This is a genomic window from Streptomyces sp. GbtcB7 (genome assembly GCF_019091445.1).
In the GTDB taxonomy this organism is placed as follows: Bacteria; Actinomycetota; Actinomycetes; order Streptomycetales; family Streptomycetaceae; genus Streptomyces; species Streptomyces mirabilis.
The window spans coordinates 1-115,343 of sequence record NZ_JAGXJM010000017.1; the positions used below are offsets into that span (position 1 = coordinate 1).

General features: G+C 70.8%; 100 protein-coding genes (1 of these 100 running past the window's edge). 43 read left to right on the forward strand and 57 right to left on the reverse strand.

All coding sequences use genetic code 11. The features are described from left to right. The first annotated feature begins 490 nt into the window (after positions 1–490). Positions 491–1,489, forward strand: coding sequence for a tryptophan--tRNA ligase (trpS, locus tag KVT44_RS26430; protein ID WP_217569149.1), 999 nt, complete (start codon positions 491–493; stop codon positions 1,487–1,489). 64 nt (positions 1,490–1,553) lie between these two features. Here the strand turns inward: trpS and proC are convergent, their stop codons facing one another. The 3 genes from proC to KVT44_RS26445 form a co-directional block, all read right to left on the reverse strand. After that, complete coding sequence (gene proC / locus KVT44_RS26435) at positions 1,554–2,363, reverse strand: pyrroline-5-carboxylate reductase (RefSeq protein WP_067373583.1); 810 nt, start codon at positions 2,361–2,363, stop codon at positions 1,554–1,556. 224 nt (positions 2,364–2,587) lie between these two features. Continuing rightward, a complete protein-coding gene (locus KVT44_RS26440) occupies positions 2,588–3,388 on the reverse strand; it encodes an ABC transporter permease (protein WP_217569150.1) in 801 nt (266 codons plus the stop codon). After that, the gene (locus tag KVT44_RS26445) at positions 3,385–4,236 is read right to left on the reverse strand and encodes an ABC transporter ATP-binding protein (protein WP_217569152.1); all 852 of its coding nucleotides are present in this window, start codon (positions 4,234–4,236) and stop codon (positions 3,385–3,387) included. Before KVT44_RS26445 ends, KVT44_RS26440 begins: the two co-directional genes overlap by 4 nt. 294 nt (positions 4,237–4,530) lie before the next feature. Here KVT44_RS26445 and KVT44_RS26450 point away from each other — a divergent pair, with 294 nt between their 5' ends. Continuing rightward, a complete protein-coding gene (locus KVT44_RS26450; protein ID WP_217569154.1) occupies positions 4,531–5,967 on the forward strand; it encodes a SulP family inorganic anion transporter in 1,437 nt (478 codons plus the stop codon). On the opposite strand, the gene KVT44_RS26455 is transcribed toward KVT44_RS26450, so the two are convergent. The 4 genes from KVT44_RS26455 to KVT44_RS26470 all read right to left on the reverse strand — a co-directional run bounded on the left by KVT44_RS26455 (position 5,931) and on the right by KVT44_RS26470 (position 8,213). After that, on the reverse strand, positions 5,931–6,785 hold the full coding sequence (locus tag KVT44_RS26455; protein WP_217569155.1) for a class I SAM-dependent methyltransferase: 855 nt from the start codon (positions 6,783–6,785) through the stop codon (positions 5,931–5,933). The two genes, KVT44_RS26450 and KVT44_RS26455, sit on opposite strands and share 37 nt — an antisense overlap. 186 nt (positions 6,786–6,971) lie before the next feature. Beyond that, entirely contained in the window at positions 6,972–7,451 is a 480-nt protein-coding gene (locus KVT44_RS26460; RefSeq protein WP_217569158.1) for an EamA/RhaT family transporter, read from the reverse strand. 65 nt (positions 7,452–7,516) lie between these two features. After that, positions 7,517–7,834 (reverse strand): hypothetical protein, encoded by a 318-nt coding sequence (locus KVT44_RS26465; protein WP_254649928.1) that lies wholly within the window; start codon positions 7,832–7,834, stop codon positions 7,517–7,519. 46 nt (positions 7,835–7,880) lie between these two features. Next, positions 7,881–8,213: an SH3 domain-containing protein gene (locus KVT44_RS26470; RefSeq protein ID WP_217569162.1), complete on the reverse strand. Its 333-nt coding sequence runs from the start codon at positions 8,211–8,213 to the stop codon at positions 7,881–7,883. A gap of 204 nt (positions 8,214–8,417) precedes the next feature. Between KVT44_RS26470 and KVT44_RS26475 the strand changes: the two genes are divergently transcribed. After that, on the forward strand, positions 8,418–10,538 hold the full coding sequence (locus KVT44_RS26475; protein WP_217569164.1) for a PQQ-binding-like beta-propeller repeat protein: 2,121 nt from the start codon (positions 8,418–8,420) through the stop codon (positions 10,536–10,538). Between the two features lie 82 nt (positions 10,539–10,620). Here the strand turns inward: KVT44_RS26475 and ilvD are convergent, their stop codons facing one another. The 4 genes from ilvD to KVT44_RS26495 all read right to left on the reverse strand — a co-directional run bounded on the left by ilvD (position 10,621) and on the right by KVT44_RS26495 (position 15,316). Then, positions 10,621–12,474 carry a dihydroxy-acid dehydratase gene (gene ilvD, locus KVT44_RS26480; RefSeq protein ID WP_099921312.1) on the reverse strand — a complete coding sequence of 618 codons (1,854 nt, stop codon included), beginning with the start codon at positions 12,472–12,474 and terminating at the stop codon, positions 10,621–10,623. Between the two features lie 241 nt (positions 12,475–12,715). Then, positions 12,716–13,333: a TetR/AcrR family transcriptional regulator gene (locus KVT44_RS26485; protein WP_099921313.1), complete on the reverse strand. Its 618-nt coding sequence runs from the start codon at positions 13,331–13,333 to the stop codon at positions 12,716–12,718. After that, positions 13,330–14,154, reverse strand: coding sequence for a sugar phosphate isomerase/epimerase (locus KVT44_RS26490; RefSeq protein ID WP_217569166.1), 825 nt, complete (start codon positions 14,152–14,154; stop codon positions 13,330–13,332). The genes KVT44_RS26485 and KVT44_RS26490 overlap by 4 nt, the downstream gene beginning before the upstream one ends. A 229-nt stretch (positions 14,155–14,383) precedes the next feature. Further along, on the reverse strand, positions 14,384–15,316 hold the full coding sequence (locus tag KVT44_RS26495) for a Ppx/GppA phosphatase family protein (RefSeq protein ID WP_099921314.1): 933 nt from the start codon (positions 15,314–15,316) through the stop codon (positions 14,384–14,386). Between the two features lie 179 nt (positions 15,317–15,495). Here KVT44_RS26495 and KVT44_RS26500 point away from each other — a divergent pair, with 179 nt between their 5' ends. Further along, on the forward strand, positions 15,496–16,248 hold the full coding sequence (locus KVT44_RS26500; RefSeq protein ID WP_060896527.1) for a hypothetical protein: 753 nt from the start codon (positions 15,496–15,498) through the stop codon (positions 16,246–16,248). Positions 16,249–16,294: 46 nt separating this feature from the next. On the opposite strand, the gene KVT44_RS26505 is transcribed toward KVT44_RS26500, so the two are convergent. After that, on the reverse strand, positions 16,295–18,085 hold the full coding sequence (locus tag KVT44_RS26505) for a hypothetical protein (RefSeq protein WP_217569168.1): 1,791 nt from the start codon (positions 18,083–18,085) through the stop codon (positions 16,295–16,297). Between the two features lie 204 nt (positions 18,086–18,289). On the opposite strand from KVT44_RS26505, the gene radA reads away from it, so the two are divergent. Further along, positions 18,290–19,699, forward strand: a complete 1,410-nt coding sequence (gene radA / locus KVT44_RS26510) for a DNA repair protein RadA (RefSeq protein ID WP_054228679.1) — start codon at positions 18,290–18,292, stop codon at positions 19,697–19,699. A gap of 79 nt (positions 19,700–19,778) precedes the next feature. Next, the gene (disA, locus tag KVT44_RS26515) at positions 19,779–20,903 is read left to right on the forward strand and encodes a DNA integrity scanning diadenylate cyclase DisA (RefSeq protein ID WP_075032414.1); all 1,125 of its coding nucleotides are present in this window, start codon (positions 19,779–19,781) and stop codon (positions 20,901–20,903) included. A gap of 181 nt (positions 20,904–21,084) precedes the next feature. On the opposite strand, the gene KVT44_RS26520 is transcribed toward disA, so the two are convergent. Further along, positions 21,085–21,903: a hypothetical protein gene (locus tag KVT44_RS26520; protein ID WP_217569170.1), complete on the reverse strand. Its 819-nt coding sequence runs from the start codon at positions 21,901–21,903 to the stop codon at positions 21,085–21,087. Positions 21,904–22,239: 336 nt separating this feature from the next. Here KVT44_RS26520 and KVT44_RS26525 point away from each other — a divergent pair, with 336 nt between their 5' ends. From KVT44_RS26525 to cseC, 5 genes are all read left to right on the forward strand, one after another. Further along, positions 22,240–23,163, forward strand: a complete 924-nt coding sequence (locus tag KVT44_RS26525) for an A/G-specific adenine glycosylase (RefSeq protein ID WP_302832105.1) — start codon at positions 22,240–22,242, stop codon at positions 23,161–23,163. 268 nt (positions 23,164–23,431) lie between these two features. Beyond that, positions 23,432–23,971, forward strand: a complete 540-nt coding sequence (locus KVT44_RS26530) for a SigE family RNA polymerase sigma factor (protein WP_060898668.1) — start codon at positions 23,432–23,434, stop codon at positions 23,969–23,971. A gap of 20 nt (positions 23,972–23,991) precedes the next feature. Continuing rightward, positions 23,992–24,609 (forward strand): hypothetical protein, encoded by a 618-nt coding sequence (locus KVT44_RS26535; protein ID WP_217569343.1) that lies wholly within the window; start codon positions 23,992–23,994, stop codon positions 24,607–24,609. Positions 24,610–24,628: 19 nt separating this feature from the next. After that, a complete protein-coding gene (gene cseB / locus KVT44_RS26540) occupies positions 24,629–25,333 on the forward strand; it encodes a two-component system response regulator CseB (RefSeq protein WP_075032417.1) in 705 nt (234 codons plus the stop codon). 335 nt (positions 25,334–25,668) lie between these two features. Continuing rightward, positions 25,669–26,994 (forward strand): two-component system sensor histidine kinase CseC, encoded by a 1,326-nt coding sequence (cseC, locus tag KVT44_RS26545; RefSeq protein WP_095853280.1) that lies wholly within the window; start codon positions 25,669–25,671, stop codon positions 26,992–26,994. Between the two features lie 802 nt (positions 26,995–27,796). Here cseC and KVT44_RS26550 read toward each other — a convergent pair. Continuing rightward, entirely contained in the window at positions 27,797–29,389 is a 1,593-nt protein-coding gene (locus KVT44_RS26550) for an MDR family MFS transporter (RefSeq protein WP_308314120.1), read from the reverse strand. A 150-nt stretch (positions 29,390–29,539) separates the two neighbouring features. Here KVT44_RS26550 and KVT44_RS26555 point away from each other — a divergent pair, with 150 nt between their 5' ends. Further along, complete coding sequence (locus KVT44_RS26555; RefSeq protein ID WP_054237513.1) at positions 29,540–30,151, forward strand: TetR/AcrR family transcriptional regulator; 612 nt, start codon at positions 29,540–29,542, stop codon at positions 30,149–30,151. Here the strand turns inward: KVT44_RS26555 and KVT44_RS26560 are convergent. Continuing rightward, the gene (locus KVT44_RS26560) at positions 30,148–30,738 is read right to left on the reverse strand and encodes a M23 family metallopeptidase (RefSeq protein ID WP_099921320.1); all 591 of its coding nucleotides are present in this window, start codon (positions 30,736–30,738) and stop codon (positions 30,148–30,150) included. The genes KVT44_RS26555 and KVT44_RS26560 overlap by 4 nt on opposite strands. Positions 30,739–31,232: 494 nt before the next feature. Between KVT44_RS26560 and KVT44_RS26565 the strand changes: the two genes are divergently transcribed. Then, positions 31,233–34,373 carry an NACHT domain-containing NTPase gene (locus KVT44_RS26565; protein ID WP_217569172.1) on the forward strand — a complete coding sequence of 1,047 codons (3,141 nt, stop codon included), beginning with the start codon at positions 31,233–31,235 and terminating at the stop codon, positions 34,371–34,373. A gap of 66 nt (positions 34,374–34,439) precedes the next feature. On the opposite strand, the gene KVT44_RS26570 is transcribed toward KVT44_RS26565, so the two are convergent. Then, a complete protein-coding gene (locus KVT44_RS26570; protein ID WP_054237510.1) occupies positions 34,440–36,965 on the reverse strand; it encodes an ATP-dependent Clp protease ATP-binding subunit in 2,526 nt (841 codons plus the stop codon). 430 nt (positions 36,966–37,395) lie between these two features. On the opposite strand from KVT44_RS26570, the gene KVT44_RS26575 reads away from it, so the two are divergent. After that, positions 37,396–38,076: an SCO3374 family protein gene (locus KVT44_RS26575; protein WP_217569174.1), complete on the forward strand. Its 681-nt coding sequence runs from the start codon at positions 37,396–37,398 to the stop codon at positions 38,074–38,076. Between the two features lie 34 nt (positions 38,077–38,110). On the opposite strand, the gene KVT44_RS26580 is transcribed toward KVT44_RS26575, so the two are convergent. From KVT44_RS26580 to KVT44_RS26625, 10 genes are all read right to left on the reverse strand, one after another. After that, entirely contained in the window at positions 38,111–38,446 is a 336-nt protein-coding gene (locus tag KVT44_RS26580; protein WP_095853285.1) for an Lsr2 family protein, read from the reverse strand. Positions 38,447–38,673: 227 nt separating this feature from the next. Next, positions 38,674–39,219 (reverse strand): amino-acid N-acetyltransferase, encoded by a 546-nt coding sequence (locus KVT44_RS26585; protein ID WP_099921324.1) that lies wholly within the window; start codon positions 39,217–39,219, stop codon positions 38,674–38,676. Positions 39,220–39,228: 9 nt separating this feature from the next. After that, entirely contained in the window at positions 39,229–39,774 is a 546-nt protein-coding gene (locus tag KVT44_RS26590; RefSeq protein ID WP_217569176.1) for a BlaI/MecI/CopY family transcriptional regulator, read from the reverse strand. A gap of 142 nt (positions 39,775–39,916) precedes the next feature. Then, positions 39,917–40,096 (reverse strand): hypothetical protein, encoded by a 180-nt coding sequence (locus tag KVT44_RS26595; protein WP_054237505.1) that lies wholly within the window; start codon positions 40,094–40,096, stop codon positions 39,917–39,919. A gap of 13 nt (positions 40,097–40,109) precedes the next feature. Further along, the gene (locus KVT44_RS26600; RefSeq protein ID WP_217569346.1) at positions 40,110–40,733 is read right to left on the reverse strand and encodes a hypothetical protein; all 624 of its coding nucleotides are present in this window, start codon (positions 40,731–40,733) and stop codon (positions 40,110–40,112) included. 1,015 nt (positions 40,734–41,748) lie between these two features. Next, entirely contained in the window at positions 41,749–42,546 is a 798-nt protein-coding gene (locus KVT44_RS26605; protein WP_099921327.1) for a type III pantothenate kinase, read from the reverse strand. A gap of 5 nt (positions 42,547–42,551) precedes the next feature. Then, on the reverse strand, positions 42,552–43,577 hold the full coding sequence (gene nadC, locus KVT44_RS26610) for a carboxylating nicotinate-nucleotide diphosphorylase (protein WP_217569178.1): 1,026 nt from the start codon (positions 43,575–43,577) through the stop codon (positions 42,552–42,554). Positions 43,578–43,582: 5 nt separating this feature from the next. Next, positions 43,583–45,367 (reverse strand): L-aspartate oxidase, encoded by a 1,785-nt coding sequence (locus KVT44_RS26615; RefSeq protein ID WP_099921329.1) that lies wholly within the window; start codon positions 45,365–45,367, stop codon positions 43,583–43,585. Further along, complete coding sequence (gene panC / locus KVT44_RS26620) at positions 45,364–46,356, reverse strand: pantoate--beta-alanine ligase (RefSeq protein WP_217569180.1); 993 nt, start codon at positions 46,354–46,356, stop codon at positions 45,364–45,366. The genes KVT44_RS26615 and panC overlap by 4 nt, the downstream gene beginning before the upstream one ends. Continuing rightward, on the reverse strand, positions 46,353–47,285 hold the full coding sequence (locus KVT44_RS26625) for a Rossmann-like and DUF2520 domain-containing protein (RefSeq protein WP_075032433.1): 933 nt from the start codon (positions 47,283–47,285) through the stop codon (positions 46,353–46,355). Before KVT44_RS26625 ends, panC begins: the two co-directional genes overlap by 4 nt. Before the next feature lie 174 nt (positions 47,286–47,459). On the opposite strand from KVT44_RS26625, the gene KVT44_RS26630 reads away from it, so the two are divergent. Further along, positions 47,460–48,698, forward strand: coding sequence for a low specificity L-threonine aldolase (locus KVT44_RS26630; RefSeq protein WP_217569182.1), 1,239 nt, complete (start codon positions 47,460–47,462; stop codon positions 48,696–48,698). A 69-nt stretch (positions 48,699–48,767) separates the two neighbouring features. On the opposite strand, the gene KVT44_RS26635 is transcribed toward KVT44_RS26630, so the two are convergent. Beyond that, positions 48,768–48,986: a hypothetical protein gene (locus KVT44_RS26635; protein WP_217569184.1), complete on the reverse strand. Its 219-nt coding sequence runs from the start codon at positions 48,984–48,986 to the stop codon at positions 48,768–48,770. Between the two features lie 168 nt (positions 48,987–49,154). Here KVT44_RS26635 and KVT44_RS26640 point away from each other — a divergent pair, with 168 nt between their 5' ends. Beyond that, positions 49,155–50,261 carry a DUF5937 family protein gene (locus KVT44_RS26640; RefSeq protein ID WP_168494251.1) on the forward strand — a complete coding sequence of 369 codons (1,107 nt, stop codon included), beginning with the start codon at positions 49,155–49,157 and terminating at the stop codon, positions 50,259–50,261. Positions 50,262–50,334: 73 nt separating this feature from the next. Here KVT44_RS26640 and KVT44_RS26645 read toward each other — a convergent pair whose 3' ends face one another. The 3 genes from KVT44_RS26645 to KVT44_RS26655 form a co-directional block, all read right to left on the reverse strand. After that, positions 50,335–50,967, reverse strand: a complete 633-nt coding sequence (locus tag KVT44_RS26645) for an AAA family ATPase (RefSeq protein WP_217569185.1) — start codon at positions 50,965–50,967, stop codon at positions 50,335–50,337. Positions 50,968–51,061: 94 nt separating this feature from the next. Beyond that, positions 51,062–51,733 (reverse strand): response regulator transcription factor, encoded by a 672-nt coding sequence (locus KVT44_RS26650; protein WP_054237494.1) that lies wholly within the window; start codon positions 51,731–51,733, stop codon positions 51,062–51,064. Between the two features lie 70 nt (positions 51,734–51,803). Further along, positions 51,804–53,009, reverse strand: a complete 1,206-nt coding sequence (locus KVT44_RS26655; RefSeq protein ID WP_075032437.1) for a sensor histidine kinase — start codon at positions 53,007–53,009, stop codon at positions 51,804–51,806. Positions 53,010–53,339: 330 nt separating this feature from the next. Between KVT44_RS26655 and KVT44_RS26660 the strand changes: the two genes are divergently transcribed. Next, positions 53,340–54,473, forward strand: coding sequence for an SAM-dependent methyltransferase (locus KVT44_RS26660; RefSeq protein ID WP_217569187.1), 1,134 nt, complete (start codon positions 53,340–53,342; stop codon positions 54,471–54,473). On the opposite strand, the gene KVT44_RS26665 is transcribed toward KVT44_RS26660, so the two are convergent. Next, positions 54,438–55,589, reverse strand: coding sequence for an NADH-quinone oxidoreductase subunit D (locus tag KVT44_RS26665; RefSeq protein WP_217569189.1), 1,152 nt, complete (start codon positions 55,587–55,589; stop codon positions 54,438–54,440). The genes KVT44_RS26660 and KVT44_RS26665 overlap by 36 nt on opposite strands. Positions 55,590–55,620: 31 nt before the next feature. Here KVT44_RS26665 and KVT44_RS26670 point away from each other — a divergent pair, with 31 nt between their 5' ends. Both KVT44_RS26670 and KVT44_RS26675 read left to right on the forward strand, forming a co-directional pair. Further along, entirely contained in the window at positions 55,621–56,136 is a 516-nt protein-coding gene (locus tag KVT44_RS26670; RefSeq protein WP_054237490.1) for a PH domain-containing protein, read from the forward strand. Then, the gene (locus KVT44_RS26675) at positions 56,133–57,467 is read left to right on the forward strand and encodes a PH domain-containing protein (protein WP_099921337.1); all 1,335 of its coding nucleotides are present in this window, start codon (positions 56,133–56,135) and stop codon (positions 57,465–57,467) included. The genes KVT44_RS26670 and KVT44_RS26675 overlap by 4 nt, the downstream gene beginning before the upstream one ends. A 71-nt stretch (positions 57,468–57,538) precedes the next feature. On the opposite strand, the gene KVT44_RS26680 is transcribed toward KVT44_RS26675, so the two are convergent. Both KVT44_RS26680 and KVT44_RS26685 read right to left on the reverse strand, forming a co-directional pair. Next, a complete protein-coding gene (locus KVT44_RS26680) occupies positions 57,539–59,017 on the reverse strand; it encodes a hypothetical protein (RefSeq protein WP_217569191.1) in 1,479 nt (492 codons plus the stop codon). A gap of 257 nt (positions 59,018–59,274) precedes the next feature. Next, a complete protein-coding gene (locus tag KVT44_RS26685; RefSeq protein ID WP_099921339.1) occupies positions 59,275–60,405 on the reverse strand; it encodes an esterase family protein in 1,131 nt (376 codons plus the stop codon). A gap of 223 nt (positions 60,406–60,628) precedes the next feature. Between KVT44_RS26685 and KVT44_RS26690 the strand changes: the two genes are divergently transcribed. From KVT44_RS26690 to KVT44_RS26715, 6 genes are all read left to right on the forward strand, one after another. Then, positions 60,629–62,434: a phosphatidylglycerol lysyltransferase domain-containing protein gene (locus tag KVT44_RS26690; RefSeq protein WP_217569193.1), complete on the forward strand. Its 1,806-nt coding sequence runs from the start codon at positions 60,629–60,631 to the stop codon at positions 62,432–62,434. 299 nt (positions 62,435–62,733) lie between these two features. Continuing rightward, complete coding sequence (gene folP, locus KVT44_RS26695; protein ID WP_099921341.1) at positions 62,734–63,594, forward strand: dihydropteroate synthase; 861 nt, start codon at positions 62,734–62,736, stop codon at positions 63,592–63,594. Then, positions 63,591–64,085 carry a nuclear transport factor 2 family protein gene (locus tag KVT44_RS26700; protein WP_099921342.1) on the forward strand — a complete coding sequence of 165 codons (495 nt, stop codon included), beginning with the start codon at positions 63,591–63,593 and terminating at the stop codon, positions 64,083–64,085. Before folP ends, KVT44_RS26700 begins: the two co-directional genes overlap by 4 nt. A 291-nt stretch (positions 64,086–64,376) precedes the next feature. After that, positions 64,377–64,736: a dihydroneopterin aldolase gene (gene folB, locus KVT44_RS26705; RefSeq protein ID WP_054237484.1), complete on the forward strand. Its 360-nt coding sequence runs from the start codon at positions 64,377–64,379 to the stop codon at positions 64,734–64,736. Then, positions 64,733–65,344 carry a 2-amino-4-hydroxy-6-hydroxymethyldihydropteridine diphosphokinase gene (folK, locus tag KVT44_RS26710; protein WP_099921343.1) on the forward strand — a complete coding sequence of 204 codons (612 nt, stop codon included), beginning with the start codon at positions 64,733–64,735 and terminating at the stop codon, positions 65,342–65,344. Before folB ends, folK begins: the two co-directional genes overlap by 4 nt. Before the next feature lie 56 nt (positions 65,345–65,400). Further along, a complete protein-coding gene (locus KVT44_RS26715; protein WP_099921344.1) occupies positions 65,401–65,889 on the forward strand; it encodes a DUF3180 domain-containing protein in 489 nt (162 codons plus the stop codon). A 37-nt stretch (positions 65,890–65,926) separates the two neighbouring features. On the opposite strand, the gene folE is transcribed toward KVT44_RS26715, so the two are convergent. The 6 genes from folE to dacB all read right to left on the reverse strand — a co-directional run bounded on the left by folE (position 65,927) and on the right by dacB (position 73,679). Further along, positions 65,927–66,532: a GTP cyclohydrolase I FolE gene (gene folE, locus KVT44_RS26720; protein WP_099925478.1), complete on the reverse strand. Its 606-nt coding sequence runs from the start codon at positions 66,530–66,532 to the stop codon at positions 65,927–65,929. Positions 66,533–66,674: 142 nt separating this feature from the next. After that, positions 66,675–68,702, reverse strand: coding sequence for an ATP-dependent zinc metalloprotease FtsH (gene ftsH, locus KVT44_RS26725; RefSeq protein ID WP_099921345.1), 2,028 nt, complete (start codon positions 68,700–68,702; stop codon positions 66,675–66,677). Positions 68,703–68,900: 198 nt separating this feature from the next. After that, entirely contained in the window at positions 68,901–69,461 is a 561-nt protein-coding gene (gene hpt / locus KVT44_RS26730; protein ID WP_054237479.1) for a hypoxanthine phosphoribosyltransferase, read from the reverse strand. A 159-nt stretch (positions 69,462–69,620) separates the two neighbouring features. Next, positions 69,621–70,628 carry a tRNA lysidine(34) synthetase TilS gene (tilS, locus tag KVT44_RS26735; RefSeq protein WP_099921346.1) on the reverse strand — a complete coding sequence of 336 codons (1,008 nt, stop codon included), beginning with the start codon at positions 70,626–70,628 and terminating at the stop codon, positions 69,621–69,623. 192 nt (positions 70,629–70,820) lie between these two features. Beyond that, a complete protein-coding gene (locus tag KVT44_RS26740) occupies positions 70,821–71,945 on the reverse strand; it encodes a zinc-dependent metalloprotease (protein WP_075032450.1) in 1,125 nt (374 codons plus the stop codon). 120 nt (positions 71,946–72,065) lie between these two features. Continuing rightward, positions 72,066–73,679: a D-alanyl-D-alanine carboxypeptidase/D-alanyl-D-alanine-endopeptidase gene (gene dacB / locus KVT44_RS26745; RefSeq protein WP_217569195.1), complete on the reverse strand. Its 1,614-nt coding sequence runs from the start codon at positions 73,677–73,679 to the stop codon at positions 72,066–72,068. A gap of 79 nt (positions 73,680–73,758) precedes the next feature. Between dacB and KVT44_RS26750 the strand changes: the two genes are divergently transcribed. Together KVT44_RS26750 and KVT44_RS26755 are read left to right on the forward strand one after the other, a co-directional pair. Further along, the gene (locus KVT44_RS26750) at positions 73,759–74,250 is read left to right on the forward strand and encodes an inorganic diphosphatase (protein WP_054237475.1); all 492 of its coding nucleotides are present in this window, start codon (positions 73,759–73,761) and stop codon (positions 74,248–74,250) included. Positions 74,251–74,368: 118 nt separating this feature from the next. Then, positions 74,369–76,009 carry a threonine/serine exporter ThrE family protein gene (locus tag KVT44_RS26755; RefSeq protein WP_217569197.1) on the forward strand — a complete coding sequence of 547 codons (1,641 nt, stop codon included), beginning with the start codon at positions 74,369–74,371 and terminating at the stop codon, positions 76,007–76,009. 120 nt (positions 76,010–76,129) lie between these two features. On the opposite strand, the gene KVT44_RS26760 is transcribed toward KVT44_RS26755, so the two are convergent. Further along, the gene (locus KVT44_RS26760) at positions 76,130–77,140 is read right to left on the reverse strand and encodes a DedA family protein (protein WP_217569199.1); all 1,011 of its coding nucleotides are present in this window, start codon (positions 77,138–77,140) and stop codon (positions 76,130–76,132) included. A gap of 166 nt (positions 77,141–77,306) precedes the next feature. Here KVT44_RS26760 and KVT44_RS26765 point away from each other — a divergent pair, with 166 nt between their 5' ends. Beyond that, entirely contained in the window at positions 77,307–77,672 is a 366-nt protein-coding gene (locus KVT44_RS26765) for a YbjQ family protein (RefSeq protein ID WP_190171369.1), read from the forward strand. A gap of 73 nt (positions 77,673–77,745) precedes the next feature. On the opposite strand, the gene KVT44_RS26770 is transcribed toward KVT44_RS26765, so the two are convergent. After that, the gene (locus KVT44_RS26770; RefSeq protein WP_217569201.1) at positions 77,746–78,513 is read right to left on the reverse strand and encodes a MerR family transcriptional regulator; all 768 of its coding nucleotides are present in this window, start codon (positions 78,511–78,513) and stop codon (positions 77,746–77,748) included. A gap of 129 nt (positions 78,514–78,642) precedes the next feature. Between KVT44_RS26770 and KVT44_RS26775 the strand changes: the two genes are divergently transcribed. Together KVT44_RS26775 and KVT44_RS26780 are read left to right on the forward strand one after the other, a co-directional pair. Continuing rightward, positions 78,643–79,908, forward strand: coding sequence for an ion channel protein (locus tag KVT44_RS26775; protein ID WP_217569203.1), 1,266 nt, complete (start codon positions 78,643–78,645; stop codon positions 79,906–79,908). Between the two features lie 137 nt (positions 79,909–80,045). After that, positions 80,046–81,452, forward strand: a complete 1,407-nt coding sequence (locus KVT44_RS26780; RefSeq protein WP_217569204.1) for a glutamate decarboxylase — start codon at positions 80,046–80,048, stop codon at positions 81,450–81,452. 23 nt (positions 81,453–81,475) lie between these two features. Here KVT44_RS26780 and KVT44_RS26785 read toward each other — a convergent pair whose 3' ends face one another. The 4 genes from KVT44_RS26785 to KVT44_RS26800 form a co-directional block, all read right to left on the reverse strand. Next, on the reverse strand, positions 81,476–82,117 hold the full coding sequence (locus tag KVT44_RS26785; protein ID WP_190171228.1) for a PadR family transcriptional regulator: 642 nt from the start codon (positions 82,115–82,117) through the stop codon (positions 81,476–81,478). Between the two features lie 37 nt (positions 82,118–82,154). Beyond that, positions 82,155–82,691, reverse strand: a complete 537-nt coding sequence (locus KVT44_RS26790) for a DinB family protein (protein WP_075032458.1) — start codon at positions 82,689–82,691, stop codon at positions 82,155–82,157. Between the two features lie 130 nt (positions 82,692–82,821). Then, the gene (locus KVT44_RS26795) at positions 82,822–84,282 is read right to left on the reverse strand and encodes an aldehyde dehydrogenase family protein (RefSeq protein WP_217569206.1); all 1,461 of its coding nucleotides are present in this window, start codon (positions 84,280–84,282) and stop codon (positions 82,822–82,824) included. Between the two features lie 188 nt (positions 84,283–84,470). After that, positions 84,471–85,295, reverse strand: a complete 825-nt coding sequence (locus KVT44_RS26800) for a helix-turn-helix transcriptional regulator (protein ID WP_054237466.1) — start codon at positions 85,293–85,295, stop codon at positions 84,471–84,473. Between the two features lie 337 nt (positions 85,296–85,632). Between KVT44_RS26800 and KVT44_RS26805 the strand changes: the two genes are divergently transcribed. After that, on the forward strand, positions 85,633–86,151 hold the full coding sequence (locus KVT44_RS26805; RefSeq protein WP_067374357.1) for an ATP-binding protein: 519 nt from the start codon (positions 85,633–85,635) through the stop codon (positions 86,149–86,151). Between the two features lie 124 nt (positions 86,152–86,275). Here KVT44_RS26805 and KVT44_RS26810 read toward each other — a convergent pair whose 3' ends face one another. From KVT44_RS26810 to rpmG, 5 genes are all read right to left on the reverse strand, one after another. Then, a complete protein-coding gene (locus tag KVT44_RS26810) occupies positions 86,276–86,545 on the reverse strand; it encodes a DUF397 domain-containing protein (RefSeq protein WP_060896084.1) in 270 nt (89 codons plus the stop codon). A gap of 718 nt (positions 86,546–87,263) precedes the next feature. Continuing rightward, positions 87,264–87,506 (reverse strand): 30S ribosomal protein S18, encoded by a 243-nt coding sequence (rpsR, locus tag KVT44_RS26815; protein ID WP_190171232.1) that lies wholly within the window; start codon positions 87,504–87,506, stop codon positions 87,264–87,266. 3 nt (positions 87,507–87,509) lie between these two features. Beyond that, the gene (locus KVT44_RS26820) at positions 87,510–88,688 is read right to left on the reverse strand and encodes a GTP-binding protein (protein ID WP_217569208.1); all 1,179 of its coding nucleotides are present in this window, start codon (positions 88,686–88,688) and stop codon (positions 87,510–87,512) included. Next, entirely contained in the window at positions 88,688–89,023 is a 336-nt protein-coding gene (locus KVT44_RS26825; RefSeq protein WP_217569210.1) for a type B 50S ribosomal protein L31, read from the reverse strand. The genes KVT44_RS26820 and KVT44_RS26825 overlap by 1 nt, the downstream gene beginning before the upstream one ends. A 5-nt stretch (positions 89,024–89,028) precedes the next feature. Continuing rightward, positions 89,029–89,193 (reverse strand): 50S ribosomal protein L33, encoded by a 165-nt coding sequence (gene rpmG, locus KVT44_RS26830; protein WP_030846000.1) that lies wholly within the window; start codon positions 89,191–89,193, stop codon positions 89,029–89,031. A gap of 63 nt (positions 89,194–89,256) precedes the next feature. On the opposite strand from rpmG, the gene rpmB reads away from it, so the two are divergent. The 4 genes from rpmB (at position 89,257) to KVT44_RS26850 (ending at position 91,352) form a co-directional block, all read left to right on the forward strand. Continuing rightward, entirely contained in the window at positions 89,257–89,493 is a 237-nt protein-coding gene (rpmB, locus tag KVT44_RS26835) for a 50S ribosomal protein L28 (protein WP_060899624.1), read from the forward strand. Next, positions 89,493–89,798: a 30S ribosomal protein S14 gene (rpsN, locus tag KVT44_RS26840; protein ID WP_217569212.1), complete on the forward strand. Its 306-nt coding sequence runs from the start codon at positions 89,493–89,495 to the stop codon at positions 89,796–89,798. Before rpmB ends, rpsN begins: the two co-directional genes overlap by 1 nt. Positions 89,799–90,070: 272 nt before the next feature. Continuing rightward, complete coding sequence (locus tag KVT44_RS26845; protein WP_099921358.1) at positions 90,071–90,541, forward strand: hypothetical protein; 471 nt, start codon at positions 90,071–90,073, stop codon at positions 90,539–90,541. A 259-nt stretch (positions 90,542–90,800) separates the two neighbouring features. Next, the gene (locus KVT44_RS26850) at positions 90,801–91,352 is read left to right on the forward strand and encodes a DUF4232 domain-containing protein (RefSeq protein ID WP_217569214.1); all 552 of its coding nucleotides are present in this window, start codon (positions 90,801–90,803) and stop codon (positions 91,350–91,352) included. A gap of 24 nt (positions 91,353–91,376) precedes the next feature. On the opposite strand, the gene KVT44_RS26855 is transcribed toward KVT44_RS26850, so the two are convergent. Then, positions 91,377–92,525: a DUF2786 domain-containing protein gene (locus tag KVT44_RS26855; RefSeq protein WP_217569216.1), complete on the reverse strand. Its 1,149-nt coding sequence runs from the start codon at positions 92,523–92,525 to the stop codon at positions 91,377–91,379. Between the two features lie 126 nt (positions 92,526–92,651). On the opposite strand from KVT44_RS26855, the gene KVT44_RS26860 reads away from it, so the two are divergent. Both KVT44_RS26860 and KVT44_RS26865 read left to right on the forward strand, forming a co-directional pair. Then, positions 92,652–93,425: a Clp protease N-terminal domain-containing protein gene (locus KVT44_RS26860; protein WP_217569218.1), complete on the forward strand. Its 774-nt coding sequence runs from the start codon at positions 92,652–92,654 to the stop codon at positions 93,423–93,425. A 47-nt stretch (positions 93,426–93,472) separates the two neighbouring features. Next, a complete protein-coding gene (locus tag KVT44_RS26865) occupies positions 93,473–95,164 on the forward strand; it encodes a bifunctional 3'-5' exonuclease/DNA polymerase (RefSeq protein WP_217569220.1) in 1,692 nt (563 codons plus the stop codon). 98 nt (positions 95,165–95,262) lie between these two features. Here the strand turns inward: KVT44_RS26865 and KVT44_RS26870 are convergent, their stop codons facing one another. The 6 genes from KVT44_RS26870 to KVT44_RS26895 all read right to left on the reverse strand — a co-directional run bounded on the left by KVT44_RS26870 (position 95,263) and on the right by KVT44_RS26895 (position 102,488). Next, complete coding sequence (locus tag KVT44_RS26870; protein WP_217569222.1) at positions 95,263–98,466, reverse strand: AfsR/SARP family transcriptional regulator; 3,204 nt, start codon at positions 98,464–98,466, stop codon at positions 95,263–95,265. Between the two features lie 337 nt (positions 98,467–98,803). Continuing rightward, complete coding sequence (locus KVT44_RS26875) at positions 98,804–99,700, reverse strand: glycosyltransferase family 2 protein (protein WP_268256035.1); 897 nt, start codon at positions 99,698–99,700, stop codon at positions 98,804–98,806. 102 nt (positions 99,701–99,802) lie between these two features. Next, positions 99,803–100,231: a DUF3052 domain-containing protein gene (locus KVT44_RS26880; RefSeq protein ID WP_217569223.1), complete on the reverse strand. Its 429-nt coding sequence runs from the start codon at positions 100,229–100,231 to the stop codon at positions 99,803–99,805. Between the two features lie 210 nt (positions 100,232–100,441). Next, positions 100,442–100,738 (reverse strand): hypothetical protein, encoded by a 297-nt coding sequence (locus KVT44_RS26885; protein ID WP_054237454.1) that lies wholly within the window; start codon positions 100,736–100,738, stop codon positions 100,442–100,444. A 126-nt stretch (positions 100,739–100,864) separates the two neighbouring features. Next, on the reverse strand, positions 100,865–101,620 hold the full coding sequence (locus KVT44_RS26890) for an NPP1 family protein (RefSeq protein ID WP_217569225.1): 756 nt from the start codon (positions 101,618–101,620) through the stop codon (positions 100,865–100,867). A gap of 409 nt (positions 101,621–102,029) precedes the next feature. Beyond that, positions 102,030–102,488, reverse strand: a complete 459-nt coding sequence (locus KVT44_RS26895) for a MarR family winged helix-turn-helix transcriptional regulator (protein WP_099921367.1) — start codon at positions 102,486–102,488, stop codon at positions 102,030–102,032. Positions 102,489–102,770: 282 nt separating this feature from the next. Between KVT44_RS26895 and KVT44_RS26900 the strand changes: the two genes are divergently transcribed. From KVT44_RS26900 to KVT44_RS26925, 6 genes are all read left to right on the forward strand, one after another. Continuing rightward, positions 102,771–104,234, forward strand: coding sequence for an MFS transporter (locus tag KVT44_RS26900; protein ID WP_099921368.1), 1,464 nt, complete (start codon positions 102,771–102,773; stop codon positions 104,232–104,234). 1,244 nt (positions 104,235–105,478) lie between these two features. Continuing rightward, on the forward strand, positions 105,479–107,185 hold the full coding sequence (locus tag KVT44_RS26905; protein ID WP_217569227.1) for an AfsR/SARP family transcriptional regulator: 1,707 nt from the start codon (positions 105,479–105,481) through the stop codon (positions 107,183–107,185). Positions 107,186–107,385: 200 nt separating this feature from the next. Then, positions 107,386–109,629: a TOMM precursor leader peptide-binding protein gene (locus tag KVT44_RS26910; protein WP_217569349.1), complete on the forward strand. Its 2,244-nt coding sequence runs from the start codon at positions 107,386–107,388 to the stop codon at positions 109,627–109,629. Between the two features lie 98 nt (positions 109,630–109,727). Continuing rightward, positions 109,728–111,578: a TOMM precursor leader peptide-binding protein gene (locus tag KVT44_RS26915; RefSeq protein ID WP_308314121.1), complete on the forward strand. Its 1,851-nt coding sequence runs from the start codon at positions 109,728–109,730 to the stop codon at positions 111,576–111,578. A 14-nt stretch (positions 111,579–111,592) separates the two neighbouring features. Next, the gene (locus tag KVT44_RS26920) at positions 111,593–113,203 is read left to right on the forward strand and encodes a SagB family peptide dehydrogenase (RefSeq protein WP_217569229.1); all 1,611 of its coding nucleotides are present in this window, start codon (positions 111,593–111,595) and stop codon (positions 113,201–113,203) included. A gap of 25 nt (positions 113,204–113,228) precedes the next feature. Further along, positions 113,229–115,343, forward strand: partial view of a lantibiotic dehydratase gene (locus tag KVT44_RS26925; RefSeq protein ID WP_254649919.1) — the 5' portion only. It continues 705 nt past the right edge of the window; only the first 2,115 of its 2,820 coding nucleotides appear in the window; the start codon lies at positions 113,229–113,231; the stop codon falls past the right edge of the window.

Consider the following 115,343-nt stretch of genomic DNA (forward strand, 5'->3'; position numbering starts at 1 on the left):
CCGACTCTATCAGATCCTTTCGGGCCTGATTCCCAGTCAGCGGGGCTTGTCTTCCCGGCCCTTGGGCCGTTCCGACGAGTGAGACTTTAGCGGATTCCTGGCTCCCGAGCTAATCGGGGTGGCGCTCTTTCGAACGCGGATTCCTCATTTCGCAAACACGCATGAAAACGAGCCGACGACGAGTCGCCGTTCGCTGAGTGCTTGTTGCGGAATGGCTGTCCGGGGACCGACCGGGGTCGGCGCTCACGTCGGACAACTCGGAGAACACTACGTACGGGGTAGGGGCGTGTCAAATCCGCCCCGGGATGCCCTCCGGAGGCGTAACCTCGGGGCCATGACTACACGTACGTGCACCCAGCAGTGGTGGGCCGCCTGACGGCGGCCGTACTCACGTATGTACTCAACGGCCGCCGCCTCGGCGGCCGTTTTTGTGTCTCCCTCCTGGGGAGCCGGCCGGCGGGTGCGGCGGCCTCGACCAGGAGGTGGAGAGATGACGCGGGTCTTCAGTGGGGTCAAGCCGACCGGGCATCTGACGCTGGGGAACTATCTCGGGGCCATGCGACGGTGGGCCCATGTCGATCAGCACCAGGCCGACGCCCTGTTCTGCGTCGTCGACCTGCACGCGCTGACCGTGGACCACGATCCGGGGCGGGTGCGCAGGCTCAGTAGGCAGGCGGCGACGTTGTTGCTGGCCTCGGGGCTCGATCCGGAGCTGTGCACCGTCTTCGTGCAGAGTCATGTGGACGAGCACGCGCGGCTGTCCTATCTGCTGGAGTGCGTCGCGACCGACGGGGAGATGCGACGGATGATCCAGTACAAGGAGAAGGCCGCGCGCGAGCGGGAGCGGGGCGGGAGTGTGCGGCTGTCCCTGCTGACGTATCCCGTGCTGATGGCGGCGGACATCCTGGCGTACGGGACCGACGAGGTGCCGGTCGGGGACGACCAGACGCAGCACGTGGAGCTGACCCGGGATCTCGCGGTGCGGTTCAACCAGCGCTACGGGCACACCTTCGTGGTGCCACGAGCCACGCGGCCGCAGGTCGCGGCGCGGGTCATGAATCTGCAGGAGCCGACGTCGAAGATGGGCAAGAGCGATGACGTGGGGCCGGGCGTCGTCTATCTGCTCGATGAGCCGGATGCCGTACGGAAGAAGATCATGCGGGCCATGACCGACAGCGGGCAGGACGTCGTGTACGACCCCGAGGCGCGGCCGGGGGTCTCGAACCTGCTGGAGATTCTGGCCGCCTGTGAGGGTGGGGATCCGGAAACCCTGGGCGGCGCCTATGAGTCGTACGGCGCATTGAAGAAGGACACCGCCGAGGCCGTGATCGAACTCCTCAGGTCCGTGCAGGAGAGGCACAAGCGGTTGTGCGCGGATCCCTCCTATGTGGAGGCGGTTTTGCGCGACGGCGCCGCAAAGGCCCGGGAGATGGCGCGTCCTCGGGTGGACGCGGCGTATCGGGCGATCGGGCTGCTGGCCGCCGGCTGAAGTCCCGGAGGGGGAGGGGTTGAGCGAGCGGCGGGCCGGGGCGGTGGCTCCGGCCCCGCTGTCTCTAGCTGTTGCCGGAGGCCAGTTCGCGGCTACGGTCGCGGGCTGCCTCCAGTGCGGCGATGAGGGCCGCGCGGACGCCGTGGTTCTCGAGTTCGCGGATCGCGTTGATCGTGGTGCCCGCGGGAGAGGTGACGGCCTCGCGGAGTTTCACGGGGTGCTCCCCGCTGTCGCGGAGCATCACGGCGGCGCCGATCGCGGACTGGACGATCAGGTCGTGGGCCTTGTCGCGGGGCAGGCCGAGCAGGATGCCCGCGTCCGTCATGGCCTCGACCAGGTAGAAGAAGTACGCCGGTCCCGAGCCGGAGAGCGCGGTGCAGGCGTCCTGCTGGGACTCGGGGACGCGGAGCGTCTTGCCGACGGCGCCGAAGATCTCCTCGGCGTGGGCGAGGTGCGCTTCGGTGGCGTGGCTGCCGGCGGAGATGACGGACATCGCCTCGTCGACGAGGGCGGGGGTGTTCGTCATGACCCGGACGACCGGGGTGCCCGCGGCCAGGCGCTCCTCGAAGAAAGAGGTGGGGATGCCGGCCGCGCCGCTGATCACCAGGCGGTCGGCGGGGACGTGCGGGGCGAGTTCGTCGAGGAGGGTGCCCATGTCCTGCGGCTTGACCGTGAGGATCAGGGTGTCGGCGTTCTTGGCGGCCTCGGCGTTGGTGACGGCGGTGACGCCGTAGCGCTCCTGGAGTTCCCTGGCGCGCTCGGGGCGGCGGGCCGTGACCAGCAGGTCGGTGGGGGCCCAGCCGGATCGGATCACTCCGCTGAGCAGGGCTTCGCCGATCTTGCCGGTGCCGAGGACTGCGACTTTCTGGGTCATGGTGCGGGTGCCCTCCGGGGGTGCGTCGTCCTGGGGTCATCCTCGCACTTGGGGGGTTGGGCGGGGTGGGGTGTCCGTTGGGCGGACGGGGGTGGGTTTGCTGCCGTGAGGGCCCGGACCTCCGGGTGGGTTCTTCGGCTGCGGGACGGTGGGGGCTTGGCGCGCAGTTCCCCGCGCCCCTGGGGCACGGGGCTGCGCCCCGGCGCCCCATCACCATCGATTCGTCATGCGGTGCGGCGCCTCAGGGTTGCTGCGCCCAGGGTCAGTACCAGGAGGGCGCAGCCCGCCACGATGAACGCGTCGCGGACGAAGTTGGTCGTCATGTCGGTGTGCTTGAGCACTTCGTTCATGCCGTCGACGGCGTAGGACATGGGGAGGACGTCGGAGAGGGCTTCGAGGACGGGGTGCATGGTGGAGCGGGCCGTGAAGAGGCCGCAGAGGAGGAGCTGGGGGAAGATCACCGCCGGCATGAACTGGACCGCCTGGAATTCCGAGGCCGCGAAGGCCGAGACGAAGAGGCCGAGCGCCGTGCCGAGCAGGGCGTCGAGGAGGGCCACGAGCAGCAGGAGCCAGGGGGAGCCCGTGACGTCGAGGCCGAGGAACCAGACCGCGAGGCCCGTGGCCAGGGCCGACTGGACGACGGCGACGGCGCCGAAGGCCAGGGCGTAGCCGGCGATCAGGTCGCCCTTGCCGAGGGGCATGGCGAGGAGGCGTTCCAGGGTGCCCGAGGTGCGTTCGCGCAGGGTGGCGATGGAGGTGACCAGGAACATCGTGATCAGCGGGAAGATCCCGAGGAGGGAGGCCCCGATGGAGTCGAAGGTACGCGCGCTGCCGTCGAAGACGTAGCGGAGCAGGACGAGCATCAGGCACGGGATGAGGATCATCAGCGCGATGGTGCGCGGGTCGTGGCGGAGCTGGCGCAGGACGCGGGTCGCGGTGGCGGTCGTACGGGAGTAGTTGATCGCGCTCGGGCGGGCGGGGGCCGTCGTGCCCGCGTGCAGGGTCGCGTTCGCGGGCGTGGTCATCGGACGGTCTCCTTGCGGGTGTCGGCGGTCGCGGTGGCCTCGTCGACCAGGTGGAGGAAGGCGGCTTCGACGGTGTCGCGGCCGGTGCGTTCGCGCAGGGCGTCGGGCGTGTCGTCGGCGAGGATCTCGCCCTCGCGCATCAGGAGCAGGCGGTGGCAGCGCTCGGCCTCGTCCATGACGTGGGAGGAGACCAGCAGCGTCGCCTTCCGTTCCGTGGCGATGGCGTGGAAGAGGTTCCACAGGTCGCGGCGCAGGACCGGGTCGAGGCCGACGGTGGGCTCGTCGAGGACCAGGAGTTCGGGGGTGCCGAGCAGCGCGACGGCGAGGGAGACGCGGTTGCGCTGGCCGCCGGAGAGGTTGCCGGCGAGGGAGTCGGCGTGGGTGGTGAGGTCGACGTCGGCGATGGCCTGGGTGACATGGGCGTCGCGGCGGTCGGCGGCGGCGCGGCCGGGGTCGAGGATCGCGGCGAAGTAGTCGAGGTTCTGGCGGATGGTCAGGTCGTCGTAGACCGAGGGGGCCTGGGTGACGTATCCGATGCGGGAGCGGAGTGCGGCGTCGCCGGCGGGGCGGCCGAGGACTTCGAGGGTGCCGGTGACTTTGGCCTGGGTGCCGACGATGGTGCGCATGAGGGTGGACTTGCCGCAGCCCGAGGGGCCGAGGAGTCCGGTGATCTGGCCGCGGGGTACGGCGAAGTCGAGGCCACGCAGGACGGTGCGGGGGCCGCGTACGACGGTAAGGCCTGCGGCGTGGATGGCGGTGGCCGGGGACTGAAGGGACTGGGGGGACTGGGGGGTGGTGGTGGTCGTGGCGGTGGCGCGGTCGGGGGGCCGAGGAGCAATATTCATCATGTGATGAATATTGCTCGGGAGTGGTGGCGGCGTCAAGCCCGGTCGCACTCGACGGCGCAGGCGCGCGGCGGCGTGATCGGAAGGGGGCGCTCCGGCGTGCGGCGGGGTGGTGCGCTTCCGTGTTCACTCAGCGGTTACGCGGAAGGGCTGCGCGATCAACTCCCGTTACCGACAATGGATTTCAGTGCGCGGTCATATGCCCACCGGCCTTGGTGCCGCGCCGTTGGATCCGCCGCGCCCTCCCCCGGCTCGGCACCCACGCATCTTCCGCTCTCAACCGGAGGTGCCGTTGCCATGCGTAAAGCCGATCTGCGTCGAGCCGATCTGTTCGCGTCTCTCGTCGTGTTTCTCGTCGCGTTGCCGTTGTGTGTAGGGGTCGCCATCGCCTCGGGCGTGCCGGCCGAGTTGGGGCTGGTGACCGGGATAGTCGGCGGGCTGGTCGCCGGGGTGCTGCCCGGGAGCAGCCTTCAGGTGAGCGGGCCCGCGGCCGGGCTGACCGTGCTGGTGTACGAGGCGGTGCAGACGTACGGGCTGCGGGCCCTGGGTGTGCTGGTGCTCGGCGCCGGGCTGGTGCAGCTCACGCTCGGGGCGCTGCGGCTCGGGCGGTGGTTCCGGGCCGTGTCCGTGGCGGTGGTGCAGGGGATGCTCGCCGGAATCGGGCTCGTGCTGATCGCGGGCCAGGTCTACGCGATGGGTGACGCGTCCGCGCCCGCGAGCGGGCTCGGGAAGATCGCCGGGCTGGTGTCGCTCCCCGGGGACACGGACCCGGTGGCCCTCGCGGTCGGGGGCGCCACCGTGGTCGTACTGCTGCTGTGGCCGCGTTGGCGGCGGGGGGCGCGGGTGGTGCCGGCGCCGTTGCTGGCGGTGGCGCTCGCGGCGGGTGTGACCGGGGTGTTCGATCTGTCCGTGCGGCGGGTCGAGGTGCGCGGGCTGCTCGATGCCGTGCAGCCGCCGTCCTTGGCGGACCTGGGACGGCTCACGGAAGTGGGCATGCTCGGGACGGTGGTCGCCTTCGCGCTGATCGCCTCCGCCGAGTCGCTGTTCAGCGCGGCGGCGGTGGACCGTCTGCACCGGGGGCCGCGGACCGACTACGACCGTGAACTCATGGCGCAGGGTGCCGGGAACGCCGTGTGCGGGGCGCTCGGGGCGCTGCCGATGACCGCGGTGATCGTGCGGAGCGCGGCGAATGTGCGGGCCGGGGCGGAGACCAAGGTCTCGCGCGTACTGCACGGGGTGTGGCTGCTGGTCTTCACGGTGGTGGTGCCCGGGGTCCTCGGGATCATTCCGGTGGCGGCGCTGGCGGGGTTGTTGGTGCACGCGGGCTGCAAGTTGGTGCCCGTGCGGGAGGTGCGGGTGTTGTGGCGCGGGCATCGCGGGGAGGTGGTCGTGCTGGGTGTGACGGCGGTGGCGATCGTGGTGGGGAATCTGTTTGAAGGGGTGCTGGTCGGGCTTGCGCTCGCCGTCGCCAAGACCGCGTGGGACATCAGCCATGTGCATGTGGAGACGGAGGACCGGGGGGCCGCGGGGATGGTCGTACGGGTGATGGGGAACGCCACGTTCCTACGGCTGCCGAAGCTGCTGGACGCCTTGGAGGCGTTGCCGCACGACCGTGACGTACGGCTGGAGTTGGGCGGGTTGCGGCATGTGGACCACGCGTGTGCGGCGGCCCTGGAGCGATGGGCCGCCGCGCGGGATCACGAGCGGGTGGCCACGATCACCAGTACGTCGTAGACCTCCTCGACCGTGCCGTCCGGGAAGGTCTCCAGGAGGCGGGTGCGCTCCTCGGCGAGGAAGGCGTCGGTGTCTTCCTTGTCGAGGATCAGGAAGGCCGAGTGGCTGCCGATGTTGGCGAGGTGGGTGTCCACGGGGACGTGGCGGCTCCAGCGGACGACGCGGTGGGTGTGGGGCGGGGGTTCGGGGGCGCCTTTGAAGGCGCGTTCGGTGAGGAAGTCTGGGGTTCGCCGGCGGGATTCGGTGTCTTTTGGGGTCTTGGTGGCGACGATTCCTTCTTCGGTTTTCGTGGCGGTGCCTTCTTCGGTGGGGTGGGCGTCCTCGAAGTACTGATCGATGCGCTGGGCCTGGGCGGCGATCCAGGGGACGTCGAGGGCGGACGTGTTCCACCAGAGCGCGAGGGCGCCGCCGGGGCGCAGGACGCGGAAGGCCTCCGGGAGGGAGTGGGCCGGGTTCGTCCAGTGCCACGACTGGGCGTAGGTGAGGAAGTCGGCGGAGGCGGTGGCGAGGGGGAGGGCGTCGCCGGTGCCCCGGACCAGGGGGATGTCGGGGTGGGCGCGGCGGAACTCGGCTGCCATGCCCTCGCCGGGTTCCACGGCGATGACGTCCGCGCCTCGGGCGTGCAGGAGGGTGGTGGAGATGCCGGTGCCCGCGCCCACGTCGATGACCTGCGCGCCCTTGAGGGGGCGGGCGGCCAGGTCTTCGAGGGTGGTGAAGAGGGCGGGTGGGTAGGAGGGGCGGTTCGCGGCGTACTGGGCTGCGGCCGTGTTGAAGGAGTGGGCTCGGGTGGTGTGGGAGAAGCGCGGGTGGGTCGTCATAAGGGAATGGTGGTGCGGGTTGGGGGTGGGGAACAGCGGTTTTCGCCCCCGCCGCCCCTACCCGACCCATCCCGAACCTGGGACTCCGCCCCCAGACCCCCGGGCGGGTTTGTCGGCTGCGGGACGGTGGGTGCTTGGCGCGCAGTTCCCCGCGCCCCTGAAAGGCACGGGGCTGCGCCCCTGCCTTCAGGGGCGGCGGCGTTTTTTGGAGGGGTTGCGGGAGCGGCGCTCGTACTGGCGGCGTGCCTCCTCGTACTCCTCGCGGGCGAGCTTCTCGCCCGGGGCCTCGGTGAGGGTGCGGAAGGCGTAGGCGAGGAGGGAGCCGATGAAGCCGATGGCCAGGAGGCCGCGGAGGGAGGCCTGGCGGTCGGGGTCGGGGCGCTTGGAGAAGGCGTCCCAGGTGTGGCGGAACGCGAGCGCGCTGCACACCGCGAACATCACCACGACCAGGAGGATCACCGGTTTGCCGACGTCCGCGATCGCCAGGCCCTGGTAGGCGAAGCGGAGCACGAAACAGGCGGCGACCGCGGCGGCGAGCGAGCCGACGGCCACGGCGATGCGGCGGGCCGTGTAGCCGCCGTCCTGGGCCACCCAGGTCGTCCCGAAGAAGCGGAGGGGGTCGGGCTGGGGTCCCGCGGGGGTACCGGACTGGTTCTCGTCACTCACTCGACGATTATCGCTCCGGCCGGCCGCGGGGCCCCAGGCCTCGTTCGGACCCAGGCCTAGTTCGGTCAGGCGCAGCGCGGTGCGACGTAGCCGTCGCTGCCCGTCTTCACGTAGACGTCGGCCACGAACTGTCCGTTGGCGATGTTGTCCCAGATGTTGGAGGTCCCGTAGGGGCCGGTGACCGTCTCTCCCGGGGCCTGGCAGTAGATGGGCACGGACGAGCCCGGCACCAGCGTCCGCACGACGCTGAAGTGAATGCCGGGGCCGGAGCGCACGTTCACCGAGTACCCAGGGGCTATGGGGTAGGTCCTGGTGGCCGCGGAAGCCTCGGAAGCGGCTCCCACCACCAGCATGACGGTGGCGGCGAGCCCTCCGGCCAGCATGCTCCGTCTGCGCAAGGGGGTCATGATGTCGTCTGTCTCCTTCTTCTCAGGAGCAGCGCGGCGCGATGTAGCCGTCGCTGCCGGTCTTCACGTAGGCGTCGGAGATGTACTCGCCGTTGGCGATGTTGTCCCAGATGCTGGTGGTGCCGTACGGGCCGCTCACGGAGTCGCCCGGGCGCTGGCAGGAGATCGACACGCGTGAGCCCTCGGGCAGGACCCGCACGATGCGGTAGCTGGTGCCGGGGCCGCTGCGGACGTTCACCGCGTAGCCGGGTGCGATGGGGTAGGTGACTTGCGCTGCGGTTGCGCTCGCGGTCGCCGTCGTCGACACCGCTTCCTCGTCACTGCTTTCCACGTTTTCAATTCGCTCAACAGCCATTGAGGCCTCCCCCGTTGAATCAGATGGAACCGATCCAGCAGATCGAGCACATCGAGCTGATGGATCGGTGGACCGATGGATTCAGGCAGTGCACATGTGTACGCCTGTCGCACGCGGAGGCTAGCAAGCCGCCTCGGTCTCGTACGAGGAATCGACTAGGCTCCGTGCGTCGCGCGTGCGGACGAACAGCACGGGGGTGGGTCCATGGCGCCACAGCGGAACTCCGGAGCGGATCCGGAAGCGGAACTTCCCGAGTACGCGGGGCAGTACCGCCTTGACGAGCGCCTCGGATCCGGTGGCATGGGCGTGGTCCATCTGGCCCGCAGCGGCTCGGGGCTGCGGCTCGCGGTGAAGGTCGTGCATGCCGCGTTTGCCATGGATCCCGAGTTCAGGGGGCGTTTCCGGCAGGAGATCGCCGCGGCGCGGCGGGTGAGCGGTGCGTTCACCGCCCCCGTGGTCGACGCCGACCCGGAGGCCGAGCGCCCCTGGATGGCCACCCTGTTCATACCGGGCCCGACCCTCGCCGAGCAGGTGAAACGGAACGGACCCATGCCCGCCTCCCAGCTGCGGCGGCTGATGGCCGGGTTGGCCGAGGCGCTGCGCGACATCCATCGGGTGGGCGTCGTACACCGGGATCTCAAGCCCAGCAACGTCCTGCTGGCCGAGGACGGCCCGAAGGTCATCGACTTCGGTATTTCACGGCCGTCGGACAGTGAACTGCGCACCGAGACGGGCAAATTGATCGGAACGCCGCCGTTCATGGCACCCGAGCAGTTCCGCCGTCCGCGGGAGGTGGGACCGGCCGCCGACATCTTCGCCCTGGGCTCGGTGATGGTGCACGCGGCGACAGGCCGTGGCCCCTTCGACTCCGACAGCCCCTACGTCGTCGCCTACCAAGTCGTCCACGACGAGCCGGACCTGACCGATGTGCCCGACAACCTCGCACCGCTCATCACCCGCTGCCTCGCCAAAGAGCCCGAGGACCGGCCGACGCCCGACGAGCTGATGCGGGAGCTGCGCTCGTTGGCGGCTTCGTACGACACGCAGGCGTTCATTCCGGCTCAGCGCACCAACCAGGCCGACGCCCCGGCCGCCCCGGCCGCTCCCGCCGACGCGCAGTCTCCGCCGCTCGCGCGAAGGTTCAAGGGCCGAGCGCTCAGGCGCGTCGCCCTTGCCGTCGGCGCTCTCGTCCTTGTCGCGGGCGGGACGTTGGCCACGACCCGGCTGCTCGGACAGGACGGCACCAGCACCGCTCCGCCGGACCATCAGCAGCGGTCCGCACCGGCCGCCTTCAGCGGGTGGAACACGAAGCCCGCGGCCCGAGCCGACGGGGCGCCCCAATGCTCGTACGGCGGCGGGAAGTTGTTCTGTGCCCAGCCGGGACTGGTCTCCGCCCTCGACCCGGTCGACGGCAAGGTGCTGTGGCGTCACGCCTCGACCGAGCGGAGCCTCCCGGGCGAGGCGCCCGCGATTTCGGGCGGCCTGGTACATGCCGTGACTCACGCCGGTCGCCTCCTGGAGGCACTCGATCCCGCCTCGGGCAAGGTGCGCTGGAAGATGGACCTTGCGGCGTACGGCCGATGGCAGCATGTGGGGGGCTTGGTGCTCCTCACCCGTGCCGACGGGACGGTCAGCGGGGTGGACGGCGCCACGGGTGAGGGCCGTTGGAGCCGCCGGTTGCCGGAACAGACCGCGCCGAACGTCGCCGCGTTTGCCGGGGACGAACTCGCCTACGCCACGAGCACGACGGGCGACGGAACGCGTACGCAGGTGACCGCGGTGGACCCGGAGACCGGCGACGTGCGGTGGAACACCGGTCTGAAGGGGACGCTGTATCCGGTCGGCGCATGGCGGGGCACCGTGTTCTTCACGTCGGTCGACAAGAGCACCCAGACCGTCGCCCTGGTCCAGTACGACCCGAAGAGCAGGGCGTCGCACCGGGTGGGGCTCGATGTGGCGCTGCCGCAGGCTCAGACCACCGTCCGCGGGAGCACCGTCTACATGATGAGCACCCTCGGCGCGCTGGTGGCCGTCGATATGGACGCCCGGGAGCAGCTCTGGCGCCTGGAGACCTCCGTGAGCCGGGGCTCGGCACCGGCCGCCGACGCCAAGCACGTGTACTTCACCGCGTCCGACGGGCGGCTGCTCGCCGTGGACACCGTCCGGGGCAAGCTCGTGGGCCAGACCCGGACAAGACTCGGAACGGAGTCGGACCGGATCGCGGCGGGACTGCAGAAGCCGATGATCGCCGATGGCCACGTCTACACGAGCGCGCCCGACGGGACCGTGTTCGGCGTGGCGGGGGACGATCCGGCGGCCTGGTGAGCCAAAGGGGCAGAACAACAAGGGGGCAGAACAAAGGAGCCGCTTCGAAGAAGCGGCCCCTTCATGAGCTTCTGGGGTCTGGTCAGCCCAGCTTGGAGACGTCTCGTACCGCGCCCTTGTCGGCGCTCGTTGCCATCGCGGCGTAGGCGCGGAGGGCGGCGGAGACCTTGCGGTCGCGGTTCGCGGGGGCGTAGACGCCGTTCAGGGCGTCGCGGCGGGTGGCGAGTTCCTCGTCGGAGACCAGGAGTTCGACCGAGCGGTTCGGGATGTCGATGCGGATGCGGTCGCCGTCCTGGACCAGGGCGATGGTGCCGCCGGAGGCCGCCTCGGGGGACGCGTGGCCGATGGACAGGCCCGAGGTGCCGCCGGAGAAGCGGCCGTCGGTGATCAGGGCGCAGGTCTTGCCGAGGCCGCGGCCCTTGAGGAAGGACGTCGGGTAGAGCATCTCCTGCATGCCGGGGCCGCCCTTGGGGCCCTCGTAGCGGATGACGACGACGTCGCCGTGCGTGATCTCCTTGCGGAGGATCTTGTCGACGGCCTCTTCCTGCGACTCGCAGACGACCGCGGGGCCCTCGAAGGTCCAGATGGACTCGTCGACGCCCGCCGTCTTCACGACGCAGCCGTCGACCGCCAGGTTGCCCTTGAGGACCGCCAGGCCGCCGTCCTTGGAGTAGGCGTGCTCGGCGGAGCGGATGCAGCCGCCCTCGGCGTCCTCGTCCAGGGCCTCCCAGCGCTCGGACTGGGAGAAGGCCTCGGAGGAGCGGACGCAGCCGGGGGCCGCGTGCCACAGTTCGATCGCCTCGGGGGACGGGGATCCGGCGCGCACGTCCCAGGTCTTCAGCCAGTCGGAGAGGGACGGGCTGTGGACCGAGTGGACGTCCTCGTTCAGGAGGCCCGCGCGGTGCAGTTCGCCCAGCAGGGCGGGGATGCCACCGGCGCGGTGCACGTCCTCCATGTAGTACGTGCGGTCCTTGGCGACGTTCGGGGCGACCTTGGCGAGGCACGGCACGCGGCGCGAGACCTCGTTGATCTCGTCCAGGCCGAAGGGGACGCCCGCCTCCTGGGCGGCGGCCAGCAGGTGCAGGATCGTGTTGGTGGAGCCGCCCATGGCGATGTCGAGGGCCATGGCGTTCTCGAACGCGGCGTGCGTGGCGATGTTGCGGGGCAGGACCGACTCGTCGTCCTGGTCGTAGTAGCGGCGCGTGATGTCGACCACCGTGCGGGCCGCGTCCTCGTACAGGCCCTTGCGGGCCGTGTGGGTGGCGAGCACCGAGCCGTTGCCGGGGAGGGACAGACCGATGGCCTCGGTCAGGCAGTTCATCGAGTTGGCCGTGAACATGCCGGAGCAGGAGCCGCAGGTCGGACAGGCGTTCTCCTCGATACGGAGGATGTCCTCGTCCGAGATCTTGTCGTTCACGGCGTCGGAGATCGCGTCGACCAGGTCGAGCGTACGGACCGTGCCGTCGACCAGGGTGGCGCGGCCGGACTCCATGGGGCCGCCGGAGACGAAGACCGTCGGGATGTTCAGGCGCAGGGCCGCCATGAGCATGCCGGGGGTGATCTTGTCGCAGTTCGAGATGCAGATCAGGGCGTCGGCGCAGTGCGCCTCGACCATGTACTCGACCGAGTCCGCGATCAGGTCGCGGGAGGGCAGCGAGTACAGCATGCCGCCGTGGCCCATCGCGATGCCGTCGTCGACCGCGATGGTGTTGAACTCGCGCGCGATGCCCCCGGCCGCGGTGATCGCCTCGCTGACGATGCGGCCGACGGGCTGGAGGTGGGTGTGGCCCGGCACGAACTCCGTGAAGGAGTTGGCGACCGCGATGATCGGCTTCCGTCCGATGTCCGCGCCCGGTACACCGGAGGCACGCATAAGGGCGCGTGCGCCCGCCATATTGCGGCCGTGGGTGACTGTGCGGGACCTCAGCTCGGGCATCGTCGCTCGCTCCTTCGGAGAGTAATGACTGAGGTCGAGCCTACGCCGGTGCGCCAGGATTCGGACGGGGCGTCCGGAATGCGGGATGCGCGTCTCGGTGGGCGAGTGCCAGGGGGCGAGTGCCGGGGGTTGTTCTCAGTGGGTGGGTGGGTGGGTGGGTGCGGGTCCGATGTGGCTGAGCGCGCCCACGCGGCGGAGCCGCACAATGTCACAGCCCCGCGTCCCTTCGGGGGCGCTCAGCTCACGGGGCTGTCAAGTGGCCCTGTACCACCGGCGCCACTCGCTCGACGATGCGCTCCACGTCCGCCGATGCCAGCGGCTCGACCTTGATGACGTAGCGGAGCATCGCCACCCCCACCAGCTGGGCCGCCGCCAGTTCGGCGCGCAGTTCCGCGTCGGGCAGGTCGAGGCGGCCCGCGATGCGGCGCAGCAGCTGGGCGGCGACGAGGCGGCGGAAGACGGCGGCCGCGCTCTCGTTGTTCACGGCGGAACGGACGATGGCAAGCAGCGGGGTCCGGGTGGTCGGGTTCTCCCAGATACCGAGGAGGAAGCGGGTCAGGCGCTCACCGACCGTGTCGAGCGGGCCGTCCTCGACCGCGGTCGGCGCGGCCAGGGCGGGCGCGAACGCGACCTCGATGGCCGCCTCGAAGACCTGCTCCTTGGTGCCGAAGTAGTGGTGCACGAGGGCGGAGTCCACCCCAGCGGCCTTGGCGATGCCGCGCACCGACGTCTTCTCGTAGCCGCGCTCGGAGAACTCCTCGCGGGCCGCGTCCAGGATGCGGTCGCGGGTGGCGGGGGCCGCCTCCGTCTCCGTACGGGAAGGCCGTCCCCTACGACGGGGGGTGGCGGCGTCCGTCACCGGCGGGGCACCTTCACCGCGGAGGCCAGGTGCAGACGGGTGAAGGCCAGCGCCTCCGCCAGGTCCGCCTCGCGTTCGGCGCTGGACATGGCACGGCGGGTGTTGACCTCGATGACGACGTGGCCGTCGAAGCCGGAGAGGGCGAGGCGCTCCAGCAGTTCGGCGCAGGGCTGGGTGCCGCGGCCCGGAACGAGGTGCTCGTCCTTGTTGGAGCCGTTGCCGTCGGCGAGGTGGACGTGGCCGAGGCGGTCGCCCATGCGGTCGATCATCTGCAGGGCGTCGCTGCGGGCCGTCGAGGTGTGGCTGAGGTCGATCGTGAAGTGGCGGTAGTCGTCCTTCGTCACGTCCCAGGCGGGGGCGTACGCGAGCATCTCGCGGTCGCGGTAGCGCCAGGGGTACATGTTTTCGACGGCGAACCGTACGTCCGTCTCGTTCGCCATGCGCCACATCCCCGTGACGAAGTCGCGCGCGTACTGGCGCTGCCAGCGGAAGGGGGGGTGTACGACGACCGTCGACGCGCCCAGCTTCTCCGCCGCCGCCTGGGCCCGCTGGAGCTTGACCCAGGGGTCGGTGGACCAGACGCGCTGGGTGATCAGCAAGCAGGGGGCGTGCACGGCGAGGATCGGGATCTGGTGGTAGTCGCTGAGGCGGCGGAGGGCTTCGATGTCCTGGCTGACCGGGTCGGTCCAGACCATCACCTCTACACCGTCGTAACCGAGGCGCGCGGCGATCTCGAAGGCCGTCGCCGTCGACTCCGGATACACGGACGCCGTGGACAGCGCGACCTTCGCATCCGGGATGCGCACGACTGGTTCTGCCACGAGGGACAGCGTAAGCCTCCGGCGGTTGGGCGGGGGGTGGTGGGGGTTGGGTGGGGGGGCGGCGTTGGATGGGGGTCAGGTGGGCATTGGGTGACCGTTGGGTGGGGTGCCCTGTCGCCGTTGTGGGGTTCACCGTGGGCGGGTGCGGGTGGTTTGTGGCTGGGCGCGCCGTTCCCCGCGCCCCTGGTGGGGCGCGCCATGGCGCAGCCCCGCCGCGTCGGCTACTCGGTCACTCTGATGCCATCTGGTCCAGGCGGCGGAGGATGACGCCCTCTCGTAGGGCCCAGGGGCAGATTTCCAGGGTTTCCACGGCGAAGAGGTCCATGGCGCCCTCGGCGACGAGAGCGCCGGCGAGGAGTTGGCCGGAGCGGCCGGGGGAGACGCCGGGGAGTTCGGCGCGTTCGTCGGCGGTCATGGAGGCCAGGCGGGGGACCCAGTCCTCCAGGGAGCGGCGCTTGAGTTCGCGCTGGACGTAGAGGCCGTCCGTGGAGCGGGCGGCACCGGCCAGGCGGGCGAGCTGCTTGAAGGTCTTGGAGGTGGCGACCACGTGGTCGGGGGCGCCGAGGCGGCTGAATTCACCGACGGTACGGGCGATCTCGGTCCGGACGTGGCGGCGCAGGGCCTTGATGTCCGCCGGGTCGGCGGGGTCGGTGGGCAGCCAGCCCGCGGTCAGCCGTCCGGCTCCGAGTGGCAGCGACGCCGCCGCGTCCGGCTCCTCGTCCATGCCGTACGCGATCTCCAGCGAGCCGCCGCCGATGTCGAGGACCAGCAGCTTCCCCGACGACCAGCCGAACCAGCGGCGGGCGGCCAGGAAGGTCAGCCGGGCCTCTTCCGCCCCGGTCAGGACCTGGAGCTCGACACCGGTCTCGGCCTGCACCCGGGCCAGTACGTCGTCGGCGTTGCTGGCCTCGCGCACGGCGGAGGTCGCGAACGGCAGCAGGGCCTCGACGCCCTTGTCCTCGGCGGCCTCCAGCGCGTCGCGGACCGTCGCGATCAGTTTTTCGACGCCGTCGAGGCCGATCGCCCCGCTCTCGTCATGCAGTTGAGCGAGCCGCAATTCGGCCTTGTGCGAGTGCGCGGGCAGCGGGCGCGCGCCGGGGTGTGCATCCACCACCAGCAGGTGCACCGTGTTCGAACCCACGTCGAGGACACCGAGTCTCATGTACGGAACGCTACTGCGAGTACGGCGGTCGACCGTCCCCGGAGCGGGCTGAAGCGACTTACCCTGGACGGGTGCCAAAGACGAAAAAGGCGAAGCCCGACAAATCGACCAAGGGTTCTTCGCAGGCGAAGGCCTCCGCGTCCAAGAAGTCCCCGACGAAGTCCCCGAAGAAGGCCACCGTGTCCGACGAGAAGGGGCTCGACTTCGCTCGGGCATGGGTGGAGTTTCCGGATCCCGCCGACGACGAGCAGGTCTTCCGGTGCGATCTGACATGGCTGACCTCTCGCTGGAACTGCATCTTCGGAAGCGGCTGTCAGGGCATCCAGGCCGGTCGCGCCGACGACGGCTGCTGCACCCTCGGGGCCCACTTCTCCGACGAGGACGACGAGAAGCGGGTGGCCGGGCACGTGGCACGGCTCACACCGGACATCTGGCAGCACCATGACGTGGGGCTGAAGACCGGCTGGGTCTCCGAGGACGAGGACGGCGACCGCCAGACCCGCCCCTACCAGGGCTCGTGCATCTTCCAGAACCGGCCCGGCTTCGCCGGCGGCGCGGGCTGCTCGTTGCACATCCTGGCGATCAAGGAGGGGCGCGAGCCCCTGGAGACCAAGCCGGACGTCTGCTGGCAGCTGCCCGTGCGCCGGACGTACGAGTGGATCGACCGGCCCGACGACACGCGCGTGCTCCAGGTCTCCATCGGCGAGTACGACCGCCGGGGCTGGGGTCCGGGCGGCCACGACCTGCACTGGTGGTGCACGTCGGCGACCTCGGCACACGGCGCGGGCGACCCGGTGTACGTCTCGTACCGCCCGGAACTGATCGAGCTGATGGGCAAGGCGGGGTACGACCGGCTGGTCGAGCTCTGCGAGGAGCGGCTGGCCTCGCAGCTGCCGTTGCTGGCGCCACATCCCGCGGATCCGGTCGCCTGAGACCCCCCGGTCCATCGCCTTCCCGCCCCTTCCCGCCCCGCGGGCGTTACGAGGACGGGGTCGGGGCGGAGCTGTCGCCGGGCGGCGGCGTCGAACCGCCCGGGTCCGACGGGTCGGACGGGCCCGACGGGTCCGACGAAGGGGGCGGGGACGACGTGTCCGTGGGCGTCGGCCGGGGGTCGCTGGGCGTCGGTGGCGGGTCCGAGGCGGGCGGGGTCGGGCCGGGGGCGGACGGGGTGGGACGGCCGGGCGTCGGGCCGGAGCCGGCCGGGGCGGACGGACCCGCTGTTCCGTACCCGCCGATCGTGACCACCGCTCCCGCCGGTGCGATCGCCACCCGCGCGCCCCAGGGGCCCACCGGCTCGCGAAGATGATCGACGTACACCTTGATCGTGAACGTTTCTCCGGGGGCCAGCGTTCCCGACGACTGGCTGAAGTAGAGCCAGGACGCTCCCGTCTCGGCGGACCAGTGGACCGGTGAGTTCCCGGAGGCGGCGAGCGTGACAAGGGTCGTGTCGCCGCTGCCCGAGGCCCGGACCGAGAGGTGTCCGGCGCCGCTGCCCGCGCTGGGGGCGCTGATGACCTCCACGGAGACGTCGGGCGAGCGGTTCCCCTTGGCGAAACGGGCGTCGGCTCTGGCGCTGGCGTTGCCGGCGTTCTCGTAGCCGCCCGCCTCCTCGCCGGTGATGCCGTCGGGCCCGTGCGCCTCGCTCGCGGTGATCGAGCGGCCGTCGGCGCCCTCGCCGGTGGGGGGCGCGCCACGGTAGGCCGCCCAGAGGGCCAGGACTGGTGCGGCGACGACGGTGGCGACGACGGTCGTCGTGACGGCACGCGCGCGAAGACGGTCCCGGCGGGCGGCGTGGTCCTTGGGATCGACGGGGAAACCGCGCCGGTCGAAGCGTGGAGCGGCACCCCGCGCGCGCGGGACGTGTGCCATCGCGATGTGCAGGGCCGCGCGCGGGGCCTCGAGGACGGGGAGCGCGGCGGGCGTGACGGTGGTGCCGGGCCAGGCGCCGGGCGCGGCGCGCTCGGCGGTGCGGCGACAGCGCGGACAGTCGTCGACGTGCCGGACCAGTTCCCGGCGCAGGGTGGTACTCAGGACGAGCTGGTTGTCGCCGGTGAGGCGGCCGACGCTCGGACAGGTGCCGGTCTCCACGACGGCGAGGGCGGCGCGGGTGCGTTCGACCTCGCAGGCGGCGGTGGCGAGCAGTTCGCGCGCCTTGACGAGGTCCAGGCCGAGGACGGCGGCGACCTCGGCGGCGGCGAGCTGGTGGCGCACCGCGAGTTCGAGCGCCTCGCGCTGCTCGGGGGTGGTGCCGGCCGCCTCCGGCCAGGCCAGCAGGGCGAGTTCGTGCCGACGCCGGTCCTGCGCCTCCTCGGAGACCGGGGCGCTCAGCGCCTCGGCCGCATGCCGGTCGGCGGCTTCCTTGTGCCCCTTGGAGAGGGCCTTGTGCCCCTTGGCGGGCGCACGCCGACCGGAGGCGTGGGCCGCCTGACGCCTGCGCCGGGCCTCGGTCAGCTTGCGCAGACAGGACCAGCGGGCGAGGGCGTACAGCCAGGCCCTGCGGTCGTCCGCGGACACCGGGCCACGGTGGCCACGGCGCTCGGCCAGCGCGAGGGCGTCCCCGAGGGCGGCGGTGGCCTCGTCGTGGTCGCACAGCACGGACAGGCAGTAGGTGAAAAGGCCGTCCAAGTAGGGCTCGTAGCGCGCGGGAGGGCGCTGAGCCAGGGTGCGGGTGTGCGCGCCACGGGGCGCGGTCACCCGCTTGCGCGCATCTCCGTGCGCCCGGTGTGCACCGGTGGTGTGCGTGGAGGTCTCCGGACTGCTGCTCATCACCCGTGCGACCGTAGGTGCCCCGGGGTGGCCCCTTCTTCCCCCTTGAGCACATTTAATCCGTACGGGTGAAACGATCCCTCAAAAGGGGACAGGACCCTCCGATTCCGTGGCCCACACCGTCACAGGCGGCAACGGCAGGCCATGGCAGATGCCTCACCGAGCGGGCCCGCCCGTGCTGTCAGTCCTCTCGGCTACGGTTCCGTCATGGCTGCCCGTACGAAAACCGCGAAGGACCGGCCGTCCTACCGCTGCACCGAGTGCGGATGGCAGACGGCCAAATGGCTGGGCCGCTGCCCCGAGTGCCAGGCGTGGGGCACGGTCGAGGAGTACGGCGCGCCCGCGGTCCGTACGACGACACCGGGCCGCGTCACCACCTCCGCGGTGCCGATCGGGCAGGTCGACGGCCGCCAGGCCACGGCCCGCTCCACCGGCGTACCCGAGCTGGACCGCGTCCTCGGCGGCGGTCTCGTGCCCGGCGCGGTCGTCCTGATCGCGGGCGAGCCCGGTGTGGGCAAGTCCACGCTCCTCCTGGACGTGGCGGCGAAGGCGGCGAGCGACGAGCACCGCACGCTGTACGTGACGGGTGAGGAGTCGGCCAGCCAGGTCCGTCTGCGCGCCGACCGCATCAAGGCGATCGACGACCACCTGTATCTGGCGGCGGAGACCGACCTGGCCGCCGTGCTCGGCCACTTGGACGCCGTGAAGCCCTCGCTCCTCATCCTGGACTCGGTCCAGACCGTCGCCTCTCCGGAGATCGACGGGGCGCCCGGCGGCATGGCCCAGGTCCGCGAGGTCGCCGGGGCGCTCATCCGCGCCTCCAAGGAGCGCGGCATGTCCACGCTCCTTGTGGGCCATGTCACCAAGGACGGCGCGATCGCGGGCCCCCGCCTGCTCGAACACCTCGTGGACGTCGTCCTGAGCTTCGAGGGCGACCGCCACGCGCGCCTGCGTCTCGTCCGAGGGGTCAAGAACCGGTACGGGACGACGGACGAGGTCGGCTGCTTCGAGCTGCACGACGAAGGCATCACGGGCCTCGCGGACCCCTCCGGTCTCTTCCTCACCCGCCGTGCCGAGCCCGTCCCCGGCACCTGCCTGACCGTCACCCTGGAGGGCCGCCGCCCGTTGGTGGCCGAGGTGCAGGCCCTCACCGTCGACTCCCAGATCCCCTCCCCCCGTCGTACGACGTCCGGCCTGGAGACCTCCCGGGTCTCGATGATGCTGGCGGTCCTGGAGCAGCGGGGCCGGATCAGCGCCCTCGGGAAGCGGGACATCTACTCGGCGACGGTGGGCGGCGTGAAGCTCTCCGAGCCCGCCGCGGACCTCGCGATCGCCCTCGCGCTCGCGTCGGCGGCGAGTGACACCCCTCTCCCCAAGAACCTCGTGGCGATCGGGGAAGTAGGGCTCGCGGGCGAGGTCAGACGGGTCACGGGAGTGCAGCGGAGGCTCGCCGAGGCCCACCGTCTGGGCTTCACACACGCCCTCGTTCCCAGCGATCCGGGCAAGATCCCCGCCGGTATGAAGGTCCTGGAAGTCGCCGACATGGGCGAGGCGCTGCGGGTCCTTCCACGCTCCCGTCACAGAGAGGCCCCACGGGACGAGGAGCAGCGCCGGTAGACTTTGCCCTGGTCTTGCCCGTCCGTACGAACCCTGGACGAATCTTGGGCGACCGGAAACCCGCGACCGGAGGAGTGCAGTGGCAGCCAACGACCGGGCAGCAGCTCCCGGAAAGTCCGGTGGGAGCTCCGGTGCCGATGGCCTGATGCGCGCCTCATTGAGCGCCGTGGCACCTGGCACGGCCCTGCGCGACGGGCTCGAGCGGATCCTCCGCGGGAACACCGGCGGACTCATCGTGCTCGGCTGGGACAAGACCGTCGAGTCGATGTGCACGGGCGGCTTCGTCCTGGACGTCGATTTCACGGCGACCCGGTTGCGCGAGCTGTGCAAGCTCGACGGCGGCATCGTCGTCGACAAGGACATCACCAAGATCCTGCGGGCGGGCGTCCAGCTCGTGCCCGACCCGACGATCCCGACGGAGGAGACCGGCACCCGGCACCGCACGGCGGACCGGGTGAGCAAGCAGGTCGGCTTCCCCGTCGTCTCGGTCTCCCAGTCCATGCGTCTGATCGCGCTGTACGTCGACGGTCAGCGCCGCGTCCTGGAGGACTCCGCCGCGATCCTCTCCCGCGCCAACCAGGCCCTCGCGACCCTGGAGCGCTACAAGCTCCGCCTCGACGAGGTCGCGGGCACGCTCTCCGCGCTGGAGATCGAGGACCTGGTCACCGTCCGGGACGTGTCGGCGGTGGCGCAGCGCCTGGAGATGGTGCGGCGCATCGCCACGGAGATCGCCGAGTACGTGGTGGAGTTGGGCACGGACGGGCGGCTGCTCGCCCTCCAGCTGGACGAGTTGATCGCGGGCGTGGAGCCCGAGCGGGAGCTGGTGGTCCGGGACTACGTGCCGGAGCCGACCGCGAAGCGCTCCCGCACGGTCGACGAGGCCCTCTCCGACCTGAACGCCCTGCCCCACTCCGAGCTGCTCGAACTGCCCACGGTGGCGAGAGCCTTGGGCTACACCGGCTCCCCCGAGGCGCTCGACTCGGCGGTCTCTCCGCGCGGCTTCCGCCTCCTCGCCAAGGTCCCGCGTCTGCCCGGCGCGATCATCGACCGCCTCGTGGAGCACTTCGGCGGTCTGCAGAAGCTCCTCGCCGCGAGCGTCGACGACCTTCAGGCGGTCGACGGGGTGGGCGAGGCGCGGGCGCGCAGCGTCCGTGAGGGGCTGTCGCGACTGGCGGAGTCGTCGATCCTGGAGCGCTACGTCTGACGCGCTACGTCTGACGCGCTACGTCTTGCGCGCTACGTCTTGCGCGCCGCTTCTTACGGGGCCGGGCGCGTTTCAAGGGCGGTGCGGGCCGTGCGGGCGTGGCCGCCGACCTCGGCCCTCGGGGGCCCCACGCCCCTCCGCTAGGGGGCTCCTTGACCTCCGAGGGCTCTCGCCCCCGCGCTCAGTCCTGGGACAGCACGAACGACGTCGTCGCCTTCGCCAGGCCCGGTGACGTCGCCTCCACCAGATAGGTGCCCGCGGTCGCCGAACCCGCCGGAGGTGTGGCGCACTGGGCGGCGCTGGCCGTGCGGTCCCAGTCGACCGTGTAGGTCACCTGGTCGCCGGCCGGAACGCGGAAGAAGAGACTGGCCGCGTCCTTGGGGCAGTCGCTCGAGGACCAGAAGCTCTTGTCGCCGCCTGCCTGAGTGATCGTCAGGACCGCGCTCTTCGGGCCGAGATCGACCTTGCAGTCACTGGCGGAGGAGTTCTTCGCGATCAGCTCGATCGAGGGCTTGTCGCCGGGGGCGTACGTGTTGTGCACGCTGCGCAGGGTCAACTTGACGGCGCCCGCAGTGCAGTTGGGGAGGGTGGAGCCGGCCGGGACCTGATCCCCGGAGCTGGTGCCACCGCTGGAACCGCCTTCCGAGCCACCGCCGCCCGCGCTGCCGGTCCCACCGGAGCCGTCCCCACTGCCACTGCCACTACCGCTGCCACTGCCGCCGCCGCTTGCCGTGCCGGCACTCGCGCCGGGGCTGGACTCGTCGCGGCCGCCCGGGTGTTGGCTGATCGCGGGTCCGGAACCGGAGGGGCCCGGGGTGATCGTCTGCACGGGGTTCTTCCCGTTGGACCCGTCCGCGTTCTTCTTGCCGCCTCCGCCGCCGCTGCTGACCACCCAGGCGATCAGCAGCGCCAACAGCGCTACCAGGGACAGCAGAACGACCCTCCGACGCCAGTAGATGGTGGAGGGAAGTGGCCCGACCGGATTGCGCATAGATCCCACGGCGCAAACTGTACGAGAGATCCACGCCGGCGCTCGCCCCACCCGCCGCCCTGAGCGTCAACTTTTCCGGATCATCATTCCGGCACACCGGTCGAGTTGCCCCCACACCGCCCCTTCCCGTCTTCCGGGGCTGCCGGGCCCGGCCCTCCGGCCGACCGGAGCACCCCTCCAGGGGCGCGGGGCTGTGACATTGTGCGGCTCCGCCGCGTGGGCGCGACCAGCCCCCGCCGCCCCGCAGGCGAAGGAGCCCGTGTGGGGCCGGGGCGAAAAGCCACTCCTCCGCGCCTCGGAGGAAACCGCGTAGTCCCACCCCCGCATGGCAGGATCGGAACCGCCATGACTGCACCCACCATGCCCACACCCAGCCCCCAGCCCGACGCCCCCGGCAAGACCCTGCACGAACCGGTGATCACCTGGTTCGACGAGCACGCCCGCGACCTCCCCTGGCGCCGACCCGACGCCGGCCCCTGGGGCGTGATGGTCAGTGAGTTCATGTTGCAGCAGACCCCGGTGAGCCGTGTCCTGCCCGTGTACGAGCAGTGGGTCGCCCGCTGGCCCCGCCCCGCCGACCTGGCCAAGGAGGCTCCCGGCGAAGCCGTCCGCTCCTGGGGCCGGCTCGGCTACCCCCGCCGTGCGCTCCGGCTGCACGGCGCCGCGGTCGCCATAACGGAACGGCACGGCGGCGACGTACCCACGGAGCACGCCCAGCTGCTCGCGCTGCCCGGTATCGGGGAGTACACGGCCGCCGCCGTCGCCTCGTTCGCGTACGGGCAGCGGCATGCCGTGCTGGACACGAATGTCCGAAGGGTGTTCGCACGGGCCGTCAGCGGCGTGCAGTACCCGCCGAACGCCACCACCGCCGCCGAACGCAAGCTCGCCCGTGCCCTGCTGCCCGAGAACGAGGGCACCGCCTCCCACTGGGCCGCCGCCTCCATGGAGCTCGGCGCACTGATCTGCACGGCGAAGAACGAGGCCTGCCACCGCTGCCCGATCGCCGCGCAGTGCGCCTGGCGGCTGGCGGGCAAGCCGGCGCACGACGGCCCGCCGCGGCGCGGCCAGACGTACGCGGGCACGGACCGCCAGGTGCGCGGCAAACTCCTCGCCGTACTGAGGGAGGCCGTCGAGGGCCCGGTCCCGCAGTCCGTACTCGATCGCGTGTGGGACGAGCCCGTGCAGCGGGCCCGCGCCCTCGACGGACTCGTCGCCGACGGACTCGTGGAGCCGCTCCCGGGTGGTTTGTATCGGCTGCCCTTGACCTAGTCACCGCCCCCAGGACACCGGTCACACCCGCAAAACCACCCCAACCGGGACTTGTAACCACACCGCCTTACCCACCTCATACATCCGTTACACAACCGACGTACAGCCGAGCGCTCACCGAAGGCTGCCTCGGACAACCCCGTGACAACGCCTCCGTAGCTTCATTTCCGTACCGCACACAGCAGAACGACAGCGGGACACAGGAAACGGACAACCGGCAGCAGGCGCGAGCCAGGCACGTCGGAAACGGGGATGGAGGCGGTTGATCATGGCGCACGGCGAGGTGCTCGAATTCGAGGAGTACGTCCGCACTCGGCAGGACGCGCTGCTGCGCAGTGCCCGTCGCCTGGTCCCCGACCCCGTCGACGCCCAGGACCTCCTGCAGACCGCGCTCGTACGGACGTACGGCCGCTGGGACGGCATCGCGGACAAGCGGCTCGCGGACGCCTATCTGCGCCGCGTGATGATCAATACACGGACCGAGTGGTGGCGGGCGCGGAAACTCGAAGAGGTGCCCACCGAGCAGCTCCCGGACGCCTGCGTCGACGACTCGACCGAGCAGCACGCGGACCGGGCGCTCCTTATGGACATCATGAAGGTTCTCGCTCCCAAGCAACGCAGCGTCGTGGTGCTGCGACACTGGGAGCAGATGTCCACGGAGGAGACGGCCGCCGCCCTCGGCATGTCGGCCGGAACGGTCAAGAGCACGCTGCACCGGGCGCTCGCCCGGCTCCGCGAGGAGCTGGAGAGCCGCGACCTGGACGCACGCGCGCTCGAACGTGAGGAGCGGGAGCGTTGCGCGGCCTAGGAACTCGGGCCAGGCAGGTCCTGAAGGCGGGGAGCGCGGTGACGGCCGCGCTCGCCGCCCTCGGCCTTTTCCTGACCGCCTGCGCCACGGGTGGCACGGGCGCCCGCGACGAGGGCCCGGCGAGCAGTGAGGCGGTGGCGAAGGGGGCCCCGAGCCCCGCGGCCTCAGCCCCCCCGTCCAAGACACCCAAGCGCGTGGACGCGGTCAAGCTCGTCAAGGACGACCCGAAGGTCAGCGACTCGGTCAAGAACGCGCTGACGAAACCGTGCGTCGCCGACGAGTACCCGGTCGACGTGTCGTACGGGGATCTGACCGGAGGAACCACCGACGACGTCGTGGTCAACGTCATGACCTGCGGGGATGCCGTGGGTATCGGCTCGTACGTCTACCGCGAGGAAAGCGGCAGGTACGAGAATGTCTTCAAGACCGAGGAGCCGCCGGTCTACGCGGAGATCGACCGGGGCGACCTGGTGATCACCCAGCAGTTGTACAAGAAGGGCGATCCGGTGGAATACCCCTCCAGCGAAGAAGTGATCACCTACGGGTGGACCGCGACCCGCTTCACCGAGAGGTCCCGGACGCACAACGACTACAGCAACGCGGTGGGCGGCGTCGACACGCCCGCTCCCGCGAACTGAGCGCAGACGGAGCAGCCGGATGGCAGAGCAGACCCACGTCCTGTTCGTCGAGGACGACGACGTCATCCGCGAGGCCACGCAGCTCGCTCTCGAGCGCGACGGCTTCGCGGTGACGGCCATGCCCGACGGGCTGTCGGGCCTGGAGGCGTTCCGCGCCGACCGTCCCGACATCGCCCTGCTGGACGTGATGGTCCCCGGACTCGACGGTGTCTCGCTGTGCCGCCGCATCCGTGACGAGTCCACCGTCCCCGTGATCATGCTGTCCGCGCGTGCCGACTCGATCGACGTCGTGCTGGGCCTGGAGGCGGGCGCCGACGACTACGTGACCAAGCCCTTCGACGGGGCCGTGCTGGTCGCCCGGATCCGCGCCGTGCTGCGCCGTTTCGGACACGCGAGCGGTCCGAACGGAACCCCCGAAGAGGCCTCGTCCGTCGACGGCGGGGTGCTCTCCTTCGGTGACCTGGAGATCGACACCGAGGGCATGGAAGTCCACAAGGGCGGTACGCCGGTGGCTCTGACGCCCACCGAGATGCGGCTGCTGCTGGAGTTCTCCTCCGCGCCGGGTACGGTGCTGAGCCGCGACAAGCTGCTCGAACGCGTGTGGGACTACGGCTGGGGCGGGGACACCCGTGTCGTCGACGTCCACGTGCAGCGGCTGCGGACGAAGATCGGCCAGGACCGGATCGAGACGGTCCGCGGCTTCGGCTACAAGTTGAAGGCCTGAGCAGGGGTATGCGGGGGATATTTCGGCGCCGGACTCCGGCGGGCGGCGACGGCCCGACCGGCCGCAACAGACCGGCCGACGGGCACGACGGGGGCGCCGGGCGCGGGCCGGTCAACGGGTACGGGCCCGTCAACGGGTATGGCCCGGCCGACGGGTACGGCTCGGTGACGGGAAACAGTCCGATGACGGGGAACAGTCCGGTGACCGGGAGCGGTCGGACCGGCTGGAACGCACCTGCCGACGGCCGGGGCACACCCGTCGGCCGGGGCACGCCCGTTCGTCGCGGCACGCCCGTCGGCCGGGGCCCATCGGCACGCCGCGGCGCGCCTGTGGGCATGCGCATGGCGGCCGCCGCCGGGAACTCCGGCATTCGCACGGGTATCCGGTGGAAGCTCAGCGCGGCGATCGCCATGGTCGGCGCGCTGGTCGCGGTCGCCCTCAGCCTCGTCGTGCACAACGCGGCGCGCGTCTCGATGCTCGACAACTCGCGCGACCTGGCGGACGAGCGCATCACGGTCGCCGAGCGCATGTACGAGTCCGGGCGGACCCAGGCCTTCGGGGTCAAGGTCGACGACCCGGCCATCCCGAAGGACCTGCTGGCGAAGGTCATGCAGGGCCGGCGAGCCACCTTTGTGGCCGACCGTCCGAACGGGGTTCCGGACATCTGGGCGGCCGTACCCCTCAAGGACGGCCGCGTCCTCTCGCTCCACACCGGTTTCACGGACCGCAACACCGACGTCATGAAGGACCTCGACCAGGCGCTGATCATCGGCTCGATCGCGGTCGTCTTCGGCGGCAGCGCGCTCGGCGTGCTGATCGGCGGCCAGCTCTCGCGCCGGCTGCGCAAGGCCGCCGCCGCGGCAAACCAGGTCGCCAAGGGTGAGACCGACGTACGGGTACGGGAAGCGATCGGCGGGGTCGTACGGGACGAGACCGACGACCTCGCGCGCGCGGTGGACGCCATGGCGGACGCGCTCCAGCAGCGCATCGAGGCCGAGCGCCGGGTGACCGCCGACATCGCTCACGAACTGCGCACGCCGGTGACCGGCCTGCTGACGGCGGCGGAGCTCCTTCCCCCCGGCCGCCCCACGGAACTCGTCCGCGACCGGGCCCAGGCGATGCGGACCCTCGTCGAGGACGTCCTCGAGGTGGCGCGGCTGGACGGCGCCTCCGAGCGGGCCGAACTCCAGGACATCCTGCTCGGCGAGTTCGTGTCGCGGCGGGTGGCCGCCAAGGACGCGGACGTCGACGTACGCGTGATCCACGAGTCGGAGGTCACGACGGATCCGCGTCGCCTGGAGCGCGTGCTGTTCAATCTGCTGGCCAATGCGGCACGGCACGGCAAGCCGCCGATCGAGGTCTCGGTCGAGGGCCGGGTCATCCGGGTCCGCGACCACGGTCCCGGCTTCCCCGAGGAGCTTCTCGCCGAGGGCCCCAGCCGTTTCCGCACCGGCAGCAGCGACCGCTCGGGCCACGGTCACGGCCTCGGCCTCACCATCGCGGCCGGTCAGGCCCGGGTGCTCGGTGCCCGGCTGACCTTCCGCAATGTCCGGCCCGCGGGAGCCCCGGAGCACGTGCCTGCGGAGGGTGCGGTCGCGGTGCTGTGGCTGCCGGAACACGCGCCGACGAACACCGGCAGCTATCCGATGCTGCCGACCTGATGCCGGTGGGCGAGTACCGGTTGCTGTTGCCGTTGCTGTTGCCGTAGTCGTCGTGGGGGCCGTCACCGTCGGCCGGGCCCGGCTCGGCCCGTTCCCCCACCCGCCCACCCGATTCGTTCGGCTGCGGGCCGGTGGGGGCTGGGCGCGCAGTTCCCCGCGCCCCTAAAAACCTCGGCTCGCCCGGCGCTGCGAACACAAGGCCGAACACCGACCCGCATCAGAGCCCGACACCCCACCCACCGCCCACACGCTTCAACCCGTCCAGCGATCGAGGACGAGGCCGGAAGCCGACACCCCACCCACCCCGACCCACATCACTCAATCCACCCAACACTTGAGGACAAGGCCGCAGGACGGTGGCCCACCCACCCCGGCGCGCATCACTCAGCCCGTCCGGCGATTGAGGACAAGACCGGAAGGCCGACACCCCACCCACCCCGGCCCGCCTCTTTCAGCCCATCCGGCGATTGAGGACAAGGCCGAAGGCCGACACCCCACCCACCCCGACCCACACCACTCAACCCACCCGACGCCTGAGGACAAGGCCGGAAGGCGTTGTCCCACCCACCCCGGCCCGCATCTTCAGCCCGTCCGGCGATTGAGGACGAGGCCGTTCAGGCCGATGGCGGGGGTCCGGGGGCGGAGCTCCCGGGGATGGGACGGGTAGGGGCGGCGGGGGCGAGGAGGCTCGGGGGGCCAGGTGCGTACAGGAGAAGACCCCCGGGGCGGACACTCCGGGGGTCTTCGGATCAAGCGCGGTTGGATCGGGCGAGGTCGGGTCAGGTGATGCGGGTCGGGCGACTCAGACGGTCTCGACGACGGTCGGCTTCGGCGCCGAGTCGCTCACCGCATCCTCGGCCGAACCCTCCGGCGACGGCGCCCCCGCCCCCCGAAGCGGAACCTCCTTCACGAACACCGCGGCCACCAGCGCCCCCACCGACACCACCGCACCCAACAGGAACGCGGAGTGCGTTCCGGAGGACACCGCGTACTGGTACGCCTCCCGCGCCGCGGCCGGCAGCTTGGCCAGGCTCGCCGCGTCCAGCTGCGCCGACTGCTCGGTGACCTTGGACCCCAGCGCCCCGGCCCGCTCGGTCATCACGTCCTGGACCCGCTGGTTGAACAGCGCACCCATGATCGCGACGCCGAAGGACGAGCCGAGCGTACGGAAGAGGGTGGTGGACGAGGACGCGACGCCCATGTCCTTCATCTCGACGCTGTTCTGCGCGACCAGCATGGTGATCTGCATCAGGCAGCCCATGCCGAGGCCGAGTACGGCCATGTACAGCCCGGAGGTGAACCGGGTCGTACCGGTGTCCATCTGAGAAAGCAGGAACAGGCCGACCGCCATGAGAACGCCGCCGACGATCGGGAAGGCCTTGTAGCGCCCGGTGCCGGTGGTGACCCGACCGGCGACCATCGAGGTCACCAGCATCGCGCCGAGCATCGGCAGCAGGAGCAGCCCGGAGTTGGTCGCGGACGCGCCCTGCACGGACTGCTGGTACAGCGGCAGGAAGAGCGTGGCGCCGAACATCACGAAGCCGGTGATGAAGCCGATGATCGACATCAGCGTGAAGTTGCGGCTGCGGAAGATGTGCAGCGGCATGATCGGCGCGGCGGCCTTGGTCTGTACGAAGACGAAGCCGACCAGCGCGGCGACACCGATGCCGATGAGCTCCATGATCCTGGCCGAGCCCCAGGCGTACTCGCTGCCGCCCCAGGTGGTGACCAGCACGATGGACGAGATACCGAGGGCCAGCAGTCCGGCACCGAGGTAGTCGATCTTCGCCTGGACGCGCTTCTTCGGCAGGTGCAGTACGGCACTGATGGCGAGGAGCGCGACGATGCCGAGCGGCAGGTTGATGTAGAAGGACCAGCGCCAGCCCCAGTGGTCGGTGATGGTGCCACCGATGAGCGGTCCGCCGATCATCGCGAGCGCCATGATGCCGGCCATCATGCCCTGGTACTTGCCGCGCTCCCGCGGCGGAATCAGGTCACCGATGATGGCCATGACGCCGACCATCAGACCACCGGCGCCCAGGCCCTGAACGGCACGGAAGCCGATGAGCTGCCCCATGTCCTGGGCCATACCGCTGAGCGCGGAGCCGACCAGGAAGATCACGATCGAGGTCATGAAGGCGCCCTTGCGCCCGTACATGTCGCCGAGCTTGCCCCAGATGGGGGTGGAGGCGGCGGTCGCGAGGGTGTACGCGGTGACGACCCATGACAGGTGCTGGAGGCCGCCCAGCTCGCCCACGATCGTCGGCATCGCCGTGCCCACGATCATGTTGTCGAGCATGGCCAGCATCATGGTGATCATGAGCGCGAGCAGCACGACGCGTACGCTGCGCGGTTGTTTCTCGGTCTCTATGACCGCTTCCTTGTTGTCCGCCACGGTTCCACTCCCCTGGGTACTTACTTGCCGCCCGGCAAGTTGACTACACTGAGGGAAGTTAGGCCGGTAACTAGCCGGGCGTCAAGTAAGTTTTCCTGGATTTGCCAGTCGGACGACGCGTACGTTTCAAGGAGTGCGAGGAGTACAGGGATGGGCGGCGACACCATGGACGGCACCAAGCGACAGCGCCGCGGGGACACCCGCCAGCGCATCCAGGACGTCGCCCTCGAACTCTTCTCCGAGCACGGCTACGAGAAGACCTCGCTGCGCGAGATCGCCGAGCACCTCGACGTCACGAAGGCGGCGCTCTACTACCACTTCAAGACCAAGGAAGACATCCTCATCAGTCTCTTCCAGGACCTGTCCCGGCCCATGGACGAGCTGATCGAGTGGGCGCGGCAGCAGCCTCGCACGCTGGAGACGAAGCAGGAGATCCTGCGCCGTTACAGCAACGCGCTCGCCGACGCGGCCCCGCTCTTCCGCTTCATGCAGGAGAACCAGGCGGCCGTCCGCGAGCTGCGCACGGGCGAGGACTTCAAGGACCGCATGATCCGGATGGTCGGCCTGCTCAAGGAGCCGGACGCCGATCTGACGGACCAGGTGCGCTGTATCAGCGCGCTGTTCTCGATGCACGCCGGGATGTTTTTGCTCAAGGACGTCGAAGGCGACCCCGAGGAGAAGCGCAAGGCTGTCCTGGAGGTCGCGATCGACTTGGTGACGCAGGCGCACGGCGGCGCCGTCGTCACCCCTGAAGCGTCTTAGACGGTCACGCCCTGGGCGCGCAGGAAGGCGACCGGGTTGACCGCGGAGCCGTAGTTCGGGGTCGTACGGATCTCGAAGTGCAGGTGCGGGCCGGTGGAGTTGCCGGTGCTGCCGGAGAGCGCGATGTGCTGGCCGGTCGCGACGACCTGCCCGATCCGCACGTCTATCCGGGACAGGTGGGCGTACTGCGAGTAGGTCCCGTTGCCGTGCTTGATGACGATGGCGTTGCCGTACGCGGGACCGTCACCGGCGCCGTTGCCGCCGGCCTTGACGACGGTGCCGCCGTGCGCGGCGACGACCTCGGTGCCGGTGGGCACGGCGAAGTCCTGGCCGGAGTGGTTGTGCTGCCACAGGTTGCCGGCCTGGTTGAAGCCCGCGGAGAGCGTGTACTTCTTCACCGGGTCGACCCAGGAGGCGGCCGGCTTGGTGGCGACCGTCTTCACGGCGGCCTGCGGGGCCGCCTCGGTGGCGGCGGCCGCGACCCCGGCGCCCAGTACGGCCGTGGCACCCACGCCGACGGCCAGGACGGCCGCCCTGGAGCGGAGCAGGGACATACGGGAGTGGCGGGACGTGACGCGCTTCGACATTCGGAACCTCGTGGGAACGGAGACGGGGGTCAGGTCCACCCGACGGACAGGTTGTCGCCGAGTGGGCCATCCCTTGGTAACCCGAGTCCTGGCCGTCCCACAAAGTCCCCATCTACGACGCCGGGTCGTAGTTCACTCTAAAATTTCCTGCTTCTTGACAGACGTCCCACTCCGTATCGAATACGCCCGATTTTTCAGAGTAGAGACGTTTAACCCCACATACGGGCGTTGCATTTCGGCGCAATACAGCCCTCGCCGCACCGCCGACCACGGCACCGCACACCCCATGGGGGTTGTGTACCGTTGTGTCCGTTTTGCACGTTGCCGGTTGCCTACTACCCACGCTAGTAAGGGAAAAATCGCCTGTGCGTCATGTCACCGCGAGGGCGTGTCGCAAGGCTTTGCGGGACCCTCGCCCCCCGACCGCACTCCCCACCTGCGAGAGGCCCTAGTGTGATCTGCGCAGCCGTCACCGTGCCGTCCGGGGGAGCGTCATGGAACCAGCAGCCATAGGTGCCAAACTGGCCTCGAGCGTGGTCGCGCCGCTCGTCAGGAAGCTGTTCGTGGCGGACGGGCCGGGCGCCGGTCTCGTCGAGAAGCCACTGCGGATCTCCGGGTTCGTCTCCTTCAGGGGAGAGAAGCGGACCCTCGGGGAGAGAGAGCTGACCACGCTGGCCGCCGAGCTGGTCGCACGAGCCCTGCGCACCGGGGAACGCCCGCTGGCCCCCGACGAGGAGCAGGCCGTCGTCCACGCCCTCGCCGACACCCTGCACGCCCTCGGCGACCTCGCCATGACCGACGTACAGGCCGTGGAACTCGGTCACGAGGCGCTCGCCCTGCGGCTGCGCGCCGCGAGCGGCAACCCCGAGCGGGACCTCTCCTTCGACGCGACCCTGTTCTACGAGCGGATCCTGAGCGCGGCCTGCCTGCACATCCTGCACTTCTTCACCCAGCGCTCGGCCTTCGTGGCCCGCACGCTGGTGGAGCAGAGCCGCAGGCAGAGCGAGCTCATCGCCAAGATCGACGAGCTGATCGCGCGGACTCCGCCGCCCGGCGGCACGGATCCCGCCTTCGAACAGCGGTACCTCGCGTACGTCGCGACCAAGCACAGCCGGCTCACCATCTACGGCATCGACCTCGTCAACTCCCCCGAGCGCTGGCCCCTCGACGCCGCCTACCTCAGCCTGCGGGCCGTACGGGCCACCGAGGACGCGGAGGCGACCGGCCCGGGCGGGACACACATCGCGGCCGCCGGCAGCACCCTCCCCGCCGAACAGGCCCTCGCCGAACAGGACCTGGTGCTGCTGCGCGGAGTGGCCGGCTCAGGCAAGACCACCCTCGTGCAGTGGCTGGCCGTGACCGCGGCCCGGGGCGAGCGCGGCGACCGGATCCCGTTCGTCCTGCCCCTGCGCACCCTCGTACGCCGCCCCGACGGACTCCCGGCACCCGACGGTTTCCTCGCCGCCGCCCGCGTGCCCTTCCACGCCACCCAGCCGGACGGCTGGAGCGACCGCGTCCTCGGCGCCGGGCGCGGGCTGCTCCTCGTCGACGGCATCGACGAGATCCCCGAACGCGACCGCGAGCGGACCCGCCGCTGGCTGCGCGAACTGCTGGACGTCTATCCCGGCAACCAGTGGCTGGTGACCTCCCGCCCCTCGGCCGTCCGCGAGGACTGGCTCACCCCCGACGGCTTCACCGAGCTCGCCCTCACCCCCATGAGCCGCGACGACGTCACCGCCTTCATCCGCCGCTGGCACACGGCGGCCCGGCTCGACGCCCCGGACACCGACCGCCTCGACGACTACGAACACTCCCTCCTCACCGCCGTCGGCACCAAGCCCGACCTCGGCCGGCTCGCCACCAACCCGCTGATGTGCGGGCTGATCTGCGCGCTGCACCGCGACCGGCGAGGCTATCTGCCGCACGGCCGCCAGGAGCTGTACGACGCCGCCCTGTCCATGCTGCTGTCGCGCCGTGACGAGGAGCGCGACATGTTCGCGCCCGAACGCACCGGCGGCATCCACCTCACGGAACTCCCGCAGGTCCAGCTCCTCCAGCGCCTGGCCTACTGGCTCATCCGCAACAACCAGTCCGAGATGGACCGCGACCGTGCCGAACGCATCGTCGCCGACGTCCTGCCGTCCCTCCCGTCCGCCGCCGCGCAGGGCGACGCCCCGGCGATCCTGCGCCACCTTCTCGTCCGCAGCGGCCTGCTCCGCGAACCCACCCTCGGCACCGTCGAGTTCGTCCACCGCACCTTCCAGGACTACCTGGGCGCGCGGGCGGCGGTGGAGGACGGGGACTTCGGGCTGCTGGCGCGCAACGCCTTCGACTCCCAGTGGTCGGACGTCATCCGGATGGCGGTCGCCCATGCCCGCCCCCGCGAACGGGCCACCCTCCTGGCCGACTTGACCAAGTCCGCCGAGGAGACGTCCGGAGCGGCGGGTACGCGTATACGACTTCTCGCCCTGGCCGCGCTGGAACACGCCACGGAACTCGACCCTCACGTCCGCGCGGCCGTGGAGCGGAACGCCGCCTCGCTCATCCCGCCCCGTACGACCGAGGAGGCCCGCACCCTCGCCGACGCGGGCCCGCTCGTCCTGGAGCTGCTGCCCGGCCCCGAGGGGCTCACCGACGACGAGGCCAGGGCCGTGGTCATCACCGCGTCACTCATCGGCACGGACGCGGCGCTCCCGGTCCTCGCCCGCTTCCGGTCGCATCGGTCGCTGCTCGTACGGGCCCAACTCACCTGGACCGCCCACCGGTTCGACACCCGGCGCTACACGGCCGACGTCGTCGCCCATCTGCCACCGGACGACCTGTACTTCTGCGCGCACACCGCCGACCAGCTGCGCGCCCTGCGCGACCTCGGCGGCCGCCCCATGCTGCAGGTCGTCGGGGACATCGACGCGGACGACATACGCGAGGGGCTGCTGCCGGACCAGCTGTCCAAACTCGTCGTACGCGACAACCGCGTCCTGCGTGATCTGAGCTTCCTGTCGGATCAGGCACGGCTCGTACATCTGGACGTCAGCGGCGGCAGCCCGTACGTCGACGACCTCACTCCGCTCGCCGGGCTGCCCCTGAAATGGCTTTTGCTCGCCGGGTTGCCCGGACTCGAGAATCCGGAAGCGTTGGCACCGCTCTCGGCATCCCGCACTCTGCGCCTGCTCGACATCGGCATCCCGTTGCACGGGGACTCCCTCGATGAGGTACTCCCCCGGAATCTGCCACTGACGTATCTGCGGTTCACCAGGAACGCTCTGCGGTACACCGGATTGCGCGGCCTGAGTCATATGCACTCGCTGAAGCAGCTGAGTCTGGCCACACTCCCCGAAAACCTCACCCCCGAGGACTTCGAAGAGATCACCCGGCTTCCCGCTCTACAAGAACTTCGTGTGAACTGGAATGCCGTCGGGTGGAGCGCGGGTCCGGTACTGCCGAACGTGACGAGACTGCGGCTCAACAAGTTCACAGGAAACGAAGACCTCTCAAATGTCCCGGCCCTCTTTCCCGGCCTGCGCAGGGTCACGTTCCATCTCGCCCAGGACGTGACCGACGTACCGGAACATCTCCTGGCGTTCCTCCCGGACACCGTGGCCGTCACCGTCGAGAAAACGGACAGCGTGGTGTGAAAAAAAAGGGGCTGCCCCGGGACCGAGGTCCCGGGGCAGCCCCTTCGTTCAGGCGAGCGTCGAGCGCTACGCCTCCTTGCTCAGGTTGGGTCCTGCCCCACCCGCGGCCTGCTCGATCGGCGGGACGTCGGGCAGCGCCGACTTCTCCTCACCGCGGAAGGTGAAGGTCTTGGTGTCGCCCTCGCCCTCCGTGTCGACGACCACGATGTGACCGGGGCGCAGCTCGCCGAAGAGGATCTTCTCCGAGAGCGTGTCCTCGATCTCGCGCTGGATCGTGCGACGCAGCGGCCGCGCGCCCAGGACGGGGTCGTAACCCTTCTTGGACAGCAGTTCCTTGGCGGACTGGGAGAGCTCGATGCCCATGTCCCGGTCCTTGAGGCGCTCGTCCACCTTGCCGACCATCAGGTCGACGATCTTGAGGATGTCCTCCTGCGTCAGCTGCGGGAAGACGACCACGTCGTCGACGCGGTTGAGGAACTCGGGACGGAAGTGCTGCTTGAGCTCGTCCGAGACCTTGTTCTTCATGCGCTCGTAGTTCGACTTCGTGTCACCCGTGGCCGCGAAGCCCAGGTTGAAGCCCTTCGAGATGTCCCGCGTGCCGAGGTTGGTCGTCATGATGATGACCGTGTTCTTGAAGTCCACGACCCGGCCCTGGGAGTCGGTCAGGCGACCGTCCTCCAGGATCTGCAGCAGCGAGTTGAAGATGTCCGGGTGAGCCTTCTCGACCTCGTCGAAGAGGACCACCGAGAACGGCTTGCGGCGCACCTTCTCCGTCAGCTGACCGCCCTCTTCGTAGCCCACGTATCCGGGGGGCGAACCGAAGAGACGCGACACCGTGTGCTTCTCGCTGAACTCCGACATGTCGAGGGAGATCAGCGCGTCCTCGTCACCGAAGAGGAACTCGGCGAGGGCCTTGGACAGCTCGGTCTTACCGACACCGGACGGGCCCGCGAAGATGAACGAACCACCCGGACGCTTCGGGTCCTTCAGACCGGCCCGCGTACGACGGATCGCCTTCGAGAGCGCCTTGACGGCGTCCTTCTGGCCGATGACCCGCTTGTGGAGCTCGTCCTCCATGCGCAGCAGACGCGAGGACTCCTCCTCGGTCAGCTTGAAGACGGGGATGCCGGTCGCGGTCGCGAGGACCTCGGCGATCAGCTCGCCGTCGACCTCGGCGACGACGTCCATGTCGCCGGCCTTCCACTCCTTCTCGCGCTTGGCCTTCGCCGCCAGCAGCTGCTTCTCCTTGTCGCGGAGAGAGGCCGCCTTCTCGAAGTCCTGGGAGTCGATGGCCGACTCCTTGTCGCGGCGGACGCCCGCGATCTTCTCGTCGAACTCGCGGAGGTCCGGCGGCGCGGTCATCCGGCGGATGCGCATCCGGGAACCGGCCTCGTCGATGAGGTCGATCGCCTTGTCCGGCAGGAAGCGGTCCGAGATGTACCGGTCGGCCAGGGTGGCGGCCTGGACCAGCGCCTCGTCCGTGATGGAGACCCGGTGGTGCGCCTCGTAGCGGTCGCGCAGGCCCTTGAGGATCTCGATCGTGTGGGGGAGGGAAGGCTCCGCCACCTGGATCGGCTGGAAGCGGCGCTCGAGGGCCGCGTCCTTCTCGAGGTGCTTGCGGTACTCGTCCAGGGTCGTCGCACCGATGGTCTGGAGCTCACCGCGCGCCAGCATCGGCTTCAGGATCGACGCCGCGTCGATGGCGCCCTCGGCGGCACCCGCACCCACGAGCGTGTGCAGCTCGTCGATGAACAGGATGATGTCGCCGCGGGTGCGGATCTCCTTGAGGACCTTCTTCAGCCGCTCCTCGAAGTCACCGCGGTAGCGGGAACCGGCGACCAGCGCGCCCAGGTCGAGGGTGTAGAGGTGCTTGTCCTTGAGGGTCTCGGGCACCTCGCCCTTGACGATGGCCTGCGCCAGGCCCTCGACGACGGCGGTCTTGCCGACGCCGGGCTCGCCGATGAGGACCGGGTTGTTCTTGGTCCGGCGGGACAGCACCTGCATGACCCGCTCGATCTCCTTCTCGCGCCCGATGACCGGGTCGAGCTTGGACTCACGAGCGGCCTGGGTGAGGTTCCGGCCGAACTGATCGAGGACCAGGGACGTGGAGGGGGTGCCCTCGGCAGGACCGCCTGCGGTGGCGGTCTCCTTGCCCTGGTAGCCGGAGAGCAGCTGGATGACCTGCTGCCGCACCCGGTTGAGGTCTGCGCCCAGCTTGACCAGGACCTGGGCGGCGACGCCCTCGCCCTCTCGGATCAGGCCGAGCAGGATGTGCTCCGTGCCGATGTAGTTGTGGCCCAGCTGAAGGGCCTCGCGGAGCGAGAGCTCCAGGACCTTCTTGGCACGGGGGGTGAAGGGGATGTGCCCGGACGGGGCCTGCTGCCCCTGCCCGATGATCTCCTCCACCTGCTGGCGGACCGCCTCGAGCGAAATCCCGAGGCTCTCCAGGGCCTTAGCGGCGACACCCTCACCCTCGTGGATCAGGCCCAGGAGGATGTGCTCGGTGCCGATGTAGTTGTGGTTGAGCATCCGGGCTTCTTCCTGAGCCAGGACGACAACCCGCCGCGCGCGGTCGGTGAACCTCTCGAACATCGTTAATCGCTCCTCAGAGCGGTCAGGCAGTAAGGGGACGCTCCCCTCCCTGTCCTTCCGCAGCTTAGTCCCGCAAGCGGGGACCGCTCATTCCAACTGCCGACACCGTCCTTGGCCTCCTGACCCCGAACGCCGACATCCTGTCCAACCTGATGGTGCGAGACGATGTTCCCGCAGGCCAGGCAGATACCCTCACCAGCTGTACGCCGATGGCGAACGTGAGATGCCCGAGCCATGCGTGTCGCCCCTCTCACTAGGGATGTCTTACCCGTACGCACTGACACTCCATGCCCCGCGCACCGGTTCCCTCCGCTATGGGCGAACATCCTTGCGCCACCGATCGCCCCCACGCGCTCCTTCTTTCGATACTCAGCGCACATGATGAAACACCCAGCGTAACTCTGGAGCCCTTCTGCCGGTTGCTCCTGACATGCTTCCCACTGTCCCCCTCCCCCGCCGCCCGCTCCACCCGAGCGACTCGGTGCGGCAGTGGTACGAGAACGAACTCGGCTGGGCGACAGTGCCCGGTTCGCCGCTACGACTGGCCGCCGGCCTGCGCTTCGACGTCCTGGACGTCCCTGCGGAGGCGGGTGTCAGGGCCCTGCGACACCTGGGACCGGCCTCTCCGGTGGCACTGCACGCAAGCAGATCGGCACCGTGCGGGGATCCGGCGGCTCGGCATGAGAAGTGGCCGGCTCGGCACGGGAAACGGATGTGGCTGCTGGTGGCCGCGGGAAGCGCGGAGGAGCTACCGGGGCTGCTCGACTGGCTGGAGTGGGGCGCTCTGGCGCTCGATCTCACGGCGATCGGCGCGGGCGGGAGCATCGAGGCTCCGCTGCCGCCGGGGGTGCCCGAAGGGGTGCCCGAGAGGCCACTCACCACGGACGGGGCGGGGACGGACGGGCCCGGCGGGTCCGGTCCACAGGGGGCCGCCGTCTGGCTGCGGCCCCCCGAGCCGGGGTGCGAGGTGGAACCCTCGCTGCCGACCCTGTCGGCCGTGGGGGGCGGTGGGGGCGCCCCCGATCTCGTACGACTCGTGGACACGGTGGCGACACAGTGCCACCGGGTCCGGCTGCGACGCGCGTGCGCCCAGCCGCCGGCCTACTCGTAGACCTTGGCTGGGCAACTGGGCCATGGACCTCGACTCAGCCGTTGGCCTTCTCGTAGGCCTCGCGAATGGACGCCGGAACGCGGCCACGGTCGTTGACCTCGTAACCGTTCTCCTTCGCCCACGCGCGGATCTGTGCGGTGTCCTGGCTGCCACCGGAAGCGACACGCGCCTTTCCACGCCCCCCCGCAGCGCGGCCTCCGGTACGACGACCACCCTTCACGTAGGCCTCGAGAAGGCCACGGAGCTTGTCCGCATTGGCGGTCGTGAGATCGATTTCGTACGTCTTGCCGTCCAGCGCGAACGTCACGGTCTCGTCCGCCTCGCCACCGTCGAGGTCGTCGACAAGAAGGACCTGAACCTTCTGTGCCACCGGATTTCCTTTCATCGATAACTTGAGGGTCGAGGGCCTGCGGCGTGTGCCGCTGTTTCACGTCCCCTGTTATATGCAGTACTGCAGTACGTCGGAAAGCAAACCGCTTTTGCTGGAAAAACACAAACCCCTGGGTGAGACTCGGGGGCCGCTGGAAGACCGGAAACGTGCGCGTTTCGGACATAGGGAACGCGGGCAAGGCGGTCGGACGGAATAGTCGCCGGCGATCACAGATGCAGAAGCATCCGGCTGTTGCCCAAGGTGTTCGGTTTCACTCGTTCGAGACCGAGGAACTCCGCGACGCCCTCGTCATAGGAACGCAGCAGCTCGGCGTAGACATCCCTGTCGACGGGCGTCTCGCCGATCTCCACGAAGCCGTGCTTCGCGAAGAAGTCGACTTCGAAGGTCAGACAGAAAACCCGGCGAACGCCGAGCCAGCGGGCGGTCTGCAGCAACTTCTCCAGCAACTGATGACCGACGCCGACGCCCTTGACCGCGGGGTTCACCGCGAGAGTGCGGACTTCCGCGAGGTCTTCCCACATGACGTGCAGCGCACCACAGCCGACCACCTCGGCGTTGTCGTCGCGTTCCGCGACCCAGAACTCCTGGATGTCCTCGTAAAGCGTCACCGTCGCTTTGTCGAGCAGGATGCCACGGCGGACGTTCGCGTCGAGGAGGCGGCGCACGGCCGGGACATCACTGGTCCTGGCCCGCCGGACGGTGACGGCTTTTGCGGTGTCTTCGGGACGCGGTGCTGGATGCTCTGCTGGCATGGGCGGACGCTATCGCCCGGTGCCGCCCGGGCCGGAGTCGGGGTTCTCGCCCGGCTTCTCACCCTGCTTCTCACCGGACGCCTCGACGGGCTTCTCGTCGGGCTTCTCGTCGGGCTTCTCGACCCGCTTCTCGTCGGCGGCGTCAGGGGTTACACGTGTTTCGCCACCGTCCGCGCCTTGTTCGGGGTCTTCTTCAGGCCCTTGCACGATGTGTACGGCATCCCGCAGCGCGCGCCGCTGTTCCTCGCTCATCATGCCGAAGAAGGCGACGAGAGCGGCGGCGGGGTTGTCGCTCTGGGACCACGCGTCGTTCATCAGTGCGGCCGAGTAGGCGGCACGCGTGGAGACCGCCTCATATCGATAGGCCCGGCCTTCCGCCTCCCTGCGCACCCAGCCCTTCTGATGGAGATTGTCCAAAACGGTCATCACCGTGGTGTACGCGATGGACCGTTCCTGCTGAAGGTCTTCCAGGACTTCTCGAACGGTCACCGGGCGGTTCCACTTCCACACCCGCGTCATGACCGCGTCTTCGAGTTCTCCCAATGGGCGAGGCACAGCTCAGAACAATAGTGGGAGATCACCAACAAAAAGGGCGTACGACTCGAAAAACGTATGAGAACGTATGAGTCGTACGCCGATGAGTGCCCCGGCGGGGACGCGGACCGCGTCGGCCGGGGCATGTGACCTTGGTGTCGCCTCAGGCCTTGGCGTCGGGAGAGGCCTGGCGGGCGCTCTCCGCGCGCGCGAGGGCGGCGTCGACGACCGCGTCCTCCTTGGACTTGTTGGCCCCGCCCTGGGTCTTCACGATCGTCACGATCAACCCGATGAAGAACACGGCCATCACTACGGGGGGCACCAGCGCGGAGACATAGTCCATGCCCCCAGAGTAGCTAGCCCGCGGCGAGCTGCTGCGGCGGGTTCGCCGGTGGCGGCGTGGGTTTGCGCTTCGGCGGGAAGACCTCGCCCGGGGTCGGGATCGGACGGTCCGGGCGCGGGCCCTTGGCCGGGGACTGCGGCCGCGGCTCGGCGGCGGGGCTGCCCGCGGGCTTCTTCACGGGTTCCTCCGCGGCCGAGAGCGCGGCCAGGCCGCCGGGCAGGGCCGTCAGGCGGGTACGGGAGGCGGGGACCGTGGGTGTGGTGCCGCAGCCCGCGAGGCGGGTGCGGACGTGCTGCTCGGCGAGGGTCGCGCAGCGGTCCAGGAGGGCGGCGGCGGTGGGATTGCCGCGCAGCGCCCGGAGCGCGGCGAGGTCGTCCGCGTCGGGACGGTAGCCCGAGCCGAGCGCCTCCTCCAGGAGGACGAGATAGCCCGCGGCGGTGCCGGGCAGGGCGGCCCGGTAGCGGGCGAGGTCGGCCAGCAGGAAGGCCCTGAGCCTGGCTCCCTCGCGGGCCGCCTCGTCGACGGACTCGGCGAGACGGAGGCAGTCCTGGACGTCTTCGGCCGAGGCGGGGGTGGGGTGGAGGGCGAGGGCGAGAGCGCGACGGAGCACACGCAGCTCCTGTGCTCCGAACGCCATGCCGCCGCGGGATCCGTAGGGCGTGGGCATGCGGCGACGATACGCGCTAATCAGACAAAATCCGCATAGCGTCTGCGCGTGTCCCTCCGGGGGGTCGGCGGGGGGTTCGATCCGGGGTCGGGGAGAGGTTCGACCGCGGGTGAGTGTCCCCGACGGCGCGCCCTGCCGGGGCTCCGCCCCGAACCCCGTCCGCCCGACCCCTTCGCCTGCGGGACGGCGGGGGTTGCCCGCGCGGTTCCCCCGCCCCCCAGGGCGGGGGCTTCGCCCCGCATTCCCCGCCCGCGCGAGTTCGTTCGGCTGACGGCCGGTGGGGGCTTGGCGCGCAGTTCCCCGCGCCCCTGACGGGGCGCTGCCCACGCGGCTTTTGCGGCTGCGGGACGGTGGGGGCTGGGCGCGCAGTTCCCCGCGCCCCTAAGAACCTCGGCTCGACCGGTGTTTGAAGGCGAGGCCGAAGGTCGCATCGCGCCCCCAGCCCACATCCATCCAGCCCGTCCGACGTTCGAGTACGAGAACTCGCAGACCGATCCCCGGCCCGCGCCCCTCAGCCCGTCCAGCGCCTGAGGACAAGGCCGAGGGCCGAAGGCCGAACCCCACCCACCCCGGCAATCCACCCGCCCCGGCCCGTGTCTTGGGCCCGTCCGGCGGTTGAGGACGAGGTCGGAGACCGATGCCCCACCCACCCCCGTCAACCCACCCAACCCGGCCCGCATCACTCAGCCCGTCCGGCGTTTGAGGACGAGGCCGGAGACCGATGCCCCACCCACCCCCGTCAACCCACCCAACCCGGCCCGCATCACTCAGCCCGTCCAGCGACTGAGGACAAGGCCGCAGGCCGACGCCCCACCTACCCCCAGGTCCACCCACCCACCCCGGCCCGCATCACTCAGCCCGTCCGGCGTTTGAGGACGAGGCCGTTCAGGCCGATGCGGGGGTCCAGGGGGCGCAGCGCCCCTGGCGGGGCGAAGGGGCGGAGCCCCTGGGACGGGACGGGTAGGGGCGGCGGGGGCGAAGGAAGTCAGGTGCGGGACACGTTGCGTTCGTAGACCAGGCGCAGGCCGATCAGCGTGAGCCACGGCTCGTGCTCGTCGATGACGGAGGACTCGCCGAGAACCATCGGCGCCAGCCCACCCGTAGCGATGACGGTGACGTCGTCGGGATCCTCCGCCAGCTCGCGCACCATCCGGTTGACGACCCCGTCGACCTGCCCCGCGAACCCGTAGATGATCCCGGACTGCATCGCCTCGACGGTGTTCTTGCCGATGACCGCCCGCGGCCGAACCACCTCGATCTTGCGCAGCTGAGCCCCCTTGACCCCGAGCGCGTCCACGGAGATCTCGATACCGGGCGCGATGACACCGCCGACGTACTCACCCCGCGCACTCACCGCGTCGAAAGTGGTCGCCGTACCGAAGTCGACGACGATCGCCGGCCCCCCGTAGAGCTCGACGGCGGCGACCGAGTTGATGATGCGGTCCGCGCCGACCTCCTTGGGGTTGTCCGTGAGGATCGGCACGCCGGTCTTGACGCCGGGCTCGACCAGCACGGCGGGCACGTCGCCGTAGTAGCGGCGGGTCACCTCGCGCAGTTCGTGCAGTACGGACGGGACGGTGGCGCAGATCGCGATGCCGTCGATGCCGTCGCCCAGTTCCTCGCCGAGCAGCGGATGCATGCCCATCAGGCCCTGGAGGAGCACGGCGAGCTCGTCGGCGGTGCGGCGGGCGTCCGTGGAGATGCGCCAGTGCTCGACGATCTCCTCGCCGTCGAAGAGACCGAGGACGGTGTGCGTGTTGCCGACATCGATGGTGAGCAGCATGGGTCCTACTCCGCCTCGTCCGTCGAGGCCTGGTCCGTCGATGCCTGGTCCGTCGACGCCTCGCGCAGGTCGAGGCCGATGTCCAGGATCGGCGAGGAGTGGGTCAGCGCGCCCACGGCCAGGAAGTCGACGCCGGTCTTCGCGTACACCCCGGCGTCGGCGAGCGTGAGCCGCCCCGAGGCTTCGAGGAGCGCCCGGCCCTCCACGATGGCCACCGCCTCCTCGCACTCGACGGGCGTGAAGTTGTCGAGAAGGATCAGGTCGGCGCCCGCGTCCACGACCTCGCGCAGCTGGTGCAGAGTGTCGACCTCGACCTCGATCGGCACCTCCGGGAAGGCCTCGCGGACGGCCTCGAAGGCCTGGGCGACGCCGCCGGCGGCGACCACGTGGTTGTCCTTGACCAGCGCCGCGTCCGACAACGACATGCGGTGGTTGACGCCGCCGCCCATGCGCACCGCGAACTTCTCCAGGGCGCGCAGGCCCGGCGTCGTCTTGCGGGTGTCGCGCACGCGGGTGCTGGTGCCCTCCAGGGCGTCCGCCCACGCGCGTGTGGCGGTCGCGATGCCGGACAGCCGGCACAGCAGGTTCAGCGCGCTGCGCTCGGCGGTGAGGAGGTCGCGGGTGCGGGTGGTGACGCTGAGGAGCTTCTGGCCCTCCTCGACCCGGTCGCCGTCCTCGACGTGCCGCTCCACCTCGAACTCGTCGGTGCAGACCACGGAGATGACGGCCTCGGCCACCCGCAGGCCCGCGACGACGCCCGCGTCACGGGCGACGAAGTCGGCGGTGGAGACGGAGTCCTCGGGGATGGTCGCGACGGTCGTCACGTCCACGCCGTGGTCGAGGTCCTCCTGGATGGCGACGTTCGCGATGTCCTCGACCTCCAGCGGGTCGAGCCCGGCGTCGGCGAGGAGCTGGGCGAGCGCGGGGTCGAGGCCGCACTCCATGTACGCGTCGTCGTCCGCTTCGGCGCCGCAGCCGCAGCCGTCGCCGCAGCCGCCGCTCTGGGCGAGGGGAAGGTCGGGGGTGCTCACTGCTGTCACTGCTCCTGAAGGCGCTGGGGCACGGGGGTCCCCCCTGGTCGGGGGGAGCCGGGGGTTTGCTGGAGGGTCGGGGGGAAGTCTGCGGTGTCCGTGGTGTGTACGGCCAGCGTGCGGTCGGGATTCAGCCGTACGACGATGTGGCGGCGCCAGTCGGCGTCGTCGCGGTCGGCGTGGTCCTCGCGCCAGTGGCAGCCACGAGTCTCCTCGCGCAGGCGCGCGGCCGCGACCAGGACCCGGGCCACGCACAGGAGGTTGGTGGCCTCCCAGGTGTCGACGCCGGGCTCGGAGGTCTTGCCGTTCTCGTCGAGGGCGTCGCGGGCGTCGGTGTGGAGCTGCTGGAGCCGGCCGGTGGCGGTCTCGAGGGACTCGGCGGAGCGCAGCACACCGGCGCCCTCCGTCATGATCCGCTGGATCGCGAACCGGGCCTCGGGGGCGAGCAGGGGGTGGGCGGGCTTCTCGGGGTGCGGGACCGGTACGGGCACGCGCGCGTGGAGGCCGTTTTCCGAGCGGCTCCGCGCGATGTCCGCGGCGATGCGCTCGGCGTAGACGAGGCCTTCCAGGAGGGAGTTGGAGGCGAGCCGGTTGGCGCCGTGGACGCCGGTGCAGGCGACCTCGCCGCACGCGTAGAGGCCGGGCACCGTGGTGCGGCCGCGGGCGTCCGTGCGGACGCCTCCGGAGGCGTAGTGGGCGGCCGGGGCGACCGGGACGGGCTCGGTGACCGGGTCGATGCCGTGGGCGCGGCAGGCGGCGAGGATGGTCGGGAAGCGGTGCTCCCACATGTCGGCGCCGAAGTGCCGGGCGTCGAGGTACATGTGCTCGGCGTCCTGCTCCTGCATGCGCCGCATGATGCCCTTGGCGACGATGTCCCGGGGCGCCAGTTCGGCCAGCTCGTGCTGGCCGACCATGAAGCGCACGCCGTCCGCGTCGACCAGGTGGGCGCCCTCGCCGCGTACCGCCTCCGACACCAGCGGCTGCTGGCCCTCGGCGTCCGGGCCGAGGAAGAGCACGGTCGGGTGGAACTGGACGAATTCGAGGTCGGAGACCTCGGCGCCCGCGCGCAGGGCGAGTGCCACGCCGTCGCCCGTGGAGACCGACGGGTTGGTGGTCGCGGAGAACACCTGGCCCATGCCGCCGGTGGCGAGGACCACGTTGGGGGCGTGGACGGCTCCCACGCCGTCGTGCTGGCCCTCTCCCATGACGTGGAGGGTCACACCCGCGGTGCGCCCGTCGGAGTCCGTGAGGAGGTCCAGGACGAGCGCGTTCTCGACCGTGCGCAGGCCACGCGCGCGTACCGCCTCGACGAGGGCCCGGGAGATCTCGGCGCCGGTCGCGTCGCCGCCCGCGTGCGCGATGCGGCGGCGGTGGTGGCCGCCCTCACGGGTGAGGGCCAGCTCGCCTTCGGTGGACTCGTCGAAGTGGGCGCCGGTCTCGATCAGGCGGCGTACGGCGTCGGGGCCCTCGGTGACGAGGATGCGCACGGCGTCCTCGTCGCACAGGCCCGCGCCCGCGACGAGGGTGTCCTCGAGGTGCTGTTCCGGGGTGTCGCCCTCGCCGAGGGCCGCGGCGATGCCGCCCTGTGCCCAGCGCGTGGAGCCGTCGTCGAGGCGGGCCTTGGTGACGACGACGGTCCGCAGGCCCGCGGCCTCGCAGCGCAGCGCCGCGGTGAGGCCCGCGACGCCGGAGCCGACGACCACCACGTCCGCGGTGAGGGCCCAGCCGGGGGCGGGTGCGTGCAGTCGTATGCCAGTACCCGTAGGTGTACCTGTGCCTGTGGCGGTCACGAGGCGGCTCCGAAGGTGAGGGGGAGGTTGTCGATCAGGCGGGTCGTCCCGACCCGGGCGGCGACGGCGAGGACCGCCTCGCCGGTGAAGTCGTCCTCGATCTCGGTGAAGTCGGACGGATCGACCAGCGCCAGGTAGTCCAGGACCAGCGGCGGCTGGAGGCGGGCGGCCTCGTCCAGGACGAGGCGGGCGGCGGCGCGGACGGCGGCGGGGGCGCCGGGTACGGCCTTGGCGACCGCGTGCGCGTCGGCGGCGGCGCGGGATTCGCCGATCGCGCTCAGCGCCTCGGCACGCGCGCGTGTGGCGGGCACTTCGCGGGCCCGGGCGCGCAGGGCCTCCTGGGCGGCGTGCCGGTCGCGGCCCGCGAAGAGGGCCTGCGAGAGGGCGAGCGCGGTGCGCCGCTCCTCGGGCGCGAGGTAGCGGTTGCGGCTGGAGAGGGCGAGCCCGTCCTCCTCGCGCACGGTGGGCACGCCGACGATCTCCACGCCGAAGTTCAGGTCGCGCACCATGCGGCGGATCAGGGCGAGCTGCTGGGCGTCCTTCTGCCCGAACAGCGCCGCGTCGGGCCGGGTGAGGTGCAGCAGCTTGGCGACGACGGTGAGCATGCCGTCGAAGTGACCGGGGCGCACGGCACCCTCCAGGCGCTCGCCCATGGGGCCCGCGGAGAGGCGGACCTGGGGGTCGCCGCCGGGGTAGACCTCGTCCACGGAGGGGGCGAACACGGCGTCCGCGCCCGCCTCCTCGGCGATCTTGAGGTCGGCGTCGAGGGTGCGCGGGTAGCGGTCGAGGTCCTCGCCCGCGCCGAACTGGAGCGGGTTCACGAAGACCGTGACGACGACCTCGCCCTCGGGCCCGGCGATCTCGCGGGCGGCGCGGATCAGCGTGGCGTGGCCCTCGTGCAGGGCGCCCATGGTCATCACGACGGCCCGGCTGCCGCGCCGTACGCGCGCGTGCAGCTCGTCGGCGGTGCGCAGCAGGGTGGTGGTCATCGGTCGCTCCCGTCGTCGGGCAGGGTCGCGCCGTCGGCGAGTACCCCGAGGAGGTCCTCGGCGAGTTCCGGCTTCAGCAGGCCGTGGGCCAGCGCCCGGTCGGCGGTCGCGCGGGCCATCGCGAGATAGCCGGCGACGGTCCCCGGGGCGTGCTTGCGCAGTTCGGCGACGTGCGCGGCGACCGTGCCTGCGTCTCCGCGCGCGACGGGCCCCGTGAGGGCGGCGTCGCCCGACCTGAGGGCGTTGTCGAGGGCGGCGCCGAGCAGTGGGCCGAGCATCCGGTCCGGGGCCTCGACGCCGGCGGTGCGCAGCAGTTCCATGGACTCGGCGACCAGGGTCACCAGGTGGTTGGCGCCGAGCGCGAGGGCCGCGTGGTAGAGCGGGCGGGACTCCTCGGCGATCCACTCGGGCTCGCCGCCCATCTCGATCACCAGGGCCTCGGCGGCCAGGCGCAGCTGTTCGGGCGCGGTGACCCCGAAGGAGCATCCGGCGAGCCGCTGCACGTCCACGGGGGTGCCGGTGAACGTCATGGCGGGGTGCAGCGCGAGCGGCAGGGCGCCCGCCCTGAGCGCCGGGTCGAGCACCCGCGCGCCGTACCGCCCGGAGGTGTGCACGAGCAGTTGTCCGGGCCGGATGGCGCCCGTCTCGGCGAGCCCCTCGACGAGCCCGGGCAGGGCGTCGTCCGGGACGGTCAGCAGGACCAGGTCGGAGCGCTCCAGGACCTGCGCCGGGGAGAGCAGCGGCACGTCGGGCAGGAGCAGCGCGGCCCGCCGCCTGGAGGCGTCGGAGACCCCGGAGACGGCCACCGGGCGGTGCCCGGCGAGCTGGAGCGCCGCGGCGAGGGCGGGGCCGACCCGCCCCGCGCCCACAACGCCGACGGTGAGCCGCGCGGGGCGGTCCTTGGGGTCTGGCTGGGGGAATGTACTCACTCGACGGCGGCCTTCCGTTCCAGTCCGCTCGGGGTACCGGACGATTTCTCGTCATGTTAACGCGATTGGTTCGAGCGTCGTTTTCGTTGTCCACAGGCTGTGGGTTTCCGCAGGTCGCGGGGGGTGCGGAAAACGAGGATGCCGAGGCGGGGCCGCGCGCGACATCATCCGGGGATGAGCGATACGGCGGAAGCGACGGCGGGACAGGACCCGATGACGGTGGCGCAGGATCCGGAGACGGCGGGGCAGGACCCGGAGAGTGCGGGCCAGGATCAGGAAGAGGCGGCCGAGCGGCTGCGGGAGCGGCGGAGTGCCGCGCTGCGGGCGGCCCGGCGCGTGCTGTGGCAGCCCAGCCACCAGCACACGGTCCGGGAACGGCTGGCCTGGCTGAACGACGGCGCCGAGGGCGTGTACGACCTCGACCGGCCCGTCGACATGTATGGCGGCCAGATCGTGGAGACCCTGGAGGAGCGGGTCGCGGGCCTGCTCGGCAAGGAGGCGGCCGCCTTCTTCCCCACCGGCACCATGGCCCAGCAGGTCGCCCTGCGCTGCTGGGCGGGCCGTACCGGGAACCCGACCGTCGCGCTCCATGCGCTCGGCCACCCCGAGGTCCATGAACGGCAGGCGTTCAGCCAGGTCAGCGGCTTGCGCCCGGTGCGGGTGACCGACGAGCCCCGGCTGCCCACGGCCCAGGAGATACGGGACTTCGAGGAGCCCTTCGGGGCGCTGCTGCTCGAACTGCCGCTCAGGGACGCCGGTTTTGTGCTGCCCTCCTGGGAGGAACTCTCCGAGGTCGTGGAGGCCGCCCGGGATCGTGACGCGGTGGTCCACTTCGACGGGGCCCGCCTGTGGGAGTGCACCTCGCACTTCGGCCGCCCGCTGGACGAGATCGCGGGCCTCGCGGACAGCGTCTACGTGTCGTTCTACAAGTCGCTCGGAGGCTTCGGCGGGGCGGCGATCGCGGGCCCGAAGACGCTGATCGACGAGGCGAAGACCTGGCGGCACCGGTACGGCGGCATGATCCTCCAGCAGTTCCCCACGGTGCTCGCCGCGCTCATCGGCCTGGACCAGGAGCTGCCCCGGCTGCCGGAGTACGTGGCCCACGCGCGCGTGGTCGCCGCCGCCCTGCGCGAGGGTTTCACGGAGGCCAAGGTCCCCTGGGCGCGCGTCCACCCGGAAGAGCCGCACACCCACCAGTTCCAGGTCTGGCTGCCGTACGACCCGGACGTCCTCACGGACGCGGCGTTGCGGCAGACCGAGGAGACGAAGACCTCGCTCTTCTCCCAGAGCTGGATGCGGGGCGGTCCGGGGCTCGCGCTCACCGAGGTCACGGTGGCGGCGCCCGCTCTGGAGTGGACGGCGCAGGACGTACGGGCGGCCGTCCGGGAGTTCGTCGAGCGACTGCCCGGCTGACCGCACACGGCGACCGGCGACCGGCGCCCGGCCGGCGCCGCACGGAAACCCGCGCGACCCGCACGGAGGTCAGCAGCCCGGGTGCGGCCGCCGTCCGCGCAGCCACCGGCCCAGGGCCTGGCGTATCCGGCCGTCGGCCGGGCGGCCCGCCACGACCGCCCGGAACCGCCGGAGGTCGCGCAGCTCGCGCGCGACCTGCCAGTCGTGCGCGCCGGGCGCCGGAGGGCCCGGCTCGCCGTGCCGACGGGCCCGGTAGGTGTCGAGAAAGTACTGCTGGGTGATGCTCATGGCTCATCGCCTCTCCGGACGGGAAACGCGCGACGGGAGGGAAATCCGAAGGCCCGCGGTTGCCCCGGTCGTCCCAGATTGCTGCCCGTCCTCGGCGGCTGTCGCCCCGATTGACGGTCGCCGTCAATCGACGACGGCGTTGTCAGTGGCGGGGTGCACCATGAGGTCATGAGCGTGCACATCGACGTCACCGGGCTGCGGCAGGAGCGGATCTCCGTCGTGCCGTCGCCCCTGGCCGAGCTCTGCATGGCGCTGCACGCGCTGTCCGAGCCGGGTCACCACCCCGGGCTGCAGGGCTGGGCGACCGGCGTGACCGCCCGGCTCGACTCGCATCTCGCGGACCGGATGTGCGAGGCCGACTTCCTGTGGCGGACGACGTTCTCGGACCTGTTCCTGCCGTACGCGGGGATTCCCGGCAGGACCACGCTCCCGGGCGCCACGCTCGCCGAGGAGCTGGATCTGCTGGACAAACTGACCGACGAGCAGTTCGTGGACGCCGCCCTGGAGTTCACCTGCGCGCTTCCGTACGCGGCGCCGGGCCGGGACACGCTCTCCGACCCCGAGCTGCAGCAGCGCGCGCTGGAGCTGGCCGCCGCGCGCGGACCCCAGCAGGTGCGGTTCAGCAAGCGGCTGCTGGACGATCCGCCACAGATCCGGGCATGGCTGCGGCAGTTCCTGGAGGACTGCGACGAGGCCTTCTTCGCCGAGACCTGGTCCCGGCTGCGCCACCAGCTCGCGGCGGACGCCCGCCACAAGACGGACCTCCTGCGGCACAAGGGCCTGGCCGAGGCCATGGCCTCGGTGTCCCCGGCGGTGACGCTCGACGAGACCGGCCGGACGATCACGGTCGACAAGCTGGGCCAGGGCCAGACGGCCACCGGGGAGGGCGGGCTCCTCCTCGTGCCGACCAGTCTCGGCTGGCCGCACCTGATGGTGCTGCATCGCTACGGCTGGCAGCCGGTGCTGCACTATCCGGTCGGCTCCCCGGAGCTCGCGGCACCGTTCTCGCTGGAGCAGCTGACCCTGCGGATGACCGCCCTGTCCCATCCGGTCCGGATGCGGATCTGCCGCAGCCTGGCCCGCAGCGCGTTCACCACGGGCGAGCTGGCGCAGGTGAACGGGATGACGGCCCCGGAGATATCCCGGCACCTGGGCGTGCTCAAGAAGGCGGGCCTGATCACCACGAGACGCCGCGGGCGGTATGTGCTGCATCAGCTGGACGTCAGCGTCGTGGCCCGGCTGGGCAGCGACTTCCTGGAGGGCATCCTGCGCTGAGCCCGGCGGACCCATGCCGAACCCGGCGGACCCACGTCGAGCTCGACAACCCCGTGTCCGGCGCTCCGGAGGCTCAGTCGAACCGGATGTGCTTGGCGCCGGTCCACGCCCGCCGCAGCCGTCCCCGCACCGCCCCGTCCTTGTTCGGCGTCAGCGTCAGTCCCGCGAGCACGGCGATCCGGTCGGCCGTCTTGGCGACCGTCGTGTGATCGGTCCACAGGTGCTCCGCGAACTCCGGCTCGCGCAGCCGCTCCAGGCAGTCGTCGAGCTGCCGCACGGCCCAACTCTCGTGCCGCAGCGGGGCGTCCTTCCCGGCGACGTACTGAAGGAGGTGTCCGAAGCCGCGCTCGCGCAGCCGCTTCAGTACGGTCTCGCGCTCGGCGAGGAGGGCGAAGTGCCGTACGTCGTGGCCCAGTTCGGTCAGTCGCCCGACCGTCTCCTCGAAGTAGCGGGCGTTGGTGACCGTCATGGGGACGATGACCACACCCTCGTGCTTGCCGAGGGCGAGGTCGAGCACCTCGACCACACCCTGTCGCCAGGACGCCAAGTCCTGGAAGTCCCCGCGCAGTTCGGGCGGCAGCATGCGGCGCAGACCGAAGCCGGCGTGTTCCGGGTCGCAGACGACGCTGCCGGGCAGCCGTCGCTGGATCTCGTGTGCGGTCTGTGTCTTGCCGCCCCCGAAGGGGCCGTTGATCCACAGGAGCATGCGCAGACCCTAGTGGGCCCCGGTTACGCCCCGGTCACGCACCCACGATCGCCCCGTCGGCCCGTCGGTCCGGATCAGCGGTGCCCGCCCCGGATCAACGCTGCCCGCCCGCCCGTACGAGCCCCGTCTCATACGCGAGAACCACCACCTGCACCCGGTCCCGCAGCCCCAGCTTGGTCAGGATGCGCCCCACATGCGTCTTCACGGTGGCCTCGGACAGCACGAGACGGGCCGCGATCTCGCCGTTCGACAGACCCTGCGCGACCAGCACCATCACCTCGCGCTCACGGTCCGTGAGCCGCTCCAGCTCCTTGTGCTGGGGCTCCTTGCCGGCGTGGGGCAGCATCGGCGCGAACCGGTCGAGCAGGCGCCGGGTGGTGGAGGGCGCGACCACGGCGTCACCGCTGTGCACGGAGCGGATGGCGGTGAGCAGCTCGCCGGGCGGCACGTCCTTGAGCATGAAGCCGGAGGCGCCCGCCTTCAGTCCGGAGAAGGCGTACTCGTCGAGGTCGAAGGTGGTGAGTATCAGCACCTTCGGAGGGTTGGGGTCCGAGCAGATGCGGCGGGTGGTCTCCACACCGTCCAGCTTCGGCATGCGTACGTCCATCAGCACCACGTCGACCGCGGTCGACCGCAGGACCTGGAGGGCCTCGACGCCGTCGCCCGCCTCGGCCACGACCTCCATGTCCGGCTGGGCATCGAGCACCATCCGGAAGCCGGTGCGCAGCAGCACCTGGTCGTCGACGAGCATCACGCGGATCGCCATCGGGGTCTCTTCCCTCTCCATCAACGGTCAAAAAGCTTTTGGAACCGACCAAAAGGTGTCGTTACAGGTGTCAGTGAGCCGACTTGAGCGGCAGCAGGGCACTGATGCGGAAGCCTCCACCGGGGCGCGGCCCCGCGTCCAGAGTGCCTCCGACCATACCGACGCGCTCGCGCATCCCGATCAGGCCGTGCCCCTGGCCGTCGGCGCCGCCCTCCTCGTACAGCTCGTGGGGCGCGCCCTTGCCGTCGTCCTCGACGAGCAGCCCGAGCCCGTCGTCGAAGTAGACCAGGCGCACGCTCGCGCCCGCGTTCGGGCCACCGTGCTTGCGCGTGTTGGTGAGCGCCTCCTGGACGATGCGGTACGCCGTGAGCTCCACCCCGCTGGGCAGCGGGCGCGGGGTGCCCTCGACCTTGAAGTCGACGGGCAGGCCCGAGGTGCGGCACTGCTCGATGAGGTCGTCGAGCTGCTCGACGTCGGGCTGCGGCACGTACTCGCCGCTCTCCTGGTGCTCGCCGGTGCGCAGCACGCCGAGCAGACGGCGCATCTCGGCGAGGGCCTGGCGACCGGTCCCGGAGATGGTCTCGAGGGCCTTCCTGGCCTGCTCGGGGGCGGCGTCCATGACGTAGGCGGCACCGTCTGCCTGGACCACCATCACCGAGACGTTGTGCGCGACCACGTCGTGCAGTTCGCGGGCGATCCGGGCGCGCTCGGCTGCGACGGCCACCTTGGCCTGCGCCTCGCGCTCCTTCTCCAGGCGGGCGGCGCGCTCCTCCAACTGGGCGAGGTAGGCGCGGCGGGTGCGGATGGAGTCGCCGAGCACCCAGGCGAGCGCGAACGGAACCGTCTGGAAGATCACTATCAGGACGGCGCCCAGCGGGCCCTGATCCCGCAGCGGCCAGCGGAGCTGCCCGACGGTCGCCGCACAGAGGCCGCCGATCAGCCCGAGGCGCGAAGCCCAGCGGGCACCGTCCGCGGCGACGGTATAGATGATCACCAGCATCGCGAAGTCCCCGGGCGCCGGCGGGACATCCAGGACGACCTGCGCGATACCGACCACTGCGGCCAGGACCAGCATCTTCTCGGGCATGAGGCGGCGCAGCGCGACGACCGCACTCAGTACGACGGCGATCGGGAGCGCCGCGGCGAGCGACCCGCGCTGATCGGCGGCGCCGTTGACGTTGGTCAGGCTCACGCCGGAGATCCCGAGCAGGACGACGGCCCAGAAGCTGTCGACCCACGTCGGGTGCCTGCGGAGAAAGTCATAGAGGCGCTGCACGTAACCCAGCGTAGGGAAGCATGCAGTGTGCAGGGGTCAACCGGAGGGTCGATCCGCAAGGGGCTCTCGTACTCCCCAAGGTGGATGCTCCCCCGCCCGATACGGCTAGGGCCTGTCCGGCGGATCAGGTCGCAGAGCAGCAACGGCGCCTCTTGAACGCCGGTGAGCGGGGTCTGGTGCGTGCAGCTGCAAGGCGGAGGAGGGAGTCATGGCGGAGCCATGGCGACCGACGACAACGCCGCAGATGTGCGTGCCAGACCCCGCGTCTGCGACATGATCCGCCGGGCAGGTCCTAGGGGCCCGTCTTCCAGGGGGGCCTAGCCTGGTCCGGTGAGGCATGCGGGGTCAGGTGAGTGGCGAGGTTGGCGCGAGGCGACGGAGGAGGCCCTGTACGGGCCCTCCGGCTTCTATCGCGGGCCCGAGGGGCCGGCCGGCCACTTCCGTACGTCGGTGCACGCGTCCCCGCTGTTCGCCGCGGCCGTGGCCCGGCTGCTGTGCCGGGTCGACGAGGCCCTCGGCCGCCCTGCCGAGCTCGCCTTCGTCGACATGGCGGCGGGCCGCGGTGAGCTGGTGACCGGTGTCCTCGCCGCGCTCCCCGCCGAAGTGGCCTCCCGCACGCGCGGGTACGCCGTCGAACGCGCCGACCGCCCCGCTGTTCTCGATCACCGGATCGAGTGGCTCAGCCGGCCCCCGAAGGGGATCACCGGGCTGCTGTTCGCCAACGAGTGGCTGGACAACGTGCCGGTGGAGGTGGCGGAGGTGGACGCGACGGGCGTACCCCGGCTGGTTCTCGTACGGGACGACGACGGAGCCGAGCGCCTGGGTGAGCCCGTGGCCGGGGCGGAGGCGCAGTGGCTGCGGAGGTGGTGGCCACTGGCCTCCGAAGAGGTGCCTTTCCCAGGGGCGCCCTCCGCGGAGGTGCCTTCCGATGACGTGCCCTCCAAAGAGATGGTCTTCGAGGGGGCCCGCGCCGAGATCGGTCTCCCCAGAGACACCGCTTGGGCCGGTGCGGTCGCCTCCCTGGACCGGGGCCTCGCCGTCGCCGTCGACTACGCGCACTTCGCCGCCGCGCGACCGCCTTTCGGGACACTCACCGGCTTCCGCGAGGGCAGGGAGACGGCGCCCGTGCCGGACGGTTCGTGCGACATCACGGCGCATGTGGCACTGGACGCGTGCACGCTGCCCGGAGGGCGCGTGGTGACCCAGCGGGCGGCCCTGCGCGCGCTGGGCGTGAGCGGCACCCGGCCGGCGCTCTCACTCGCCGCCACGGACCCCACCGCCTACGTACGCGCTCTGGCGGGCGCGGGGGAAGCCGCCGAACTCACCGCGACCGGCGGCCTGGGCGACTTCGGCTGGCTGCTCCAGCCGGTTGGAATTCCAAACCCAATGATCGACGGCCTCCTTGCCGACGAACCACCGGCCGACGGCCTACTTGTCGATGTCCCCGACCACGAAGAACAGTGACCCCAGGATCGCCACCATGTCCGCGACCAGCGTCCCGGGCAGCAGCTCCACCAGCGCCTGGATGTTGTTGAACGAGGCCGAGCGCAGCTTCAGCCGGTACGGGGTCTTCTCGCCCTTGCTGACCAGGTAGTAGCCGTTGATCCCGAGGGGGTTCTCGGTCCAGGCGTAGGTGTGTCCCTCGGGCGCCTTCAGGACCTTCGGGAGGCGCTGGTTGATCGGCCCGGGCGGAAGGTCCGCGAGCCGGTCGAGACAGGCGTCCGCGAGGTCGAGCGCGTTGTGCGTCTGCCCCAGGAGGCACTCGAAGCGGGCCAGGCAGTCACCCTCCTGGCGGGTGACGACCTTCAGGGTGTCCTGGAGCTCCCCGTAGGCGAGGTACGGCTCGTCCCTGCGCAGGTCGAAGTCGACGCCCGAGGCGCGCGCGATCGGCCCGCTCACTCCGTAGGCGTGCACGGTCTCCGGCGCGAGGGTGCCCACGCCCCGCGTACGCCCCCGGAAGATCTCGTTGCCGAGCACCAGGTCGTCGTACACGCCCATCCGCGAGCGCAGGGCCGTGACGGCGCCGCGCGCGCGGGTGGTCCAGCCGGCCGGGAGGTCCTCCTTGAGACCGCCGACGCGGTTGAACATGTAGTGCATGCGCCCGCCGGAGACCTCCTCCATGACGTGCTGGAGTTCCTCGCGCTCCGTGAAGGCGTAGAAGATCGGGGTGATCCCGCCCAGCTCCAGGGGGTACGAACCCAGGAACATCAGGTGGTTCAGGACCCGGTTCAGCTCCGCAAGCAGCGTGCGCATCCACACCGCACGCTCGGGGACCTCCATGCCGAGCATCCGCTCCACGGCGAGGACCACGCCCAGCTCGTTCGAGAAGGCGGAGAGCCAGTCGTGACGGTTGGCGAGCATGACGATCTGGCGGTAGTCGCGCGCCTCGAAGAGTTTCTCCGCGCCGCGGTGCATATAGCCGATCACCGGCTCCGCGTGCTGGATCCGTTCACCGTCCAGGACCAGCTTCAGCCGCAGCACCCCGTGCGTGGACGGGTGCTGGGGCCCGATGTTGAGCACCATGTCGGTGCTCTCCGCGGCGCCGCCGATACCGACCATGGTCTCCGTCGTAGGAGTCATGGGGACAGTCTGTCGTACGTACCCTTGCGGCATGGATACGGGGAGCGCGGAGACCGCGGGAAACACCGTGGGAAGCACGGCGGCGGAGCCGGTCTGGACCGGGCTGCCGCCGGGGCTGCTGCGGATGCGCCGGCTGCTGCTGGTGGTGTGGCTGGGACTGCTGACGATCGTCCTGGGGGTGCTTCTCGCGGTGTTCGCGGGCGCCGTCTGGGCGGCCTTCGCGCTGCTGCCGTTCGCCCTGCTGGTGTGGGGCTGGGGGATGCTGGGGCGCAACTGGCGCTCCTGGCGGTACGCCGAGCGCGCGGACGACCTGCTGATCAGCCGCGGTGTGCTGTTCCGCGAGGAGACCGTGGTGCCGTACGGGCGGATGCAGCTGGTCGAGGTGACCTCCGGGCCCGTGGAGCGGCACTTCGGGCTCGCGAGCGTGCAGCTGCACACGGCGGCCGCCGCGACGGACGCGTGCATCCCGGGCCTGGACCCGACCGAGGCCGAGCGGCTGCGCGACCGGCTGACCGAGCTGGGCGAGGCCCGATCGGCGGGGCTGTGAACACGCCGGCACCCGACGCCAAGGACGCCATACGGGAGCGGAAGCCGCTGGTGGAGCGGCGGCTGCACCCGGTGACACCGTTCCGGCGCGCCTGGGCGCCGGTCGCCGTGGTCGCCGGTTGGGCCGTGCACGACCCCAACCAGGCGCAGGAGCAGCTGACCAGGCTGACGACGACCGCGCTGCTCATCGGGCTCGCCGTCATCGTCCCGGCGGCCGCCCTCTACGGCTTTCTGAGCTGGTGGTTCACGCACTTCGCGGTGACCGAGACCGAACTGCGCATCCGTACCGGCCTGTTGTTCCGACGCACCGCGCACATCCGGCTCGACCGACTGCAGGCCGTCGACGTCACCCAGCCGCTGCTGGCCCGCGTCGCGGGCGTCACCAAGCTCAAACTCGACGTCATAGGAACGGACAAGAAGGACGAACTCGCCTACCTCGGCGAGGACGAGGCCCGCGCCCTGCGCGCCGAACTCCTCGCCCGCGCCGCCGGTTTCGCCCCCGAGACGGCTCACGAGGTCGGCGAGGCGCCGGTACGGCAGCTGCTGCACGTGCCGGCGGGCTTCCTCGCCGTCTCCCTCGTCCTCACCGGCGCCACCTGGGGTTCCCTGGCCGCCGCGCTCGTCGTACCCCCGTTCCTGTGGTTCGCCACCCACAGCGTGTGGACGGTCCTCGCCACCGGGGTGCCGCTGCTCGGCGCCGCGGGCGCGAGCAGCGTGGGGCGGTTCGTCGGCGAGTACGACTGGACGGTGGGCGAGTCGCCGGACGGGCTCCGCATCGACCACGGCCTCCTCGACCGTACGCACGAGACGGTGCCGCCCGGACGCGTGCAGACCGTACGGATCGTCGAACCGCTGCTGTGGCGGCGACGCGGCTGGGTACGGGTGGAACTCGACGTGGCGGGGTCCTCGAACTCCGTCCTCGTGCCCGTCGCTCCGCGCGAGGCCGCCGAGTCGGTGATCGCGAGGGTGCTGCCCGGGGTGACGGTGCCGTCCGCCCTGTCCCGGCCGCCGCGCCGGGCCTGGTGGTGCGTGCCGCTGTGGTGGCGGGGCTACGGGCTCGCCGTCACCGACACCGTCTTCGCGGCGCGTCACGGACTGCTGCGCCGCCGCCTGTCGCTCGTGCCGCACGCGAAGGTGCAGAGCGTACGGCTGACGCAGGGGCCCTGGGAGCGCTTCAGGGGCGTCGCCGACGTCCATGTGGACACGGGGGCCAACCAGACGGTGACGGCGCGGCTGCGGGACGCCGCGGAGGCCGCGGAGCTTCTTCAGGCGCAAGCCGACCGGTCACGGACGGGGCGGCGCGAGGCCCGGCCGGACCGCTGGATGGCGTGAGAACGACGTGAGGGCAGTGGCCCGAGCCACTGCCCTCATCCGCGTGAGCCACGTGCCCACGTACAGGCGCCTCAGGAAGCCGCGGTCCGCAGCTCCGTCAGGTCGATGTGTTCGGTCTCGTCGTGCGCGGTCAGGTCGATGACCTGGCCGACACCGCGGGAACCCTCGTCGACGGGCTTGAAACCGGACTCGGCCTCGGCCTTGTGCAGGGCGAGCGCCTCCTGTCCGACCACGTCCGCGAGGTCCTCGTTCTGCATGGCGTCCATGGCGGCCGAGGACGCCCCCTTCTGCGTACCGAAGAAGTCGAACCCGCCCTCGACCAAGGGGCGCCGCACGGGCGCGGCCGGGGCGACGGCCACCGCGGTCGGCACGGTGAAGTGCCCGGAGGCACGAGCGGGCTTCGTGGGCTTCACGGGGTGGGCCGCCGGGGCGGCCGGCTCCGCCTCGACGGACGCCGCGCGTGCGGCGGGGACGGGCAGCGCCGCCGCCTTGGCGTCGGTCAGGGAGCGGTTGCCCTTCGGAGGGCCGTCCGTCGGGGGTTCCCCTTTGTCGGACTCTCCTTTGGCGGGCCTTCCTTCGGCGGGCCTTCCTTCGGCGGACTCTCCTCCGGCGGGCTCGCGCTCGTCGGAACCGGAGGCGGCGGCATCGGCCTCGGAGTCCGAGGCGGTCGCGGTTTCGACCTCGGCTTCGGAATCGGCGCCGGGCTTCGCGTCGTCGTCGGGATCGGTGTCCGGGTCGGTGCCCGGTTCAGTGTCCGCGTCGGAGACGTCGGCCGCCGCGTCGCCGTGCGTGATCCGGCTCAGCGCGGCGTCGGCGCGCAGGAAGAGCGACGACCCTGCCGGGGAGAAGACCTGGGGAGACTCGGGCGCGTCCGTCGGCTCCTCGGCGGCGTTCTCCGCCTCTACGGTGGTCACGTCTTCGGCGGTGACACCGTCGTCGGTGTCCTCGCCCGCGTCCTCGCCCGCGCCCTCGTTCATGCCCTCGTCCGTGGCAGCCACGCCCTCGGGAGCCTCCGGCTCCGCCGAGTCCACGGCGTCCACGGATTCCGCGGACTCCACGGTCTCCGTCGCGGCGGTCAGCGCGCGAGCGGGGGCCACCGTCTCTATCTCGAGCAGCCGGCGACCCTCCAGGGCGCTCGCCCGCTCGGTCTCCGCCGTGGCGTACCGCCGAAGCAGCGCCGCGTGTTCGTTGCGCAGGCCCGCCAGCTCCGCCCGCCTCGCGCGCAGCTTGTGCTCGAGCTTGGTGCGCAGCTCGCGCGACTCGTCGAGGTCGGTCTCGAGCTCGGCGACGCGCTCCTCGTGACGCCACTCGTCACTCGCCCGCGCGCGCGTGAGGTCCGCGACGCGCTTGCCCGCCGCCGTGTCCCAGCGGCGCATGACGATGCCGCCCACGACGGCGGTCACCGCGGCGGCCGCGGCCAAGGCGCGGAGCACCGTTGGTTCCGTGAACAGCCAGGGCCCCACGGCGCAGACGAGCGAGACGCCTGCGATCGCCGAAGGAGGCAGCAGCCGGTGCAGAGGTGGGGAATGGCGGTGACGTCCACGTGGCATGGCCAGAAACTTACCGCGCGTAGGCGAATCTTGGAGCCCCGCCCGGTAAAAACACGGCTACCCCAGGGGCTTCACACCGCCTCAGCCGCCTATAAGGGCAACTCCTTGTCCCACAAGGGCTCCCGCTTGCCCCGCAAAGCGGCTACTTGTTGATCAATTCCCTTGAGTTCGCGTGATTCGAGAGATTCGAGGGACTCCATGAATTCCAGGAGGCTCGGCGCGGATCACGAGGGCCGCCACCTATTCGGGGACGACGGTCAGCGGTCGCTCAGCCGCCCGCTGAGCCACTGAAGCGTCGCCGGGATCTCCCGTCGCCACGTGTTGAAGTTGTGGCCGCCGCTGTCGAGGATGATCGACGCGATCTGGGTGCGGTGCTTGGACTGCACGAGGCTTATGAACTTGAGGGTCTCCTTGTAGTTGTGCTCGCCCACCTTGCTGCTGGTGACCAGCAGCGATGTGTCGGGGGCGGGCTTGTGCTGCATGAACCAGCGCAGGTCCGCGCTGTTGCGCAGCTCCTTGTTCCCGTGGAAGAGGTCGCCCGTCGTGGGGTCGATCGGCGCCTTGTAGTACGGCGACAGTCCCGCCGCGGCGGCGTACGCCTCGGGGTGGTGCATGGCCAGCTTCAGCGCGCAGTAGCCGCCCGTGGAGTCACCGACGATGCCCCAGCTTCCGGGCTTTTTGCCCACCCTGTAGTGAGCCGACACGGCATCGGGGAGGTCCTTGGCGAAGAACTTCTCGGTCTGCGGACCGCCCGGGATGTCCACGCACTCCGTGTCCCGCGGCGGCGCGACCGTCGGCCTCATCATGACGAGGATCATCGGCTGCATCTGCCCGTTCTTGGACAACTCGTGGGCCGTCTGCGGATAGTGCAGGCCCTTGATGAGCGCCGCGGCGGTACCCGGGTAGCCGGTGAGGATCGTGACCGCCGGGAAAGTGCGGGTGCGGTAGCGCGACTGGAAGTACTCGGGGGGAAGGTAGACGAACGCGGGCGTGGCGATATGCGTCGTACGGCCGACGATGTCGACCTTCTGGATCTGGCCGCCGATCTGCGGCCGGGTCCCGCCCGACACGCTCACCGGCTGGGTGCCGACCACTTGGAGAGGCCCGCCGTCGGAGCCGCCCCGGCCGCCGTGGTAGACGACGACGCCCTGGCCGCTCTCCTGACCGAAGAGGTCCGCCCAGCTCGCGTAGAACCCGAACGCCTGGTTGGCGTACAGGCCGATCGAAGCGAAGATCGCCACCTGGGTGACCAGAAGAAGTCCGATCCGTCCGCTGACGGCCCGCCAGTTACGCCGCGCCAGCCGCGGCCACCACCACACCGTGCCGACAAACAGCAGCACGGCGGACAGAACCGCCAGCACCAGCACCTTGTTGCTCGTGAGACCCATGAGCTGTCCTGCCTGCGCTTTCCGCCCCTGGCCGCCCTGCTGCTTCGCGAGGCCTTGCCCTGGACTTTCCTTGCCTTTTGAACCGGCTTTCCGCTGGGGAGTGAACCTGACCCCCCAAGACACCGTCCTAGAGGGCGCAATGTCGCCGGATGCCGGATTGGCGCCGGATTCAAGGTCTCTCGCAGAACTACGGGATGCGATGTCTGTCAGGATAGATGGGGAAATGTCGGCCGAGGTTCCAGACCGCACGGGCAGGACGCGACGCATACTCCGTGGTCCGCGCCCAGATGCCGTTCCCGCCCTCGTCGCCAGGGCCTGCACACTCGTAGGGGTCCTGGACATCGCCGCGGGCGTCTTCCCGCGCTTCCGGCGCAGCCGTATGCACGCCATGGCCGAGGTGCTGCCCGGCTCGTTCGGCCCCTTCGCCGCCGCGCTGTCGCTGAGTGCCGGCGTACTCCTGCTGCTGCTCGCTCATGGGCTGCGGCGCCGCAAGCGCCGAGCATGGCGGGCCGCCGTGGTCCTGCTGCCGGCGGGTGCCGTCGCCCAGTTCGCGTACCGCCATTCGATCATCGGGGTGGTCATTTCCCTCGCGCTGCTCGCACCGCTGCTGCGCCACCGGAGCGAGTTCGCCGCCCTGCCCGATCCGCGCAGCCGCTGGCGCGCGCTCGCCAACTTCGTCCTCATGGGCGCCGGTTCCCTCGTCCTCGGACTGGTCATCGTCAGCGCCCACCAGAACCGGATGGTCGGCGACCCGAGCCTGGCCGACCGCATCACGCACGTCCTGTACGGCCTGGTCGGCTTCGAAGGCCCCGTCGACTACGCCGGACCCACGTCCTGGACGGTCGCCTTCTCGCTCGGCGCGCTCGGCTGGCTGACCGCCGTCACCACGATCTACCTGGCCTTCCGGCCCGAACACCCCGCCGCCCGCCTCACGGAGGACGACGAGACCCGGCTGCGGGCCCTGCTGGACAAGCACGGCGGTCGTGACTCGCTCGGCCACTTCGCGCTCCGCCGCGACAAGGCCGTCGTCTTCTCCCCCAGCGGCAAGGCGGCCGTCACCTACCGCGTCGTCTCCGGCGTGATGCTCGCCAGCGGCGACCCCATCGGCGACGTCGAGGCCTGGCCCGGCGCCATCGAACGCTTCATGGACGAGGCCAAGGCCCACTCCTGGACCCCCGCCGTCATGGGCTGCTCGGAGACGGGCGGCGAGGTGTGGACCCGCGAGACCGGCCTCGACGCCCTCGAGCTGGGCGACGAGGCGGTGGTGGACGTCGCGGATTTCTCCCTGTCCGGGCGCGCGATGCGCAACGTGCGTCAAATGGTGAAGCGCATAGAACGGGCTGGCTACGAGACCCGGGTGCGGCGCATCCGTGACCTCAGCGAGGGCGAGCTGGAGCGGATACGGCGGGCGGCGGAGGCCTGGCGCGGCACGGACACCGAGCGCGGCTTCTCCATGGCGCTCGGCCGCATCGGCGACCCGTCCGACGGCGACTGCCTGATCGCCACCGCCCACAAGGCGGACGACGCGCTCGGCCCGTACGGCGATCTGAAGGCCGTCCTGCACTTCGTCCCCTGGGGCACGGACGGTGTCTCCCTCGACCTCATGCGCCGCGACCGCTCGGCCGACCCCGGTATGAACGAGCTCCTCATCGTGGCGGCGCTCGAGGCGTCCCCGCGTCTGGACATCAAGCGGATCTCGCTCAACTTCGCGATGTTCCGCTCGGCGCTGGCACGCGGCGAGAAGATCGGCGCGGGGCCGGTGCTGCGGGCCTGGCGTGGCCTGCTCGTCTTCCTCTCGCGCTGGTTCCAGATCGAGTCCCTGTACAAGTTCAACGCGAAGTTCCGCCCCCGCTGGGAGCCCCGCTTCGTCGTCTACCGCTCCTCCCGCGACCTCCCGCGTATCGGCATCGCCGCCATGCAGGCCGAGGGCTTCGTGAACCTGGCCCTCCCGAGCCTGCTGCGCCGCCGCACACCGGCTCCGCGCCCGTGCGCCCACGGCGTGGCGGAACACGGGGTCAGGGCGGCGTAGTCCCCCTGAACAGGCCCGAGCGAGGGCCCCTACCCCAGCCCTGGGGACCCTCGCTCGGGCCGCGGTCTTCTTTGGCGCCCGGTATCCACACTTCCGCCCCTTTCGAGGCGACTGCTCACCCGACCGAGACTCCACCCCCGAGGCGCTCCTCACCCTCCCGAGATCACACCCCGACGGAGCCGCTTGGGCGTCCGGGTCGGACGGGTGGGCGGGAAACAGGCCGCGAAGCGGTCGAAAGACCCCCGCCGGAGCGAACCCGCAGACGATTCGGCCCCCCGCCGGAGGCCTAGGCTGGACGTATGAACTCCGAGCGCCGCCGCGGCCACGTCGCGGGACTGCCGACCTGGGACCGCTGCGCGGTCATGGGGGTCGTCAACGTGACCCCCGATTCCTTCTCCGACGGCGGCCGCTGGTTCGACACGACGGCCGCCGTCAAACACGGCCTCCACCTGGTCACCGAGGGCGCCGACCTGGTGGACGTCGGCGGCGAGTCCACCCGCCCGGGCGCGACCCGCGTCGACGAGGCGGAAGAGCTCAAGCGCGTCATCCCGGTCGTCCGCGGCCTCGCCTCGGAAGGCGTCACCGTCTCCGTCGACACCATGCGCGCATCCGTCGCCGAGCAGTCGCTCGCCGCGGGCGCCGCCCTCGTCAACGACGTGAGCGGCGGTCTCGCCGACCCCGCGATGATCCCCGCCGTCGCCGCGGCCGGCGCGCCCTTCGTGGTCATGCACTGGCGCGGCTTCCTCGAGGGCGGCAACGTGAGGGGGACGTACGCGGACGTCGTCTCCGAAGTCGTCGACGAGCTGCACGCGCGTGTGGAGGCCGTTCTGGCGGGCGGCATCGCCCCCGACCGCATCGTCGTCGACCCTGGCCTCGGCTTCTCCAAGGACTCCGAGCACGACCTGTCGCTGCTCGCCCACCTCGACCGGCTGAGCGAGCTCGGCCACCCCCTGCTCGTCGCCGCCTCCCGCAAGCGGTTCCTGGGCCGCGTGCTGGCGGGCCCTGAGGGCGCCCCGCCGCCGGCCCGCGAACGGGACGCCGCCACCGCCGCCGTCTCCGCGCTCGCCGCCCACCAGGGTGCCTGGGCGGTCCGGGTCCACGAGGTACGGGCCACCGCCGACGCCGTACGAGTCGCCCGGGCCGTAGAGGGAGCCCTGTGAGCGCACCCCGCACCGACATCGAGCAGGTCGAACTCGCCAACACCGCCTTCTACGAGGCACTCGAGCGGGGTGACTTCGAAGAACTGTCGTCGCTGTGGCTGGCTCCCCTGGACACCGCCGACGACGACATCGAGGGCGACGGGGTGGTGATCTCCTGCGTCCACCCCGGCTGGCCGGTCCTCAACGGCCGTGGTGAGGTCCTGCGCTCGTACGCGCTGATCATGGCGAACACGGAGTACATCCAGTTCTTCCTCACGGACGTGCACGTCTCCGTCACGGGCGACACCGCGCTGGTGACCTGCACCGAGAACATCCTCAGCGGCGGCCCCGCCCCCGAGGACAGCGACGAGCTCGGCCCCCTCGTCGGCCAGCTGGTCGTCGCCACGAACGTGTTCCGCCGCACGGCCGACGGCTGGAAGCTCTGGTCGCACCACGCCTCACCCGTACTCGCCGAATCGGGCGAGGAGGAGGACGAGGACACCCCCGGCTGAGGACGAGAACACCCCCGCCGAGCCCCTGGACACCCCCCGTCGGGTGGGCGGGTGGTCCACCGGCACCAAGGAGTGGTTGGAATCACGAACCGCTGGGTAGGGGCGGCTACCAACCCGTGAGCCGCCGTGTTCCCCAGGGGAAACGCCCGATGAAGCCTCGCGCCCATCATGTGGGCGCGTGTCCCCGTGGGCGAGCTCTGTCAGTGCCCGCAGGTAGATTCGTTCGAGGCCGGTGCGCCGACCGCACTCGGTGGACATCGGCCGCTACCGACGATTGCAGGAGTGATTCGCGTGGATCGTGTCGCGCTGCGCGGCCTCAAGGCCCGCGGGCACCACGGTGTCTTCCAGAAGGAACGCGAGGAAGGCCAGACCTTCATCGTGGACCTGACACTGGGCCTGGACACCCGACCGGCCGCGGCCGAGGACGACCTGTCGAAGACCGTGCACTACGGCATCGTGGCGGAGGAGGTCGTGGCCGTCGTCGAGGGCGAGCCCGTCAACCTCATCGAGACCCTCGCCGAGCGCATCGCCCAGACCTGCCTGAAGCACGACGGGGTCCAGGAGGTCGAGGTCTGCGTGCACAAACCGGACGCGCCGATCACGGTCCCCTTCGACGACGTGACCGTCACGATCACCCGGAGCCGAGTATGACCGCCTACTTCATCGAGGGTCAGAGCGACCCGACCGTACAGCCGGTGCCCGCCTCCGTGGTCGAGCGCGTGGACGCCGCCGACACGACCCTGCAGAACCCGAAACGGGCGGTGCTCTCCCTCGGCTCGAACCTGGGCAACCGCCTGGAGACCCTCCAGGGCGCCATCGACGCCCTGGAGGACACCCCTGGCGTCCGCGTCAAGGCGGTCTCCCCCGTCTACGAGACGGAGCCCTGGGGCGTCGAACCGGGCAGCCAGCCGACGTACTTCAACGCGGTCGTGGTCCTCAAGACCACCCTCCCGCCGTCCTCGCTCCTGGAGCGGGCACACGCGATCGAGGAGGCCTTCCACCGTGTACGGGACGGGCGCTGGGGCCCGCGCACGATCGACGTGGACATCGTGGCGTACGCCGATGTCGTCTCCGGCGACCCGGTCCTGACCCTCCCTCACCCGCGCGCCCACGAGCGGGCCTTCGTGCTGGCCCCCTGGCACGACGTGGAGCCCGAGGCCCAGCTGCCCGGCCGCGGCCCCGTGGACCACCTGCTCACCGCCGTCACCCGGGAAGGTGTCCTGCCCCGGCCCGACCTGGAACTCCGGCTGCCCGAGTAGTCGTTAAGGTCAGGACGACCAAGACGGGCTTACAAGAGGGGCAAAGGGACAACAACGTGAAACAGCTGCGCATCAGGACGCTGGCAGCCGTGTTCGTGGTGGCCGGTGTGCTGTCCTGGGCGGGCGCGCGCCTGTGGAGCGCGGTGGGGACCCTTCCGCGGGTCCCGCTGGCCGCCCCCATCGTCCTGGCCCTGATCGCCGTCGTCCTGCTGTCCACGGCGCTCTCGCTGCGCGCCCGTCTCAAGGCCCAGCGTGAACGCCGCCCCGGCGCCAAGGGCGTCGACCCCCTGATGGCGGCCCGCGCGGTCGTCTTCGGCCAGGCGAGCGCCCTGGTCGCCGCCCTCGTGTCGGGCATGTACGGCGGTACGGGCGCGTTCCTGCTCGAGTCCCTGGACATCCCCGCCCGTCGCGACCAGGCCATCTACGCCGGTTTCTCGGTCCTCGCCGGCATCGCCGTGATAGCGGCCGCCTTCTTCCTGGAGCGCGTCTGCAAGCTCCCGGAAGACGACGACAACGACCACGGCGGCGCGGCCCCGGTCACCTGACGGACGAGGCTCGTAGCGGGGTGTACGGGCCGGGGCGCTAACGCGCCATGATCAGGCTCATCGCCTCGTTGCGGGTGGCGGGATCGCGCAGCTGGCCGCGCACGGCCGAGGTGATGGTCTTCGCGCCGGGCTTGCGCACCCCGCGCATCGACATGCACATGTGCTCGCACTCCACGACGACGATCACCCCGCGCGGCTCCAGGATCCCCATCAGGGAGTCGGCGATCTGCGTGGTGAGGCGTTCCTGCACCTGTGGCCGCCGGGCGTAGACGTCCACGAGCCGGGCCAGCTTCGACAGGCCCGTGATCTTGCCGTCCGTGGACGGGATGTAGCCGACATGGGCCACGCCGACGAACGGCACCAGGTGATGTTCACAGCTGCTGAGGACCTCGATGTCCTTCACGAGCACCATCTCGTCGTGTCCGAGGTCGAAGGTGGTCGTCAGCACGTCCTCGGGCTTCTGCCACAGCCCCGCGAATATCTCCCTGTACGCCCTGGCGACCCGCCCGGGCGTCTCGCGCAGTCCCTCGCGATCCGGGTCCTCGCCGACCGCGATGAGAAGCTCTCGTACGGCGTTCTCCGCGCGCTTCTCGTCGAACTCGCCGATCACACCTTCGCCGTCCAGCGTCACGGGGTCGGTCATGTGGTCCTCGTTCCTGTGGATCTTGCGCGTGCTGGTCGACGCGTCCAAAACGTGCGGTCGTGCCAAAATGCCGCGCCCCCCAGGCTAGAACCTGGGGGGCGCGGCATCCATTCCGGGCCTGGTGGGGCCACCGGGAGCCGGATCAGCTCTCGGAGCGATCCTCCGGAGCCACTTCCTTCGCCGGGACGGACTCCGTCACATTGGCGATGGCCGGCGTCGATCCGTTCGCCCCGTTCGTCAGCGACAGCTCCTTGGGGGAGAGCACCGGCGGGCGGGTGGACGGGGTGCGCCGGGAGGAGCCGGTCCACGCGGGGCGGGCCGGGCGCTTGTGGATCGGAGCGAAGATCTCGGCGATCTGCTCCTTGCTCAGCGTCTCCTTCTCCAGCAGCTGGAGCACCAGCGCGTCGAGGACGTCGCGGTTCTCGACCAGGATCTCCCAGGCCTCGTTGTGCGCGTTCTCGATGAGCTTCTTGACCTCTTCGTCGACGAGCGCGGCGACCTCTTCCGAGTAGTCACGCGGGTGCGACATCTCCCGGCCCAGGAAGGGCTCGGTGTTGTCGCCGCCGAACTTGATCGCGCCCAGCCGCTCGGTCATGCCGTACTGCGTGACCATCGCGCGGGCCGTTGCGGTGGCCTTCTCGATGTCGTTCGCAGCGCCCGTGGTCGGGTCGTGGAAGACGAGCTCCTCGGCCGCGCGGCCGCCCAGCATGTAGGCCAGCTGGTCCAGCATCTCGTTGCGCGTCGTGGAGTACCTGTCCTCGTCCGGCAGGACCATCGTGTAGCCGAGGGCACGGCCACGCGACAGGATCGTGATCTTGTGGACCGGGTCGGAGTTCGGAGACGCCGCCGCGACCAGGGCGTGGCCGCCCTCGTGGTACGCGGTGATCTTCTTCTCCTTGTCCGACATGATCCGGGTCCGCTTCTGCGGGCCCGCGACCACGCGGTCGATCGCCTCGTCCAGCATGGAGTTGTCGATCAGCTTCAAGTCGCTGCGGGCCGTCAGAAGCGCGGCCTCGTTCAGCACGTTGGCGAGATCGGCACCCGTGAAGCCGGGGGTGCGACGGGCGACGGCCGAGAGGTCGACGTCCTGCGCGACCGGCTTGCCCTTCTGGTGAACCTTGAGGATCTCCAGACGGCCCTGCATGTCCGGGCGGTCGACCGCGATCTGACGGTCGAAGCGGCCGGGACGCAGCAGCGCCGGGTCGAGGATGTCGGGCCGGTTCGTGGCGGCGATGAGGATCACACCGCCCTTCACGTCGAAGCCGTCCATCTCGACGAGCAGCTGGTTCAGCGTCTGCTCGCGCTCGTCGTGACCACCGCCGAGGCCGGCGCCACGGTGGCGGCCGACCGCGTCGATCTCGTCGACGAAGACGATCGCCGGAGCGTTCGCCTTGGCCTGCTCGAACAGGTCACGGACTCGGGAGGCACCGACACCGACGAACATCTCGACGAAGTCGGAACCCGAGATCGAGTAGAAGGGAACGCCCGCCTCGCCCGCGACAGCGCGTGCGAGCAGCGTCTTACCGGTTCCAGGAGGCCCGTACAGGAGCACACCCTTGGGGATCTTCGCCCCGACGGCCTGGAACTTCGCCGGTTCCTGGAGGAACTCCTTGATCTCCTGGAGCTCCTCGACCGCCTCGTCCGAGCCCGCGACGTCCGAGAACGTCGTCTTCGGGGTGTCCTTGGTGATGAGCTTCGCCTTGGACTTCCCGAAGTTCATGACCCGGGAGCCGCCGCCCTGCATCTGGTTCATCAGGAACAGGAAGACGACGACGATGAGGACGAAGGGAAGCAGAGACAGCAGGATGCCGAGGAACGGGTTCTGCTTGGACGGCGAGACCGTGTAGCCGTCCGGAATCTGCTTGTTCTGGAACTTGTCCTGGAGTGTGTTGGCGAGGTTGACGCCCTGGTCACCGATGTAGCTCGCCTGGATCTTGGAGCTGCCGGAGACCTTCTGGCCGTCCTTGAGCTGCACCTTGATGACCTGCTCGTCACCGGTGGTCAGCTTGGCCTCTTGGACCTTGTTGTCATTGATCGCCTGGACGACCTGGCCGGTGTCCACTGTCTTGTAGCCGCCGGACGAGCCGACGACCTGCATCAACACGACCACGGCAAGGACGGCCAGCACGATCCACATGACCGGCCCACGGAAGTATCGCTTCACGTCCATCCATACGGAGCGGTGCCGCCCCGTCCCTCCTGCCATAGTGAGTTTGATAAAGACTTTTAAAGACTGTTCTTCGGACGGTACCCCAGCATTGTCACCCGAAGCTGCAGGGGACGACTGGGAATCCCTCCCACGCATGCTCCAACGGCGCGAAACCCGCTGGGGTTCCCGATCGTCTTACGAGGAGTGGGACCCGGAGGTTCAGCCGCCGTAGACGTGAGGCGCGAGCGTACCGACGAACGGGAGGTTGCGGTACTTCTCCGCGTAGTCGAGGCCGTAGCCGATCACGAACTCGTTCGGGATGTCGAAGCCGACCCACTCCACGTCGATCGCGACCTTGGCCGCCTCCGGTTTGCGCAGCAGCGTGCACACCTTGAGGGAGGCCGGCTCGCGGGAGCCGAGGTTGGAGATCAGCCAGGACAGGGTCAGCCCGGAGTCGATGATGTCCTCGACGATCAGGACGTGCTTGCCCTTGATGTCGGTGTCGAGGTCCTTGAGGATCCGCACCACACCCGAGGACTGGGTGCCCGCGCCGTACGACGACACCGCCATCCAGTCCATGGTGACGGGGGTGGACAGCGCACGCGCGAGGTCCGCCATGACCATGACGGCGCCCTTGAGGACACCGACGATCAGCAGGTCCTTGCCCACGTACTCCGCGTCGATCTTCGCAGCCAGCTCAGCCAGCTTGGCGTCGATCTCTTCCTTGGTGATGAGCACCGACTTGAGGTCGGTGCCCATGTCTTTCGCGTCCACCCGCATCACTTTCGGTCGTCCGGTCCCACTTTTTTCGGGCTCGTTCACCTACGGGGCGCCGATGTCGCTCCCCTTCGGCTCGCTCGCTCGGCCGCCCGGACCGCCCGCGACCCGAGTCAGGGGTCCCGGAGAGCCGCGTGAGCGGTCCCGATGGAGGGTCCGGTTTCAGCCTTGCCGAATCACCAGTCTGCCACCCTGTCGCTGAGCGACGACTTTGCCCGGGAGATTGATGGCTCCCTGACCGCGCCAGCCGGTGATCAGCCGGTCGACTTCTTCGATGTGGCGGGCGAACAGCGAACCGGCCGGGGCGCCCGCCTCGATGGCGGCGCGGCGCAGGATGCGGCGGCGTACGGCGGGCGGCAGCGCGTAGAGCTTCGCGCACTCCAGGAGGCCCGCCGTGTCGCGTACGGAGGCCTCGGCCTGGCGGGCCCAGGCGTCGAGGGCGTCGGCGTCGTCACGGGACAGCTGTGCCGTCCTGGCGAGGGCCTCGACGACTCCCTTGCCGAGCGCCTTCTCCAGGGCGGGCAGGCCCTCGTGGCGCAGCCGGGAGCGGGTGTAGGCCGGGTCGGCGTTGTGCGGGTCGTCCCAGACGGGCAGCGACTGGACCATGCAGGCCTTGCGGGCGGTCTGCCGGTCCAGGTGCAGGAACGGTCGGCGGTAACGGCCGCCGGCCCCCGAGACCGCGGCCATGCCGGACAGGGAGCGGATGCCGGAGCCGCGGGCGAGGCCCAGCAGAACCGTCTCGGCCTGGTCGTCACGGGTGTGGCCGAGCAGGACGGCGGAGGCGCCGTGGCGCTCGGCGGCGGCGTCCAGGGCGGCGTACCGGGCATCGCGGGCGGCGGCCTCGGGGCCGCCGTCGCGGCCCACGGTGACGGCGAGGGACTCGACGGGGTTCATGCCGAGCTCGACGAGGCGGGAGACGACGTCGTCGGCGCGCAGATCGGAGCCGGGCTGCAGACCGTGGTCCACGGTGATGCCACCGGCGCGGATGCCGAGTTTGGGGGCTTCGAAGGCGAGAGCCGAGGCGAGCGCCATGGAGTCGGCGCCGCCGGAGCAGGCGACGAGGACGAGCGGGGAGGACTCGCCTGGGGGACGGGTGTGGTCGGTGAGGACGTCGTGGAGTACGCGGCGGACCGCCAGGCGTATCGCCGCGACCGCAGGATGGGGACCCATGTCCGGTTCCCTTCATGAAGTTTTCGGGGGGTGAGCCCGAGTCTGGTCACACAGAGTGTGTAGATGGTGACAGAAACGGGCCGTTCCCCGAGCATTGCACGCCTACCGTTGGCTCACGGTCCCTCGGACGGGTGATTGGAGGGGCGTTCACCTGCCGTCGGCCGAATTCGTTTCACGACCTTGCCGTAGGGTTCACGACTCCGCCTTGCGGTGCACCCTCGCGACCCAGTCCGCCGGTTTGGCGATCTCCGTCTTGGTCGGGAGGGTGTTCGGGGAAGTCCACACACGGTTGAAGCCGTCCATGCCCACCTGGTCGACGACCGCGCGCACGAACCGCTCACCGTCCCTGTACTGCTTCAGTTTGGCGTCCAAACCGAGCAGCTTGCGCAGGGCGAGGTCGAGCCGCGAGGCCCCCTTGGCCCGGCGCTGCTGGAACTTCTCGCGGATCTCGCCCACGGACGGGACCACGTCCGGACCCACGCCGTCCATCACGAAGTCCGCGTGGCCCTCCAGGAGGGACATCACGGCGGTGAGGCGGCCGAGGATCTCCCGCTGGGCCGGCGTCTGCACGATCTCGACCAGGGACCGGCCCCCGTCGTCCTCCTCGCCCTCGGGACGGCCGCCCGCGAGCGACTGGGCCGCCTCCCTGATGCGCTCCAGGACCGTCATGGGGTCGACCTCGGTCTCGCCCAAGAAAGACTGGATTTCGCCCTCCAGGTGGTCGCGCAGCCAGGGCACGGCCGTGAACTGCGTACGGTGCGTCTCCTCGTGCAGACACACCCACAGGCGGAAGTCGTGGGGCTCCACGTCGAGTTCGCGCTCCACGTGGACGATGTTCGGCGCGACGAGAAGGAGCCTGCCGCCGCCGTTCTCACCCGCCGGGAGTTCCCTCGTCGCCGGGGCGAAGGTCTCGTACTGCCCGAGGACGCGCGACGACAGGAACGACAGCAGCATGCCCAGCTCCACGCCGGTGACCTTGCCGCCGACGGCGCCGAGGACGGCCCCGCCCGGGGTGGTCCCCCGCCGTTCCTGCATCTTGTCCAGCAGGGGCTTCAGGAGCTCCCGGAACCCCGCGACGTTCGCCCGGACCCAGCCCGGGCGGTCCACCACCAGGATGGGGGTGTCGTGGATGTCGTCCGTGCCCATACGAGTGAAGCCCCGGACGTGTTCCTCAGAGGCCTTCGCATGCCGGCGCAGCTCCGCGACGACCTCTCGGGCCTCGTCGCGGCTCACCTCGGGGCCAGGCCGCACAAGCCGTGTCGCGGTCGCCACCGCGAGATTCCAGTCGACCATCTCGGCACCACCGATGCTCGTCATGCGTCAACCGTACGTGAGCGGGTCCAAGTGCGGTGAGGGGTAAGGCGCCGGATGCGCCCGTGCTCCGGGGCGCACGGGGCTCGTGGTACGAGTGGTGCCCAGGACCTGGCCGGACAGGCCCTAACGGCAGCCGCAGCCCGCCAGTGCCGAGGCGGTACGGTCCAGGGCCGACTGGGCCGCCGAGGGGTCGGTCGTGTCGGAGGCCAGGAAGGCGAAGGCCAGCAGGCGGCCGTCGGCGTCGACGACCGTGCCCGCCAGGGTGTTCACCCCGGTCAGCGTGCCGGTCTTGGCGCGTACGAGGCCTGTGCCGGACGCGTCGTCGGCGTAACGGTCGCTGAGGGTGCCCGTGAAGCCCGCGACCGGCAGACCGGTCAGGATGGGCCGGAGTTCGGGGTGGGCGGGGTCACCGGCCTTGACCAGGAGGGCCGTGAGCAGGTCCGCCGTCAGTCTGTCGTCCCGGTTCAGACCGCTGCCGTCCGTGAAGTGCGCGCCGGACAGCGGGAGTCCGAGCTTCTTCAGCTCGCCGTCGATCGCCGCCGCGCCGCCATCGAAGTCGGCCGGTCGGCCGGTGGCGAGGGCGACTTGGCGGGCCATGGCCTCCGCGATGTCGTTGTCGCTGTTCGTCAGCATCCGCTCGATGAGGGCGGACAGCGGCGGCGAGGAGACCGAGGCGAGGGACTCTGAGCGGTTCGTCGCCCTGGAGGGGCCGGGGGTCGTCGTCTTGATGCCCTTGGCCTCCAGCAGCCCCGCGAACTTCCCGGCCGCGGCCGCCGCCGGGTCCGCGGCGCGGGTGACCGGGCCGCTGGCCGAGTCGTCGGTGCGGGCCTCGTCGACCATCAGGGCGCTGACCGGCGCGAGGTTGGGGTTGGTGCCGATGGGGTGCAGGGCGGGACCGGCGTAGAGCGAGGTGTCGTACGAGAGCGTCACCTGGTTCAGATGACGGGCCTTCAGGGCGGTCGCCGTCTCGTCGGCCAGGGTGCGCAGGCTCGCCCAGCCCGCCGCCTCCTTGCGGGCGGTCAGCGTGGGGTCGCCGCCGCCGACGAGCACGACCTCCTTGGTGCCGGGCTCCAGGACCGCGCGGGTCTCGATGCGGTGGTCGGCGCCCGCCGCGGAGAGCGCGGCGACAGCGGTGGCGATCTTCGTGGTGGAGGCCGGGGTCTGCGCGTCGTCGGCGCCCTTCCCGTACAGCCGCTTGCCGGTCGCCACGTCGACGACCACGGCCGTGCGCCGCCCGCCGAGCGCGGGGTCGCCCAGGAGCCGGTCGAGGGTGCTCGTGAGGGCCTTCTGGGTGGGTGCGGGCACCGAGACGGTGGAGCCGCCGAGACCGGTCAGCACGGAGGCGGCGCTGGGCGCGGGCTTCGGCGCCGTGGGGGACGTATCGGAACTGCGCCCGTGATCTGCGCCACCCTCCCCTTCTCGCGATGCGGCCCAGTCGCGCTCGGCCGTACGCTGACCGGAGGAGTCCCAGGGGCCGGCGAAGGCCACCGCCCCGGCCGCGAGTGCCAGGCCCGCGGTGGCGGCGACGGCTGTGAGCCGCGGGGTCGTGAACTTCACGGAACGCGGCCGCACGGCTTGAGCAGCCCGCACCACATGCGGTCGCACGGACTGCGCAGCCCTCGTCACACGCGGCTGCACGGCCTGCGCGACCCGCGTCACATGCGGCTGCACGGTCCGCTTGATCCGCACCACATGCGGTCTCGCGGCCCGCCAAGCCCTCAGCTCTGGCACGACCACCAGCCCCTTTCGCGATCACACACCTGCGTGAGGGACACTTAACCACCAGAACTATGTGTTGATCATGGAGGAGCCACCGGTGGAGTTCGACGTCACGATCGAGATTCCGAAGGGTTCGCGGAACAAGTACGAGGTGGACCACGAGACCGGTCGGATCCGCTTGGACCGTCGACTCTTCACCTCGACCAGCTACCCGGCCGACTACGGCTTCGTCGAGAACACCCTCGGCGAGGACGGCGACCCGCTGGACGCGCTGGTCATCCTGGACGAGCCGACCTTCCCGGGCTGCCTCATCCAGTGCCGCGCGATCGGCATGTTCCGCATGACGGACGAGGCCGGCGGCGACGACAAGCTGCTGTGCGTCCCGGCGCACGACCCGCGTGTGGAGCACCTGCGGGACATCCACCACGTGTCGGAGTTCGACCGCCTGGAGATCCAGCACTTCTTCGAGGTCTACAAGGACCTCGAGCCCGGCAAGTCCGTCGAGGGCGCCAACTGGGTCGGCCGCGCGGAGGCCGAGGCCGAGATCGAGCGTTCCTACAAGCGCTTGAAGGAGCAGGGCGGTCACTGATCCCTCCTGAGCCCCGCGGGCCGCGTGACCCCTCCTGGGGTGGCGCGGCCCGTTCGCGTATCCGTGCGCATACTGGGGCGTACGGAAGGCGCACGGTCGGCAACAGCGGGAGTGGTGGGTGACGGAGGCGGAGGACCGCAAACCGCAGTCGGACGAGGCGAGGAGTGCCTTCGCGCAGCCGGACGGCGTGGCACCGGCGGTCGAGGACGAATCGGGGACCACGTCGGAGTTCGCGGTCCCCAAGGGGCTCGTGCCGCCCGAGACGGCCGGCACCGAGTCCGAGGGGTCGGCGTTCAGCACCCCGCGCACCTACAGCGCGAAGCACGCCCCGCCCGCCTTCACACCGGCGACCGGCGTCCCCGTGGTCAGCCTAACCAAGGACGTGCCCTGGCAGGACCGGATGCGCACGATGCTGCGCATGCCGGTGGCCGAGCGTCCGGCACCCGAACTGCTGCACAAGGAGGACGAGGCCGGCCCGGCCGTCCCCCGCGTGCTCGACCTGACGCTGCGCATCGGCGAGTTGCTGCTCGCGGGCGGTGAGGGCGCCGAGGACGTGGAGACGGCGATGTTCGCCGTCTGCCGCTCGTTCGGCCTGGACCGCTGCGAGCCGAACGTCACCTTCACCCTGTTGTCCATCTCGCACCAGCCGTCCCTGGTGGACGATCCCGTGACGGCCTCCCGGACCGTACGCCGCCGGGGCACCGACTACACACGGCTCGCGGCCGTCTACCGGCTCGTCGACGACCTGAGCGACCCGGAGACCGCGTTCTCCCTGGAGGAGGCCTACCGGCGCCTCGCGGAGATGCGGCGCAACCGGCACCCGTATCCCGGCTGGGTGCTGACCGGCTGCACCGGGCTGCTGGCGGGTGCGGCCTCGGTACTCGTGGGCGGTGACGCGATCGTGTTCGTCGCCGCGGCGCTCGGCGCGATGCTGGGCGACCGGCTGGCCTGGCTCTGCGCGGGGCGCGGGCTGCCGGAGTTCTACCAGTTCACGGTGGCCGCGATGCCGCCGGCCGCGATAGGTGTCGCGCTCCAGCTCGCGCACGTCGACACGAACTCGTCCGCGGTGATCACCGGTGGACTGTTCGCGCTGCTGCCCGGGCGGGCGCTCGTCGCGGGCGTCCAGGACGGGCTGACCGGCTTCTACATCACCGCGTCCGCGCGCCTCCTGGAGGTCATGTACCTCTTCGTCGGCATCATCGTCGGCGTCCTCATCGTGCTCTATTTCGGCGTGAAGTTCGGCGCCGCGCTCAATCCGGACCAGGCGCTCAGCATCTCCGAGCGGCCCCTGCTGCAGATCGCCGCCGCCATGCTGCTGTCGCTGACCTTCGCCGTCCTGCTCCAGCAGGAACGATCCACCGTGCTCGCGGTGACCCTCAACGGAGGCGTCGCCTGGTCGGTGTACGGGGCGATGCACTACGCGGGCGGTATCTCGCCGGTCGCCTCCACCGCCGTCGCGGCGGGCCTGGTGGGCCTCTTCGGGCAGCTGCTGTCCCGCTACCGGTTCGCGTCCGCGCTGCCGTACACGACCGCCGCGATAGGGCCCCTGCTCCCAGGGTCGGCCACTTACTTCGGGCTGCTGTCGATCGCCCAGAGCAACGTCGACAAGGGCCTGGTGTCGCTCTCCAAGGCCGCGGCGCTCGCCATGGCCATCGCCATCGGCGTGAACCTGGGGTCGGAGATCTCCCGGCTGTTCCTGCGGGTGCCGGGGGGCTCCGCCGGGGGGCGCAGGGCCGCGAAGCGGACGCGGGGGTTCTGAGCGTCGGGCGCCTACGAACTCGGTGCTGTTCGCAGGACGGCGGCTGCGGGTTCGTTGTGGCTGGTCGCGCCCACGCGGCGGAGCCGCATATGTCACAGCCCCGCGCCCCTTTCGGGGCGCTCAGTTGCCGTACGGGTATTGCTGGTAGCTCTGGTCCTGGTTGCCGTAAGGCTGCTGCTGCGGGTAACCCTGCTGGGGCGGGTAGCCCTGGCCCTGGTCGTAGTTCGGGTCGTAGTTCGGGTCGTAGTTCTGACCGTAGTTCTGGTCGTAGCCCTGGCCCTGGCCCTGGTAGTAACCCTGGTCCTGGTTGCCGTACGGCTGCTGGGGCTGCCGCTGCGGGTATCCCTGGGCGTACTGGTCCTGCTGGTGCCGGTCCTGCTGGTACGGGTCGTGGCTCTGCTGCGGCTGGTGCATGCGCAGCGGGCGCGTCGCGTCGTCCATGGCGGGGGGCGTGGGCTGCTGCTGGTAGGCGGCCGGACCCTGGGGGGCCTCCGGCTCCGGCGGGTTCTTCTTGGCCTTGGAGCGCGCCCGCAGGAACTCGATGGCGATCGGGACCACCGAGACGAGGACGATCAGGATCAGGATCGCCTCGATGTTGTTCTTGACGAAGTCGATCTTGCCGAGCCAGGAGCCGAGCAGCGTGACGCCCGCGCCCCACAGGACACCACCGATGATGTTGAAGGTGATGAAGGAGCGGTACTTCATGCCGCTGACGCCCGCGATGATCGGCGTGAAGGTGCGCACGATGGGCACGAAGCGGGCGAGGACCAGGGACTTGGGCCCGTACTTCTCGAAGAACTCGTGGGCCTTGACCACGTTCTCCTGCTTGAAGAGGCGGGAGTCCGGGCGGGTGAAGAGCGAGGGGCCGACCTTCTTGCCGAACAGGTAACCCGCTTGGTCGCCGAGGACCGCGGCGACGCAGATCAGGGCGACGGCCCCCCACAGCGGGAAGTCCAGCTGGTTCGACGCGATCAGCAGACCGCAGGTGAACAGCAGCGAGTCACCCGGCAGGAAGAAGCCGATCAGCAGGCCGGACTCGGCGAAGACGACGAGCAGCAGGCCCCAGATGCCGAAGTTGTCCAGGAGCGTGTTCGGATCCAGCCAGCTTGGACCAAGGGCAAGCGTCGTCACGGTTCCGGGCTCCTGAGGGGTGAAGGAAGAGTACGGCGGTCCTGGGACGGCAGTACGGCAGCACATCAGTACTGTCGGCCAAAGCTATCAACGCACAGTGTCCGTGCCAGGTTCCATCAGTGCCCCCAGGATGCACTGTGTGCCCACTGGGACAAAGCTGTGGGCCATGGGCATCGATGAATACGGAGGCGGCCAGGGACCCCGGTCGGACGTCCTGGTCGTGACGACGAACGACGCGCCCGGCTACCGCGTCCACCAGGTCATCGGCGAGGTCTTCGGCCTCACCGTACGATCCCGGCATCTGGGCAGCCAGATCGGCGCGGGCCTGAAGTCGATGATCGGCGGCGAGCTCAAGGGGCTCACCAAGACCCTCGTGGAGACCCGCAACCAGGCCATGGAACGACTCGTCGAGCAGGCACGCGTGCGGGGGGCGAACGGCGTGCTGATGATGCGGTTCGACGTGACCGAGGCGGCGGACGTGGGCACGGAGGTGTGCGCGTACGGCACCGCGGTGGTCCTGGTGAAGGAGTAGGGCGCGACCGGCCGTAGAACCGGAATCCGGTAAGGGGCACCCGCAGGGGCGGGTGCCCCTTACCGTCTTGCCGTCAGGCTTCCTGGGAGTGCCGGGCCGCGTTCGCCGTGATCGCGTCCCTGAGGTGCTCGGCGAGACCCGGGCGCATGGAGTCGTAGTACGCCTTGAAGCGTTCGTCGGACACGTACATCACGCCGAGGCAGCCGTGGAGCTCGTACGAGCAGTCGTAGAACCACTTGCCGATGTGCTGCCGGTGTTCCTCGGCCATGTCCATGGCCCGCTCGCCGGTCGCGGGTTCGCCCGCTTCCATGAGGGCGTCGTAGCGCTCGCCCCAGGAGGCGACCTCGGCCTGGATGCGCTGCCAGTCGTCCTTGGTGTAGCGGGCGGCGCGGCGCTGTGACTCGGCGTACTCCGCCGTGCCGCCCCACCGCCGTTCGGCCTCCTCCGCGTGCTCCTCGGGATCCTTGTCCCCGAAGACCTCGAACTTCTCCTCGGGCGTGAGGTTGATGCCCATCGTGCGTGCCTCCATGGCGTGCTCCACGGCCGCGGCCATCTTCTGCAGCTTCTCGATCCGGGCGGTCAGCAGCTCGTGCCGGTGGCGCAGGTGCGCGCGCGGGTCCGCCTCCGGGTCGTCGAGCAGGGCCGCGACCTCGTCGAGCGGGAAGCCCAGCTCCCGGTAGAACAGGATCTGTTGCAACCGGTCGAGGTCGGCGTCGCTGTAGCGCCGGTGCCCCGCGTGGTTGCGCTCGCTCGGAACGAGCAGGCCGATCTCGTCGTAGTGGTGCAGGGTGCGCACCGTGACCCCGGCGAAACCGGCGACCTGGCCCACTGAGTAGCCCACTTCCGCTCCTTCCTCGGTACGCGTCCCACCATCAGCCCTCACGCCACGTGAGGTGCAAGCCGGAATTCCCAGGCGCCGGAGCGCACCCTTCGGGGTGTTGTGCGGCTTTTGCCCGCTTAAGGTGTGGCCGTGAGCACCGATGCGTCCACGTCGACCCCCTTACGGCGTCTACTGCCGTTGATCGTGCCCTCCGTGGTGGTCGGTGTGGCCGCGGCGCTCGTCCTGCTGGGCGTCAGCCTGCTCGCCGACCGGTTCAAGGACGTCCTGTGGGAGACCCTTCCGGACGCACTGGGCGTGGGCCGCTACTCCGTGCTGTGGATGGTCGTGATGCTCACGGCGACCGGCATCGCGGTGGGTCTGGTCGTGTGGAAGGTACCGGGGCACGCGGGGCCGGATCCGGCGACCACGGGCCTGGTCGACGCTCCCCTGCCGCCCCGCGTTCTGCCCGGGCTGCTCGTCGCCACCGTCCTGACGCTGGCGGGCGGGGTGAGCCTGGGCCCCGAGAACCCGATCACGGCCGTCAACGTGGCCCTCGCCTACTGGCTCGGCACCCGCGTGGTCCCGGGCTCCGCCGTGGGGCTGTGGGTGGGCCTGGCGGTCGCGGGCACGATCGGCGCCCTGTTCGGTACGCCGGTGGCCGCCGCGCTGATCTTCTCCGAGGTACTGGCCGGGCAGCCGGGGCCCGGCGCCTTCTGGGACCGGCTGCTGCCGCCGCTGCTCGCGGGCGGCACGGGCGCGCTCACCATGGTGCTGCTGGAGCACCCGAGCTTCGACCTCGCGCTGCCCGCCTACGGAGGCCCCCACTGGGGCGACCTGCTGAGCGCCCTGGTGGTCGCCTCGTTGGCCGCGGCGATCGGGATGACCGCGGTGTGCGCCCTCCCTTACGCCCACGGCGCTTTCTCGCGGCTCAGGCACCCCATGGTGGCGCTTCCCGTGGGCGGTCTCGTCCTGGGGCTGCTGGGGGCGCTGGGCGGGCCTCTGACGCTCTTCAAGGGCCTGGATGAGGTGAAGACCCTCGCGGCGAACCCGGAGGGCTGGTCGGCGGGCCGGTTCGCGCTGATGTTCGCGGTGAAGCTGGCCGCGCTGCTGGTCGCCACCTCGTGCGGCTTCCGGGGCGGCCGGATCTTTCCCTCCGTGTTCGCCGGGGTAGCTCTCGGGCTGTGCGCGCACGCGTTGGTACCGCAGGTGAATCCCACGCTCGCCGTGATGTGCGCGGTCCTGGGTGTGCTCCTGGCCGTCACCCGGCAGGGCTGGATCAGTCTGTTCACCGCGGCCGTCCTGGTGGCCCAGCCTGCCGTGCTGCCCGTGCTGGTGCTGGCCTCGGTACCGGCCTGGCTGATCGTCACCGGACGCCCGCAGATGCAGCTGCGCGCCAACGGGAGCGCGATCCGGTGAACCGACAGGCCCCTCCGATCCGATGAACCAGTGGAAACCCGATCCGATGAACCAGTAGGACCCCCGATCCGCTCAACCAGTAGGACCCTCCGATCAACCAGTAGGACCGTCCGACCGCCGACTCGATGGGAGATCCCATGCCGCTCCACCAAGGTCCCGAGAAGCCCGACGAGCGACCGGTGTCCGTCAACCCCTTCTTCGGGGAGGCGAATCCGGTCGGGGGCATGACCGAGGCCCCGCCCAAGCACCGGCTTCCGGACGGGCCGCTGCCACCCAACACCGCGTATCAGGTCGTCCACGACGACCTGATGCTGGACGGGAACGCGCGGCTGAACCTCGCCACCTTCGTCACCACCTGGATGGAACCGCAGGCGGGGGTGCTGATGGCCGAGTGCCGGGACAAGAACATGATCGACAAGGACGAGTACCCGCGCACCGCCGAGCTGGAGCGCCGCTGCGTGGCGATACTCGCGGACTTGTGGAACGCGCCGGATCCGGCGTCCACCGTCGGCTGTTCGACGACCGGATCGAGCGAGGCGTGCATGCTCGCCGGCATGGCGCTGAAGCGGCGCTGGATGCAGCGGAACGCGGACCGCTACCCCGGAGCGCGCCCCAATCTCGTGATGGGGGTGAACGTCCAGGTGTGCTGGGAGAAGTTCTGCAACTTCTGGGAGGTCGAGGCACGCCAGGTGCCCATGGAGGGCGACCGGTTCCATCTCGACCCCCAGGCGGCGGCCGAGCTGTGCGACGAGAACACCATCGGGGTCGTCGGCATCCTCGGCTCCACCTTCGACGGGTCCTACGAGCCGATCGCCGAGCTGTGCGCGGCCCTCGACCAGCTCCAGGAGCGTACGGGCCTGGACATCCCCGTCCATGTCGACGGCGCGTCCGGCGCGATGATCGCCCCCTTCCTCGACCCGGACCTGGTCTGGGACTTCAGGTTGCCGCGCGTGTCCTCGATCAACACCTCGGGCCACAAGTACGGGCTGGTCTACCCGGGCGTCGGCTGGGCGCTGTGGCGGACCGAGGCCGACCTGCCCGAGGAACTCGTCTTCCGGGTCAACTACTTGGGCGGCGACATGCCGACCTTCGCCCTCAACTTCTCCCGTCCGGGCGCGCAGGTCGTGGCGCAGTACTACACGTTCCTACGGCTGGGCCGGGAGGGCTTCCGGGCCGTGCAGCAGACGACCAGAGACCTGGCCCGCGGGCTCGCCGAGCGGATCGAGGCGCTGGAGGACTTCCGACTCCTCACCCGGGGCGACGAGTTGCCCGTCTTCGCTTTCACCACGGCACCCCATGTGACCGCGTACGACGTCTTCGACGTGTCCCGGCGCATGCGGGAGAGCGGCTGGCTGGTGCCCGCGTACACCTTCCCGGCCAACCGGGAGGACCTGTCCGTCCTGCGTGTGGTGTGCCGCAACGGCTTCTCGGTGGATCTCGCCGACCTGTTCATCGAGGACCTGAGCCGGTTGGTGCCCCAACTGCGCAGGCTGCCGCATCCGCTGACCCAGGACAAGGAGGCGGCGACGGGCTTCCATCACTAGGGGCTGTCCGGCCAAGGGCGTGGCTACTCCTGGTCGCCGGGGTGCGGGGTTCCCGTGGCGTACGGGTTCTCCTCGCCGTCCACCAGGACGCCGACGAAGGGTTCGCCCTCCCCGGCGAAGGTGTACGCGCCGCCCTGGATGCGCTCGATCAGGCCCCGGGTCCACTGTGCGCCGGAGTCGGCGGAGTGGACCCAGAAGTTCATGATCTCGCCGATGTGGCCGAGCTGTCCGGGGCCGTCCTCGGGGGTGTAGTACCCGGTGACGGACTTGCGCCACTCCTCGATGGCGCGCACCCGCTCCTGGAGGAGTTCGAGGGTCTCCGCACGGCGGAGGTCGACCATGAAGCCGAGCGCGGCCGAGAGGACGTCCGGTTTCTGGTCGTACGCGGTCAGCGACCGGCGCAGCAGCGTGAAGTACTCCTCGGCGCCCTGGTCCGTGATCTCGTACTCGGTGCGCGGCGGGCCGCCCGCCGTGGACGGGGCGATCTCGTGGGCGAGCAGCAGTCCCTGTTTCGCCATCTGCTTGAGCGCGTGGTAGATCGAGCCGGGCTTGGCGTTGGACCACTCGTGCGCGCCCCAGTACTCGAGGTCGTTGCGCACCTGGTAGCCGTGGGCCCGCCCGTGCTGGCGGACGGCACCCAGCACCAGGAGACGGATCGCTGACATGCGGTCCAGGTTATGGGGGCAGATGGGGGCGCGAAGGTCAACCCTCCTGCGCGCGGGCGACCAGCTCGAAGGCGGTGGCGCCGTCCAGGGACTCGCGGATGATGTCGGCGTGGCCGGCGTGCCGGGCCGTCTCGCGGATCAGGTGGAGCGCCACCCAGCGCATCGAGACCCGTTCCCGGGGGAACCAGGGGGCTTCGGGCAGTGCGAAGGTCTCGTCGAGGCTGGGCACCGAGCGGATGAACGCCTCCGTCTCGGCGGCCACCTTCTCCCAGTACGCGAGCTGCGACTCGACGGTCTCGTCGCCGACGAGCGCGAAGCACTCGTGCCAGGTCGACTCGTCCCGCTCGACGGCGGGCGGCTCGCCCTTGGCGCGGGCGATCCAGGCCTGCTCGGTCTCGGCGACGTGCTTGAGCAGCCCGGCCAGGGACAGTTCGCTCGCGCTCGGCCGGCTCGTGGCCTGTTCCGGCGTCAGGCCGATCAGGGCCCGGCGGATCCCGCCGCGCTCGGCCTCCAGGAAGGAGAGCAGTGCTCCGCGCTCGTCGCCGCGAGTCTCCGCCGAAACGTGAGTAACCATGATCGCCGCCTTTCATCGGTCCACCTGCCTGGCATCCCCTGCCTGACACCGACGAACGTACGGGTCCTTGCGGTCAGCTTCTGTCCGCAAGGACCCGATGGCGACGAACAGTCTCCGAACGGAACAATCCCTAGAACGGGAAGAAGCTGCGGCCGTGCTGGACCGAGATCCACTTCTGGGTGGTGAAGGCGTCGACGGTCGTCTCGCCGTTCAGGCGGCCGATGCCGGAGTGCTTCTCGCCGCCGAAGGGGACCAGCGGCTCGTCGTGGACGGTGCCGTCGTTGACGTGGAACATGCCGGTGTCGATCTGCTTGGCGAAGGCGACACCGCGCTCGACGTCGGCGGTGTGCACGGCGCCGCTGAGCCCGTACGGGGTGTCGTTGACGATGCGGACGGCCTCCTCCTCGCCGTCGAAGGTGACGAGGAGCGCGACCGGGCCGAAGATCTCCTGCCGGAGGATGGCGGAGTCGGCGGGCAGGTCCGTCAGGACGGTCGGCTCGACGAGGTTGTCGGTGGTGGCGCCGCGCACCAGGGCCGTGGCGCCCTCGGCGATCGCCTGGTCGACCGCGTTGGTGAGCGAGTCCGCCTGGGAGGAGTTGATGACCGGGCCGATGATCGTCTGGGGGTCGCTCGGGTCGCCGACCTTCAGCGTCTTCACCTTGGCGACGAACTTCTCGGTGAACTCGTCCGCGATCGAGCGGTCCACGAGAACGCGGTTGGCGGCCATGCAGACCTGGCCCTGGTGGACGTAGCGGCTGAAGACCGCCGCGTCGACGGCGTAGTCGATGTCCGCGTCGTCGAGGACCACCAGGGCGCTGTTGCCGCCGAGCTCCAGCACCGCGCTCTTGAAGTGCGAGGCGCAGACGGTGGCGACGTGGCGGCCGACCTTGTCGGAGCCGGTGAAGGAGATGACCTTCGGGACGGGGTGCTCGATGAAGGCGTCGCCGATCTCGGCGATGTCGGTGATGACGACGTTGAGCAGACCGCCGGGCAGGCCCGCGTCCTCGAAGATCTTCGCCACCAGGGAGCCGCCGACGATCGGGGTGTTCTGGTGCGGCTTGAGGACCACGCCGTTGCCGAGCGCCAGAGCCGGCGCGACGGACTTCAGGGAGAGCAGGAAGGGGAAGTTGAAGGGGCTGATCACGCCGACGACACCGACGGGGACGCGGTAGAGGCGGTTCTCCTTCCCGTCGATCGGCGAGGGGAGGATCTTGCCCTCGGGGCGCAGCGCCAGCTGGATCGACTCGCGCAGGAACTCCTTGGCGAGGTGGAGCTCGAAGCCCGCCTTGAGGTGGGTGCCGCCGAGCTCGGCGATGATCACCTCGGTGATCTCGGCCTCGCGCTCCTCGATAATGCGCAGGGTCTTCTCGAAGACGGCGCGACGGGCGTACGGGTTGGTCGCGGCCCATTCCTTCTGGGCGCGCCGGGCGGCGAGGTAGGCCTCGTCGACCTCGTCGACCGTGGCTATGGTGATCGACGCCAGCTTCTCGCCGTTGTACGGGTTGAAATCGATGATGTCCCAGGAGCCGGTGCCCTGGCGCCACTCGCCGTCGATGTACTGCTGGGCCAAGTCGGTGAAGTAGGACGACATGTGCTCCCTCAATCCCCTTGCTGCCGAGGCAGACATCCGAGTCTGAGTCAGCAGACACATCCGATCAACGTCTGATCAGACGTCATCGTACTTGCGTCCAAAGGGAGTTGGAGAGCACCTCCGAAGAGTCCACGAAGACTCACAGGCGAACAGACCGTGAAGACTCGCCGGAGGCGGTGGGGAGAAGGTCAGGAGAGCTGGAGCAGTCCCCGCAGCAGATCGCGGCTCTCGGAGGGCCCGGGACTGTCCTGCTGCAGCTGCTTGAGCGCGCCTTCGTACTGGGTGACGTCCTCGCGTTTGTCCAGGTAGAGCGCGCTGGTGAGCTGCTCCAGATAGACGACGTCCGACAGGTCGGACTCGGGGAAGCTCAGGATGGTGAAGGAACCGCTCTCGCCCGAGTGGCCGCCGAAGCTGAACGGCATGACCTGAAGTCGTACGTTGGGACGCTCCGACACCTCGATCAGATGCTGGAGTTGCCCCCGCATCACCTCGCGGTCGCCGTAAGGGCGGCGCAGCGCGGCCTCGTCGAGGACGATGTGGAACTCCGGGGCCTTCTCGGAGACGAGGTACTTCTGCCGCTCCAGGCGCAGCGCGACGCGCCGCTCGATGTCGGCGGGCGAGGCGCCCCGCATGCCGCGCGCGACGACCGCGTGGGCGTAGGCCTCCGTCTGCAACAGGCCGTGCACGAACTGGACTTCGTACGACCGGATCAGATGGGCCGCGCCCTCCAGGCCGACGTAGGTCGGGAACCAACTGGGCAGGACGTCCGAGTAACTGTGCCACCAGCCCGCGACGTTGGCCTCCTTGGCGAGGGAGACGAGCGATGTGCGCTCGGCCTCGTCGGTGATGCCGTACAGCGTCAGCAGGTCCTCGACGTCGCGCGTCTTGAAGCTCACCCGTCCCAACTCCATGCGGCTGATCTTCGATTCGGAGGCACGGATCGAGTAACCGGCCGCTTCCCGGGTGATTCCGCGCGACTCCCGCAGGCGCCGCAGATGTGATCCCAGCAGCATGCGCCGCACCACCGAGCCGCTCGACTCACCAGCGCTCACGTTCGTCCGCCTCCCCAACCGTCTTCAAGGGCCGAAGTCTGCCACTAAAACACTTCAAGCTGTACTCGTTCAGTTACAGAAACGGAAAGACTCCAAAGGGGCCACACAGGAAAAGATCAGTAGAGGGTCAACAAGCGGGAAGAAGGTGACAGAAGAAATGACCAAGAAAGGGTAGAGGAAGGTCTAATTCGGGCGCGTGCACGTGCATCTGCCCTTGCATCTGCTGTACGCATTCGGAACCATGGTCCTCGCGCCACCGCTGCATCGCAACGACCGCGAACACCCGGGAGTGCCTCGCATGGGGACGAATGGATCGACCATGCTCGAGCCCTTACGGCAGGGACTTCCGCCGCTCGACCCCGCGGCTGTGTCCAGCGCCGCTTCCTGCGCCCTGCCGGCGCGCTACGAAGCGGTGCGCGAAGCTCGGCAGTTCACCCGCAGAACGCTGGACCAGTGGGACATCGGTGAGCGCTTCGACGATGTCTGCCTGGTGGTCTCCGAGCTCGTGACCAACGCCCTGCGGCACGCGCTGCCCTCGGACACACCCCGTTCGGACGACCAAGGCCCGCCCGTGCGGCTGCACTTGATGCGGTGGACCTCACGTCTGGTGTGCGCGGTGCGCGACCCCAGTCACGACAGTCCGGTCGCGGGCGACTCGGAGGACTTCTCGGCGGAGTCGGGCCGGGGCCTGTTCCTGGTCGACTCGTTCGCCGACAGCTGGGGCTGGCACCCGCTCGCGGGCACGCTCAGCGGCAAGGTCGTATGGGCGCTCTTCAGGCTTCCGCAGCCGGCCGTCGGCGGGGTTTCGACCGAATAGAGAACCGCGGCGCTTTTTGGCGCCGCGGTTCTACGCGCGTTACGCGCCGCGAGAAGGTCGTTGCCGTCAGTTATGCCGGTTGCCCCACCCGAAGGCGCGCCCGGGTGTGCGGTGCCGACTCACGTCAGCCGGCAATCAGGTGGTCGAACTCGCCGTCCTTGATGCCCAGGAGCATGGCTTCGATCTCGGCGCGGGTGTAGACGAGCGCGGGCCCTTCCGGGAACCGCGAGTTCCGCACCGCCACGTCGCCTCCGGGCAGCCTCGCGAACTCCACGCAGGAGCCCTGCGAGTTGCTGTGCCTGCTCTTCTGCCAGGCCACCCCGGTCAGCTCGGTCGCAGCCATGCCGTTGTACACGTCATCCAGGTCATCCACGTCGTACACGTCGTGGTCCACAAGTCGCTCCCCGGTCGTGCAGTGGCCGATGTGGCCATTGATGCAGTGGCCAACTGCCCCGGATCATAGCTCTGTTCATGTGCAGATGCATGGGCAGATGCACGTGCACGGGGGGTGGTCCCACGGTTACAGCTTTTACCGCCATTTGACTACCGAGTGTTGACCGCCCGACTACTGCCTGGTACTCGCCGGGCTGCATCTGGTCCAGCGTCTGCCCTGGAGAACGCATGCCATGCGCTCTCCAGCCCCCGTGCATGATCTTCTACGCCATCATCCGTGCTGGGTCGTCCGGGTCGAATCCCTCATGCAATAAGAAGAGACGCGTACCGGGCCCTTCGAGTTTCAACGTTCACGTAATGGCCCAATCCGGAGGGTCGCCGGATCGACGTCCACCCACCGGACGCCCGGCATCCGTTCCGGCTCGTATGCGAGAATCCGCACGTCGACGGTGCCGGAGAAGCGGATCGTCCTCCCGAGCGGGGGCAGGGCTCTGTCCGGGGCGGGGTTCATGACTTGCCGCCGCCGGGTTCAGTCTCGGCCTCGGTCCCGGCTTCGGTGCCGGCTTCGGCTTCGGTGCCCATGTGGTCGAGGAGTTCGCCGAGGCCCTTGAGGCGGTCGTGCCGGAAGCGTTCGTACGGTGGAGCCCGTTCTGTACGTGGGCGAGCGGGGCGCTTCCCCTCCGCTTCTCCACGGAGTGGAGCGTGTCGGCCGAGTGGGATCAGCGGCCGGTGCCGGAGTACGGCAACAGCGCCATCTCGCGCGCGTTCTTGATCGCGCGGGCGAGCATCCGCTGCTGCTGCGCGGTCACCCGGGTGACCCGGCGGCTACGGATCTTGCCGCGGTCGGAGATGAACTTCCGCAGCAGGTCGGTGTCCTTGTAGTCGATGTACGTGATCCCGTCGCGGTCCAGCGGGTTGGGGCGGGACTTGGCCGCGGGCTTGCGTTCCGGCTTGCGGGCCATGGCTCAGACCTCCAGGAGGGAGTCGAAGGCGGGCAGGAGTCGCTTCCAGGCGGCGGGGCCCGCGGCGTACTCGGCGTCGGTCAACAGGCAGGACTCCAGAAGCAGTTCGAGCCCCTCGCGGTCGAGCCCCGGCGAGGTGAAGACGAGGTGCTGGCAGCAGTCGCCGTGCTTCGGGTGCCAGTCGAGCGCGGCGGCGGCGCGACGGACGGGCGGGACCATGTCCCACGCGGCGTCCGGGAGCGAGGCGAGCCAGGGGCCCGCGCTCTCCACGCAGAGCGCGCCTCCGGCCGCGTCCCAGTGCAGCAGGGTGTCGGGCCGGTCGGCGAGCCAGAACCGCCCCCGGCTGCGCGCGGCCGCGCAGGTCAGGTCCTCCAGCGCCGCGTACAGCCGCTCGGGGTGGAACGGCCGTCGCCGATGCCATACGAGCGTGCCGACACCGGCCTCGTCGGCCTCGGCCGGCAACAACGCACAGGCCGGATGCTGGGCCGCGGCCGCGGCTTCGACGTCGAACCCGGCGAACGCGGCATCGACGAGCGCGGATCCGGTTCTCTCGGACCGGGGTTCGCCGTCCGTCACGTCGAGTGCGTCGATCGGGACCTGACGGGCCGTGGGATGGAGTTGGGCCAGCAGCGCGCGGTCCTCGTCGTCGGCCTGTTCCGAGGAGGCGAGGGCGAGGACGGGGGCGTACTCCAGTTGGCGGGCGAAGGTGTCGGCGACCGTGCGCCGGTCGGTGGCGGCAGCGGCGAGCCCGACCTCGGCGAGGTCGTCGCCGTTGGCGAGGTAGGGCAGGAGCAGGGCCGGGTCGACGGCGGTGATCACGGAGGTCAGCCGGAGCCCACCCGCCGCGACGACCTCGGCCATGGCCTTGGGCTCGACCGAGTCCCACAGTTCGACGACGGCGAGGCGTGTCAGGCCCGCGTCCGCGAGGCGCCGCAGCTCCGGCACCAGATCCTCGCGCAGGGCGCAGCACGCGCAGTCGTTGACGAGCGGGGTCTCGCCCGCCGACACGATTCCGGTGGCGTCCCGGATCGTACGGACGACCGTGCCCGCCGCGGCCGTCGCCAGGTCGTGGTGGAGGGCGACGCTGCCGGGAACGTCGGCGAGCAGCCGTGCGACGGCGGCCTGCCGCGCATCCGCGTGCAGGCCGCCGACGATCACGACGCAAAGGTGCGAGGACGGCATCAGCCGGCACCGCCGCGCTTGGCGCCCGCCTCACCGAGCGCCTTACCGCCCGCTTCGCCGCGCGTCTTGCCGTGCGCGTCGCCGGCCGCTCCGTAGCGGCGCTCGAAGCGTTCCACCCGGCCCGCGGTGTCCAGCACCCGCGCGTTGCCCGTGTAGAAGGGGTGGCTCACGTTCGAGATCTCGACGTCCACCACCGGGTAGGTGTGGCCGTCCTGCCATTCGATCGTCTTCTCCCCCGCCGTGACGGCGAGCGTCGAGCGGGTGAGAAAGGCGTGGTTCGCGGCGCGGTCGCGGAAGACGACGGGGCCGTACTCCGGGTGGGTTCCCTCGCGCATGACGGTCAGCGCTCCTCTCGGAAGTCGACGTGCCGGCCGGCGACCGGGTCGAACTTGCGCAGGGTCATCCGGTCCGGGTCGTTGCGCCGGTTCTTGCGGGTGACGTACGTGAAGCCGGTTCCGGCCGTGGACCGGAGCTTGATGACGGGACGGAGTTCGTTGCGTGCCATGGCTGGTATGTTAATGAAAATGACTCCCATTTCCAAGACGTCTCAGAGAGAGGTGCGTCACCCTTGTCCGCGCACTGCATGCTGACCGGCGCCACGCCGGGCTTCGGCAACTCCATCTCCCACTCCCACCGGCGCACGTCCCGCCGCTTCGACCCGAACGTCCAGCGCAAGCGGTACTGGCTGCCGAGTGAGGGCCGTCACGTACGGCTGCGGCTGAGCGCGAAGGGCATCAAGACCGTCGACGCGATCGGCGTCGAGGCGGCCGTGGCCAGGATCCGGGCCCGTGGGGTGAGGGTCTGATGGCGAAGAAGAGCAAGATCGCGAAGAACGAGCGGCGCCGGGAGGTCGTCGCCCGGTACGCGGCGCGGCGGGCCGAACTGAAGGAGATCCTCCGCCGGCCGTCCTCGACCGAGGTCGAACGGGCCGCCGCGCGGGAGGAACTGCGCCGCCAGCCGCGCGACGCGAGCGCCACCCGCGTCCGCAACCGCGACAGCGTGGACGGCCGCCCCCGCGGCTACCTGCGCACCTTCGGGCTGTCCCGGGTGAATCTGCGGGAGCAGGCGCACGCGGGATTCCTGCCGGGTGTTCGCAAGTCGTCCTGGTAGCGCTTCGCGCCCGACGGCGCCTGCGAGGCACTCCCGACGCCTCGCCGACTCCCTCGGAACGATGACTCGACAACTCCATCGAAACGGTGCCCCGACGACCCCCTCAGAAGATTCGTAAGTTCTCCCGATGTCTCGCTCAGGGTGTTCGTGAGTGTGGCTGATAGCTTGCTGCGGTCGTTCCGGCGACCCCAGCCACACCATCACCCTTGGGGGCTTCAGTGACATCGGCGACTTCGGCGACCCTTTCGCGTCGGCGGACCCGGGGCGCGGCCATGGCCTTGGCCGCGGGTCTGGCGGGCACGCTCGCGCTGACCGGGTGCAGCGGCGACTCGGGGTCCGGCTCCGGGGACGGGTCCGCGAGTCCCGGCGCGTCCGCCTCGGGGACGGCCGGCGCGAGCGGCGACTCGGGCACCCCGTCGACCGCCAGCAGCAAGCTGGAGGGCAGCTGGGTGGCCACGACCGGCGGCAAGGCCGTGGTGCTGGTGATCACCGGCAAGCAGGCCGGGCTCTTCACGACGGGCCGCACCGTGTGCACCGGGACCGCCGGTGACGAGGCGGGCATGCAGATGATCCACCTCAAGTGCACGGACGGGAACAAGGACCGCGCGACGGGCATGGTCGACTCCGTGAACAGCACGACGCTGAAGGTCACCTGGTCGGGGAAGCTCGGCAAGGAGTCGTACACGAAGGCCGAGGGCGGTCAGCTCCCGTCGGGACTGCCGACGGCGAGCCTGGGCTCCTGACCGGCCCGACCCCTCCCTGACCTGCCCTGACCTGCAGCGATCTACCCCAATCGGCTCTTGGCGGCGGGCCGCGGAATCCCTGGGACTCCGCGGCCCGTTCGCGTGTCCGTCGCTCATGTCGTCGACGTGGGGCGGCCTTCGGGTCGCATTTGGGATATATGCGGCAGGGGAGAGGTGCGCGACAGGGGGGCCGCGCAACGCGTGCCCACCGGTCTGCGTGATGATCCATGAGCACCTTCACGAACCCAGGGGGAAACCCATGCGCGCCCTTCCGATCGCCGTCGTCGCCGCCGCGGCGGCACTCACCCTCGCCGCCTGCGACAGCGGCGGCAGCAGCAGCGACAGTGACGGCGGCAAGAAGGCATCGACCGCCTCTTCCGCCGCCGCCTCCACGGCCTGCAAGATCGACCAGATCGGCATCCAGGTCGGCCCCGCCAATGCCGCCCCGGCCGCCGGCGACACCGGCAACGTGCCCGTCACGCTCACCAACAAGGGCGCCGAGTGCACCCTTCAGGGCTTCCCCGCCGTGAAGGTGCTGGACGGGGGCACGGGTACGGACGTGCCCGAGGAGAAGTCCGCGACTCCGCCGAAGCTGACGCTGGCGGCGAGCGGTACCGCCTCCTTCACGATCACCTACGTACGCGGCACGGCGGGCGACGGGAAGAGCCTCGCCGCGACCACGCTGAAGATCGGCCTGCCCGGTGCCGCCACCACCCAGAGCTTCAAGTGGTCGTACGGTCCCCTCGCGGGCAAGACCGGTCCGAACGACCCGAACGCCTCCGTGAGCTCGTTCCAGCCCGCGGGCGACTGAGCGGCTCCCGACGCAAGCCGGGCGTCAGCGAAGCGGCGGGCGTGCTCTGACCTGGGCGCGGTCCGCCGCCGCGGCCCCTTCCTGCCACCCGGCCGCGTCGCTGACCCCGCGCAGCCGGGTGGTGACGGTGTCCGGGAACATCCGCTCCATGTGGTCGTTGACCGCCACGTCACGGGCCGCCAGGACGGGCAGCAGCTCCGCCACCGGGGCCTGCGACGCGACCTCCCCCTCAGCCTCCTCGGCGGCGGTCGCCAGCCGGTCGCCGATCCGGTGCGCGTACGCGGCCAGGAACGACTGCCGGAAGCTCTTCGTACGCTTCCTTCCCCCCGCCCGCTGGGCCGCCTCCGCCTTCGTCATCGCGGCCGTGGCCTGCACGAGCAGCGAGGTGTAGAGGAGTTCGACGGCCTCCAGGTCGGGTTCGAAGCCGACGACGGTCGAGAATCCGAGCGACTCGTTCCACACGGCGCGACAGCGGTTCGTGTCGGCCACGGCGTCCAGCAGCACCGCCTTGGCCGTCTCGTACGGCGGCTCGACACCGATGCGGCAGGCGCCGGGCGCGTCCTTGGCGTGCGTACGGGCCGCGAGCAGCGCCTCGTCGATGCTGTGCCGGGCCATCAGCTCCTGGGCCTTGGCGCTCAGCGCCTCCGCCTCCTCCGGGAATCCGGTCGCCTCGGCCTTGGCGAGCAGCGCGCGGATACGGGTGAGCATGCGGGAGTCCTGCGAGGCGGCCGGGTGCCGTGATGTGCCGTCGGACAGGTGCGTGTCGAGGGGTTCGAGGGTGGGGAGGCGGAGCAGCAGCCGGTACAGCTCCAGCGCGGCGGTCGCGAGCGAGAAGCGGTCGGTGCGCGGGGCGCGGGCGTCCAGCTCTTCGAGCTGCGCCGCCCAGCGTGGGCCCCGGGGCCGCCGGTCCCGGCCGGCCTCCGCGCGCACCAGCTCCGACACCAGCTGCAGGTGTACGTCGTCCAGTTCGCGCCGCACGATCCGTGCGACGTCGGCGGGCTGCCAGCCGCGACGCCACGCCGCGGCGACGAACTCCTCGCCGCGGCGGGCGAGTTCGGCGTCGGAGGCGGGGTCGGCGGCGAGCAGCGAGGCGCCCGTGTCGAGGGCCGCGTCGCTGTCGGCGTAGAGCGCGGCCTCGAAGGCGCGCTCCACGGTGCTGGGCGTACTGCTCATGCGTCGATCGTGTCACGCCCGCCGAACCGGACCGTCCACACCCTGTGGACAAGGAAGCATGGACGCGGACACAGACGGTGTCAACTTCGGGTTGACACCCTCCGCCTGTCAACCTACGGTTGACACATGACTTCGAACCCACCTGTCAAGGCATCCGTACGTCTCGACGACCTCATCGAGGCCATCAAGACGGTCCACACCGACGCACTCGACCAGCTCCAGGACGCGGTGCTCGCGGCGGACCACCTCGGCGACGTGGCCGACCATCTGATCGGCCACTTCGTGGACCAGGCCCGGCGTTCGGGCGCGTCCTGGACGGACATCGGCAAGAGCATGGGGGTCACCCGGCAGGCGGCGCAGAAGCGCTTCGTCCCCAAGGCCGAGTCGGACCTCGACCCCAGCCAGGGCTTCGGCCGCTACACGCCCCGCGCCCGGAACGCGGTCATGGCCGCGCACAACGAGGCGAAGGCCGCGGGCAACGCGGAGGGACTCACCGAGCACCTCGTCCTCGGCCTCCTCTCCGAGCCCGAGGGGCTCGCCGCGAAGGCGATCACCGCGCAGGGCGTGACCCTGGACGCCGTCCGCGAGGCCGCGACCGCGGCGCTCCCGCCGGCGGCCGACGAGGTCCCGGAGCTCATCCCGTACGGCCCCGCCGCCAAGAAGGCCCTGGAACTCACCTTCCGCGAGGCCCTCCGCCTCGGCCACAACTACATCGGCACCGAGCACATCCTCCTGGCCCTCCTGGAGTACGAGAACGGCAACGGCGTCCTCAGTGGCCTCGGCATCGACAAGACAGCGGCGGAGACCTACCTCGCGCGCGTGCTGGAGATCATCGGGGTGGGGGGACAGCAGAAGGACCCGCAAAAGGACCAGCAGGAGGACCAGCAGGAGGATCAGTAGGGTCGCGTCCGCGGCCGTTGTCAGACCCCCCTGCGAGACTCGGAACCATGAGCGACCGGTGGGCTCTCGGGCCGGCCGAGGACGGTGGTGCGGAGGTCGCCCCCCTCGGCTCCGACGGGCTGCCCGCGGGGCCGGTGCGCAGGGAGGCGGACCTGGTCGAGGCCGTGCGGGGGCGACCCGACGTGGTCCGGTGGGTCTGGCGGTCCACGGCCGAGGTCTATCCGCGTCTGCTCGCCGCGGGGGTGCGAGTGGAGCGGTGTTACGACATCGAGGCCGCCGAGACACTGCTGCTCGGCCACGAGGGCCGGCTCGGCGAACCCCGGTCGGCGGCCGCCGCGCTGGCGAGGCTGCGCGGCGGCCCCGTACCGCCGGATCCCCCGCAGCGCTCCGCCGAGCCCGGCTCGCAGTCGTCCCTCTTCGAGCCGCGCCCGGTCCGCGTACCCCTGGAAGACCTCCTGGCGGTGTACGCCGATCAGCGCCGCCGGCACGGCACGACCGCGCACCCGGAGCGCATGCACCTGCTGACCACGGCCGAGTCCGCGGGCATGCTGGTGGCGGCCGAGATGAACCGCACCGGGCTGCCGTGGCGCGCGGACGTCCACCGCGAGGTCCTGCACGAACTGCTCGGCGAGCGGTACACGGGCGGCGGCGAGCCCAGACGCCTCGCCGAGCTCACGGACGAGGTGTCGGCCGCCTTCGGCAGACGCGTCCGCCCCGACCTGCCCGCCGACGTCATCAAGGCCTTCGCGCAGGCCGGGATCAAGATCAAGTCCACCCGGCGGTGGGAGATCGAGACCATCGAGCACCCTGCCGTGAAGCCGCTGCTCGAATACAAGAAGCTGTACCGGATCTGGGTGGCGCACGGCTGGTCCTGGCTCCAGGACTGGGTGCGCGACGGACGCTTCCGGCCCGAGTACCTGCCCGGCGGGACCGTCACCGGCCGCTGGGTGACCAACGGCGGAGGCGCCCTGCAGATCCCCAAGGTGATCCGGCGTGCCGTAGTCGCCGACCCGGGCTGGCGGCTCGTGGTGGCCGACGCCGACCAGATGGAGCCGCGGGTGCTGGCCGCGATCTCGCACGACCCCGGCCTGATGGAGGTCGCGGGCCGGGAGAGCGACCTGTACCAGTCGGTGTCGGACCGGGCGTTCGCCGGCGACCGGGCACAGGCCAAACTCGCCGTGCTCGGCGCGGTGTACGGGCAGACGTCGGGCGACGGCCTGAAGAACCTGGCCGCGCTGAGAAGACGCTTCCCCCGCGCCGTCGCCTACGTGGACGACGCGGCGCGGGCCGGCGAGGAGGGCCGACTCGTACGGACGTGGCTGGGGCGGACGAGTCCCCCGGCGGCCGGCGCGTCCGACGCCTCCTCGGAGGAGGCGGGCATCCCGCAGGACGAACCCGCCGAGCCCCTCGGAGACCAGGGCTGGGTGCCGGGCTACGCCTCCTCCAACTCCCGCGCCCGCGGCCGCTTCGCACGCAACTTCGTCGTCCAGGGCAGCGCCGCCGACTGGGCGCTGCTGCTGCTCGCCGCCCTCCGGCGCACCTGCGCGGACCTCGCCGCCGAGCTGGTCTTCTTCCAGCACGACGAGGTGATGGTGCACTGCCCGGCCGAGGAGGCGGACGCGGTCGTGGCCGCGATCCGGGAGGCCGCGGAGCTGGCGGGACGGCTGACGTTCGGCGAGACCCCGGTCCGCTTCCCGTTCACGACGGCGGTGGTGGAGTGCTACGCGGACGCGAAGTGACCCGGACGGCGGCCCGCCCCCTCAGGTGACCTGCTCCTACGCCAGGTGACCTCCTCGGCCAGGTGACCGGCTCCTCCACTTGGCCTCCTCCGGGTGACCTACTCCTCCTCCAGGAGTTCCCTCAGCGCTCCCACCACCGAGGTGTCCGTGCCGTCCAGCGCCGCGAGCGCCGACTTCCACAGCTCGTACGCCCCTCCGGCATCCCCTTGCGCGTGCAGCAGCAGCCCCAGCTGATGCCGGGCGAGCCCGCCGGTGTACCGGTCGGCGCGCTGATCGGCGCGGAACAGCAGCAGATCGCACTCGCGCGTGGCCCGTTCGACATGCCCCACCCCGCGCAGCGCGCGCACCAGCCCGAGCCGCGTCTGCGACTCCCCGTGCCAGTCGCCGTGACCGCCGAGGATGCGCAGGCTCTCCTCGAAGTGCGGTACGGCGGCGGCCGGTTCGCCGAGCGTCAGATGGGCGTAGCCGATGTTGCAGTGCGCGGAGTGCCGGATGATCACGTCGTCCATCGCGTCGCCGATCGCCAGGCTGCGCTTGTGGTGGTCGATGGCGGCCCGGGCGTCCGTGTGCTCGTACAGATTGCCGAGGTGGCTGTAGGTGATGGCCTCGGTGTGCGGGTCGCCCAGCTCCCGGGAGAGTTCGAGGCTCTGCAGCAGCGCCTCGCTGGACTCGGCGTGTCGGCCCAGCCCCTCCAGGAGCATGCCGCGGTTGTTCAGACCGCGCCGGATCCACGACAGCACCCCGAGCCGCCGCCAGATCGCCAGCGCCTCGTCGTTCAGCGTGAGCGCCTCGCTCGCGCGACCCGTCATGAAGTGCAGCCCCGCGAGATCCCCGAGCGCGTACGCCTGCGCGGCCTCGTCCCCGAGCCGCCGCGCCGCGCCCAGCGCGGCCCGCAGGAGCACCTCCGACTCCGGGACACGCCCGCTGCGCTGGAGATAGGGATTGAGCAGCCGCACCAGCACGGGAACGTACGCGGAGGTGTCCGCGTACCGCTCCACCAGCGCCACCACGTTCTCCAGTTCCAGATCGCCCCAGGCGAAGGCGTCCCTGGCGGTGCAGAACGGCGGCGTGGCCGCGGCGTCCACCGTGTGCGCGGCCGGCTGCGCGGCGGTCGGCCGGCTGCGGTCCTCGCGGTCGAGGCCCGGCTCGACGATCGCTTCGAGGGAGCGGGCGGCGACACCGGCGTACCAGCGCAACGCCCGCTCGGACACGTGGATGTCCGCGCCCCCGTCCCCGGGTTCCCCGTCCGTCTCGCCCGCGATCTCCCGGGCGAAGTCGCGGACGAGGTCGTGGGGTGCGTAGCGGCCGTACGCCGTCTCCTCCAGGAGCGCGACGTCGACGAGACGGTCGAGGGCGGCCTCGGCACGGAACTCGGCGATGCCGGAGAGCCGGGCGAGCAGGGGCGCCCCGTACACGGGGAGGTCGAGCGCGCCGATGCCGCGCAGCACGAGCGCCGCGTCCTGGTCGGCCTCACGCTCCGAGGCACGCAGCGCGTCGAGCGCGACAGCCAGCGATCTGCGGACGCTCAGGTCGTCGTACTCAAGATGATGCAACCGCCCTTCGGTGGCGGTCAGTTGACCGGCGAGGACGTCCGGCGTGAGCGCGCGGCGCGCGGCGAGACGGGCCGCGACCACACGCAGGGCGAGCGGGAGCCGGCCGGTGAGTTCGACGAGGGGGTGCGTACCGTCGAGGCCGTCCACCCGCCCGGACACCGCGCGCAGCAGCGCCGCGCTGTCCTCCACCGAGAGCGGCGCGAGCGGGAAGCGCCGCGCGCCGTCCAGCGCGGTGAGCGGTGAACGGCTCGTCACGATCACCGCGCACCCCGTGCCCGCGGGCAGCAGCGGCCGTACCTGAGCGGCGTGCGCGGCGTCGTCGAGCACCATCAGGGTGCGCGTCGGAGCCAGCATCGAGCGGAGCAACGCGGCGGCCGCGTCCGGGTGTTCGGGGATCCGGCGCGGCTCGGCACCGAGGTCGCGCAGCAGCGCGGCGAGCGCCTGGCCGGGGGTGAGGGGGGTCATTCCGGGCGTGGCGCCGTGCAGGTTGACGTACAGCTGGCCGTCGGGGAAACGTTCCCGCAGGCCGTGTGCCACATGCAGCGCCAGGGCGCTCTTGCCGACTCCGGCCATCCCGCTGATGACGGCGACGGCCGGAGCGGAGGGGCTGGGGTGCCGGGCCGTGTCGAGAGCCACGTTCAGTTCCCGGCGTACGTCGGCGCGGCCGGTGAAGTGCCCGGGCGGAGGCGGGAGCTGGGCGGGCCGGGGCGGGGCCGGTTCCGCCGGGGCGGCCTGCTCCGCACGGTCTCCGCCCGCGCCTTCGTTCCCGTCCCGGTCGTGTGCGAACTCGTCGCTCTCCCCCGCCCGCTCACGCAGGATCTCCAGATGCGCCGCGCGCACCGCGGGCCCGGGCTCGACACCGAGTTCCTCGACCAGGCGGGCCCGTAGGTCGCGGTGGACGGCCAGCGCCTCGGCCTGGCGTCCGGTGCGGTGCAGTACGAGCATCAGCAGCCGGTGAAAGGCCTCGCGCAGGGGGTGCTCGGCGACAAGCGCGGACAACTCGGGTGCGAGGGCGGCGAGTCGGGTGGTGCCGGGGGCGCCGGAGGTATTGGGGGCACCGGTGGCTTCCGTTGCTAGTGCGTCGGCGGAGACCCTGGTGTCCCCGATGTCACCGATGTCACCGAAAACCCAGCCGACCCCGGTACCACCGGTGCCCCCAGCGTGCGCGGTGTCACCGGCGCCCACACCCGCACCACCCGCAAATACCCGCCCGGCCCCCGGCCCCGCAAGCCGCAACTCGGCCTCGTACCGGCACTCCAGGACGAGCAGTCGCGCCTCCTCCAGGCGCTGGACGAGCGCGTGTCCGCCGAGTTCGGGCGGGACCCCGCCGAGTGGTGTGCCGCGCCACAGCGCGAGCGCCGCCAGGGCCTCGCGCAGCGCCCGCTCCCAGTCGCGCCCGGCGTGCGCGGCGCGCGCGGCCGTGACGTGGGACTCGAAGACGCGCACGTCCAACTCGCCCTCGCCGACCCGCAGGAGATAGCCGGGCGGCATGGCCCGCAGCCGCTCCGGATCGTCGAGGAGCCGCCGCAGCCGGGTGACGTGGTTCTGCAACGAGGCCTGCGCGGACGCGGGCGGCGCCCCGCCCCACAGCGCGTCCTTGAGCGCGTCCACCGAGACGACCCGACCCGGCTCCAGGAGCAGCGCGACCAGCAGGGCGCGCATCTTGCCACCGCCGATGGAACGGACCTCGCCGTCGGCGTCGTACAACACCGGAGGCCCCAGCAGCCCGAACCGCAGCCCGTACCGCATAGCCCGCCCCACTGCCTTTCCGTGCGACCGACCCGACCGGTTCAGACCGGTACCGACCACACCCATGGCGACTTCGCGCCTTCTTGCGACGACTTCACGCCGACCGACTTCCGGTTTCCGGGTTTCCGGATGGAAACCCGTTGGCGACATGTTAGCGATCCGTTGGCGCGGGCTGATGGGATCACTCCATCGGATCTGGCCCGACGGTGCGCGCGTACGACGCGTAACTCGGGGGAGTGTCGCCGCCGTGGCCGGATCCGGGGACAGAGAGGGCCCCGGTCGTCGGAGGTGAGCGACCGGGGCCCTCGTCCGCCCCGGGTCGTCCTGCCGCTCGCCGTCAGATGACGGGCGGGCGTCCCAGCCGCGTGAGCCGCCACACCGTCCGCCATCGCATCGGCCGCCGCTCACCGCCCGACTGCCGCAACCCTTCCGCGAAGCCGCCGAACCAGGCCCGCAGCCCGCCGAGCGACCGCGTCCGTGCGAGCGTCAGCAGCATCCAGATTCCCAGGTGCACGGGGATGAGCGGGAGGGGCAGCCTGCGACGGGTGAGCCAGACCCGGTTGCGGGCGGTGACCCGGTAGTAGATGGCGTGCCGGGCGGGCGAGGTCTTGGGGTGCTGGAGCAGCAGTTCGGGCTCGTAGAGCACGGTCCACCCGTCGTCGATGGCCCGCCAGGCCATGTCCGTCTCCTCGTGTGCGAAGAAGAACTCGGCGGGCCAGTCCCCGATCCGGGCGAGCATGGGCATGGACAGCGCGTGTCCACCGCCGAGGAACCCGGTGACCGGACCGCCCCGCATCGGGTCCTTGGCCCCGACCCGGGGCACGTGCCGGCGCTGGGTCTCCCCGTGCTCGTCGGCGATGCGGAAGCCGACGATGCCCAGACGCGGATCGGCGGTGTACAGGTCCCGCACCTTGCGCAGCACATCCGCGTCGACCAGCAGCCCGTCGTCGTCCAGCTCGACGACGACGTCCACGTCCGCGAACTCCCTGAGCCGGGCGAGGCCCACGTTGCGCCCGCCCGGGCAGCCGAGGTTCTCGTCGACCTCGATGCCGGTCACCTCACCGGGCAGTCCCAGCCGCTCGGCGAACTCGGGCAGTGGACACCCGTTTCCCACGATCACGATCCGCGCGGGCGCGACGTCCTGCTTGGCCACCGAGGCGAGCAGCGCGTCGACCTCGTCGGGCCGGTTCCCCATGGTCACGACGGCAACGGCGATCCGAGGCCCCTCCGACACGACACCACTCCATCCCAGGCCGACAACTCTGCCCGCGATGCTAGCCGTTCACCCGGAGTCTCCCTCACGTACGCCGCGCTTCCCCGCGCTCTCCGCATTTACTCACGTCGTACGAAGCTCTTTGCGCCGTACGAACTTCAGTCCCGACCAGTCCTCCCCCAGCGCGGCCACCTTCACGTCGACCACCCCGAGCGGCAGGAAGATCTCGCGCAGGGCGTTCTCGGTGATGTCGCTGCGGTGCCCGGCCGCCCTGCGCGGCCAGGCGATCCAGAGCATCGCGTGATCGGCGAGGCCGCCCACCAGCGCGGGAGCCTCGGCGACCAGTTCCCCCAGGGACCGGTGGAAGACGACGGCGACATCGGCCCCCGCGGCCCCGTCGCCCCCGGACACGGCACACCCCTCCGGCAGTCCGGGGATCTCCCACTCCTCGGGCCGGTGCACCAGCCGTACCCGCTGCCCGGCCTTGACGCCGATCTTCTTGGCGAGCGGCGTACCGGAGTACCCACCGCCGGCCGTACGGGACGTACTCACACCGGGCCCCTTCCCGCCCCTGCTTTCCACGCGGTCAGGGGCGAACCTGCTCGGGAACCTACTCGGCGCGGGGGCCACGACACGGGGTGCGCGCCCGGAGTCCCGTCAACTCTTACCGACTCTTGTCGACTCTTACCGAGTCTCCAACTCTTGTCGAGTCTCCGACTCTTGTCGACCGTCGACCCTTACCGGACGTACACCCGCGCGGCCTCAGGCGGCGTACGCGCCCCGCACCTCGAAACGCTCGGCGGACGGCGGGGCGGCCAGCCAGTCCTTCAGGCCCGCCTGGAACTCACGGAACTCCTGGATCTCGGAAAGCGGATTCTCGATCCCGTCCGCGATCTCGAGTTCCGCGAGGTAGGTGACTCCGTCGGGGAGCCGGTACGAGGCGTAGCGCACGCCCTTGGGCCGCGCGGCCTCGATCGCGGCGAACATCTTCCGCAGCGCCGCTTCGAGCTCGTCGACGCACTCGGGCCTCACGGTGGCACGCACCATCAGAACAGCCATGTCGTCATCTCCTTCTCGTCCCTGTCACACCTGTCACACCGCTACCGGGCCACGTGGGTGGCGCCATCTCCCTGACGCGCCCGGAGGCGGAGGTGTGACGGGGACGAAGAAGGAATCCCCGACCGGTCAGGCGTTGGGGTCGAACGAGATGCCCGCCGGCATGGCCTTCGTGAGGTGGGCGGCGAAGTTGGCGTCCTTGAGTCCGAAGTTGGCGCTGCCGAAGTCGTAGGCGCTCAGCTTGTCGCGCAGACCCGCCGGGTAGCCGTTCCAGCCGACCAGGGTCGGGTACTGCCAGGTGTGGTAGCCGTTCTCCGGCGGCTCGTCGCCCGAGTTCGCGAGCCGGAAGTCGTGGGTGCTCAGACCGTCCTTGTGGTAGACGATCTTGGGGTGCGTGCCGTCCCACAGGACCTGGTCGGCGCTGTAGACGTTGAAGTCGCCGTGCGCGGACGTGCAGACGTACTTGGCCTGGTTGTTCTGCACCCAGACCGCCACGTGCTCCCAATCGTGGCGGTGCCCGCCGATCGTGGCCTGGTCCTTCTCGAAGTAGAGGCCGTAGAGGATCACGCACCAACCGTTGTTGCACTTCTCGCGCGAGTAGCCGTTGGTGTTGTCGAGGTCCGAGGTGTCGTGGCACTCGCCGCTGGGTGAACCCGAGGGCTTGAGGCCGCCGTTGATGGTCCCGTCGGGGCCGATGGCGGGCGTGGGGTAGCAGCCGTCCGTGTCGTAGTCGTACGCCGGCTGCCAGGTCTTCTCCAAGTCGTCCGCGTTGGCGGGCAGGGCCTTGGGCGGGGCGGCGAGCGCGCTGCTGGGGAAGGCGACGACCAGCGCGACGGCGCTGCCGAGGATGAGAGAGGCCCTGCGTACGCGCGAGCTCTTCTGCACTGCGTCCTCCTGAGGGACCGCGAGGGGGGTGGGGCAAGCGGTTTCATTGGCATGCCCGGATCACCCTCACTCGACTCGTTGAGCGCTCAAGCGGTGCGGGGTGTCCCGAGGGTGAAGGATCAACCAACAAAGGGGACGCGGGAGTTGACGCCGATCTCGACCGACGTCTCGGTCGACACCTCGGTCGAACCTCGGTCGACGCCCCTAGGCAGACACCCCGGTCGGCATCCCAGACACCGGCGCGTTCGGCCGCCGGCCCTTCGGGGCGGCGCTCGCCGCCGCGGCTCTCATCGCCGCGGCTCTCATCGCCGCGGCTCTCATCGCGCTGTTGCGAACCACACCGGGGCGGGCCGGCTCTCCGGCCCGCCCCAAGCCCCCGCCCTCCCCTTCACCCGCTCAACTCACCCGCTCAACCCCGCGGCCAGGGACGCCCGTCGAGACGCTCGATGTCGCGGTTGAAACGGCTGAGATAGGCCGCGAACTCGGCCACGTCCTCGGGATCCCAGTCGGTCATGATCTTCTCCAGACCGTCCAGGTTCTCCGCGCGGTGGGCCTCCAGCCGGCGCCTGCCCTCCGCGGTGATGGCGAACTTGCGGGCGATGCCCCCCTCGGGATCGGGCATGCGCTCGACGACCCCAGCCCGCAGCATCGCGGCGGTCTGCCGGTTGAGGGTGGACGCGTCCAGACCGAAGGCCTCTCTGAGCTCACCGATGGACATCGGGCCTTGCACCTGAATGCGGCTGAGCAGGACGTACGCACTGCGGTCCAGCCGCTCCTCACTCACCCCGCGCCCTCGCGGGTTGAGCATGTGCATGTGGCGCCCGAGCAGCATGGTCTCGAATTCCAGCAGGTCAAGTGGCTTGTCCACGCGAGGCATCCTTCGGCTCCTGGCTCGCTTCCCCTACAGGAAAGCTACCTCCCGCCAGGTATACCACCGCGATGTGTATGATGCATTAGACGTGCATGATGCACATTGCATGCAGCATGCAACTCGCGTGCGCCTTGCCCGCGACTCACCGCGGTCCGGGTGATCGGGGTGATCCGGGTGATCCGGAGACGCGGCAGGCCAACAGACGCGGCAGGCCCGGATCCCCGCGGGCCCGGATGCGCAGCACAGCGACAAGCCCGGAAAGAGCAACAGGGAGTACCCGTGGACAGTTCCCAGCCCGCAGCCCGCTCCGGCGGCGTTGTCGGCATCCTCGCCTTCGGCGGCATCGTGGCCGCGATCACCCAGACACTGGTGGTGCCACTGATCGGGGAACTCCCGACCCTCTTCGACACCACCGCCTCGAACGCCTCCTGGGTCGTCACCGCCACGCTGCTCGCGGCGGCCGTGATCACCCCCGTCGCCGGCCGCCTCGGTGACATGTACGGCAAGAAGCGCATGCTTCTGGCCTCCCTGGTCCCGCTGATCCTGGGCTCCGTGGTCTGCGCCCTGTCCTCCTCGGTCGTCCCGATGATCGCCGGACGCGGTCTGCAGGGCCTCGGCATGGGCGTGGTGCCCCTCGGCATCAGCCTGCTGCGGGACGTCGTACCGGCGGAGAAGCTCGGCTCGTCCATCGCGTTGATGAGCGCGTCCATGGGTGTGGGCGGCGCGCTCGGCCTGCCGTTCTCCGCGGCGATCGCCGAGAACGCCAGCTGGCGCGTGCTGTTCTGGGTCGTCGCCGCGCTGACCCTCGCGGTCGCCACGCTGATCTGGTTCTTCGTGCCCGCGGGCCGCGAGAACACCGCCTCGGGCAGCTTCGACCTGCTCGGCGCCATCGGCCTGGGCATCGCCCTGGTCTGCCTGCTCCTCGGCGTCTCCAAGGGCGCGGACTGGGGCTGGGGCAGCGGCACCACGCTCGGCCTGCTCGCCGCCGCGATCGTCCTGCTGCTGGCCTGGGGCTGGTGGGAGCTGCGCAGCGCCGAGCCGCTGGTCGACCTGCGGGTGACCGCGCGTCCGCAGGTGCTGATGACGAACGCCGCCTCGATCCTGGTCGGCTTCGCGATGTACTCCCAGTCCCTCGTGATCCCCCAGCTGCTGCAGCTGCCCAAGGAGACCGGCTACGGCCTCGGCGAGTCGATGCTGGCCATGGGCCTGTGGATGGCCCCGGCCGGCCTCATGATGATGATCATCTCCCCGATCGGCGCCAAGCTCTCCGCCGCCAAGGGCCCCCGGATCACCCTGACCGTCGGCGCCCTGGTCATCGCCCTCGGCTACGGCATCTCCCTGCCGCTCATCGGAAACGGCTCCGCCTTGGGCCTGCTCGCCGTGACCATCGTCTGCAGCACGGGCGTCGGTTTCGCCTACGGTGCGATGCCCGCGCTCATCATGGGTGCGGTACCCCAGTCGGAGACCGCCTCGGCCAACAGCTTCAACACGCTGATGCGCTCGATCGGCAGCTCCGTCTCGGCCGCCGTGATGGCCGTGGTCCTGGCCCAGATGACCACGAAGTTCGGCCCGGTCTCCCTGCCGTCGGAAAGCGGCTTCCGTGTCGCCATGCTGATCGGCTCCTGCGTCGGCATCGCCGCCGCGATCGTCGCCTTCCTCATCCCGGTCCGCCCCACGGCCACCCGGCCGCAGGCCGAGCCCACCCAGGACGCGGCCCCCGAGGCGGTCGAGGCAAAGGCCTGACCCACCCGCGCACCGCGCCTGGGCGCCTGGGCGCCTGGGCGCCTGGGCGCCTGGGCGGCAGTCGCCATCACAGAACCAGAGAAACCGCAGGTCAGATTTTCTGGCCTGCGGTTTTTCGTTGCCCCAACCACCACCTCCCTGGCGACCGGTCCGCACACCCGGGCCCGGCACTTCGCGCGCCAAGGAGCCCCGCACGGCGTCGAGATCACCCTCGCGCCCCTGAGTCGCCCTCCAGGCCGCGCGCGGAGGGACAGCTTGCCGTTGACCCAGCGACGGCGTTGGTGAGGGGTGCGGAGCCGTCGCCCTGAACCTCGACGTAGTCGGTGGCATGCCGTGCGCGGCGGCTGGTTGACAGGGCACGTCAGTTCCAGCCCCAGGCACTTCCAGTCCACCCGCCCACACCGCATCGGCCGCCTGTCGGCCTGTCAGCCGCTCCGCGAACCGCGGGAGCGAGGCACGCGCGACCTGAGCCGTCGACACCGGAACCTCACGCCAGACCTCGGCACAGGGCAAAGCCCACCCGTAGGCCCGCCCCCTGACTCGGACGGCGAACGGTCCTCGTTCTTTCGGCCGAGGCCGGGGCTCGCAACCGGCCGGGGAAGCAGCACGAGCTGCGCCAGCTGGGCATCGTCGCGCATCTCTCGCAGCAGCCGCTCGGGGGCAGGGCGGGCGAGGCAGTTCGTCGCTGCTGCGCTTGAAAGCCGCAACGGTGCCGTTTCCGCCATGCCGAACTCGGCCACGTCAGGATGACGGCTCACACACCTGGGTGCACCAGGCAACGGCAAAGGACGAGCCAAGGCTTGCCAGGGCTCCGCCAAGAGAAGCGAAAGTTGTGAGGGAGGTGTGGCCGAAGTTGCGGAAGTGGCCGAGATCGTGCCTATGATCCACTTCGGATGAACCAATAATTCGGATTGACCCGCGACTCCGCCGCTTCTTGATGAAGCATTACGTGCACGTTTGACCGACGTGCTGTACGTGATGAGCCTGCGCCGCAGGCGGACGGCGCCGCTACCACGGAAGCAGGTCGGAGGGGGCGTCATGAATACGCCCGTGACCTGGTGAAATAAATCGCTGCTTTCAGGGGGAACGTGCAATGGCCAAGAGTTGTATACCAGCCTGTTTTGTGCCGCCGGACGTCTTCCGCAAGGCCGTCACCTGCCGTGATAACGGTGTGAACGCCGCCCCGCGAGGACGCTCCGGAGACGGCCTTGCACTCTGAGGCACGTTTCTCGGTCTTGGGCCAGATGGGGATCACGCGCGATCAGGACACCGTGGTTCTCCCTTCGTCAAAACCCACTATTTTGTTGGCCACAATGCTCTTGCGGCCCAATGAGGCGTTGTCGTCCGAATATCTCCAGCGCATCGTCTGGAACGAGGACCCTCCGCAGACCGCGCGAGCCACGCTGCAGACGTATGTGCTGAGGCTTCGCCGGATATTCGGCAAGTACGGGATATCCGACGGTGCCATCAAAACCGTGCCGGGCGGATATCAGCTTCCGGTGACGGAGGAGACGCTCGACCTGGCCAGGTTCCGGGCACTGCTGAGGGCCGCCGACGGTGCTCGGGACCCCGAGGCCGAACTGCGTCTCATCGTGGCGGCCCTCGGGCTGTGGCAGGGCGAGCCGCTGTCCAATATCCGTTCCGACGTGCTGCACCGCGACGAAGTACCCGTCCTGCGGGAACAGTGGCTGCGCTCCGTGGAGCGCCGGTTCGATCTCGAACTCTCGCTGGGGCGCTGCCGTCAGACCGTCGCGGAGCTGAGTACGACAGCACGGGCGCACCCGGGGCACGAGCGGTTCTGGGAGCAGTTGATCGAGGCCCTGTACCGGTCCGGCCGCCAGAGCGATGCCCTTGAGGCCTATCGCACCGTAAAGCGTTATGTGAACGACGAGTTGGGTGTGGACCCCAGGCCCTCTCTGCAGAGCCTCGAACTGGCCATTCTGCGCGGGGAGGATCTCGGTCCGCAGGACGAACGGCCCGTGCGGGTCCAGGCCGTGGAGCCGCCCATCGCCCAACTCCCGGGCGGTCTGCCCGACTTCACCGGCCGGGAGGAGGAGGCCGCGGAACTGGCCGCCCGACTGACCGCCGATCGCTCGGGCCCCGCGGTCGCGGTGATCAGCGGACCGCCCGGGATGGGCAAGACGGCGCTGGCCATACAGGTCGCCCATCTGGTGAGCGACCGCTTTCCCGACGGCTGCGCGTTCGTCGACCTGACCGAGGACGGCATCCTGGCCGCCCGGGCCCGCCAGGCGGCCCGGTTCGGTGTCGAAGACGGCAGAGGACGGTCACTGACCGTCCTCGACGGTGTCCACGACTTGGCGCAGATCCTGCCGTTCCTGCCGTCGGGAAGGGGCAGCGCGGTGCTCGTCACCAGTCGCGCGAGCATGACCGGCCTGGTCGCCACCCGGGGTGCCTCACTGCACCGGCTCGGCACCTGGGAGCCGGCCAGGTCGGCGACCATGCTCGTCTCCGTCATCGGAGCCGCGCGGGCGGACCGGGAGCCCGCCGCGATCACAGAACTCGCCGAACTGTGCGGGCACCTGCCGTTCGCGCTGCGCATCGCGGCCATCCGGCTGCAACTACGCCCGCACCAGTCGGTCACGTCGACCGCCGCCTGGTTGCGCGACGACCCGATGGGCCGGCTGGCCGTGCCCGGTGACCCGGCCATGTCCGTGTCCACGCTGTTCGAGGAGTTCTTCGCCCGGATCGGCCCGAGGCTGACCGGCGCTGCTCAACTCCTCGCCGAACGCTGCGAAGTTCGGGCCCCGCTCAAGCAGTGCGTGGACGCGCTCGGCGTGCCCCTCGGCGATGCTGTGGCCCTCCTCGACGAGCTGATCGCCGTCAACGTCCTTGAAGAGGACGCCCCGGGCGTCCACCGGCTCTCCCCGCTGATCCGCACCTTCCTGCGGGCCCGGCCCTCCGGCCGGGATCTCCGCCGCAACGTCGCGTAGCCAAGGCCTGCCCCCCACCCCGCAGCCTCTCGCTCCATCGACCCGCCCCCCCCACCGACCCGGCGCCTCCACCGCCCCTCCGCCCAGCCCTCCGCTCCACCGGCCGGTCCTCCGGCCTGCCCGGCGCGTGCCGCCGCCGACCCGGCGTGCGCGCCCTTCGAACCGTGACCCCTGACTACGGGAGATCCCACGTGACCGTCATGTCCGCCGCCTTCAAGGCCATCGCCACCACACGCCCTCGCATCAAGCGGGACGTGCTGTTCACCGAGACCCGCGAAGGCGTCCTCTTCCACAACACCCAAGGCGGCTTCCACCTGGCGGCCAAGTCGGCGTACCGCTTCGCCTCGCTGATCGTGCCGTACCTCAACGGCGAACACCGGGTGGTCGACCTGTGCGAGGGCCTGCCGGACAGCCAACGGGCGATGGTCGCGGACCTGGTACGGGCGCTGCTGGAGCGCGGCTACGCCCGCGACGTCGCGGAGTCCGGCGAGCAGGACGGGACCGATCTGCCTGCCGAGGTCGGGGAGCACTTCGCGGCGCAGATCGCCTATGTCGACCACTACGAGGACCGTCCTGCCGAGCGCTTCCGCCGATTCCGCGAGGCGCGGGTAGCCGTGCTCGGCGACGACCTGGTGGCGCGCTGGTGCGCCCTGAGCCTGCTGCGCAACGGTGCCGCCGCCGTGCACGTCGACCCCGCTCTGGACCGGAGGGGCGACGGCGTCGCCGCGCTGCGGAGCGAGGCCGCGGAACTCACGGCACAGGGGGTGCCGTCCGAAGTCCTGCTGTTGCCCGCCGGCGACACGTTCTTCACCTGGGACGACCTCGACGATTTCGACACCGTGGTGTGCTGCGGCTCCACGGCCGCCGGACAGGTCTTCCGGCTGCTGGAGGCCGGAGTGCCGCGCGGCCGCCGGTTGCTGTCCGCCACCGCCTTCGGCGACCGGGCCGTGGTGGGCCCTTTGATGACGGACGAAAGCCCCTGCTGCTGGGTGTGCGCCATGCTGCGGCTGGGAGCGGGCGCCGGTTCCGGCGAGGCCGCCGACGTATGGAGCGCCGTGTGCCTGCCCGGCGCGGGGCTGCCCGCCGCCGCGCCCGGGCGGAACCTGTCGGCCATGCTGGGCAACCTGATCGGCTACGAGGTCTTCCGCGAGCACACACAGGTGCTGCCCGCCGACACCGACGGCCGGGTCCTGATCCAGGACTTCGAGTCCCTGGACACGGTGGCCGAGTGGATCCTGCCGCATCCGCGCTGCCCGTTCTGCCGTGGGAAGGAAGGTGTGCGGGACGCCGCGGAGGCGACCGCCGCCGAGTTGGCCGGGCTCGTTCCCGTCGCCCCGGCGGTGACCACCGCGGTGACCGCCGACGACGCGGACGCGCTTGTCGACGAACTCAATGACCGCAGCGTCCTCGTGGCCGCGAACGGCGGCGTCTTCACCCGGTTCGACGACGACACCCCCACCCAACTGCCGCTGAAGGTGACCCGGGTCGAACTCGCAACCGGCGGCGGGCGGCGCCGCAGCATCGCCGCCTTCGACGTCCACCACGTGGCCGGTGCCCGGCTGCGCGCCCTGCGGTCCGCGACCGCCGTCTACGCCGAGCACGTCGTGCCCCAGACCGGGGTGTTGCGCGCCGACGCACTCGAACGCGCACGAACCACGCTGCGTTCCGTCGACCCGCGGCAGCTGTCCACCGCCAGCGGCCTGCCCGTGTCCGAGGACAACCTCGACGGTTGGGTCGCCGGCGCCTCGCTGCTGCACGGGGACCAGGTCCTCGTGCCGGCGGCGGCGGTGCGCCCGTTCGGCCCCGGCAACCGGGCCATGGCCTTCGAGCGGACCAGCGCCGGCCTCGGCGTCGGTGACACGGCCGCCGAAGCCGCCTACCAGGGCCTGTTCTCGGCGCTCGCCCACGGGGCGGTGCGCCAGGCGACGGCCGGCGCCCGCAAGGCCCGGCGCGTCCCCGCAGCCGCGTTCGCCGCGGACCCGGAGCTGACGTTCCTCACCGCGTCCGCGGCCAACCTCGGCCTGGACGCGGAACTGCTCGACCTCACCGGTCCGGCCCCGGCACCGGGCCACGTCCTGCTGGCCCGCGCTGTTGATCCGGCCACCGGGGAGCCGCGCTGGGCGGTCGCCGCCGACAGCGCCTGGCGGCGAGCGGCTACCGCCGCGCTGCGGGACCTCGTCGGCGGCTGCCAGCTCTCCGCCGAACTGTCCGGCGACGAGCCGCTCGACCTCGGCGACCCGCTCCTCGACTCCTTCGACGCGGGCGTCCTCGCCGTCGCCGACGGCCCCGCCCCGGAGACCGACGCGGTGACCCCCGTACCGCAGCTCCTCGACCGGCTCAGGGACGCCGGCCGCGACGTCGTGGTGGTGTCCAACACCTCTGCCGACCTGCGGTCGAGCGGCATGGTCGCGGTCCGCGTCCTGCTGACCGGAGGACGCGCGTGAGCCCCGAACCACCCGTCCACGCAGGGTTGTTGACGGTGCTCCAGGAACGGCTCCGGACCACTGTGAAGCTCCGCCTGGGACGTCCGGTCGATATCCGAGTGGCGTCCCTGGGCACCCGTGACGAACTGTCCGGTCCCGCCGCCGAGCAGCCCGCACCGGCCGGCACACCCGTGATGCCCGTCCACCTCTACGGCCGTACCGCCGTCGTCGGCCCCTACCTCACCCCCGGCCGCCCCGGCGCGCCCTGCGGGCACTGCCTCGCCCGGCGCTGGCAGTCGGTCAGGCCCCGGCAGGTCCGCGAGGCCCTCGAACGCGGCGGCCGCACGCACGCGGTGGGCGAGCCGCCGTACGCGACGGCGTTCGTCACGGACGCGCTCACCTCGCTCGTGGTCCGGGCCGCCGAGCACGAGCCCGAGAACGAGCACGCCGCCTGCCCGCCGGTCCGGCTGCTCGACATGGAGAACCTCCGCGTCCACACGTTCCAACTGCTGCCGGACCCCGAGTGCCCGGTGTGCGGCGAGCGCGCCCCCGACACCGCCGAGGCCGCCGTACTGGAGCTGGAACCGTCGCCGAAGACGTCCGTGGACAGCTTCCGCGGACGCGGTGTGCACGACTACGACCTGCCGGAGGACGCACTCGTCAACCCGGTCTGCGGAGCCCTCGGACTGAGCGTCGTACGGGAGTTGGATTCGCCGACCACCGCCGCGACCTTCGGCAAGATGGAGACGCGCACCGGCACCTACCTGCACGAGGCGTACTGGGGAGGGCATGCCGACGCCTACGGGGACAGCGTGCGCGTCGGTCTCCTGGAAGGCCTGGAGCGCTACGCCGGCATGCGCTCGCGCGCCAAGGCCGTCGGCACCTCGGCGTCCCTGGGGGCCTTGCGCGCCCGCAAAGTGGCCGCCCTCGACCCGCGCGACTGCGGCCTGTACTCCGACGAGCTGTACGCCGAGTACGAGCGCGAGGGGCGCATCACACCGTTCGCCGAGGACCGGGAGATCCCCTGGGTGTGGGGCTACTCCCTGCGCGACAAGGCGCCCCTGCTGGTCCCCGAGGCGCTGACCTACTGGCACGCGGTGCCGCTGTCCGAGCGCTTCGTCCAGGAGTGCTCCAATGGCTGCGCGTCCGGCAGTTCACCGGCCGAGGCGGTCTACCACGGGCTGATGGAACTCGTGGAGCGCGACGCGTTCCTCATCGCCTGGTACGGCCGGATCGCCCTGCCCGAGATCGACCCGCGGGCCGCGCGCTCGGCGGCCGTGCGGCACATGACCGAGCGGCTCGCCATGTATGGGTACGAGGCGCGGTTCTTCGACGCCCGGATGACCCTGCCGATCCCGGTCGTGATCGCCGCGGCGGTCGGCGCGGACGGCGGGCTGTGCTTCGGGGCGGGCGCGAGCCTCGACCCGGAGGACGCGATGCGGGCCGGCATGGCCGAGATCGCCACCGACGCCCCCCATTTGCGCCGCAGGACCGAATGGCGCCGCACCGAACTGGAGGCCATGGCCGACGACTTCGGCAAGGTGGCAGCACTGCACGACCACCCGCTGCTGTACGGCCTGCCCCGGATGCGGCCGTACGCGTCCTTCCTGCTCGGCAAGCCCGGCGCGCCGCGAGGCCCACTGGTGGCGCCGGCCGACCTGGACCCGGCCGCGCGCGGCACCCTCGTGCCCGGCACAGACCTCCGTGACGACCTGGAGCACTGCGTCGCCGCGGTCACCGACGCCGGTTTCGACGTCGTGGTGGTCGACCAGACCCTGCCCCAGCAGCGGGAGCTCGGCCTGCACACGGTCAGCGTGATCGTGCCCGGCCTGCTGCCCATCGACTTCGGATGGGGCCGCCAGCGCGCCCTGGGCATGGACCGCCTGCGCACGGCACCCCGCGCGGCGGGCCTTCGCGACCGCGACCTGGATCCGGCCGACCTGAACCCGGCCCCGCACCCCTTCCCGTGACGAAAGGAACGCCGATGGCGTACGCCAGTGAGTACCTCTCCGCCGTAGTGCAGCGCGGCCGCGTGAAGATGCCGCCGCACGGGTTCGAGCCCAACTGGGCGGACGCTCCCCGCTACGGCAAGCTCTACCCGGGCGCCCCGCTGTTCCCGCTGCCGCCGGGAGACATGCCGGAGGGGGCCGCCCTGCAGGAGGGCCTGCTCCCGCCGCTCCCCGAGGGCGGAGCGTTCGACCTGGACACCCTGTCGGGCATGCTGCTCGACTCCTACGGCCGACTGGGCCGCCGTATCGAGCTCAACGCAAACGACGACGTCACGCGCCTGCACACGTACACGGCCGCCAAATGGACCCGCGGTACCGCCTCCGGAGGCGGCCTGTACCCGGTGAGCCTCTATTGGGTCAGTGGGGCGAGCGGCCCGATGACACCGGGTGTCTACTACTACGCCACCCCGCACCACGCGATGCAGCGGCTGCTCACCGGCGACGTGAGCGAAGAGGTGCGGGCCGCGCTCGGACACCCGCAACTCGGCGCGGAGACGGACCAGTTCCTGGTCCTCGGCATCAAGTTCTGGCAGAGCTCGTTCAAGTACAACAACTTCAGCTACCACGCCACGACGATGGACATCGGCACTGTCACCCAGACCTGGCGGATGTGGGCCCGCGCCCGCGGGCTGAACATCGCTCCCGCGTTCTGGTTCGACGAGCGGCGCCTGACCCGGCTGCTCGGGGTGGACGGCGACGAGGAGGGCATCTTCGCCGTGGTGCCGTTGCCGTGGGGCGGCAGCGGGTCGAAGAGCGCACAGGCGCCCGCCTCGTACGGCGCTGAAGGCGTTCGCGCCCCGGCCGTGCGGTTGCGGGACCAGGATCGCTCTCGGGTGCAGTTGACGTTCGAACTGCTGCGGAAGGTGCACGCCGACACCCGGGAGGGGGCCACCGAGCGGCCGGCCGCCGCACAGCTGGAGGCCGCTGCCCCGCTGCCCCCGCGGGACGGCGGGACGACCGCCCTGCCCGCCCCCCGGACGCTCGGCATGCCGGTGCGCGACGCCCTGCGCGCACGGCGCAGCAGCTTCGGCCGGTTCAGCGGCGAACAGCCGCTGGCCGCCGACGAGTTGAGCGCGGTTCTCGCGGCCGCCCACGCGGGCGGTGAGCTTCCGTGTGACGCGCTGGAGCCGGGGGAGGGCCTGTCCCTGGCGAAGCTGTACGTCTTCGTCAACCACGTCGACGGAGTCGCGCCCGGCGCCTACGAGTACGACCCCGCCGGGGGCCGACTCGTGACCGTGGTGCCGGGACCGCAGGGCTCCTTCCTGCAGCGCAACTACTTCCTGTCCAACTACAACGTCGAGCAGGCGGCGGCCGTAGTGGTGCCCGCCGTGCGCGGCCAGGCCCTCATCGGCGCCGTCGGCGGCCGCGGGTTCCGGGTGTCGAATGCGGTCACCGGCGCCGTGGCGCAGGCGACGTACACGGCGTGCGCGGCCCTCGGCGTCGGCTGCGGCGCGGCGCTGGGCTTCGACAACGTCTCCTACATCGAACAGCTCGGGCTCGACGCCACCGGGGAGGTGCCGCTGCTGATCCTCATGGTCGGCCACGAGCGCCCGAACCCGGCGGGCCTGCGCCACGAGATCGTCTGACCGGCCGGAGAAACGGGAACCCACCATGACTCTCACCACCCCGGCCCCTGAGGCCCAGCCGCCGGTCTCGCACCCGGCCGACACCACCTGGTCCCTGGGCCGCCGCTTCATGACGCGTGTCGCGGGACTGCCGATCGAGACCGTGCACGGCCTGCGCACCCCGGAAGCCGCGCGCTGGGCCGACGACGTCACCGCGCGCGAGGAAGTGCTGCGCGAACGCGGGGCGCGCCTGAGCGACCTGCTCCACGACGCGGTGGGCGCCGCCGCCGACGACGGCGCACGCCGCGCGCTGGTCAACATCCGGCGGCACCTGTTCAACAACAAGCTGCCCCGGGACGTCGCCGCCGCGCGGGCGACCGCCACGGCGCTCGGCGGCACCGCGGGCGACGAACTCGCCGACTGGCTGCGCGAACGCGAAGAGCTGGAGGGGCTGCGCGCCGCGGGCGACGCGGTCCTGGACCGGGAACTGGACGGCGTCAGGTCCGCACTGCGGTCCTTGGCCGACGAGCCGTTCCTGCGCCAGGGGTTGCTGCTCGCCTCCCCCTCCCTGGACCGCTACCTCGACTCCTACACCCGTAGCACCGGCAACCGGCTGACCAAGCAACAGCGCAAGCTGGAGCGGTCGTTGCTGGAGTACGTCTACCGGACGGCGTGCAAGACCAGCCCGTTCAGCACCCTGACCGGCCTCGCGCTCGGCGAGTTCGTCCCGTCGGACGAGGGCCAGGACGGGACCGACGAGGGCCAGGACGGATCCAGGGGAATCCTCACCGGCCGCATCGACGACGCGTGGACGGACCACGTGCAGCTCAACGTGGCGGTGCTCGGCCGGCTGGCGGAACTGATCACCGCCAACCCCGGCCTGCGCGCCGACCTGCCCGTCACCCTCGTCTCCGGCTGGCAGCTCGACACGGACCGGATCCGCTATGTGCGGCGCACCGTTGAGGCGGGCGACGACGAGGCGACCGTCAGCTTCGACGCGGTCAAGGAGAGCCTGTTCTTCCTGCGTCAGGGCGGCAGCCTGGAACGGCTGTTCGCGATGTTCGAACGCGCCGCGAGTATCCGCTACCAGGACCTCGTCCGCGAACTCGTTGCCGCCTCCGAGGGAACCGCCTCCGAGACGGATCACGACCGCTTCCTCACTGTCCTGCTCCGGCTCGGCCTGCTCCAGGTCCCCGGCCTCTCGGTCGACATCCACAGCCGTGACGCACTGGACAGTTTCCGCGACTCCGTACGCGGCATCGGCACCGCCTGGGCCGCGGACCTCGCCGACCGGCTGGACGGTCCCGTACAGCTGCTGCGCGCCTACCCGGAGGCGGACCTGCCGCGGCGCCGTGCGCTGCTGGAGGAGCTGCGCACGGCGCTCGGCGAGATCCAGACGTCCCTCGGCGCGCCCGCGGCCGCCCTGCCCCAGACGCTGGTCTACGAGGACTCGCGGGCCGCCACGGAGGTGCTCACGGCCTCGGCGGAACAGTTCGCCGAAGCCATGGGCGCCGAGCTGAGGTCGCTGTCCCGGCTGACCCCGGTCTTCGACATCACGCTCGCCAACCGGCTGACGCTCAAGGGCTTCTTCCTCGCCCGGTTCGGCCTGGGCGGGAGGTGCGACGACGTCCTCAAGCTGGTCCACGACTTCCAGGAGGACATCTACGAGCAGTACCTCAGGGTCAGCGGGGCTCGCACTCCCTTCCGTGTGGACGGAAGCTACGTACCGGTCGACAACTGGCTCTACCAGCCCGAGATCACGGCAATCGACAACGCCCGCATGGCCTTCGTCGCCGGCATGCGCGCCCGGTTCGAGGAACTGCCAGAGAACGCCGACGAGTTGGTCGTCGACGAGGAGTTCGTCGGCGTGGTGGCGGGCGAGCTGGCGGACGCCCGGCCCCGGTACCAGCCGCAGGCCCACTTCGTGCAGCTGGGCCGCCGGCCGGACGGTGAGCCCCTGGGGATCCTCAACCGGTCCTGGGGCGGCGTGTCCTTCCCCTTCTCCCGGTTCACGCACTGCTTCGACGACCTGGCCCTTGCCGACCGGCTGCGCGAGGAACTGGGCGCTGCCCGCCCCGAGGGCGCGGTGCACGCCGAGATCACTGGCGGCTTCGCGACGACCAACCTCAACCTGCACGGCCGTCTCACGGACCACGAGATC

Coding starts and splice junctions, on each gene's coding strand:
- KVT44_RS26475 (WP_217569164.1), top strand. CDS start 8,418: ATGGCGCCACAGCGGAACTCCGGAGCGGATCCGGAAGCGGAACTTCCC.
- cseB (WP_075032417.1), top strand. CDS start 24,629: ATGGCAGAGCAGACCCACGTCCTGTTCGTCGAGGACGACGACGTCATC.
- cseC (WP_095853280.1), top strand. CDS start 25,669: ATGCGCATGGCGGCCGCCGCCGGGAACTCCGGCATTCGCACGGGTATC.
- KVT44_RS26455 (WP_217569155.1), bottom strand. CDS start 6,785: ATGACGACCCACCCGCGCTTCTCCCACACCACCCGAGCCCACTCCTTC.
- KVT44_RS26605 (WP_099921327.1), bottom strand. CDS start 42,546: ATGCTGCTCACCATCGATGTCGGCAACACGCACACCGTCCTCGGTCTC.
- KVT44_RS26855 (WP_217569216.1), bottom strand. CDS start 92,525: ATGAGCAGTACGCCCAGCACCGTGGAGCGCGCCTTCGAGGCCGCGCTC.
- KVT44_RS26445 (WP_217569152.1), bottom strand. CDS start 4,236: ATGATGAATATTGCTCCTCGGCCCCCCGACCGCGCCACCGCCACGACC.
- KVT44_RS26665 (WP_217569189.1), bottom strand. CDS start 55,589: ATGACTCCTACGACGGAGACCATGGTCGGTATCGGCGGCGCCGCGGAG.
- KVT44_RS26690 (WP_217569193.1), top strand. CDS start 60,629: ATGTCGGCCGAGGTTCCAGACCGCACGGGCAGGACGCGACGCATACTC.
- KVT44_RS26795 (WP_217569206.1), bottom strand. CDS start 84,282: ATGTCGTCCTACTTCACCGACTTGGCCCAGCAGTACATCGACGGCGAG.
- KVT44_RS26600 (WP_217569346.1), bottom strand. CDS start 40,733: ATGGCGTTCGGAGCACAGGAGCTGCGTGTGCTCCGTCGCGCTCTCGCC.
- KVT44_RS26870 (WP_217569222.1), bottom strand. CDS start 98,466: ATGCGGTACGGGCTGCGGTTCGGGCTGCTGGGGCCTCCGGTGTTGTAC.
- KVT44_RS26825 (WP_217569210.1), bottom strand. CDS start 89,023: ATGCGCGAGGGAACCCACCCGGAGTACGGCCCCGTCGTCTTCCGCGAC.
- KVT44_RS26525 (WP_302832105.1), top strand. CDS start 22,240: ATGACTGCACCCACCATGCCCACACCCAGCCCCCAGCCCGACGCCCCC.
- KVT44_RS26920 (WP_217569229.1), top strand. CDS start 111,593: ATGGCGTACGCCAGTGAGTACCTCTCCGCCGTAGTGCAGCGCGGCCGC.
- KVT44_RS26910 (WP_217569349.1), top strand. CDS start 107,386: ATGTCCGCCGCCTTCAAGGCCATCGCCACCACACGCCCTCGCATCAAG.
- KVT44_RS26680 (WP_217569191.1), bottom strand. CDS start 59,017: ATGCCACGTGGACGTCACCGCCATTCCCCACCTCTGCACCGGCTGCTG.
- proC (WP_067373583.1), bottom strand. CDS start 2,363: ATGACCCAGAAAGTCGCAGTCCTCGGCACCGGCAAGATCGGCGAAGCC.
- rpsR (WP_190171232.1), bottom strand. CDS start 87,506: ATGGCCCGCAAGCCGGAACGCAAGCCCGCGGCCAAGTCCCGCCCCAAC.
- ftsH (WP_099921345.1), bottom strand. CDS start 68,702: ATGGACGTGAAGCGATACTTCCGTGGGCCGGTCATGTGGATCGTGCTG.
- KVT44_RS26650 (WP_054237494.1), bottom strand. CDS start 51,733: ATGGCGATCCGCGTGATGCTCGTCGACGACCAGGTGCTGCTGCGCACC.
- KVT44_RS26905 (WP_217569227.1), top strand. CDS start 105,479: ATGGGGATCACGCGCGATCAGGACACCGTGGTTCTCCCTTCGTCAAAA.
- KVT44_RS26780 (WP_217569204.1), top strand. CDS start 80,046: ATGCCGCTCCACCAAGGTCCCGAGAAGCCCGACGAGCGACCGGTGTCC.
- KVT44_RS26820 (WP_217569208.1), bottom strand. CDS start 88,688: ATGCCGTCCTCGCACCTTTGCGTCGTGATCGTCGGCGGCCTGCACGCG.
- rpsN (WP_217569212.1), top strand. CDS start 89,493: ATGGCGAAGAAGAGCAAGATCGCGAAGAACGAGCGGCGCCGGGAGGTC.
- folE (WP_099925478.1), bottom strand. CDS start 66,532: ATGACCGACCCCGTGACGCTGGACGGCGAAGGTGTGATCGGCGAGTTC.
- KVT44_RS26785 (WP_190171228.1), bottom strand. CDS start 82,117: ATGTCAGCGATCCGTCTCCTGGTGCTGGGTGCCGTCCGCCAGCACGGG.
- KVT44_RS26805 (WP_067374357.1), top strand. CDS start 85,633: ATGGGGACGAATGGATCGACCATGCTCGAGCCCTTACGGCAGGGACTT.
- KVT44_RS26575 (WP_217569174.1), top strand. CDS start 37,396: ATGCTTCCCACTGTCCCCCTCCCCCGCCGCCCGCTCCACCCGAGCGAC.
- ilvD (WP_099921312.1), bottom strand. CDS start 12,474: ATGCCCGAGCTGAGGTCCCGCACAGTCACCCACGGCCGCAATATGGCG.
- KVT44_RS26440 (WP_217569150.1), bottom strand. CDS start 3,388: ATGACCACGCCCGCGAACGCGACCCTGCACGCGGGCACGACGGCCCCC.
- KVT44_RS26860 (WP_217569218.1), top strand. CDS start 92,652: ATGACTTCGAACCCACCTGTCAAGGCATCCGTACGTCTCGACGACCTC.
- tilS (WP_099921346.1), bottom strand. CDS start 70,628: ATGGGTCCCCATCCTGCGGTCGCGGCGATACGCCTGGCGGTCCGCCGC.
- KVT44_RS26585 (WP_099921324.1), bottom strand. CDS start 39,219: ATGCCAGCAGAGCATCCAGCACCGCGTCCCGAAGACACCGCAAAAGCC.
- folK (WP_099921343.1), top strand. CDS start 64,733: ATGACCGCCTACTTCATCGAGGGTCAGAGCGACCCGACCGTACAGCCG.
- folP (WP_099921341.1), top strand. CDS start 62,734: ATGAACTCCGAGCGCCGCCGCGGCCACGTCGCGGGACTGCCGACCTGG.
- KVT44_RS26570 (WP_054237510.1), bottom strand. CDS start 36,965: ATGTTCGAGAGGTTCACCGACCGCGCGCGGCGGGTTGTCGTCCTGGCT.
- KVT44_RS26790 (WP_075032458.1), bottom strand. CDS start 82,691: ATGGTTACTCACGTTTCGGCGGAGACTCGCGGCGACGAGCGCGGAGCA.
- KVT44_RS26740 (WP_075032450.1), bottom strand. CDS start 71,945: ATGACGAGCATCGGTGGTGCCGAGATGGTCGACTGGAATCTCGCGGTG.
- trpS (WP_217569149.1), top strand. CDS start 491: ATGACGCGGGTCTTCAGTGGGGTCAAGCCGACCGGGCATCTGACGCTG.
- panC (WP_217569180.1), bottom strand. CDS start 46,356: ATGACCACCACCCTGCTGCGCACCGCCGACGAGCTGCACGCGCGCGTA.
- KVT44_RS26765 (WP_190171369.1), top strand. CDS start 77,307: ATGGGCATCGATGAATACGGAGGCGGCCAGGGACCCCGGTCGGACGTC.
- KVT44_RS26530 (WP_060898668.1), top strand. CDS start 23,432: ATGGCGCACGGCGAGGTGCTCGAATTCGAGGAGTACGTCCGCACTCGG.
- KVT44_RS26670 (WP_054237490.1), top strand. CDS start 55,621: ATGGATACGGGGAGCGCGGAGACCGCGGGAAACACCGTGGGAAGCACG.
- KVT44_RS26685 (WP_099921339.1), bottom strand. CDS start 60,405: ATGGGTCTCACGAGCAACAAGGTGCTGGTGCTGGCGGTTCTGTCCGCC.
- KVT44_RS26565 (WP_217569172.1), top strand. CDS start 31,233: ATGGAACCAGCAGCCATAGGTGCCAAACTGGCCTCGAGCGTGGTCGCG.
- radA (WP_054228679.1), top strand. CDS start 18,290: ATGGCTGCCCGTACGAAAACCGCGAAGGACCGGCCGTCCTACCGCTGC.
- KVT44_RS26635 (WP_217569184.1), bottom strand. CDS start 48,986: ATGAGCATCACCCAGCAGTACTTTCTCGACACCTACCGGGCCCGTCGG.
- KVT44_RS26495 (WP_099921314.1), bottom strand. CDS start 15,316: ATGAGACTCGGTGTCCTCGACGTGGGTTCGAACACGGTGCACCTGCTG.
- rpmG (WP_030846000.1), bottom strand. CDS start 89,193: ATGGCACGCAACGAACTCCGTCCCGTCATCAAGCTCCGGTCCACGGCC.
- KVT44_RS26865 (WP_217569220.1), top strand. CDS start 93,473: ATGAGCGACCGGTGGGCTCTCGGGCCGGCCGAGGACGGTGGTGCGGAG.
- KVT44_RS26800 (WP_054237466.1), bottom strand. CDS start 85,295: ATGCTGCTGGGATCACATCTGCGGCGCCTGCGGGAGTCGCGCGGAATC.
- KVT44_RS26850 (WP_217569214.1), top strand. CDS start 90,801: ATGCGCGCCCTTCCGATCGCCGTCGTCGCCGCCGCGGCGGCACTCACC.
- KVT44_RS26595 (WP_054237505.1), bottom strand. CDS start 40,096: ATGGACTATGTCTCCGCGCTGGTGCCCCCCGTAGTGATGGCCGTGTTC.
- KVT44_RS26555 (WP_054237513.1), top strand. CDS start 29,540: ATGGGCGGCGACACCATGGACGGCACCAAGCGACAGCGCCGCGGGGAC.
- KVT44_RS26560 (WP_099921320.1), bottom strand. CDS start 30,738: ATGTCGAAGCGCGTCACGTCCCGCCACTCCCGTATGTCCCTGCTCCGC.
- KVT44_RS26630 (WP_217569182.1), top strand. CDS start 47,460: ATGAGCGATACGGCGGAAGCGACGGCGGGACAGGACCCGATGACGGTG.
- KVT44_RS26465 (WP_254649928.1), bottom strand. CDS start 7,834: ATGCTGGCCGGAGGGCTCGCCGCCACCGTCATGCTGGTGGTGGGAGCC.
- KVT44_RS26645 (WP_217569185.1), bottom strand. CDS start 50,967: ATGCTCCTGTGGATCAACGGCCCCTTCGGGGGCGGCAAGACACAGACC.
- KVT44_RS26845 (WP_099921358.1), top strand. CDS start 90,071: ATGGCCTTGGCCGCGGGTCTGGCGGGCACGCTCGCGCTGACCGGGTGC.
- hpt (WP_054237479.1), bottom strand. CDS start 69,461: ATGCGGGTGGACGCGAAAGACATGGGCACCGACCTCAAGTCGGTGCTC.
- KVT44_RS26885 (WP_054237454.1), bottom strand. CDS start 100,738: ATGGCTGTTCTGATGGTGCGTGCCACCGTGAGGCCCGAGTGCGTCGAC.
- KVT44_RS26450 (WP_217569154.1), top strand. CDS start 4,531: ATGCGTAAAGCCGATCTGCGTCGAGCCGATCTGTTCGCGTCTCTCGTC.
- KVT44_RS26640 (WP_168494251.1), top strand. CDS start 49,155: ATGAGCGTGCACATCGACGTCACCGGGCTGCGGCAGGAGCGGATCTCC.
- KVT44_RS26470 (WP_217569162.1), bottom strand. CDS start 8,213: ATGGCTGTTGAGCGAATTGAAAACGTGGAAAGCAGTGACGAGGAAGCG.